Below are 115,343 nucleotides of genomic sequence, written 5' to 3'. Positions count from 1 at the left end.
CACTGATATCAATGGCAGAGGCACCGCCTGACGGGTCGGTGATTGATATTCCAAGCATTAAACCATTGGAGAGTTTTTCTACTTTGACGCCATTGCGCATGACATCCCCAGGCAACTCCGGTAACGCAAGATTTACACGATTTTGTACGAGGTTAACCGCTTTGTCTGAGTCTGTCCCACTTTCAAATACGACTTCAAGCGTATAGGTACCATCCGCGCCGCTAGTGGACTTCATATACTCCATGCCTGAAACGCCGTTGACTTGTTTTTCTATTTCGGGCGCGACGGATTTGGCCATGACATCTGCACTTGCTCCATCCATAAAGGTTCGGACTTCGACAGTAACAGGTGCGACATCTGGATACCTGCCTATGGGGGAGTTTGCTGCGGAAATGGCTCCAATTAGCGAAATGAGTAGGGCTATCACTATCGCGAATTTAGGTCTTTCAATGAACATTTTAAACATGTCAGCCACCGAGTTATTGGAAATTGTCCGGATATTACGCCCGTGAATTTTTAATAACAAATGGGTTACTAGCCGATCTATTGGAATGTTTGGCGTGTGATATTGAATGTTCGAATACACGGCTTAATCGATATTTTACCGATGAGATTTTTAGAGAACTCTCGGCTTTGTTTATGGAACCTATTTTTGCCTGCTTGGCGACAAAACTTAGAATTAGTCTATCAAGAAGTGCGTTGCACCAAATGAATATTAATAGTGATAAAAAGATGAAAAAGAGACAGTTAAACAGAGCGTTGCTACTAAGTTTTACGGTTTACATGTGGTCAAATGGAGCTATGGCATACCACCCATGCGACGGAGGGAATGTCATCACTAATGCTGTTGATGGCGCGATAGTTGGTGGTGTTGTATGAGCCGTCGCCGGTGATGCCAAATCAGGAGCAATGATTGGTAGTGCTGCTGGTGTAATTGATGGTGCATATGCGGATGCAGAATGTGATCAGTTAATTGGTGAAGCAGTTGTTGAAGATGCGATTATTTCTGACTATGAAGACGCTGTGGTTGAGGATGCTATTGTTGACGCTGCGATTGATGATAGCTGGTGATTGAGTGATGTAATTAACACTTTTATCAGTCTTTGAGACGATATAATTGATAACTAACGGTTTGATTCTTATTAACTTATATTCGAGTCAATAATCGCAGAGTAATAGAGGCTATAACCTTGAGTTAATTGAGGTTATAGCCTCTCGCTTTTAGGCTTCCCCAGCATTTTATGGATGAGGTGCTGCCAATCGAGAAAGTAGTGTTGGTAATACAAAAGGAGGTTTGTTTTGTATTAGGGTGAGTTTATATGCGTGCACACATTTCTTTTTTAACGGCGGCCACGGTAGCTGTTTGTTCTTTTTCTTCTTTTGCAGACCAAAATTCCGATACTGAAATCCAAGATATGTCTGACCCTTTAGCGGTTTATACGCAGGCGGGTGCTGGGACATCGGACAAAGGTTTAAACATCAAAGTCGGGCGCACATACGATACAGGTAACCCTGATACCATGGCGATGAACATCATCGAAGTGAAGGGAATAGCTGGAGAATATCTCGGTTGGTCTGGAACGGGTAGTCGTGACAATTCAATTGATAGCGTTCGTTTTCGAAACTTTAGTGTGGACACCACCAATGGTCGCGGTAGTCAACTTGATCTGAACTATAACGTGGAGCAAGAAAGTTTGAATGCGTCCTATAGTTTTATTCAAGCATTGCCTAAATGGGGCAACCTTAACCTCTATCCACTTGCAGGATTGGGCGTCAATGTGCGCAATGGGGATTTTCCCAGTTGCACCGATGCTAACGATTGTCAAACTGAACCACAAGATAATGGTTACACAGTTCCAGGAACATACGCAGTAGTGGGGGCTTATACCAAATATGCGATTACGGATAAGCTATGGCTTAACTACAATCCGATGTGGTTAACGACTCTATCTGGTTCTAAATCTTATGTCGACAATGCATACGGCGTAGGAATGAGTTCTATCTTTACTAATGAATTTGCAGTGTCTTATCAGTTTACGCCTCGCTTTAACATGCGCTATTTTGCCAACTGGACTCAAGAACAAAGCTATTTTGAAGGTGACCAGAGGGTAGAGTTCAATTACCAGTTCTAGAGTTGTTTTGAAGATATTGAGCAGTAAGACTGTTTGAAGGGTTGAAGAAGGAAGAATAGGTTCACTGTAAGATATTCATTCCTTCGAATATCTTTGTGCTTTAACTAATAGTGTCAAATTAGAATGGGAAAACAACGCCCACTTTGCCGTAGGTATTGCGAGTGTCAGTGCCAAATTTACCCTCATTACCTACTTCTACATAAGGGATCATATTGTCGATAGCGGTAAATGTGGCACGCAGCTCTAGGTTGTAGATAGAGTCTTTGTTCTTGTCGCCAACAGTAATTGCTTCTTTCTTATTCTGTTTTTGCCCAACCACTTTGGCATTCAGGTACACACGTTCAGTAACTTGCTTACCAGCTGCTAGATCAAAGCGATAGATATCTCCACGTGGAGCGAGAGTATTGGAGTTTAAGTCGGTGTCTTTACGCAAACGCAATGAGGTATCGAATAGTTCCGCCACGTTACCACCAACGGTAACACCAAATTTGTTTTGGTCGTTAGCTGGCTGTTGACGACTCTTCTTATCAACGAACTCATATTCGCCTTTTAGCCAGATGTTACCAAAATCATGGGTGTAGTTAAGGTTGTACTCATTTTCAAAGTTTGCTTTGCGCTTAGCTGAAGCACCGAAACCTTCATAACCGATGAACGCTTTGATACCAGAGCCATTGTCTGCTTTATATTCGGCCGCGCCATTTACGAACTTAGCATCTAGTTCCACACCACCAGTTACACCGTCTGCCATAGCATTAGTTGCAAATACTGAAGTTAACGCTAGAACGATTGCTGTCTTTTTCATTTTAATTACCTTTTATTGATACTCTTCTTGTTGAGAGCGATGCAAAAGATAATGAAAAGTTCCGATAGGAGTTAGTTGGCTTGTATTTGTTATTCGAATGGATGGGGTTGCTATTTGCGTATCTAGGGCAAGAGACTATTAAGCTGCCAAAATGGGGATAAATATCTGGTTAAAGATAAAAAAACACCCCACATAAGTGAGGTGTTGTAGGCCCAATTTTCCTTACCAGTTCCAATCAGAGTTCCAACTATGCGCGGGCCTTAAAAGGGTTAACATTAAATAGCGCTTAGATAAGCTTTAAGTGCTTTCAATCGTACTGTTGCACCACCGATGATGTCCATAAAACCAAGTGCCTGGGACGGCTTGCTTGCTGATATCCAGCCTGAACCTGTGGCGCCAAGTGGCACGTCGTAGCCTTCAGGTTCATTAAATTCAATAACAACAGTACGACCATGTGCACCGGTGTTGTTGCCTACGTGCTGGCGAACTTGTTGCGTGTTACCGCGAGCAGATACGGTCGCTTCACCGGTATTGGTTGTAATGCTGTGTACTCGACCGCGAAATACTTCACCTGGATGAGAATTAACATAAAACTCGGCGAATTGACCTTCCTTTATATGTCGGAAAGTTTGGTCACTTACGCGCATTTCGACGAATTTCTTCTCGATGTTATAGAGATACAAGTTGCCAGTACGAGAGCCTTTGGCAATGTTAATAACACCTACTACACCATCAAAAGGTGCTCTGATCTGGTTGCGGTCGTTTAACCATTGCTTTTGGTTGATCTGAGCTTGAATACCATCAACATCGGAGCGAGCTGCCATTAGGTCTGCTTTCCCTTGTTGTATTTTGGTATGCAGCTCATCTCTTTCTTGTTCAGAGCTAAACTCATCTAGGTTAATTAGGCGTTTATGGTTCTTAACATCAATCGCAATCTGCTCTTCGATGCTGATAATTCGATGTTCAGCCGCAATAAGGCTAGAGTGCAAGCTCTTCAACTCTTCGTCTGTGTCTTCTGACTCTAACGTATACAGTAACTCACCTTTCTTGACTCGTTGGTTATGAGTCACGTAAATGTCTTTGACTTGCTGCCCAAATAAAGGGCTTAGTACCGCATGAGGCGCTTTTACTGTGGTGCTGTCTGTCAAATCAGCGGGCGACCAAAATCGGTGCGCAGTAAACAGCATAAATGCTAAAAAAGTACCAAAACCAACGCTAATCACTGCATTACGGAGGGTCCATTTGATGACGCCTAATTTCACTAGTAACCAAACAATCAGGACATACGGAAGCATAATTTCTTTCATGACGATTGCTCCTGCTTTTTGTCGCCGTGGATTCCGGTGTGAATGACCTTACTTAATGCTGAAGCCAACGCTTCCCAGTTAGTGAAGGCAATAATGACAGCTAATACCCACCATAATTTGTCGATAAATAACCCACAAAGGGATAGTGCGAATACTAGGTTGGCGTGAGCGCTCTGCATGTATTGACTTCGGTGAACCGCGACTTCATGTAATTGCCACAAAAGGTATAAGACGTAAACGATGATAGAAATGGTGATAACGAAAATAATACCCATAAAGAGCTCTGAGTTAAGAAGCCCCAATATGCTAGGCATACCATCGCTGAAATAGCTTTCAGGAAGGTCTTTACCATGCACTTTCGATAGTAATGAAAAGAAATAGCTTAGTGATAGAAAACCACTGACTATTAACATCCACTTGGTTAAAAAACGGAGTACTGCTGTTAACTTGTTTTTCATGATTTGATTACTCGTTCGGCTTTGCGACATAGTGATATGACTTCAGATAGGCACTGCGGAGGTGTAAAGGAACTTCCTGAGGACCAAGTTTAAGCCTATCGGATGATCGGCGTTCACCTGCAAAGACCAGCGTTGGGACGGCGCTGGTAACCAGTAATGAGTGTTTCAATAGTCTGAACATGTCATTGCCTTGTATCAGGCTATCCTTAGCGTTGTTGGATTAAAATTAATTTAGGTGCTGGAGCAATGTTATGGCTCGAACCTATCGCTTTTTTTGTAATAAGGACCGTACGACTCGAGATTTATGAGTGCTATTCTGCGCTCTTAATTATTGCCGTACGGGCTGCCAGTTATGTTGAGCGTCTGACTTTTGTGACTCGTTCTTTCAAAGGCTGACTCGTAATTTGTATTCAATATCGATTAGGTATGTAGGCAAACCTTGTGCAGATAGGCTTTATACTTCGTCAATATGCGTCGATGTAAGCGTTCAGCTTGAATATGTAAGGGGATATATTATCTGGCTTGATCACACCAATACACTAAGTGAACTATAATTCAGATATCATTTTCATTAATGTATTGAGCATTTGGTTGGTATTAATCACGTACCCAAGCGTGGGTGTTTAGGTTCGTATACTCAAAATGAGTGGATGTGAAATCGCCAATGTGATTATTTGTTCATCAAACGAACTGGTTTTATTGATTTTATCTATTGAAACGCTATACAAGTAAAAAATCGTCAGTTAACATTTCGGAATCCGCTAAAATAGCGGTGATAAATAGATGCGATTTAGTGATGCATTTATCGATGCCGAGATGGTGAAATTGGTAGACACGCTAGCATGAGGTGCTAGTGCCTTTGGTGTGAGGGTTCGAGTCCCTCTCTCGGCACCATTCCCTTTCTTTAATACCAACAGACTACAATGCAGAACAAAGGATCCAGTTCAAAGCAAATGAGTACGTCTAACTCGGTATCAATTCAGTTATTGACCGAGGTGTCTTTGCACGCCTTGTTACATCTAGAATTCAAGAAGTTAGAGTCCAAATCCCAATTATTCGATCTTGCCAAGAAGAACGAGTTACTGGTTCGATGGCTAAAGCCGAAACTAAAAAGCAATAAATACAAAGCGATTAGAAAGCAATTAAAAGCCATGAGCTTGCAAGCAAAGAAATCGCAAGTAGATTTAGAAGATGTTTTATTGCGAGGAGTTGAAGCTAAGCCTGACGTTTCGCAGCCACACTTAGATAGCTATCTATTATTAATTCGTGAGTTGGAAAAGAAACTGGGTACCACAGTACTGTTATCGAGTCCTGAGAAAGTGGATCTCAACCATGATGAGAATGGTTGTTTGCTGTGCGTGCTATCAACGGACCTAAACGCACATTTCGGTACACGTAACCAATTGTTATCAGGAATATCGATTTTATTTAGAGGGACGGTACGTGAAAAGCACCTGTTCCTAAAAACGATATATGCCAATGATATCTTTAGCTACCAGATACAATACGAAGACGACAACTTTGTGAGAATTACACTCGAACTTGATAAGTCGTAGTCTCTGTTTAAGAAATAACAAAAAAGCCTGATAAATCAGGCTTTTTTTGTTGGAGTGCGTTAAGAGCTACGTCCTTTTACTTTCTCTCGAAGTGATTGCAACATCACGTAGAACACTGGAACAAGACAGGTACCTACAATAGTGGCCGCAATCATACCGCCCATCACCGCATAACCCAATGAGACGCGACTTGCAGCACCTGCACCGGTTGCGATGACCAGTGGGATTACCCCCAAGATGAACGAGAAGGCTGTCATCAAGACCGCCCGGAAACGCAGTCGCGCGGCCTTTATGGCTGAGTCCGTGATACTCATACCGCTTTCCCTGAGCTGTTTGGCGAACTCTACAATCAGAATCGCGTTCTTACAGGCAAGACCGATTAGCAGTACCAAGCCGATTTGGGTGTATAAGTTAACGTCAGACCCCATTATCCAAATGTAGATAAATGCCCCTAGAATAGCGACAGGAACAGCGAGCATAACCGACACTGGAATGGTCCAGCTTTCATACTGTGCAACTAAGAATAGATAGGTAAAGATAAGTGCCAAGGTAAAGATGAATGGCGCTAAGTTACCTGCTTTCAACTCTTGGTAAGTTTGCCCTGACCATTCATAGGTATAGCCGTTCGGGAAAGTCGTATCTGCGATTCGCTTCACAGCATCAATCGCCTGTCCTGAACTGTAGCCTGGTGCTGGGAATGCGTTGACTTTAACCGCGCTATATAAGTTGAATTGGTTGATGTATTCAGGGCCTAGCTTAGGCTCTACGTTAACCAAGGTATTAAGTGGCACCATAACATCGTATTTGTTTCGGATGTAGAAACGAGCGATGTCTCGGTCTGAATCGCGAAACTCAGTTTCCGCCTGCATGTTCACGCGGAAAACCTTACCAAACCGGTTGAAGTCGTTTACATACATTGAACCAAGCATCGTTTGTAATGTGGTGAAAATACTGCTTAGTTCAACACCTTGTACTTTGGCTTTGTTTCTATCTACGTCGACGAATAGCTGCGGTACATCGGCCTGGAACGTACTAAATGCCGTCGTTAGCTCAGGCTCAGAAGTTGCTTGGATGGACATTGCTCGCATGACACCTGCGAGCTCGGCTGGTGTTCTGCCCAAGGTATCTTGGATATAGAACTCTACACCGGAAACCGTACCTACCCCCGGTAACGCTGGTAGGGAGAAACCAGCTGCCGTTGCTTCACTGTATTGCGATAGTGCGGCGTTAGCTCGTCGTACGATCTGCGATTCGACTAAGGATGGATCTTGTCGCTCATCCCAGTGAGAAAGAATGACAACCATCAAGCCTGCATTAGACGATACCGCGCCAGAAATAATCGAATAACCACTTGCTGAAATCACATTGGTTACCCCATCCATTTGGTTTAGCTCGTCTACCATTTGAGTCATAACTTCTTTGGTACGGTTGATGGAAGAGCCATTAGGTAATTGCACATCGACGAAGAAGGCTTTTTTATCTTCCGTAGGGACAAATCCGGTAGGGAGTGAAGTAGCCAGATAGCCCGTTGCACCGATCAGGGCGACATAGACGACGCCAACTAGCATTAGCTTACGCACCATTCCCGAAACAAAGTTGGTGTATTTTCCGGTTGCCTTCTCAAACAAAACGTTGAATTTGGCATGGAACCCTTTTTCATGCGTTTTTGGTGGCTTAAGTAGTGAAGCACATAGCGCAGGACTGAGTGTTAATGCGTTCACCGAGGAAATTAGAACCGAAATACAAATGGTGATAGAGAACTGCGCGTACATTTGCCCAGTTATACCCGGCATAACTGCGGTTGGCGCGAATACCGCTAGTAGCACCAGAGTGGTAGCAATAACGGGTCCCGTCACCTCCTGCATGGATTTGGTTGTGGCATCGACGGCGTTGAGCCCTTCTTCCTCCATTAAACGAGTGGTGTTTTCTACAACAACGATAGCATCATCTACTACGATACCGATCGCGAGGATCAAGGCGAAGAGCGACACGGTATTGATGCTCATGCCTGTTGCCAGTAGGAATGCAAATGTACCGACTAAAGACACCGGAATAGCGATAGCGGGAACTAAAGTTTGTCGAACATCCTGCAAGAATATATACACAACGAAGATAACCAGTGCTACGGCAATCAACAGAGTTTCAATCATTTCATCGATGGACGTTTCTACGAACTGAGTAGTGTCGTAGAGAACTTTATAGTCCATATCTTCAGGAAATTGCTCGCGCAGGCGGGATAATTCTTCGTGGACACCTTTCGCTACTTCGAGTGCATTTGCGCCACTTGATTGGTAAATGAAAAGTAGTGCAGATGGTTTGTTATCCAGCATCGCTTCCGCATCGTAACTTGCTGCACCAAGCTCAATACGCGCAATATCACTCATATAAACTGCGCTACCATCCGGGTTCGAACGGATGATGATTTGTTCAAACTCTTCTGGGTGGCTCAAGCGACCTTTGGTGGAGAGGGTGTACTGAAACTGTTGATCTCGAGGTACTGGCGCTGCGCCAATACGTCCCGCAGCAACTTGGATATTCTGCTCTTGAATTGAGGCAATGGCCTCTTCTACGGTAACACCTAAACTTGCCATGCGATCGGGGTTGAGCCAGATCCGCATGGAGTAATCCATACCACCGATAATGCTTACTTTCGAGACACCGTTAACACGAGCAAGGTTATCCTTAATATTAATGCCCATGTAGTTGTTTAAAAATAGGTTATCTAGACTTCCATCTGGTGATACCAAGTTAAGCATCATTAAGATGTTTGGGTCTTGTTTCTCAACTTTTACCCCGTTTCGTTGAACCTCTTGGGGAAGCCTAGGCATGGCTTGTTGTACCCGGTTTTGGACGTTAACCTGTGCCATATCGACATTGGTTCCCACCTCAAAGGTAACATTGAGCGAGTAGCTACCATCGTTTGCGCCCTTGGACTCCATGTAAATCATGTTTTCCACCCCGTTGACTTCGGCCTCGATAACCTTAGAAACGGTGTCGGCAACAACCTCAGCACTTGCACCCGGATAGGATGTAGTCACTGAGACCATTGGAGGGGAGATATTAGGGAATTCTGCCACGGGCAGAGCAGGAATCGACAACAGACCGGACAAAGTCAGGACTATAGAGATAACGAAGGCAAACTTCGGCCTATGTATAAAAAACTTACTAATCATAACTTGTCCTTAAGAGTCGTTTTCATCGAAAGGCTGTACGGTATCCATTTCGTACTCGACTTCGGCGCCTACACGGGCTTTTTGTAACCCTTCAGTTATGACCAGTTCACCTTTCTCTAAGCCTTCTTCTAGCTCCCAGTCAACACCATATCGTTTACCCAAAGTGACGTTTTTACGTTTGACGACGTTTTCCTTATTAACGGTTAATACATAACGACCTTGCTGGTCTTCTTGCACTGCGCGTTGGGGGATGAGCATAACTTCTTGAACTCGTGGAGCTTCGATTATTGCCGTCACGTAAAGTCCGGGTACAATTAGGTGTTCTGTATTGGCAAACTCAGCACGGACAGCCAGAGTACCGGTGGTGGCGTCAACACGGTTATCGATGAAATCTATCATGCCTGTTTCTTCAAACATCGACCCGTCAGGGAATCGCAGTTTTACTGGTAGGTCTTCGATTTTGTATTGATTTTGAGCGTCACGAGCTGCTTTTTGAGCGTTGATAATGACTTTTTCTGGTAACTGGAAGTTGACCCAAATCGGTTCCATTTGTACCAAGTTCACCATTTCGGTTTGTTCAGGAATGATCAAATCACCTGAAAACACTTCTGCACGGCCAATTCTTCCTGCAAATGGCGCATGAATCTTGGTGTAACCCAGTTCAAGTTTGGCATTGTCTAACTCAGCATTAGCACTCTGTAGCGCTGCTGCATTCTGCAGTTTGGCGGATAATAGGTTGTCGTAATCCGCTTGGCTAATGTACTTGTCTTTAATCAGTCCTTCGCCACGTTTAAAGTTACGAACTGCCGTGTCATAGGCAGCACGTGATTGAGCCACAAGTGCTTTGGAGGACTTGAGGGCGGCTTCATATTGTTCAGGGTCAATCTCAAACAACAATTGTCCTTCTTCAACCATACTGCCTTCTTCAAAATAGGCTTTTAGTAAGTTGCCTCTTACCTTTGCTTTAAGTTCGATATCTTGAGTTGCCTCAGTGCGACCTACGAACTCCTCACTTGGTGTGATTTCTTTCATGGTCACTTCGAGAACTTTTACACTGGGCTTGACTACAGGAGGGGCTTTGACAGTTTTTTCGCAACCTGAAAGGAGGAGAATAGGTAGCGCAACGATGAGTCCTTTAGCGATGACACCATCTGCTTTGGGAAAGTAAGACATAGACAATCCTTGTTTCTGATAATTATATAAAATGTTTATTGTTTGAGTTTAGACCATAAATGGCGAATGTCTGTGAAGCATTTGGGAAAATTAATGAATTGAATTAATAGGTTAAGTAGTGTGAACGGAATCTGTTGGTAGTAAGGTGTTTTTACAGGCGAAAAAACGCCAACCTAAGTGAAGGTTGGCGTGAGAGTGGTTTTGATGTAATCAGAAGTTTAGCGTTGTTCCGACGTACCAATTACGTGGTGTGACTACATAGCCACGGCGTGTCACATCGTAATCGTCGAATTGTTCATTGGTGACATTCTTAACGCCAGCTCTTAGTCGCCAGTCGTTGTTAACGAAGTAGTTCATACCAAGGTCGGCGGTCACGTAAGATGGGCGGTATACGTTATCGTCAACCGAGAGCAAAGTTTTACTTGTGTAGTTAACGCGAGCGAATGTGCTGATTGAATCGACAGGTTCCCAAACCAACCTTGCCATTGCCATGTGATTTGGGCGGTTCTCTAATTCTTCACCGGTAGTTTTGTCTTCCGTAGTAAGGTAGGTGTAGGTGCCGTTCAGACGAAGATTTGCCAAAATATCGTACTCACCGCTGAACTCCGCGCCTTGAATAATCGCTTCATCAATATTCTTGTAGGTATAGACATCTCGACCGCCTACATTATCAACTGGATTATCGAGGTCTCGGTCAATTAGGTTAGAAATTTCATTTCTAAATAATCCAGCTTCCATCGACCAATAGGTATCGACATAACTTGTAGAGAGCTCATAGTTAAGACTTGTTTCAGGCTGCAGGTCAGGGTTACCGACGAGTAGGCAGTTACCCTTACAGCTGTTGACGATGTTTTCAGAGGATAACTGAGTTAAAGAGGGGGCTTTAAATGCAGTACCTACGCCACCTTTGATCGTCCATTGATCCGTTGCAGAATGAACGAGGTAGGCTCGTGGACTCCAGTGAGTACCAAAACTTTCATGCATATCAACACGCGTACCGTAAGTTAGTGTGTTTTTCTGGCTCAATGCCCATTGAGCCTGGATAAATAGTGCTTGCTGGTTAACCGTTGCTTTGCCGGTTTGAGTCAGGCTGTCTGGGTTCTTTAGTTCGGTGTATTTCCACTCTCCACCAAACGTCAATGTGTGATTGCCTACGATTGTAGTACCGTGTCCGTCAACAGTATGATTGACTTCATTTACATCATACAAACCTAGGTCGGCATTTCTGTCATTAAAATTGTCTTTGGTTTCAAATGCATCACGATTATATCGCAGTAACGCATCACCCCAATCATAGGTGCCGTTGTAGGTCAAAGCTTGAGTATTACGAACGACTTTAGATTCAGAGTCTGTTAGACCATTGGTTGACTCAATCACGCCATCACGCTGGTCATCAGCGTAGCTAAAGTCAAATGCGAGATCGTGCTCGTTGTTGATATACCACTGGAGACTACCACTTGCTGTAAGGGTGTCTCGCTGTTCTAAAGTGGTTGCTTTAGAACGGTCATAGACATTTCCATTATCGCTAACCCCCTGACCAGAAAAGGCGTGCCACGGATCGCGAGAAGACTTATTCATAGAAAGTGATAGAAACAGTTCATCTTCTAGTAAAGCGCCAGATGTATTAAATCCTGCGGTGTATTCAGAACCACCATCGTCATCGCGATACCCATAATCACCACTGACTTGAGATTGCCATTCATTGGTTGGCTTCTTGGTGATAATGTTGATTACGCCTCCTAGCGCCTCTGAACCATAAAGCGCGGACATTGGACCACGAATGATCTCAATGCGTTGAATACTCTCTTTAGGAACCGCTGCAAGATCAAAGTCATTGCCACGGAATACTGCGTTCGAAGAGCTGAGTTTACGGCCGTTTACTAGAATCATAGTGAACCCAGCATCCATGCCTCGAATAGAAATCATTTCACGTCCAGCTCTACCTCCGTCCATTTGACTTTCAACACCGGCAATGTTTTTGACTAAGTCATTCAGCGCTAGACCTGGTTCGGATAGGATATCTTCTTCGGTGATGACTGAGATTGAAGCCGGTGCTTTCGTTGTCGATACTTCAGTATGCGTGGCAGTAATAACCATCTGTTCGTCGATACGCGTATCCGAATGACTTTCTGAGTATGTTTGGGCGATTACTGGGTAAGAAAGGATTGTCGAAATCGCCACTGCTAAGGGCGTAATTGCATTTGTTATGCGGGTCATATTAAACCTAATAGTTGGAATATTTTTATGGGAAAGGTATTGCTAATGATAACTATTGTCATTAGATATCAATCCATAAATTGGCTCAATATAACTAGCATCCGGAAATTGCATAATCACTATTCATACATAGCATGGAGGTAAATGAGGTGTGGTTAAAGTAAATTTGCTGTGAAAATTGGCTGTTTTTCAATGATCTTGCGTAACAGAAACTAATTTGGATAGAGCGTTTTGAATATTTCTCTAACCCATTGGCACATGGGATCGTTGTGGTAGTGTTTATGCCAATACAAATAAATGTCACTGTATGGTGAGCGTAATTCCTCAGGTACTTCTCTCGTCACCACGTTATGACTGTGTGCGGCATCCTCTGCAAACGGCGTAGGGAGATGGAAAATGACGTCTGACACTTCAGCCATTTTTGGCGCAGCATTGAAGTTACTTAATCTCAATGGTGTAGATAGCGGTCGGTCATTGGTGGACAAACCGATGTCGTTAAATCGACTTTGGATAGAGAGAGCTCGGTCGCCATGGAGCGATATTTGCCCAAAGTGACAATCTTTTAAATTATCAGGAGTTAAGGGTTGCTGAGCCAAAGGGTGGTCTTTGTTCATAAGCAGCCGAAAATCACGAGTGGCGATGAGCATTCGATACAGGTTTTGATCGGCTGCCGGCGGCGTTTGGCTCGAGATAGAAAAGTGTACTTCGCCCGCAATTAATTTATCGAAATGCTTTTGAGGGACAGTATCAATATCGAGGACCATATTAGGCGCGTGTTCTCTAAGGTGCTTGAATACGGGAGGCAATAGCCAATTCACCTGAGGGACTAAACCGAAAAATTTGATGGTCTTGCGTGATTCGCTTGGGTTAAATTCAGAACCATCAACTAGATTGTCCAGCATAGCCAGAATAGAGCCTATGTCTTGTCGAATTAGTTCGCCTTTGGGAGTCAATTCATAACCGTGAGTAGTGCGAACCAAAAGTTCGTCTTTAAATAAATCACGGCCTTTTTGAAGAGCGCGACTGACGGTCGGTTGACTGATATTCAGTGTCAACGCGGTATTAGAAACATGCTTCTTCTCTAATAAGTGTTTTAATATCAGAAGATTACTTAAATCTAGCTGGCTAAGATTCATTTAAGATAGGTACTGGTACGGTAAAAAACTGAAAAAACAGTAGCACTACTTATACGAACGTAGCAACTAAATCCTATAAAATTCATCGATATAAGCTATTTTGATTAATATCAATTGCACACTGTTCAGTGAATTTTTCAATCTGTAAAAGTGGTTAATAAAGTTTCAACTCATAATATTGTTTGGTTATAAAAAAATCCTACACTGATCACATAAATATAAAGGTAGGTTATGTAAATGAGTGATAACTCCGATCAGAAAAAATCATCCCGTTCTAGCTTGACAAAAATTCTCTTTCTACTTGTTTGTGCAGCAGTATTTGGTGCTCTGTATTGGTCATGGATCTATGCAGACAGTCATCCTAGTACCGAAGATGCTTATGTTAGAGCGAAGATCCTCTCTGTTGCTCCTCAGGTTCAAGGACAGGTTGTCTCTGTTGAAGTTGCGGATTTCCAGCGCATCAACAAAGGCGACTTGCTGCTTAGAATTGACCAACGACCATACTTACTTGCAGTAAAGCAGGCAAAAGCAGCATATCAGTTAGCGGTACAGCAGCATGATGTCGCTGACAAACAAGTGACGGAAGCGGTTGCAGGACTGGATGCAGCGCGAGCAAACTTGAGCGAAGCGCAGATCGAATACAAGCGTACTGATTCATTGGTCACTCGAAAATTGGCGTCTCCACAAGACTTAGATACTGCTAAGAATAAATTAGCTAATGCTCAGGCAAGCCTGGAGCAAGCAAGAGCAAATGTTGAGAAAGCTATTGCGAATCGAGGTGAGCAAGGACTGGAAGCTGCTATCGTCCAACAAGCGGCAGCGCAGCTTGCTCAGGCTGAACTCAACCTCAGTTATACCGACATTACTTCGCCAGTAGACGGACTATCAGGAGAAGTTAGTGCGCACGTAGGAACGGTTGTTTCTGTTGGTCAAACGCTGTTTCCAGTGATCATTGACAACAGCTACTGGGTCCGAGCTAACTTCAAGGAGACAGATCTCACTCATCTTAAACCAGGTCAGAAGGCTGAGATCAAGATCGACATGTATCCTGATTTGGTATGGAACGCGACGATAGAAAGTTTATCGCCAGCCAGCGGTACCTCGTTTTCTCTTATGCCCCCTGAAAATGCGACAGGTAATTGGGTGAAAATTAAACAACGCTTCCCTGTGCGACTTAAATTGGAGGTGCCAGAAAACTCGCCTCAACTTCGTGTAGGTGCAAGTGTCGAGGTGACTGTCGATCTGAAAAGTGACTCGAAATGACCAACCAAATCACCGCTGATAAACGAGGTATCGCTACCGTAGCGGTCATGTTGTCTGCCATCATGGTTTTAATCGATATGACAGTGGCGAATGTGTCACTGTCACATATGATGGGAGCTTTGGGGGCAACGGCGGACCAAATTACCTGGGTGTTAACGGGATACAGTATGGCGGAAGCTATTTTTATCCCTATGACCAGCTTCTGGGTGTCGCGATTTGGCGAGCGTAAAGTGATGCTCGTTGCTGTTATCGGTTTCGTAATCGCGAGTGCACTGTGTGGACAAGCTAGTTCCTTGGAAGAGATGGTACTATTCCGGATTATTCAAGGCGCGTTCGGTGCTTCGGTTATTCCTTTGGCTCAATCTACCTTGGTTCAGATTTATCCATCTGAGCAGAAAGGTAAAGCCATGGCCATTTTTTCAATTGGTATCCTGCTTGGGCCTATCTTAGGCCCAGTTGTTGGTGGTGTTATTACGGATAACCTCAACTGGCGTTGGATCTTCTATGTGAATTTGCCTTTTGGTTTGGTTTGTACCGCGCTTATCTATAAATACATTCACCTATCGAATAAATCTAAACCCAACTTTGATTGGTGGATCATTGGATTTATGGCACTGGGTGTAGGTGCGCTGCAGTTTGTCCTCGATAAAGGTAATGACGAAGACTGGTTAGACTCCCGAATCATTCAAACCGCAATTGTTCTGTCTGTGATAGGTTTGATTATGTGGGCGTATCGCAGTTGGAAAACTAAGAGTCCCATTGCACCTCTTTGGCTGTTGCGAGATAAGAACTTGATGGTGTCGTCGCTGATGATGGCAGTCGTCTCCATGGCCATGTTTGGCTTGACTACTCAGCAGCCAATGTTCTTAGAAAGCTTGCTGGACTATCCAGTTGCAACAACGGGTATGCTCATGGCTCCAAGAGGTCTTGCCTCGGCTTGTATGCTGATTCTGGTGATTCGGCTGAATCCTCAGTTTGATCCGCGACTCAAGATAGTATTTGGATTGACTTGCATTGGTATCGGTTCGTATCTCATGACTCTGTATTCGATGGAGATTGATACTTTTTGGATCGTAACGCCAAGTATTATTCAAGGCTTAGGCTTAGGTTTGACCTTCTCAACGTTATCGTCTTTGGCGTATCTGACATTACCAAGAGAAGAGTCGGTAGCGGGCGCTAGTATCTTTAACTTGTTCCGAACTATCGGTAGCTCATTTGGTATCTCAATTGCCACTACTTACCAGTACCGTGATAGCCAGCAGCAATGGCATGCGCTAAGTGAAGGTTTTAATACCTATAATCCTGCACTGCAAAACTGGGCGGCATCGCAAGGCTTATCAATGACCGACCCACTGGCGTTGCAACAGTATCAAATGATGTTGCATGAACAATCTCAGATGGTTGCGTACGTTCATACGTTCCAATTAGTTGGAGTGATGTTTGTAATTATGATGCCGATGCTGATTTTCATCCGTTCTAAATAGTGCAACGTTAACAGAATAATGGGTGTTATCTTTGAGTAATAGGATAAAACATACCCATCACCACACTTAGGTTGATGGGTTAAGCTGTTTATTACTTAACTCTAAACATGTTTCCGGAGAAGAGTTCTTCAACCAAGGCTCTAGTTTGAGCCTGCGAACAGTCGGTGGCGTGAATATAGGTCTTTATTCCCATAATCTGAATCTGAAGGTGTTGCGCTAGTCGCATAGGAGAGAGTTCTTGATTGACCTCTCCGAGGGATTGGGCTTCGGCAATAATTTCAGCAAACTTGGCTTCATTTTTTCGAAGTGAGTAACGTGCAAGCTCTAATAATTCTTCATTTTCTTCGGTAAGTTCTGCGACGGTTTTAGCCAACATACACATAGCGTTAGGGTTATCCACGCTGCAAGGCTGAACAGACTGTAATATAAATGCCTTAAGTCCTTGAATAGGTGAAGAAAACTGCTTTACGAGATCGTCTAAACGAGCCTGTCCCTGAGTCGAATAATGCTCAATCGCTGCTTTAAACAAGCCTTCCTTGCTACCAAACTCTGCATAAATACTTCCTGGGCGCATATCGATAGCATCTTGCAGGCAACGCATTGATGTGGCGTGGAATCCTTTTTCCCAATAAAGCAACATGGCTTTATGGATAACTTCACTACGATTAAATTTTGCTGGTTTGGCCATAACGGAAGAAAGCTATACTGTTGAACGACTGTTCAACAGTATAGCAGGCAGAGAAGAAATTAAGAAAGTGGGCAAATTAAAGGCTGCATATAAGCAGCCTAGTAAGGTGTGTACGCTCTTGAATCTGACGTTATTCCTCAAGTGGCACAACAAGAACATCCACTGGTGACGTATTAATAAGCTGTCGAGAGCTAGAAACGATTTTGCTCCAGAAATCATGATGGTGGCCGCAAATAATGAGGTCAAAACCATGCTCGGCAATGGCGCTCTTGAGCTTATCTCCCAAGTCACCAGTACCCACAATGAAGTGCTTAACCGGACATTTGGCGTACTCGGCAAACTCATGCAACTGGTCCATGGTTTCTAAATGAAGTGGTCGCTGATCTGGGTTGAGTCTGATATCAACTAGTTCAGGATAAATTTCTCCATGGGTGCCATCAACGTGTATCAATGACACATCAGCATCCAGAAGCTCGGATAGAAAAACGGCTCTATCGATTAACACGTGGCTCTCTTTGGAAAGCTCTACTGCTACTAGTATATGTTTGTACTTCATAACCATGCCCTCACGTTGTAAGTCTTATTACTAGCATAGTCCTATGTTATTCAAAATGTTGTCGATGAGATCGCGGATTGAAGAGAAAATAAGCAGAGCAAGTTTGAATCTTGACCGTTTTAGTATTGTGGCATTAATTGTCCATAATGTCTGGATCGTTTGGTTCTTTTTCTTCGCCTTCAATACGCCTAACCTACACCTCATCAACAAGCTTGGCTTTAGGGTTAGAGTAGCGGCTCATGGTGCTGAAACTCACCGAAAAAAGCACAAATCCCCCAAGCTATTAAAGATTCAATAAGTGGAGAGAGCACAGTGACTCATCAAATTATAAAAGACCTAAACAACCGCTATACAGCTAAAAAATACGACGCAGCTAAACGTATTTCTGCGGAAGATATGGAAGTCATTAAAGAAGCGATTCGCCTTTCTGCATCTTCAATTAACTCACAGCCTTGGAAGTTTATTGTGATTGAAAGTGATGAAGCTAAGCAGCGCTTTCACGATACCTTTGCCAACATGCATCAGTTCAATCAACCGCATGCCAAAGAAGCGTCACATACGATTTTGTTTGCCCATAATCCACATTTCACCAAAGACGACTATAAGAAAGTGGTGGATGTAGAGGTTACTTCCGGTCACCTGCCTGCAGAAATGTTTGACCAAATGTTGAATGGCGCGTTTGGCTTTGCGGAGCTGAATACCGATGAAAATGGTTACAACGGCCAGTGGACCAAAGCACAAACGTATATTGCACTTGGCAACCTTTTACACACTCTAGCGCGTATGGGGATTGCGTCTACTCCGATGGAAGGTGTCGATTCCGCGTTGATCGGTGATACCTTTAAAGATGAATTGGGCGGTTATGTATGCGACTTTGCTTTAGCTCTTGGTTACCACAAAGATGGCGAAGACTACAACTACGGCTTACCAAAGGCGCGCTTAGCCCAAGAAGACATCATCACGGTACTTTAAGATAATGTAGTGTTTCCAAACGACCGTCCTATGGCGGTCGTTTTTCGTTGCATCCTACCTTCTACTTTCTTGTTTTACATTCTAAATGTGAGCAACTATTTCCACCGCGTTACGCCTGCGTCAATTCTGCTCAAGTGTTATTCAGCACTGTGAAACATAGGTCAAGCCCATAGACCGCTAACAATATATTGAAATTACTGACTTACTTTGGCGGCTTTTACAAGCAGTGGAACAGTAATGAAAAAACGTATCAGACTACTCCTAGTCATTGCACTATTTTCGGTATCAATGGCTAAAGCAGACACCGGTATTGGCTTATTCGTTGGCGACCCTTATTGGGGACTTGATGTTAAACACAATGATTTACGTTTTAACGTCAGCCTCGACGATAAAATGGGCTTTGGTGTCAACAAAGTTTTTGGCATACAGAATACGCCGATTTATTTTTTCGCAGGTGGGCACTATGTGAATCGCAATAGTCGTTATATCGCCTTTACACCGGGAATCGGAGCGGAATTTAGAGTGAAGCCTGTGGGGTTTTATGTAGACGTGACCCCAGCGATCTATTTGGATCAATTTGATATAGAGCTGGAGGCCAGAGCGGGTTTTAGGGTGTATTTCTAGTTCAATAAAATGAGGCCAACAGTCTAGTGGCCTCTTCCCGTGTTTTGCTCGCAAAACCTTATGGCTGCTTATGACGCAGTTGCCATTGTGCTTCGAAAAGTGATGTGGGTTTAACTGCCGTACCTAGTGATTCGATGTAGGCTTGCTTTTCCGTATCTTCGGGAACATCAGTGTATGCTGCTGTGCCTTTCTCGATCATGGTGTTGATGTACTTTGATCTAGGTGCGACAGAAAATTCATTACCTGTCATTCCAATAATATAAGGCATTATAATGCGGCCATAAATGCCGTCGTCTTTCATGAACATAAAGTCTGCACTGTCTTGTGCGGTATTAACAGGATTCCAAAACGTTAGGCCATGAAGGTGATTAGGCTGGTTGCCTGAACTTGCTCCCCAACGTCCATATATCCAGCCTCCATTCATGTTATCGAATAGATTATGCATGGACTGTTCGCCGTGCAAGTCGATTGAAGAGTTCGGTCCATAATGACTGTCTTTATAAACATTGGAAATCGAATACTTTGAAACGCCAGGAGCGTGCCAAGCGTTTGAGTTATCCGTCATTCCGTCAATGAGATTATTGTTGCCATACATAATCGTGAAGGCTAAATGCCCTGGTGTGCCAGATAGGGTGATGTTATTAGCTGTCACATTATACGTGTTCCAGAGTACTCCACCTTGGTTGAAATCTCGGAGCTCTACATTCCGAATCCAACTATCGTGAGCTTGTCGTAATGATAAAAGACTGTAGCCACTGTCATGAAGTGCATCATGATGGTGTACAAAATTATCTTGCCAATTACCGGAGATAGTCAGATTCTCGATACCTATGTTGGAATACGAAGTAATTTTGTTAACTTGCCAGCTATCTTGGGGCTTGAGAGAGTGTGCTACAGGTGTCCAAAAGTGAAGTGTATTTCCGTCAATGTTGCGAATTGTGTGTTTCTCGCGTTTGTCTAAGCCTTTTAGCAGGTTACTCCATACTGGTGTAGCAGGAGAAGAAGCTTTGTACTCTATAAGGTATGGACTAATAGCACTTTCAATCGCATTACTGCGCTTTATGAGACTCTTTAGCTCAACACTATCTCCTACCATAAAGTCTTGTGCATTATCTACGGTAAGTGAGTTGGTTGAACCGCCTGGGATAGTGGATGTGAGCACTACGTCAGCGCTGCTATAGATATCTGAGCTGCGTGCTCCCACTTGAAGCATATGAGGAGTGGTCCATTTTTTCGATGGATTCTCTGGCTTTAGGTTAGTTTCCATTTTTAGGGTCGTTATACCTACACCGTCTCCCAAAATGACGATCCGATCAAGGTCGATAAAAATAGGTTGTTTATTCTTGATGTCATCAAGAATCTCCGGATCAATTGACGCATCATCAGTAGCATCATTAATAATGTAAGTACCGCTAGGGAAATAGAGAACGTCGATGGTTTCGGATGAACCTGCTGCAAGTTGACGACTTTCTTTGATAGCCGCGATGGCGTTTTTTATGGCTTGCTTATCACTCACTCCGTCATTAGGGTTTGCACCGTAATTTTGAACGTTTGTCACCTTGTAGATTGAATTACTAAGCGTTGGTGTTTGCGTGGGAAGAGGAGTATCACTTCGTAAGTACCCAGCATACGAGTAGTCATTCAAAACACGCTCTGGAGCCAGAGTGTTTGATGTGTCTAGTAAACCAGTATCGTTATCCCGACTAGCAACAAAATCAATCCAATATGGACTGTTTAAATCCTTACATGCAGCGAGTAATAACATTGAAGAAAGTAAGATAACCTTTTGTTTCATAATGATCCCTTATTAATGGTTATACAGCTTTGTCGCCAGCTGTTTTAGTTGTGGAATGGCATGGTTGTAGAAAGCATGCAAACCGGAGCAAAGGTAGTTTTGTGGAGATTCATCTTGTGAAGGTGCAATGCGATCTTTCGGGCAGCCGCCATTGCAATAACGAAGGTATGGACATTGTTTGCAAGCTGGTGGGAGAGTGCTTTTCTTGGATTTTCCGAACTCTATTTGGCGCGCTGAGCTTGCCATCTCTGCCAGAGAAAGCTGCTTGATACTGCCAAGTTGGTGTTTGGTTTGGATGTAATGATCGCAGCTATACACCGAACCATCTTGCATGATAGCCAACGCTCGGCCACACTCTTCACTTGTAATACAAGAAGAGCTAGGTTGTCCGAGCAAAACAGCCATGCAATCCTCAAAAAATGGCACATAAATACGACCAACATCTCGACTGTACCACTCATCAAATATCTCTTTCATAAAAGTGCCCCAAGATGATGGAGTGATAGAGTAGGTTGGTTTTGTTGTGATGATATATTGACGGCTTTGTTCGATTTCTTCTGGGTCAACTATAGGGATGAACTGCATTTGTCGCGACTTAATCTCATCACGAAGAAATTGATAAATATCTATGGCATGGCAGGCGCTGTGACTTGTGACACATGTGAGTGTAGCAAAAGGAATGTTGTACTTATGCAATAACTGAGCGGCTGTTTTTACTTTTTCCAAAGTTGGGCGCCCACCTCGACTGTGACGGTAGTAGTCATGAATAAACCTTGGGCCATCAATACTTAACCCGACAAAAAAACGATGAGTTTTAAGGAATTTGCACCACTGCTTATTGAGTAGGATTCCGTTTGTTTGTAAGTCGTTATGGATGGTTTTTCCTAAAGGATTATGGCGCTTTTGCAATGTGATTATTTTTTCGAAATAGGCTAACCCCAACAATGTCGGCTCTCCACCTTGCCAACTAAATACCACGTGATCATTTGGCTGCGCTTCTATGTAAGACTGGATATAACGCTCCAATGTTTCATCAGACATCAGTTTCGAAGACGGCTGCTTGAGTTCTTTTTCTCTATCCAAGAAATAACAGTAATCACATTGAATATTGCACAGTGAGCCGGTTGGTTTGGCCATAACGTGAAAAGAATGGGGAGATTGCATGAAGTAGCCTCTAACGTCTATAAATAGCAATGTGGATAGCGCCAGCTCGTAACAGCTGGCGCTGAAGGTTATTTAAACCATCCTTCAACCTGGATGCCGACTTGGAACTCAGTGTCATTACCAGTGCCAAAGGCATTTTGGTTCTCATAGTCGTGGAAGTAAGTGGCGAACACACGAAGCTCAGGGCGAGCCCAAAAGCTCTTAGACGGTGCCCAAGCTTGAGCTAAGGTAATTTTACTACCTGCTTGGTCTTCACCTTGCGCGGTTGTTGCATCGAAATAACCAATTTCCATTATGGTTTTGTTAAAATCATCCCAACGGTATTCTGGGCGAGCAACAGCGGAGAACGTCTTTTGAGTTGTGGTTTGGTCTCGCTCAATATCATTGATAGAAGAGGTGTAGTAGAGTGAGTGGGCAATGACGACACTGTCGCTAATGTTTAGCAGACCGTAGTTCATGACACGATAAGCCGATGCGTCTTTTTGAACTTCAGCATAGTAGTTTTTACCGGCGTGATCGTTGAATAGTGCTTTGGAAAAGCCATTAGTACCGTATTGGAATACCGTATTGTTTTTCCCCCATTTACCTCCACTGGTCATCAAGCCTGTGGCCATCAAACCGTTCTGGGTCTGTAAAGTGAATTCGTCAGATTCGTTTGGCATGCCATAATCAAGGCCAACTTCGAGCTCGGCCATATCCCAAAGATTGATACCTTTATAACGAGCATCAAGAATGTTGACGTTCAGTTTGTTGTTGACGGTACCTGGATCATCGAAATTTTGGCTTTTACGGTCAGAACGAATAGCAGAAACAGACAATAATCCATCCCCCAAGGGGATATAATCAATGCCGCCGCCCGTACCAGAAACGTTCCAGTAATAAGTGTCGATAATATGGTTGTCGTGGCGTTGGTTGTAGCGTTTACCAGCCCATACGGTGGTATCGGGCAACGCCGTAATGAGTCCTTTAACTGCGACATTGACCTCTTTAAACATAATGTCAGTGTCCGAGTCGTTAATTGATTCCCAGTCATTTGCACCATCAGATTTGTAGACCATACGAGTTTGGAAATACACATCGTGCTGCTCGGTCTTCATTAACTGCGTGCCAAGGCCGAGACCAAGGTAAATATCATCCTCGTTACCTAAACGCCCAACTTTCTGTTTGTTATATGAAACCATTGCACCACTGCTAGAGCTGGATCCTGCACCTGCGCGAAAGTAACTAGAAAAGTCTACGTCTTGGGCCAAGCTATTGTGGCTGAATATAAGTGTGAGTGAGGACACCAAAAGTGGGGTGTTAATCTTCAAATACTTCACGGTAATTCCCTTGTTTTATTTTTTGTTGATAAAGATGTCTTTTTTAGAAATTAAGGGATTGTTTTTTTTATTAGAATGAAGAAATTTAATGAAGAATGAATAAAACGAAACTATTGGTGATATTGTTTTATAAGCGTGATCTCTCTCAATTAATGGCTTTGTGACGTTTTTCACAAAATAAAAACCAAATAAGGAAAATTACCGAAGTAGTTTCTTTTTTTTCATTTTTAGATTGTTTTTAACATTGAATGTTCATTACCACTCTTAATACACTGGCTGTAAATATCAATTCTATGAATAAAACAAGCAACCTGGAAAGAGTGGCAATGATAGAACACGCATATCCTACACAAAGGTATAAAAGAAATGATTTTAATGGACAGCTGCAAGCAGCAATGTCCTCCGTGAAGCGTAATATATCCAGAATAGGCATTAACAATCCCAAGATAGGTAATGAAGATGGCACGTGGAAATACTGCGGTCCGTCTGACTGGGTTTCCTCTTTTTGGACAGGGCAACTTTGGCTTTGCTATCAAATTACGGGAGATAGTACCTTCAAAAATAGCGCTCATATGCGCAAACCGTACTTTAAAGAGCTTTTAGTAAACCCCAATTGGCATGACCATGATCTCGGCTTTCAATATTCACTCAGCTGTGTGGCTGGATACGTCCTTACTGAAGATGAAGAGTATAAATCAATGGCTATTGAGGCTGCGCATAGTCTCTATCAGCGATACCGTCGACTAGGTCAATATATCGTAGCTTGGAATGAAACTCATGTGCTTGGGCCTGAGAAAACACAAGGCAAAACGATCATTGATTCGTTACAAAACACCGCATTACTTTTCTGGGCCGCCAATCAAACGAAAAGTGACGTATTGCGAGATGCTGCGATCAATCACTCGAGAACGATGGCTAAACATATTGTTCGTGATGACTATTCGACTTTCCATACTTTTAACTTTGACTCTCTTACACAAAAGCCCATCAAAGGTGAGACTTTTCAAGGATATGCGGATGATTCTTGTTGGGCGAGAGGACAGTCTTGGGCCATTCATGGGTTTGCACAAACCTATTTATATACAGGCGATAAATCCTTCTTAGATTTAGCCAAAAAACTGGCGCAATTTGTCATGCCATATTTGCAAGATGATGCGGTTCCTGTATGGGATTATCGATTACCTTCCGATGAGCATCCGTACAAAGACAGCTCAGCAGGTGCAATAACTGCAGCAGGGTTTCTCTTGATTGCAAGCTTATGTGAAGACGAGCAAGAGAAGGATTTCTATGAGCAATGGGGTATGCACCTAGTACAAGGCCTCATTGAACAATGTGATTTAACAGCAGATGAATCGGCTCATGGTTTGTTGTCTCAAGGTGCTTCTTTCGTCGCTAAAGATATGGCAAACAATATGTTGCCTTATGGTGATTACTATTATCTCGAAGCCCTGATGCGAATTTGTGGGCATCAACGCTACTTCTGGTAAGGATACAATAATGATTTCAGGATACGATATAAGTGCAATAGTTTTTTATTTCTTATTTATGGTGTTACTCGGGTTTGTATTCCGAAAGCAAGTGGCAAATACCAGCGACTACTTCCGTGGGGGCGGTAAGATGGTTTGGTGGATGGCCGGGTCTAGTGCGTTTATGACAACGTTTAGTGCATGGACCTTCACGGGCGCAGCAGGTAAAGCTTATATTGATGGCTTTGCAGTCGTTTGGATTTTTATATTTAACATAGTTGGTTATTTGGTGTGCGCGCGTATTTTTGCACCCAGATTCAGGCAGTTAAATGTTATCACCCCGATGGAGGCGATTCGTCAACGTTACGGAGCTAAAACGGAGCGCTTTTACACCTTTATCTATATGATTACTGGTCTTATGGGCGGTGCCATCACGCTTTATGCGGTATCTATCTTTATCTCAGCAGTTATTGGCATCAACATTCAACTAGCAATTGTTATTACTGGAGCGGCTGTCGTGTTTATGACCATCACTGGTGGCGCATGGGCGGTTGTATCTAGTGACTTCCTTCAAGCACTATTGATCGTTGCAATCAGTGTCGTGACTTTTATCGCGGTAATGAACAATGTAGACAGCATCACGGATATTACTGACCATTGGCAAGGCACCACGTTATGGACGGGTAACGGTATTCATTACCAAGAGATATTCTTGTTGTGGATTGGCGCGATTTTCATCCAACGTGTTATCGATATGAATAATATTGGTCAATCGGTTCGATTCTTGTGTGTTAAGGACTCCGCTCAAGCTCGCAAAGCAGCCTACCTTACAGCATTACTATTCGCATTTGGTAGTATCATGTGGTTCATACCTCCAATGTGGTCTGCAAGTGCCGGTATCGATCTTACTTCTTTGTATCCGCAATTAGGTGGGAAAGCGAACCAGGCTGCATATCTTTCTGCTGTTCAAATGTTACTTCCTGCTGGGATGGTTGGTTTAGTGGTGTCAGCAATGTTTGCTGCGACAATGTCTACGTTAGACTCAAGAATTAACTTTGTTGCCGCATCATTTGTGAAATCTATCTATAAGCCGATGATTAACAAAGATGCGACTGAAGTTGAAGAGCTCAGAGCTAGTCGCATTGCAACCGGTGTCATGGGATTAATCGTAATTGGTTTTGCTCTATTTTTAAATGAATTACGTGGCATCAGTTTATTCTCGATGATGATTATTTTTGCAGGGTTGGTGAACATTCCTATGATGATTCCACAAACTTTAGGCATGTTCATTAAGCGAGTACCTGACTGGGCAGGTTGGGCGACAGTTTGCTTCGGGTTTGTAGTGAGCCTGATCAGTAACAACGTTTTCAATGCACAATGGGTGTCTGAGACAATTGGTGTATCGTTGACAGGTCGAGAGTTGGGTGACTTAGGCGTAGTTATCACTCAGTTTATGCATTTAGTTATCACGGTGGGTTTCTTCTTCTGTACAGGTTTGTTCTACAAAGCACCAGTTGGAGAACGTAAACAAGCGGTAGAGCAGTTCTTTATTAATCAAAAGACGCCAATTGTTTCACCTGTGGGTATGGAAGAATCAGATATTATGCAGAGCCGTATTTTAGGCCGACTAACACTGATTTTTGGTGGTGTAATTTCTGCCTTTTTCTTAGTACCAAATGAACACTCATATTATTTCTTAGTGTGTGGATTGTTTATTGTTGCTGTTGGCGCATTGATATATTCGCAAAGCTTAGCTAACAAGCCTCAATTTGTGAGTGTAGCAAAATAGTGATAGAGATAATTCGCTATTCTACAAACTAAATAGAAAGCCGCAAACATAGATATGTTTGCGGCTTTTTTGATTAATTAGTAGCAATGTAACGATTTTTCGTTTTAGGCAATGGCTAACACCTAGGTTTCATTAACACTTGATGGACAGACGCCAAATTCTTTTTTGAATGCTCTGCTAAAGTGAAAGCTATCGTTGAAACCTAACTCAAAGGCTACTCTCTTTACATTGGTGCCTTGGCGCTTGAGCATCATCATACTGGCATCCAATTTTAGTTTTAAGTAATACTGTTTGGGGGTAACGCTCAGATATTTCAAAAAGAGTTTTCTTAAATACTGCTCAGTATAGCCCGACTCTTGAGCGAATTGTTTTATCGAAATGTTCTGTCCGATATTTTCACTCATTTTAGCGACGATATCGGTAACAGTTTTCTCCTGACTACTCATGCGCTTTGATTGGTCGATTAGGGTTAACCACTTGTAAAACACAAATCCAAATCCCGCGACAGCTGCATTAAGTTTGATTGGTGACTTTGAAGCAATCAGTAGTTTCACTTCGCTCAAAATTTCTGGGTATGCGTCGTTTTTTAACGGAATCGGCTCTTCAAATGGAATAGGGGTAACTCCTTGCATCAAAAACTCAAACCAATTGAGATTCCAGACGATTCCATTTGTCCAGTAGCTATCTATATTTCGACTGTCTATGAATGTCACACTTGGAGCAGATACCGTAAGAACTTTCCCACTAATTAGCTGAATGCAACCACTTCCTTGAATGGTGTAAATGGCAACGATTGCATTAGGGAGTATAGGCAGGACACGGTCTCTAGGCCATTTGATATGGTAGTTAGCATCGGCTTGCACATCCCACATTGAGCGTAAGGTGATACCGCAAGAGTCAGCCGATTGTTCGATGAGCAATGGTTGATTTTTCATAGTTTCGTTTTTTACATTCAAGAGGGATTTTTACTATGGTTTATAGTAGCAACTTCCTCTAATTTTAGGAATCAGTAGTCTGTGATAAGGCGCGAATAGTAGAGCTCTATCACTTTTGTAAATATTTGAGGCCTCGATGATTTCTGACTTCTTAAACCCAAAAGAAAGAAAAGGCATGTTCTATAGAAATGAACAGAAAAAGCCGAACATAATTTTCATTACCGTGGATATGATTTCAGCGGACTGTTATCACCCAGACCGTCCTCTATCCAAGGTAATTAATACTCCAAATATCAATGCCATTGCTGACGAAGGTACTGCTTTCAGTTCGGCATTCACTCCTAGCCCGTTATGTGGACCAGCGAGGGCTGCGATTTTTACAGGAATGCATCCGCCGTACTTATCTAATGGTGAAAGAACACCTGTAGGGATGAAAGTAGATTTGGAGTTGGATGATATTATTTTCCAAGACTATTTGAAGCGGATCGGGTATTCGCTTAAGCACTCCGGTAAGTGCCATGTTGGCGTTGAAAAGTTCGTGCGTACTTTTGGTGAAAACGTCCATGCCTGGGATCGATGGGGCCCACCCGTAGAAGATGATGATCGTTACCTTACTTATCTTGCCGCACAAGGGGTTCAACTTCCACAATATCGAAAAGAGCTTAGAGGTTTACAAATAGATAAGATGTCCCCCGCGAACTCTTTTGGTGGTTGGATTGAACAACAAGATGGCTCAGATTTCCCGTTAGATGCACATTACTCGGTTTTTCTTGCAAAGTTGGCTATTAACCAAATAAAAGCGTCGCGAATCCAAGCTCCAAATAAGCCTATTTTTAGTCAGTTAGAGTTTTTTGACCCTCATCAACCCTACTCTGTCCCTAGTGGTTTAGAGCAACGTTATCAGGAGATAAAAGAAGCCATTACGCTTCCTGATAGTTTTGATCTAGTAGAGCCTGACAACCCGATATATGCACTTTATCAACAGTATTGGGGTATGTATGACGAAGATATGGTCTCTGATTACATTGCTTGTCACTTGCTCCAAGTTGAAGTGGTTGATCATGCAATCGGTCATTTGATTCAGTTTTTAAAGCAGGAAGGATTGTGGGACGATACGGCGATAGTGTTTTCCGCCGATCATGGTGATATGAATGGTCGTATGGCTATGGCGGATAAAGGTTCCTATTTCCAACCTGACATCTTTCGTATTCCATTAATGATTAAGCCACCTAAGAGCGAAAGAGTTGTTGAAACCGTGAGTAAGGTTGCAGTTTCAGCGATTGATATAGCACCAACCATTCTAGGTTTTGCGGGTATTGAAATACCACCGCAGATGGAAGGTGATAACCTATCCAAAGTGATGCAAGGAGAAGAGCGTCGGCCTCTGACGCAAGTTTATCAGACTGGAGTTCATGTTGGCTGTAATTATGGATTTGGCTTTCAGGTGGATATTGAGGATAAGAAATACTTCTATGGCTACAACGCCACTACAGGTTTCGAAGAACTGCACCATCTAGATCGTGATGATCAAACAAACCTATTGGATTCGAGTGATTACCTAATTCATAAAGAGTCTATTGTCGCGCAAGCGAAAGATTTGCTTTTATCTGATCCTCGCTGGATGGGATATTGGTCATCCTATCGTTTACACAATGCACGCTATCTTCCAGTGAGCTCGGAAGATATGCAAATGCTTAAACCAGTCTAGAATTAAAGTAACTATCAAGCGGGTTCATTCCCGCTTTTTAGGGGGCTTATTATGTCTTGGAGAAAGCAGGGTAATGACCCTGACTATAGATTTACTTTGGCAAATGAAAGAACCTATTTAGCGTGGATTCGTACAGCGTTAGGTTTTTTTACAGCCGCTATAGCCGTTGACCAGTTGGCTAATAGTCTCAACGATGAGTTTTATAAGCCATTGATTTGTATTGCACTACTTGCTGTATCAATTATCTGCTCGATCTTTGCTTACTCTAATTGGCGAGGAAATGAGATAGCAATGCGGCTTAACTCGAATCTTAGTTATTCAAATGCCATAAAAATCATTCCCGTCTTAATGGTGTTAGTTATCGTTGTTTTACTGAGTAGTATCTATAGTGATTCATTCATCCAATGAAGCTACGTTAAAAAGTGACGCAGGGTTACAAGTTGAACGCACGACATTGTCATGGTTCAGAACTCTGTTTGTATCCTTTTTAATCGCTCTATCTATCCTTAAGAAAGCACTAGATTATGAGGGGGGAACTTGGCTTTTTGCCTTGTTTTTTGCTTCCGCTCTAAGTATTGCTACTTACTATTCGTTGTATTTCGTATCGTCTACATGTATTCGGCGCAAAGCTGGACGTTACAAGATCATTACCTTGTCTTTGGGCATGGCGGCATTTTTGTATGGAGTTGGCATTGTCGTTGGCACATGACGCTATAAATATGATTTGAGAGGTTTTTGTTAAGGTTGCCACTAGCAACAAAAAGCTAATGGCAACGACTTAATATTTACTTAGGCTGCTTCGCCAATACTGCATCAATATCAGCAGCGCTATGACGTTCTGCGAGTGTTTCCCATTCTTCGCCCCAAGAGCGGTTAACAATACGGCCACGTTGAACAGCTGGTCGTGCTGCGATGTCTTTAGCCCAGCGAATGAGGTTTGGATAGCTTTCAACGTCTAAAAACTCAGCGGCATGGTATTGATTGTTAATCACTAGATTGCCATACCAAGGCCAAGTTGCGATATCAGCAATGCTGTATTCGTCGCCACCAAGGTATTGATTCTCAGCGAGTCTAGCGTCCAATAAATGTAACTGGCGTTTTGTTTCCATAGTGAAACGGTTAATTGGGTATTCGAACTTTTCTGGTGCGTAAGCGTAGAAGTGACCAAAACCGCCGCCAAGGTAAGGGGCTGAGCCTTGAAGCCAGAATAACCAGTTCATAGCTTCAACGCGCTTAGCAGGATCGCGCGGCAGTAAGGCACCGAACTTCTCTGCTAAATAGAGTAGGATGTTACCCGATTCAAATACCCGTACAGGTGTGTCACCGGAACGATCAAGCAGTGCAGGGATCTTTGAATTTGGGTTAACGTCCACAAAGCCAGAACCAAATTGATCGCCTTCGCCAATGTTGATTAAGTAAGCGTCATATTCAGCGTCAGATTTACCCAGAGCAAGCAGCTCTTCTAGCATGATGGTAACCTTCTGCCCATTTGGTGTAGCGAGAGAGTAAAGCTGTAAAGCATGCTCTCCAACAGGCAGCGCTTGCTCATGACGTGCTCCAGAGTCCGGCCTGTTAATGCTAGCCCATTGGCCGCCGCTTTCACTGTCGTGAGTCCAAACTTTAGGTGGGATATATTCGTTACTCATAGCATCTCCTAATGCATTGAATGGAAGCTGTTTTGCGACTTGATAAAAAAATCCTAACTCGTTTTTACGGGTATCGCAAACCTTTTGAACAATCGTTCAATTATATTATATGACGAGAAAGTTGATGGTCTTTTAGTTCGGCTCTGGTTTGGTATACAAAGCTCGAATTGCGTTGTGTACTCGCCCGGACTCATCACCAATTTTCCATATCAAAGCCGCAGGAATACTCTTTTTGAGCGATGACTCAACATTGAGTTTAACGAGCTGTCCTGAAGTAATTTGCGGTCGAATAAAGGGTTCAACCGCCATTCCCCAGCAAGTTCCATAGGCGATAGCTGTCTTGGCCGCTGATATAGACTCACACTCCCAGACGTTGGCTGAGATGCTGGTATCCTTAACGTTGACGTCGTGGGAAAGATAGGCTTGCCTGTGACGTTGTAAGTCCACGAGTGTCACCTTTTCCAGCTTGGCTAGTGGGTGCTCGGGACTAGCCACGTATAGTAGCTCCGCTGAAGGTAGAGCGATGGATCCTAGATTGCTAAAAATAGGCTGCTCTAGCAGAGTGAAACCAATGTTAGCCTCACCTTTTACTACTGATGCAATAACTCCGGAGGAAGGCTTCTCGACCAGTTTAAGTTTAAGCTTTGGAAATTTGTCGGCGAGCAACGTCAGAATCTCTTTTTCCATCGGAACGCTGTAAACACTATCCAGCGCCAAGGTAAATTCCGTTTCTTCTTCTGGGTCAAGTTCATTAGCCAAGCGCTCAAAATTTTCACATTGTGCTAGGACAAGTTTGGCCTCTTTTAGAAGAACTTCTCCAGCTGCCGTCAAGGTGGGGTTTCGCGTGGCACGATCAAACAACGCTTGATTAACATCTAACTCTAAATTGGAGATGGTCATGCTTATTGCTGAATGAGTTTTTTTCATTTTTCTAGCTGCGGCAGAAAACGAACCTGTTTCCGCAGCGAGAACGAATGCCTGAAGTTGGAGCAGATTAACAGTTAACATGTCAGTAAAACTTACACCTAAGTTCTTCATCTTGTAGATAACACTTAATGTTAGGTGAATTCATGAGCTTTGCAACTCGGGGTAGCTGCTAAGGTTTTTGTTTTGTTCTGTCAATTATTCTTAAGGTTTACTGAATTTGTATTTCAGAAAAAATGACTAATATAAGCGTTGTCAGAGGGGGAAACGGCAACAACGTTTTGACAATACATAGTTGAACGGACGCGCTTTATTATAGTTAGAGAAGGTAAAGACCATGACAACTGACATCAAATCTGTATACAACGAAGACATTGACCCAGTAAAAACCTATGAGCGTAAAGTCTCACCAAACGTCGCTTTCTATGAAGACGTTCGTGGCACTAAAGCCAATGGCACACGCCAGCATGTCTATGATGATGTGTTGTTACCTCACACGGGTAATGCATTTTTGGTGAAAGCAGGTCAGGTCATTCGTTTTGAACAGCGTCCAAGCCTACACAATAATCGCACTCAAATCATTGACGTTCATTTTGTTACTCCAGATCTTGAACAATATGGTGACCACCTGAATACCAGCGCGGTAGAAGGTCTGAATCAAAGGTTGTACAGCGCAGTTTGGTCACAAAGCCGTTATATGGAGAAAATCGTAACCTTGGTTGAAGATGAGTTTCCATACGAAAAAATGGATGAAGATTTTAGTCACATCTTCTTCGCAGCGCATTGCTGCCCTGAATGGCTACATATGTGTTATGGCGAACAAGGCAACGTGAATAGCTGCCAAGAGAACTTTATTCAAGGCTTCAACCGAGTCCCGGCAATTGCAGCTATTGAAAATGAAACGCTACGACGTCAAGTGGTACAGACGTTTGCTGACCGAAATGATGTGAACATGTTCCAACCAAATAAATTCACTCAAGACGATAATGGTATTACGCGCTGTGTCTTAGCTCCTACGCCGACGGTTGATGATGGTGTCGGCTGTGAGTTCTATGCTGAAAAAGACATTTATGTAGTGGTAAGCAATTGTCCTTATGCAGACCAAGCATTGCCTTACCCAGAGGCTCGTCCTAACCCAGTGTATGTGAGCGTTTATGACACGGGAATTCAACCGGAAGCCAAACACTTGGGAGATATCGGTGGTTGGGAAGAACGAATCTACCAACGTATTGCGACGAAAGATAACTCGATTAAATAGAGAGGGGTCTTTATGTCGAATCAACCAGACTCAAATCTAACAATGTTGGTTGATACTCCGATAAAGAAGGTGGCGCTGGTTGCCTTCATTATTACCAACATAGGAATGTTTGCTGTGCCAGCAGGACTTGGAGCGCTAGGTGCTTCAATGAGTTGGTCAGCAGAACAAACGGTATCGATAGTCGGCATTGGGTTTGCCATTAATGAAGTCATTTTATTTGGCTCCATCGCCATTCTAGGAAAGCCTCTCGTAGGCTTGATAAAGCGCAAGATTAAGACGTTGTTTAAATCTTCAAAGCGCAATAGTAAGTAACAGACATCAATCTTCTAAAGGACAAAAACTGAGCAAGGACGCTTACTAAATTTCTGAAGTCGAGCCAGGAACCCTCGGCCGTAGCCTACATGGATGTTGCAATCATAGGTAAATACTTATGTGCCATAAACATGTAAATCAAGTAGAAAACTTCGACTCTAGTTATAACTCTGATGTTGATCCAGTAGAGACGTTTGCGAGAGCAATCAGCCCAGACTTGGACTTCTACCAAAAAGTGAGAGCGACTAAGTCTGGTAAAAAACGTCAATTGGTTTACACGGACGTACTTGAAGCAGAAACCGGTAATGCCTTCTTAGTGAAAAAAGGTCAGGTTATTCGTATTGAGCAGCGTCCAAACGCAAAAGGTAACAATGGTCGTACTCAGATTATGGACGTGCTGATGGTAACTCCAGACTTAGAGCAATACAGCTGTCATTTAAGCTCTACAGCTGTTGAAGGGCTTAACCAAAGACTCTATTCCGGTATTTGGTCTCAAAGCCGTCATTTCGAAAAGATGGCGACGCTGGTGGAAGATGAGTTCCCATATGACGAATTACCAGAAGGTTTCTCTCATATTTGGTTAGCAGCGCATTGTTCTCCTGAGTTGATTGGATTGGCACAAGGTAAAGAAAACGTGCGTAACTCTTGTCATGAGAACTTTATTCATGGCTTTGGGCGAATTCCTGCCATTGCTAACATTGAAGATGACACCTTGCGTCAGGAAGTGATTCAATTTTTCTCGGACCGTAATGATTGGAATATCTTTCAAGCCAATCGCTTTACCCAAGATGAGAACAGAATTACGCGAGCTCGAATGTGTCCCACCCCACCTGTGAAAGATGGAACGGCGATTGAGTGGTACGCAGAAAAAGACCTGTATGTTGTGATTTCAAACTGTCCTTATGGAGACCAACACACCTGCTATTCAAAGATTAAGAATAACGATGTGTTTATTGAAGTGTATGACACGGGTATTGCTCCTATACACGGCGAAGCCACTAAGCGGATTCAAGGTTGGGAACAAGCTGCATTGGAGCGTGTCGCCAAGCGCGACCAAACGCTAGCCCATGATTGCCCAGTCGACGAGATTAAACTACCTGTCGAATTAGCCCACTTAGCTTCAAGGTAGTACATACCTCTTCCTCCTTCTTCCCCCGCTTTTTTGCGGGGTTAGGCGGTTGTAACTTGCGCTATTTGCGCGTCATTTCTAAAGACAGAGGTAGTAAATGAAAAAAGTACTGTTAGTTGCACTGGTAACGGGTTTCTCGAGCATGGCTCAGGCAAGCAATGACTATGTTGGTTTTCGTATCGGAGCCGGAGCAACAACAGGGATGAAAGTGGATGGGGTAGGGACATTAAAGGCACAGCCTAAAATAGAGGTTGGTTATGACTTTAATCGGATTTTCTCAGTTAATGGTTCATTAATGAGATTCGATGGTGAGAACAATCACTACTCCTCTGATGCGCTGTATGGTGGCAAAACTGATGGATACGATGCGCGAATTGAAGGCGAAGTCGGCTATGCTTTTAATATCGCGGACGGCTGGGGTTTAAAGCCGTATGCGGCTTTTGGCGGCGCACACGTAAGTGGCTCTATTGAGTCATACAACACGGGGCCATTAGCCGTCATCCACAGCGGAAATCAAGACAACATTGGTGCGTATAGTGGTAATTTTTCAGGAAATTATCTGACGTCTGCCGCAGGGTTAAGGCTAACCACGCCTGTGGGTATTTATGCAGATGCAAGAGTACAAAGTCTTTATATGACCGGAAACCAAGAAGTGCGAACCCCAGTGAAAGAGAACGCCCAATTTGGTTTTACCGTCGGGTTTAAGTTCTAAATGAATTGCCAGAGGAGATCGCCTGATTTCTTCTGGCTTTGTTTTTAGGTTGCCGTAATTAATTGGCGCATTGGCTGAGTTCGCGGATTCTAATAGATGCCAACCTGTTAAGAATGAAGGAAACAAAGCAAGAATAATCGGACATCATTGTTTTCGAGTGAAAGATATACTAGTGCAATATTTTCAATGGTAGATGACCAACTTTTTGGTCAATAGAGAAACACTAATGAGACTATTACTAGCGATTCTTATTCCATGGTTGCAATTTTTCACAATCGGAAAACCTGTTGCGGGAGTGATCTGTTTGATTCTGCAAATAACTTTAATTGGTTGGATACCTGCGGTTATTTGGTCTATGTACGCACTGAATCAATACGAAACAGATATGAAAAAAAACGTTGCCTTAGATGATGAATAGAGAAGGTTTTGAACTTAGCTCTAGAGAATGTTAAACCAACTCCTTGAATCATCTGCCGAATATGGCACTCAAATACATTTTATTGACTCACCTTAGTACAAAAGCGGTGAATGGTGCGACGTTAGTTCGAACTATCAATGCGTTACCATACTGACAAGTTAACTCTCAACAGGTATACACCGAACTAAAACGAATGATCTCGCATGGTTGGATTAGTATGAGTACGACCGAGCACAGCTATCAGCCAACAGAACGACAATATATAGTTGAAAAAGAGGGGAGAGAAGCACTTGCCAATTGGCTCGGGCGAAAACTAGCATTCCCTGCAACACGAGATGAGCTGTGCTCAAAATTGATGGCAAGCGTAAGTATGGATTCTAGTGATATCTTACATTCACATTTGCTCAGTGGTTTGCACCAAACTCAACACGCACTGAACAACGTTCTGCTTTATCTCGAAAATGTTGCTCATGACAGGAAGAAAACTTCTTCCGCTAAGCTTCAATGTAAACAACTGCAAGCACGAATCCAGTGGCTAAACGAATGCATTGATGAAGCGTCAGCGCGAGAGGTCGTGATGGTTCCAGAAGTGCTGTAGAGGGATTCGCCCTGGGAATGTACTTTTTGCTGACTTCTCACTACAAACGGTTCGTTCTAACCGTCTTACCTATCTATAGCTTCCCACTGCTAGCGGTTGAGCATGAAAGTGCGGTTACCGAGTATGTGCAAGAGCGTTGTGATACAACGCGATACTCATCATTTTTGCCGCTACTATCATCAGACTGTCCTATTGGTAAGGGGCTGTATGGAAATGATCAACCTGACGAAAAGCCGGCTTTTTATTGGGTTCAATGTGGGGCCTCTTCTAAACCATTTCATGTTGACGATACTCACCGAAAGGTGGCAATTGCTACGCAAAGCAACCTAGTGCAATCTTTTGATGGAGAGTACTATCGATGCTTGAGTGGTCCTTACTCTCAATATATCGATGCCAAGGTGGTTGGACGTTATATTTCTAGTCTGATTAAAAAAGAGACTTTTCTCCGGCAGCACGTTTTAATCTCTGCGAATCACAGTCAAATGACTTCAGTCCTTAAGAGTTACAACGAATCAAAGGTTGTTCTTGAGAATCAGCAACAGGTTGGCGAACAGGTCTTCTTTATTCCCACCTATCCGGAAAGTCAACGCACTTCTAACTGGGAAGTCAATCAACGTTGGCAGCGTTTTTCCTATGAAGTAGCGAAGCAGACGTGCCTATCGCTAAATGCAAGTTTAGTAACTAAGCCGGATATTGAAGCTCTAAAACGTCATATTGATGTGGCTGCATGGCCCACAGCTTTACCCTTTTGGCTAGATGAGGAACAAGCCGCGTTTCTTAGTGGAAAAAGCGTATCTGCTACTCCAAAATCGAAACTCTATTTAATGTGTAAACGATAACCCGGACTGTCATGATTGCAGTGAGCCGACCTGTGCGTATTTGGCTAAACTAAAAAGCCAGCAGAGTTCACTGCTGGCTTATGACGTAGCATGGTTACTAATGGTTGAGACTACGAATATGCAAGGGACTTAGCTCATTGCTAACTGTGTCGCTTGCTCTTTTTGCGCTTTGTTATAGCGAATCTTCTTCAGCGTAATCGCAACAGCGGCCGTAGTAACAACACCGATAGCCATTGCGAGCAATGCTAGAACAGGTTTGTTGAACGCACCAAGTAGAACGACGATTGGACCACCGTGTGCAACGTTACAAGTTAGACCGAATGTAAAGCCAAGCACACAAGCTACTGCTGAACCAATCATGTTCGCAGGAATTACAGCAAATGGGTCACGTGCAGCGAACGGAATAGCGCCTTCGGAGATACCGACCATACCCATAGCGGTTGCTGCTTTTGCGTTTTCGACTTCTTCGCGTTCGAACAGTTTCATGCGGCTACCGAGGAATGCAGCTAATGCCATACCTAATGGAGCAACTGGAATGGCTGCCGCTTGTGCACCCATAAACTGAGTTTGTCCTTCGGCAATCAGACCAACACTGAATAGGAAGGCGACCTTACCAAATGGACCACCCATATCGAAACCTTGCATCAAACCGATGACCAAACCAATGATGATTACGTTACCGGTTGATAAGTTCGCTAGGACGTTGTTCATGGTTTCCATGATGCCTGCGATTGGGGCTCCGATGATGAAAATGAATACGGCGGCAATAAAGAGCGAACCAGCGATTGGCGCGATCATAATAGGAACGAGTGGTTGAATCATCTTCGAGTAATTGAAGCTGACAATCCATTTCACGAAGTAACCAACCAAGAGACCAGCAATGATGGCACCAATAAAGCCTGTACCAGCATCAGCGTCATAGAATGAACCGTTGTTGGCAATCCAGCCACCAATGAGGCCCGGCGCAAGCCCTGGACGGTCCGCGATAGCGTAAGCAATATAACCCGCTAGAACCGGAATCATTAAGGTGAAGCCGACCACGCCGACATCAAGAATCTTGTTCCACAAGCTGCCTTCAGGAATAGCAAGGCCGCCCGGTGTTGGTTCTCCGCCGATAGCTAGGGAAATGGCAATCAAAATACCGCCGACAACTACAAATGGGATCATATGAGATACGCCATTCATTAGGTACTTATATAGGTCTTTACCTGAGCCACCAGGACTCGTTGTCGCTTGGCTCGCGCTCGACTTACCGTCACCCGCATAGAGAGGGGCGGCAAGAGCTTGTTCAATCAACTTGTCAGCATCTTTGATGGCCTTTTTGACGCCAGTGATAATAACGCGTTTTCCTTTAAAGCGATTAAGATCAACTTGTTTATCGCAAGCCACAACAATGGCATCGGCACGCGCAATTTCTTCTTCGGTAGGGATGTTTTTAACACCGACAGAGCCGTTTGTTTCAACTTTGCACTCGTACCCCATTTCGGCAGCAGCATTTTCGATGCCCTCTGCTGCTAAGTAAGTGTGTGCAACCCCTACCGGACAACCCGTCACACCAATAATAAAGCCTTTGGTAGCTTCGACAGTTGGTTGCGATGCTTTGTCGTCTGCCACTAATAAGGCAAGCGCCTCTTCATTAGATGTCGCGCTTCGTAGGTTTTCTAAAAATGTTGGCTCAACTATCTTTGAAGATAATTTCGCAAGGACTTCGACATGGAAGTTGCTCGCTTTTTCAGGCGAAGCAATCATAAAGAAGATATTAGAAGGTTGTCCGTCTTCCGCGCCGTATTCGATGCCTTGTTTGCTGATACCAACGGCAATCGCTGGCGAAACAACTGAGGCGCTCTTGGCATGTGGTAGTGCAATGCCATCTTCAAAGCCAGTGTTGCCGGTTTCTTCGCGTGCCCAGACATCTTTCACAAATTGTTGTTTGTCAGATACTTTGCCAGCATTGACTAGCACATCTGCTAATTCATTGAATACCGCGTCCTTGTCGGTTGCCGCCAAATCAAGCTTGATTAGCTGCGCGTTTAGGATCTCTTTCATCATAATGTAGATCTCTTCTTGGTAGGGATTTTTAATTTATGTATTTACAAATTTAAAATAATCTTAGTAATGGTTTTGTAGATAGAGATTGATCTAAATCATTATATTGTGTGTGGGTATGCTGATTTGTGGTGAACTGTGAGGTGGATAACGAATATTGGAAACCAAAGCGCTTTCAAAATCACAAAAATATTTGTTAAGTCAAGTGGTGAATTTTGACTGGGCTTTAACCAAAGGTGTGGGGTAGTTGAGGACAGAGCACAGGCGGTTTTAATAGGATGAAACCGCCAATAAGGTGCTGATAAATCAGCGTATTGATACAGTGGTCAGTTCGTTTGAAGCCAAGGTTTCAATTGTGTATTGCGCAAGTACTGAATGCAGGAGATACACATTATGTTGGATAGAAAGGCACAAGTGTCCGGGTTCGACTCTTAGCAGGAATGCTTCTTTATCATTCAGCATCTTGCCGGAGATGGTTTTTGCATCATGACTTATGTTATGCCCTGCAACTTGCTCCACGTAGGTAAGAACAGAGTGCTCACAATGAGCTTCTGTAAAATCAGGAAATAAACTCTTAGGCATCCAAGTTTCTTCAAGAATAGCGGGTTCACCATTGATAATACGCATTCGTTTGAAGTGATGAAGACTGGCGCCAACGTCTAAACGAAACTTATCTGCAAGTGATTGATCTGCAAGGACTGAACTAAATTCTAGCACGATGTTTTTTAGGTCCGTATCTTTGTTTATTCGCTCAGAAATACTGGTTAAATTATTGTCTTGATAGAATTCTGGCGGATTAACAAAAATCCCAGAGCCTTGTCTGGAGTGCACAAAAGACTCTTGTTTTAACTTCTCAATCGCTTTTCTTAATGTCGGGCGACTGACGCCAAATTTATCTGATAGTGCGTGCTCACCTTCGAGCTGAGACCAAGCTGGAGAAAGGCCGTTGATAATGTCAGCCTTGATTGCTTGATAAACTTCTACGTATTTCATTACTTCATTTACAACTATACAAATTGCTGACCAAAGCCTCTTAACCCTATACCTGTCAACACATATCTGGCAAGAGGTATCGAGAGACTATCCGTTAATACTTAAGATGTTACCAGAAAAGCCCATTCCAAAACAAAGTGGTTAGTAACATTTTTTGATGCATGATCTCGATCATCATTTTGGCAAAATCAATAATATTTGTATTTACATATTTTTGGTGTGGATTTATGGTTATCTCATAAAGATACGAGGAGCCCTACCATGTCATCCAAAATCGAAAATAATCCAAGCCAAGTAGACGTAAACAAGAAAATTCCATGTGAGAAGCCCGCAATAATGCAGCTTGAAATTATGGAAGCGTATACGCGAGCCCATCAAAGCGAAGAAAATCTTTATAAACGAGAAGTGGCTTGCTTGTCTGAACTCTATCCTGTGTTGTTCCGCCAAATCGAATCGGAAGATATCGTCGTGGGTCGTCTAGACGCTCTGCCTATTGGTTTTGGTAGTGTGACTTCTGTAGGGGGCGTGGGTCACTACTGTAATTTTGACAAACTTGAAGCCTTTAAAACGGAACTCTCTTCTGAAGACCATAGTCGAGTAGACGTATTGTTGGATTACTGGAAAGAGAGAGATACGCGCTCCATTTACTTCCGACAAACGTTAACCGACACCACACTTGGTAAGTTTGTTGACGTAAACTACCCTGCTATTGCTACAGCGCGCCTTAGCGGCATGTACCTTGATTACAATAAGCTGATTGATAATGGTATCGGCGGTATGCGCCGCCTAATTGGTGACAAGCTCGATTCTGCTCGCGCTTGTGACGATAAAAAAGCTATTACGCTGCATGAATCCTTCTTGGGTTGCTTTGATATTGTTGAACAGGTCATTGATCACCATATCAAACTGTGTGCAAAACAGCTTGAAGTCACCACTGACCTAACGCGCAAACATCAAATGAATGATTTGATAGATGCGCTCAATACCATTCGCAACGATAAACCACAAACATTCTTACAAGGTATCCAACTCTCATGGTTGTATAGCTTATGTTCTGGGGTGGTTAACTTTGGTCGTATGGATGATTATTTAGGTGATTTACTAGTAGCTGACTTGGAGGCTGGGCGCATTACCGAACGTCAGGCCATCAATTATATTCGATCACACTATCGCCTTATTGAAGCTCGTAAAACCACGGTTAATGGTCGCGTCGTTGTCGGAGGTCTTGGGCGACGCAATCCTGAAACCGCGGATGTTTATTGCAAGCTTGCGATTCAGGCCGTGCGTGAGAACAAAGATACTGAGCCACAGTTTACACTTCGAATTTACAAAGGGATGAATCAGGGTGTTTACCAAGATGCCCTAGAAGCGATTGGCGAAGGTCTGACCTATCCGATTCTTTATAATGATGATGTGAACGTACCTGCCGTAATGAACTCGATGCAGATTTCCGAACAAGATGCACAACACTATGTTCCATTCGGCTGTGGTGAATTTGTGCTATCTGGTAAAAGTGTTGGAACTCCGAACACGTGTATCAACATCCTAAAAATTCTAAACATTTCGCTTACAGGCGGCACGGACTTCTGGGACGGTCAAAACAAAAGTGGCGGCACCACATTGCTACAACCTGAGCAAGTCACAAGCTTTGATGATGTGGTCAAGAACTACAAAGACCTGCTGGATTTCTATATTGAACTGACCTCGAAAGCTCAAGCATTCTCTTATCAAGTGATGAATCAGGAAGTGGGTTTCTTGTTTACCAGTATTTTGACGGATGACTGTATTGGTCGTAGTAAAGCTCTACTGGATGGTGGCGTGTATAAGTTGGGTGGTACTAACGAAACGTACGGCAACACCAACGCTTACGATTCTTTAGCGGCAATCAAAAAAGTCATCTTTGAGGACAAAAAATACAGTTATAGCGAGCTTATTCAGGCACTACGCGTCAATTTTGATGGTTATGACCGTATGAAATACGATCTGATCAACGCACCTAAGTTTGGTAATGATGATGCGTATGTCGATGATATCGCAGTGGAAATGCACGAGTACATATGCAACGGCATTAAAGATTCCGCAGCAAAAGTGGGTATGGATAGCTACTTGGTAGTCATCATCAATAACCAAGTGAACACTGAGTGGGGACGTGCAACCAGCGCGTCGGCTGATGGCCGCCATACTGGTGTTTATATGAGTAATGCCAACAATCCGCAAAGTGGTGCTGATAAAAACGGACCAACGGCGATGCTAAACTCGCTGGCAAAATTGAAAGCCGAGATACATGCGGGTTCGGTGCAAAACATGAAGTTCAGTAAGAACATGTACCAAAACAAACGCATGATCGTTGAAGCTTTACTGGATGGCTACTTTGAACAGGGCGGGCCACAAATTATGGTCAGCGTAGTTGGCAAAGGTGAGCTTGAAGATGCTTATCACAATCCCGAAAAATACCCGAATCTTGTGGTTCGTGTGGGTGGATTTAGTGCCAAATTCGTCAACCTAGATAAAGACGTACAGCTAGAAATTCTAAATCGCACGCTTAACGACTAAACACCTCCGATTGGGCGAACACGGTAGTTTAGGTTCGCCCTTTTTTCTTGCGACAGTTATGAGGCAAAACATGCTCATCAAAGACTCTACTTCTCAAACATCCTTCGCTCAATCATCAACTACAGGTGTGGTATTCGACATCCAGAAATTCAGTGTCAATGACGGCCCAGGTGTTAGAACGGCAGTGTTTATGAAAGGTTGTCAAATGAAATGTGTGTGGTGCCACAATCCTGAATCACTGAGCGCTCAGAAACAGCTCGCGTTCAATGCGGATAAATGTGTTGGTTGTCGTCGCTGCGAGCAAGTATGTCCTAACAATGTACATAGTTTTGATGCTGAAGGTAACCACAATGTTGATTTTGAAGCTTGCCAAACCTGTGGTCAATGCGTTGATGCTTGTATGCAAGATGCACTCAAGATCTATGGGAAGGAGATGACGGTAGAACAGGTTTTTGCTGAGGTCATTAAAGACAAGGTGTATTTCGACAAGTCAGGCGGCGGTATTACACTATCCGGTGGGGAAGCGCTTAAGCAATTCGAATTTTGTTTAGCGTTGGCGAAAATGTGCAAAGCTAATGATGTGCATGTGTGTGTTGAAACCAATGGTGCTTCCAAAACGGAACATTATCGAATGATAGCGCCGTATGTCGATCTGTTCTTATTTGACTACAAGGCCACCGGAGATGAGCTTCATAAAACGCTAACGGGCATGACCCGCCGCTTGGTAGATACCAACCTTCAGCTGCTTAACGAAATCAACGCATCAGTGATTCTACGTTGCCCTATGATCCCCGGTTACAACCTTTCTGATGACCACTTTGCGGCAATAGCACAGCATGCGAAGTCTATGACAAATATCCAAAAGGTCGAGGTGCTTCCTTATCATAATTTTGGCAAAGGAAAAGCGACCGAAATTGGCAAAACGTATGATGTCGATGCGGAAATGCCTGACGACAACGAAGTAAACTCTTGGATTGAATCGATAAAACGCTATGGTGAGATTAACGTTACGCTGAGTTAGTTGTGAATTTTCGTTATCTAGACGTTGAGGAGGACTAGGATTAAAAGAGTAGATATACCGCCAAATTGATACTTTTATTACTTGCTATGACTAACCAGCAAAGAAATAACCTCGCAATTCTTATGTACCTGCTCATCTCTCTAGGTGGGATAGTAGTGGATATTGTGGTGCCATCTCTTCCTTCCATCAAAACCGAGTTTTCGGCTACTGAAACGGTAACTCAATGGTCATTTACGTCAGCAATGTTGGGGTTTGGCCTTGGGCAGTTAGTTGCTGGTTTTATTGTCGATGCATACGGCCGCAAGACACCAATGCTTATCGGAGTCTTCTTGCTGGTTGCTGCCTTGCTCCTGTCCATCATTTCTCCCAATATCTACAGCTTAATTGTACTTCGACTGGTTGAAGGACTAGCCGTGTCTTTAGTTTGTGTTGGAGGCAGGGCAGTAATCAAAGATATGTATCATGGAGCGGAGTATCTGAAAGCGGTTAACTGGATTACGATTTCGTTTGCGATGGGAATTACCTTATCTCCGTTTGTAGGCGGTCATTTAGAATCTATGTTTGGTTGGCAATCTGTCTTTATCGCTCTGGCAATCTGGGTCGCATTAGGAGGCGTTTTTCTTTGCTTGTTTTTTCGTGAAACACTGCAAATTGTGCAGCCATTACGAGGGGAGCAAATTAAAAGCAATTTTACCGAGATCGTTTTAAATCGAAACTTTCAACGCACAGCCATCATTTGTGGTGTTTTCTACAGTATTTTGCCAGCGTTCAATACCGTCGGCCCTTTTATCATCCAGTCTCGTTTGGGTTATAGTCCGGTGTTTTATGGCAATATTGCGTTAGCGTTGGGTGCATGTTGGTTGCTAGGTAATTTGGCGAATCGTTTTTTATTTAGTGTATCCGCTGAACGGAAAACCAACGTTGCAATCACCGCGTCGCTAGCCGCGTTAGTGATTGGTATGTCATTTCAGTATATTTATGGGTTGAATTTGTTGGCGTTCTTGTTGCCAGTTGCTGTGATTATAGTTTCTCTGGGAATGCTATTTCCGTTATATCTGGGAAAGGCGTTGTTACCTTTCCCGCATATTGCCGGAGTCGCTAATGCCATTGTTTTTTCGGGCAGTTGGTTGTGTACGGCGTTGGTCTCGTTTGTTGCTTCGACTTTGCCTGTCGGTTCTGCATTTCCGCTTCTTGGACTGTACTTTGTACTTCTTGTGATGATCGTAGCTATTAAGAACTCACGCAACGTATAACTTAATAAACACAAAACGCCCTAATAGTTTAGGGCGTTTTGATAGAGGAATGCGAGAAGCCGTTACGCGGTTTGAGCGTTTTTCTCACCTTCGGAAACGAGAGGGCTGTCTTCTTTCAGCGGGAACATGTCCTGAGTGACGAGGACGATGCCTTCGTCAGTAACAGTAAAGCGCTGCTTATCCAGTTCCACGTCAAAGCCGATTTCCATACTGTTTGGAATGTGACAGTTTTCGCCGACAATCACTTTCTTCAGCTTGCAGTTTTGTCCTACCGAAGCACTTGGCAGCAAAATGCTGTCAGTGATTTCGGTAAAATCATCGATGCGAACATCAGAAGAGACCAAAGTATGTGTAACCTGTGCACCCGAGATAATTGCTCCGGCGCAAACCACTGAGTCTACGGCATATCCACGACGATTTGGGTCATTAAACAGAAACTTAGCTCCAGGACGCTGAACTTGGTTGGTCATAATAGGCCAGCTCTTGTCATAGATATCTAGTTCTGGTGTCGGAGCGAGTAAGTCCATCGTGGCAGCATAATATTCATCTACATGACCGACATCTCGCCAATAGCCATTGGCGCCCGGATGACCACGTTCTGTAAACACATAGCCTTTGAGATTGCTGCGACCGATAAGACTAGGGATGATGTTGTGTCCGAAATCGTGCTTATAGTCAGGACAGGTAAGAGCCTGACGCAATTCAGCATCTAGAACGTCTACGTTAAAAATGTAGATGCCCATTGAAATGAGAGCTTTAGAGTCATCGTTGGGCATAGGCGTTGGGTTTGTTGGTTTCTCTACAAAGTTGATGATATCGCCTTCATCGTTTAATCCCATTACGCCAAATTCAGATGCTTGCTCAATGGGCTTTTGAATACAAGCTACGGTGACATCAGCGCCGCTTTCCACATGGAAGTTGATCATTCGGGAGTAGTCCATCTTGTAGATATGGTCTCCACCAAGAATCAAGATGCGCTCAGTTTGATCGTGTCGTTTTATCAGGTCGAGGTTTTGGTAGATAGCGTCCGCGGTGCCTCGATACCAGTTTTCGCCAACACGTTGTTGCGCAGGAATGATATGGACACCTTCACCTAAGGCAGAATAGGACGATTGCCAACCTGATTGTATATGGCTAATTAGGTCCTGAGCCATGTACTGAGTGAGTACACCAACTTTGCGAATACCAGAGTTAATACAGTTTGATAAGGCAAAGTCGATGATTTTGAATTTGCCGCCAAATGAGACCGCTGGTTTAGCAATAGTTGAGGTGAGTTCTTTAAGCCGTGTTCCCTTACCTCCCGCTAGGATCATCGCGGTGGTATTACGAAGACGAGCGTTACTAGAAATGTGGGAATATTGATTTTCCTTCGGCATTGTATAACTCCTTATATTACAAGCACAAAAGACGTTTCGGGGGAGTGTGGCTGTCGTCGTCCTTCTTTGGGACGGTTATTTGTCGACTCTCACGCTCGATGACGTCGTTAATAATCCTTTCCATAAGAGCAGAATTCTCTTATGCAATCCATACCATAATGGGTAAAGATTTATCAAAAATTATGAAATAGGTGATTTGTCACATATGCCTCGCAACAATGTAATTGCGAAACACGCTACTACAGACTATTACAAAGACATTGGTTAGTTTTTAATACAATAAGAAACTATGCACACTATCTGTGTATTGTTACGCCCAAGTGACAACACCAACTTTCAGGGAATTTTTGATATGGTTTTTCCTCAATTAGGTCGAGCTTATCTGATGAAATCATCAGTATTTATCGTTACCTTGCTCCTTCTATCACTCTCATATGCGACCAATGCGCATGTTGAGACGCCGAATAATAAAGCAACCCTTTGGTTTGAACAGTCTGATTTGCCGTTGAATGAGAAATTGCATGTAAAAGTCTTAGACAATGGTATGCGGGTTGTCGTGATTCAGAACGTAAAACCGAAAAAAGCGATTTCGATTCGAATGCGAGTTGGTGCGGGATCGCTACAAGAAACTGGCAAACAACCGGGTCTTGCGCACTTTTTAGAACATATGGCGTTTAACGGTTCTACTCATGTGCCTGAAGGCGACATGATTCAGATTCTAGAGCGACACGGATTGTCTTTTGGTAAGGACAGTAACGCAGAGACGAACTTCAAGCAGACGGTTTACATGTTAGATCTGCCAAAAAACGATAAAGAGACGCTATCGACGGCCTTGTTTTTGATGAGAGAAACGGCATCAGAATTAACACTAGATAAGGACGCTATTGCTCGTGAGTTACCCGTTATTTCTTCAGAAGTTCGCGAACGAACAACTTTAGATTTAAGAATACTTAAAGATTGGTCTAGCTATGTACTCCAAGGGGCGAATATTATCGACCGTATTCCACTTGGCACGTTAGAAGGAATGAAGGAAGTTAATCAATCGAGATTAAAAGCGTTCTACCACAGCTATTACACGCCTAATCATACAACCTTAGTTATTGCAGGAGATGTTGACGTCCAATCTGTGTTCTCCATGGTAGAGAAACAATTTGCAAGCTGGGATAACAAAGGTCATGACATTGTTCCTTATGGCAAGCAAGTGATGTTTCCAACCACAGCCGAAGCAAGAGTGTTTAAAGATAGTAATGTGACGACACATGTTGAATTTAACTACTTAGAGCCTATAAATCGAGCGCCTGATTCTCGTGCCAAGCGAGTTGAAGAGTTCATGCTTCATGTAGCTAATCAGGCGCTTCAATACCGTCTAGAAACAACCGCTTTCGCAAGTCAAGGCGAACTGTTATCTCCCTATGTTGGCTCTTACAATCAGTTTGATGTTGTTACGAGTAATCAACTGAGTGTCGCGACAAAGTCGGGCCAATGGCAGGCTGGGGTTAATATGCTGGAATCATCCCTAAGGCAGGCGGTTAAGTACGGGTTTTCTAAACAAGAAATTCAGCGCCAATTAGATAAATATCACACATTATTAAAGCTGGATGCTGAAGCTACTAAAGATACGCTGAGTTCGAGCTACGCAGCAGGTATCGTTAATGATATCAACAATAAAGCGGTATCAACGAGTAATGAGTTTGCATTGTCATTATTCGAAAGTGATGTGTTACCGAAAGAGACTTCTGCGTATAACCAAATATTCAACAAGCATTGGAGCGATAAGCATCCAAGAATTTATGTGATGGATAAACCCCAGTCCAAGGTTACGGCCCAGACGGTACTTGAGGCATACAAAGACAGTGAATCGACACAAGTTCAGCCATATGCAGAAGCAGAAAAAGTACAGTTTGCGTATCAGAACTTTGGGCAACCAGGGAAAGCCAAGCTAATCGAGAAAACCGCCTTTGGAGATGTGACACGATATCGATTCGACAATGGCGTTTATCTCAATATTAAACCAACTGAGTTTGAATCCAATGCGGTCTATATCAGTGTCCGAGTGGGCAAAGGCAAGCTTGATCTTGCAAAGAAAGATGCCGCATTAGCTACCTTGTTTGACTCTGCCTTCATCGCTGGTGGCTTGGAAGCTCATGATATTAACGATTTACGGTCAATTTTCTCAGGGCGACAAATTGGTGCCAGTTACTACCTGACTGATGATGCTATCGAAGGTCACTACCGAGTTCCACCACAAGATACTCTAGACCAACTAAAAGTGGCAGCGGCATTTTTGACACATCCTGGATACAGACCAAGCGGTCATGCTCTTGCTGTACAGAGCCTCAAGTCAGTTTATGACAGTTACCCGACAACTCCAGAGGGCGTATTAGGTTTTAATGTTGGCAAGGTGTTGTATCAAGATGACCCTCGCTGGGAATACCCGAAAGTGGAGGTAATCGACAAACTACCGTTAACCGCATTGAAGCGGTTTGTCGATCGCTCTGTTAATCAAGGTCCAATCGAAGTGTCTTTGCTGGGTAACATCACCCAACAACAGGCGGTGGATTATGTCGCTCAGACGTTTGGAGCGTTAAATATCCAGGCACAAGACTTTGTTCCTAGACCAAGAGATGATATCCAGCTTAACGTTGGTGAGCATTACACGTTGTATCACCAAGGAGAACAGAACACGGCACTAGCGTCGGGCTACTTCTCTTTGCCTGATGGACGCGATTATAAGCAAGTGGTTGGATTCGCGGTACTGCGTTCTATTTTGCAGCTGCGCGTCAACGATGCTATTCGAGAAAAGACGGGTAAGGCGTATTCACCATGGGTAGATTCGTCACAGTCACTACTGTACAAGGACTACGGTTATCTTAGTTTGAACAGCAATACCACAGTTGATAATGTCGATATCGTGTTTGATATCTATCGTAAGTTGATCAGAGACATCCAGGAAACGGGTGTATCGAATGATGAGCTTAAGCGTGCAGTGACGCCTATGATTGATGGTATTGAACAGAGCTACGAGAATAATGGTTTTTGGTTTGGTCTGATGTACAAAGCTTCAAGTTATCCCGAGAACCTTGCTAATGAGCAGACGTTTAAACAGTTAGTATCGGCGGTGACTGCGGCTGATGTTCAACAGTTAGCGAAACAAATCGTTCTGAAAGATATGATCACAGTTGCGGTACTGCCCAAAGAGAAAGAAGAATAAAAAAAACTAATATTAGTGTTGACAGGTTTATCTCGGAAGCATATATTGATTACACGAACTGCCGAATGGAGTTCCTGAGTTGTCTACTTCGCCTAATTAGGGAAGTAAAGGCAACTGTAATCAAAGGACGTTGACGTTGCAATAGTCGATATCAACAAGCTCCTTTAACCTGTTAACACTTGGAACATATGTCTTAAGGCGCCAATGAGGTGCAACAGAGTATGTCTCCGGTCTTGGTGAATCAAACATCAAGAACTATTGCTTATTTATGAGGATAGTATTATGCGTAATGTAGATTTTTCTCCCCTATACCGTCATGCCATTGGTTTTGATCGCCTATTCAACCTAGCGGAAAATAGCGCGAAAAAGCCATCTTCTAATGGATACCCTCCATACAATATCGAACAGAAAGACGAAAATAACTATCGTATAACGATGGCTGTTGCAGGCTTTTCTGAAGATGCACTAACTCTTACTCAGAACGAAAATATGCTTATCGTTTCTGGTGAAGTTAAGTCTGTAGAAACCAAACCAAACTACGTTTATCAAGGCATCGCAGAGCGTAACTTTGAACGTAAGTTCCAACTTGCTGACTACGTAACCGTTAAGGCCGCAAGCATGGAAAATGGTTTATTGCACGTTGATCTTGTTCGTGAAGTTCCAGAAGCAATGCAGCCACGTAAAATCTCAATCAACAAATAATCATTGAGAAGTGAAATGTGATAAGGCGATTTTAGAATTCGATTTGAAATTGGATCTCACTAGCCTTATCTAAAAAGTATTGCTGCCTACACATGCAGTGTAGCGACATCTAGAGTGCAAGAGTGAAATACTTGCACTCAAATAAAGAATAGAATTACATACTTTGCATTAGAAAAAATAATGCGAAGAGGAGAGGTATTATTATGAGTAAAATTATTGGTATTGATTTAGGTACAACAAATTCATGTGTTGCAGTGCTCGATGGCGACAAACCACGCGTAATCGAAAATGCTGAAGGTGAGCGCACAACTGCATCGGTTATCGCTTATACAGACGGCGAAACGCTAGTAGGTCAACCTGCAAAACGTCAAGCAGTTACAAACCCAGAGAACACGCTATTTGCTATTAAGCGTCTAATCGGTCGTCGTTTTGAAGACGAAGAAGTTCAGCGTGATATCGAAATCATGCCTTACAAAATCGTTAAGGCGGACAACGGTGATGCGTGGGTAGAAGCAAAAGGCCAACAAATGGCGGCTCCTCAAGTATCTGCTGAAGTACTTAAGAAAATGAAGAAAACTGCGGAAGATTTCCTTGGTGAGGAAGTAACTGGCGCTGTTATCACAGTTCCTGCTTACTTTAACGATGCACAGCGTCAAGCAACTAAAGATGCTGGTCGTATCGCAGGTCTAGAAGTTAAACGTATCATCAATGAACCAACAGCAGCAGCACTTGCTTACGGTCTAGACAAGAAAGGTGGTGACCGCACCGTCGCTGTGTATGACCTTGGTGGTGGTACATTCGATATCTCTATCATTGAGATTGATGAAGTCGAAGGCGAGCAAACCTTTGAAGTTCTTGCAACTAATGGTGACACACACCTTGGTGGTGAAGACTTTGACAACCGTCTAATCAACTATTTGGTTGATGAGTTTAAGAAAGAGCAAGGTATTGATCTTAAAAACGATCCACTAGCAATGCAGCGTGTTAAAGAAGCAGCAGAAAAAGCGAAGATCGAGCTCTCTTCTACTTCTCAAACTGATGTGAATCTACCGTATGTAACAGCTGACGCAACGGGTCCTAAGCACATGAACGTAAAAGTGACTCGTGCGAAACTAGAATCTCTAGTTGAAGATCTCGTGATGCGTTCAATTGAGCCGTTGAAAACCGCACTTGCGGATGCCGAGTTAACTGTTGGTGATATCAACGATATCATTCTTGTTGGTGGCCAAACGCGTATGCCTATGGTTCAAGCGAAAGTGGCTGAGTTCTTCGGTAAAGAAGCTCGCCGTGACGTGAACCCAGATGAAGCAGTAGCAATGGGTGCTGCAGTTCAAGGTGGTGTACTAGCTGGTGATGTTAAAGACGTACTTCTACTAGATGTGACTCCTTTGTCTCTAGGTATCGAGACTATGGGCGGCGTCATGACGAAGCTTGTTGAGAAAAACACGACGATTCCAACTAAAGCGAATCAAGTATTCTCAACCGCAGAAGATAACCAAAGTGCGGTGACTATTCACGTTGTTCAAGGTGAGCGTAAGCAAGCGATGTACAACAAGTCTCTAGGTCAATTCAACCTAGAGGGTATTCAGCCTGCGCCACGTGGATTGCCACAGATTGAAGTGACGTTCGATATTGATGCCAATGGTATCTTGAATGTTTCTGCGAAAGATAAATCGACTGGCAAAGAGCAGAAGATCACTATCCAAGCTTCAGGTGGCCTGAGCGATGCAGACATTGAGAAAATGGTTCAAGAAGCAGAAGCTAACAAAGAAGCGGACAAGAAGTTCGAAGAGCTAGCAACGGCACGTAACCAAGCTGACCAAGTGATTCATAGTACTCGTAAGCAAGTAGAAGAAGCTGGTGAAGCGCTACCTGCAGAAGAGAAAGAGAAGATCGAAGCAGCGATCACTGAGCTTGAAGAAGCTCGCAAGGGTGAAGACAAAGAAGCGATCGACGCGAAAGTACAAGCGCTAATGGCTGCAGCTCAAAAGCTAATGGAAATCGCTCAACAGAAAGCTCAAGCGGCAAATGGTGAGGCTCAAGCTAAATCAAATGTTGATGACGATGTGGTTGAAGCTGACTTCGAAGAAGTGAAGTAACGCCACCGACAGATAATTGTTTTCGAGCAATTAAAAGTTGAGTTATGTTCATAAATACATAAACTTATCGGTATTCAGGGCGTAAGAGGGAACTCATACGCCCTTTTTTCCGTTTGAGTGAGAAATTGAGTGAGGTTTTAGCATGTCAAAACGAGATTATTACAGCGTGCTAGGTGTCTCCAAGGGAGCCTCAGAGAAAGATATTAAAAAAGCCTACAAGAAGTTGGCGATGAAATATCACCCCGATAAAAATCCCGGAGATGCGACGGCAGAAGCGAATTTCAAAGAAGTAAAAGAAGCTTATGAAATTCTAACGGACAAAGAAAAACGTAGTCAGTACGACCAATTTGGTCATGCGGCATTCGAAGGTGGTGGCTTTGGTGGACATGGCGGTCACGGTGGTCATGGCGGCGGTGGGTTCGAAGACATCTTCGGTGACGCATTCCGTCAACGAGGTGGCGGTTTTGGCGGAGGTAGCTTCGGTGGCGGCGGCTTTGGTGGCTTTGAGGATATCTTCTCACAAGCTCGAGGTGGTCGTGGGCGTCCGCGCGCTCAAAAAGGGCAAGACCAAGAATATACTCTGACGGTCGACTTTATTGATGCGGTTCAAGGGGCTGAAAAAACGGTCGAATTGCCAATCAATGGTGAACAGAAAAAGATCAATGTAAAGATCCCTGCCGGTATCAAAGATGGCGAAAAGATTCGCTACTCAGGTAAAGGTGGATTTGGTGTCAATGGTGGGCCTGCGGGTGATTTACTACTCGTTATTGCAACCAGGTCACATGCGTTTTTAGATCGCGATGGTAATGACCTTATCTGCAATACCAAGGTTGATATGGTCACTGCAGCTCTGGGGGGGGAAGTAGAAGTGAATGTGCTAGACAGTCGCTTTAAGCTTAAAATCCCTGCGGGTACGCAAACTGGGCGCAAGTTCAAGATGACTGGCAAAGGCATAACAAATCGTAAAGGTGAAACGGGCGATCTATTGGTGAAGATTCAAGTTGAAACACCAACCAATCTGACCGATGCACAGCGTGAGTTGTTAGAACAATTCAGAGCAACGCTTTAGTCTTTTAAAGTAAAATGAACTAAGCCCGCCTTAAAGCCAACGCATTACAATGTAACGTATTAGAATTCAGCCACTTTATGTGGCTGAATTTTTATGCATCAAATAAGTGATTATTTCAATTCTTGAGCATCGTTGCCGATGAACTATTCTTATTCTTACCCGTAAACAAATCATTGTCTAAGGGAGGTGAGTATGAGCATGGTTTTAAAAGCATTGGTCTTAGGGCTACTATTTGGCTTACTAGCGAAAGAGACATTGGCAGCCTCTTGTCCTACGATACTCAATTCAACTCAAAGAGCCTTAAACTCGACGAATGATGTCAATCTGTGTGAGCAGTTTCAGGGCAAAGTACTATTGGTGGTTAATACCGCGAGTCAATGTGGCTTTACCGGACAGTTTGAGCAATTAGAACAGCTACATAATCAATTTAAGGACCAGGGCTTTAGTGTTGTTGGTTTCCCATCGAACGACTTCAACCAAGATCGTGGCAGCGAAGAGAATACCGCGAAAGTCTGCTTTGTCGATTTTGGCGTCACATTTCCAATGATGGCGCGCAGTTCAGTGAAAGGACAGCAAGCCAACCCGGTGTTTTCCGAAATAGCTAAGCAGAGCGGGGTTTCCCCAAAGTGGAATTTCTATAAATATCTTATCGACAAAAATGGTGCGGTGGTTGGTGTATTCTCTTCAGGTATTTCTCCTACTGACACTAAAATCACCCAAATGATAGAAAAACAGTTGTAGGCGGTTCGACATAGAAGAGACCCAAGAGCCTGAGATGATTATCCAAGCTCTAGGCCTATCGTGAGCGGTATCAACCAATAAAGAAGATGTAGCTTTGAATGATAATTAGGTTGGTTAAGTCGATAAAGAAAGCGCCTACAATAGGTACGACCATGAAAGCCATTGGTGATGGCCCAAAACGGCTTACTGTTGAGCCCATATTCATCACGGCAGTCGGTGTAGCTCCCATCCCAAAACCGCAATGTCCACTGGCGATAACTGCAGCATCATAGTTCTTTCCCATCACTCGAAACGTCACGAAATACGCAAATAATGCCATTACGATAGTTTGAACCGTGAGAATTATCAGGAACGGTACCGCGAGATTGTATATCTCCCAAAGCTGTAAACTCATCAGGGCCATCGACAAGAAGAAGTTGAGAGAAGTCGTTCCTAATATATGAACCGTTTCCATATTGATACGTTTAATCCCTGTTGCCTCAAATAGATTGGTGATGATGACCCCAATAAAGAGTGCGTAGACAAAGTCAGGGATCATAAGCCACCGAATGCCAAGCGACTTAATCATTGGTCCGAGGGTTTTAGCACCTACGACGCAAATCATAAGCAGACCAATCACTTCAACGATACTTTTAGAGGTGACTTTGTCTTGCTGAGCCTCGTCGTATGTCATAAGTTCTGGGTGTGAGGCGTGAATATCATGCTTTACGCCAAACTCTGAACTTAGCTTGTTCTTGGTTGCTAGTCGGTTCCCAACTGGGCCACCGATGATGCCACCAATGATAAGACCAAATGTGGCGGAAGCCATAGCAAGCTCAAGTGTATTCTGAATGCCATATTGCTCGGTAAATGTGCCCGCCCATGCTGCGCCAGTACCATGCCCACCAGAAAGCGTGATTGAACCAGCGATTAATCCCATAAGTGGATTCAAGCCAAGCGCTGATGCTAGCGCTACACCTACACCATTTTGAATAATGATGTAGACCGTTGCGACAAACAGAAACAAAAAGACTTTAAAACCACCTTTAGCAAGCTGTTTGTAACTAGCTGTCAAACCCACTGTGCTGAAAAACAGCATCATAAAGGTATCTTTTAACGGCAGTGAAAATTCAATCGCAATATCATTTAAGTGCGGAATCGTGATTAAGACAGCAGCAATAAGACCGCCTATGATTGGCTCTGGGATATTGTATTTGTCGAGAAAGGCGACTCTTTTCTTAAGAAAGTTACCGACGAACAGGACAACAATCGCGATCAAAAACGACTGTAATGGATCAATGGTAATAGTGTTGTGCATAGTTAACTTCGATTGTCTATACCATCCTTGAGGCTGAGAGTGTAACGACTGCTTTCGTCCTGTAGCGTCGTCTTATAATGTGATTGGGCAAACTATGACGCTAAAAAAGTCGAATCTAATTGTATTCGACTTGGCAACCTTACGAGTAAGCAACGTCTCAAAAGGCAGGTGTTTACTACCAATACTATTGTTGGAAGGGAAGCATAACAGGCGTGATTAGTGCCGAAATAATGAGCTAGTTACCAATCGATAAACAATATATTTAGATAGAACATTTAATGGCTTATATGCGAAATAATATGGGATTTATAAAAGTTTTATTGGCTGATGCTGAGGCGTGTTACGCCTCAGGCCAGAGAATTGAAGTTAGATTTTTGAAGAGTGTTAGCTATTACTGGCAGTGAAATCATGGCTAGTAAGCTGTTGAAATGGTCGCAGTCCGAATAGTGGCATGATGGCATAGATATGATCGAAAAGATCAGATTGAATGCCTTCATAGAGTCCCCAATCGGTGGTGTTGGTGAAACCGTAGATCTGTAGCGGTATCCCTTCTGGTGTTGGTTGAAGTTGTCTGACCATAATCAACATATACTGATGAATGTCTTTGTTCGCGTGCAAGTAGGCATTCAAATAAGCTCGAAACAGTCCGATGTTGGTGAACTTGCGTTGATTCGCTTCTAGGTCATCTTGCTCCAAGCTCTGATTGTAGTCGTCCATCTCTTTAGACTTCTCAAAAATATACTGTCTCAATAAACGAAGTTTGGTGAGTTCTTCAACTTCTTCTTTGGAAACAAACCGAATCGATGTTACATCTAAATTGACTGAACGAGTAATTCTACGCCCTCCAGAGTCAGACATTCCTTGCCAGTTAATGAAAGCATTTTGTACTAATGCATAGGCAGGTAGCATGCTGACAGTATTATCGAAGTTGCGAACCTTAATGGTAGTGAGCGAGATCTCTTCTACAGTACCGTTCGCGCCATAAGAGTCCATTTGTATCCAGTCATTGAGGCTCACCATTCTGTTAGCTGAAAGCTGAATACCGGCTACAAACCCCAATATAGTGTCTTTGAAGACCAGCATGACAAAACCAGTCGCCACCCCAAGCCCTGAGAACAAGATTACGGGCGCTTCATTGGCCAATATTGAAATAGTAACAATGACGCCAATAAAGAAGGTAAACAGCTTAATCAGTTGGACAAAACTCTTTATAGGCATGCGACGCGTGATGCCTTTGTAAGTTGCCAGATCGTTCACCGCATCTAAGAAGCAATACACCATCCAGAGAATCACAAGCAAAATCAAAATGGCTAAGATTCGATCAATCACTGTCGATAGAATGTCATAGTGACTGATGGCAATGGGTATGAATATGTTTAGTACTAACAGTGGTGTAAGAATAGAGAGTTTTTCGAATACACGATTATTAGTGACGCATTCCGCCAGAGGCTTATTGGTTTTGAGCAGAATATGATTAAAGAAACGTACAAACACATGATGGGCAACCATAAAACATATCAGCGCAATGGCTAAGCTTATAACGATTAACACGAGTGTCATCGTTCCGCCATCGAGCTCGCCTGTCGACATATAGATGTTTAATTTATCTGCAACGAAGTCGCGAAAGTGGTGTTCAATCAAACTAAAGTCCTTGGTTTTAATATTGTTAGACCGTTTTTGGAGCAATTCTATGTAAAAAGCGTAGACGAAGAAACAAGTGTACGCTTTTGTTTCCAATACAGTTTAAAGAAACTTATGAATATCTGATAAGAAATTTATTACCTTTCTCTTGTTTGCTGACAAGATGGCGCTCATATTGAAAATACAATGAATTAAATCAGAACAATAATGTGCAGGAGTTCCAATGAAAGGTGTTATCTCTATTCAATCGCATGTGGTTTACGGTCACGCAGGCAACAGCTCTGCGGTTTTCCCACTTCAGAGGATGGGTTTTGAAGTGTGGCCAATTCACACCGTGCAGTTTTCAAACCACACTCAGTATCAACAAGGTTGGGCAGGGAAAGCATTTTCGGCAGAAGACATTTCAGAGCTTATCGCTGGTATCGACAATATTGGTCAGCTAAAGGACTGCAATGCGGTGTTGTCTGGTTACCAAGGTAGTGCAGAGCAGTGTCTTGCAGTTAAGGATGCCGTCACTAAAGTGAAGCAGCGAAACCCGGATGCTATTTATGTCTGTGACCCAGTGATGGGTGACCCGGAGAAAGGTTGTATTGTCCCTCAAGGAACCACCGAGTATTTAGTTAATGACGTTATGCCAATGGCAGACGTTATCGTTCCTAATCAGTTTGAACTCAGCCAGTTCACCCAGATGGATATTGAATCATTAGAAGATGCCGTAGCGGCGTGCCAGAAAGCACTGACATTGGGACCTAAGATGGTACTGGTGAAGCACCTACATAGTATTTCTAACGATAAATTTACCATGATGTTGGCAACGCAAGAAGGCTGCTTTATTGCTCAACGTCCACATCTGACATTTACAAAACAACCGGTTGGTGTTGGTGATTTGATCTCGGCGTTATTCACAGCTGGATTATTAAAGGGCTGGACGGCCGAGCAAGCTTTTGCTCACGCGAATAATGCCAGCTATGCCATTTTAAAAGAGACGCAAAACCGTCAAGAATGGGAACTACAAACTATTGCAGCTCAGGAAGAGATCGTGGCGCCTGAAGAGCAGTTTACGATTGTTCAGGTTAAATAACGACTGACGTGATATTTATACAATGAAAAAACGGGAAACCTTTAGGTTTCCCGTTTTGCTTACCGAATTACATTACGCATTCTTTGGCGGAGTGAATGCCATTAATCCCGGTACTTTGCCAGTGTACTTCTCGATACGGACTAATGAAGAGTTCGCTGCACATCCGTTAGCAAGACGTGAAGTTGGAATATCGCTAGTCAGCACGTTCGCACCACCATTTCGGCACATGCCAGTTTCAGGATCAAGGTCAGGCCAGCCACCCTCATGGATACAAACAGAACCTTGTTTGATGCCATCGGTAACCAGCGCTCCAACTAGTACTTGGCCACGGTCATTATATGCACGAACCAGGTCGCCAGACTTGATACCATACTTCTTCGCATCTTCAGTGTTAATTGAAATCGGCTCGCGGTTAGCGATTGCATACTCTTCACGAAGCTTGGCGTAGTTAAATTGACTGTGTAGGCGGTGAGCTGCGTGCGCTGTCATTAGCTGTAGCTCGCCATCTTTAGCTGAGCCGAAGAACTCGGTTGGCTCCATCCAAGTAGGGTGCGCTGGGCAATCTTCGTAGCCATAGCCTTCAATGGTTTTCGAATAGATCTCAATTTTGCCACTTGGCGTGCCAAGCGGGTTCATCACTGGATCTTTTCTAAAGTCAGCGTGACGAACAAAGCCAGCCGCTTTCTTGTTGAACTTCATTTCGATCAGCTCATTGGTATCCCAGAACTTACCAAAGTTAGGCATACGAACGCGTGCAGCACGACCGCCTTTTTGAGCCGCTTCATAGAAACCTTTTAGCCAATCCATTTCAGATTTGCCTTCGGTGTAGACATCGCGACCACCTGCTTTGATAAGCTCAGACATATCAGCAAACACGTCGAAGTCATTACGTGCTTCACCTTGAGGCTCAACGACTTTTTTCATCGGTACGAGATGCTGGTTACTGTAGTCACCCGTCATCGTCATATCATTACGTTCGAATGAGGTGGTGATAGGCAGTACGATGTCAGCGTGTTTAGCTGCTGCGGTCCAGTAGATCTCTGAGATAACAATGAGCTCAGGTTTTTGCCACGCTTTGATCAAACGGTTGGTATCTTGGTGGTGGGTAAAGTTTGCACCGCCAGCCCACCAGATCATCTTAATGTCCGGGAAGGTTTTTTCATGACCGTTGTGTTGGTACGCTTTTCCTGGGTTTTCTAGAGCTTCAACAATTCGAGCTACTGGGAATGAATTGACAGCGCCTGAAATGGCCCAGTCATTACCTGCAGACGAACCCCCACCAATAGAAGCAGAAATTGCAGGTAGAACGCCAGCGTCACGTGTTGGGTTACCACCGTTTGAGTAATGGTAAGAGAAACCAAAGCCACCGCCAGGAAGACCAATTTGACCTAGCATTGCCGCCAATGTAGCAATCATCCAGTGACGCTGCTCGCCAAATTGTTGACGCTGAATACCCCAACCAGCCATAAGCATGGTGCGATTGTCGCTGAAGATGTCAGCAAGTAGCTCAATTTGTTTAGCTGGAACGCCTGTGATATCCGCCGCCCACTCTGAAGTTTTCTCAACACCGTCTTCTTTGCCTAGCAAGTAAGCTTCGAATTGATCATAGCCAGTGGTGTACTTGCCTAAGAAGGCTTTGTCGTGCTTACCTTTCTTAACCAAGGTGTGTGCGATACCCATGAGCATAGCAACGTCTGTCATTGGGCGAGGCGCGATCCATTGGACTTTGTCTTCGAAGAAATCAATGGTTTCAGAGCGCATTGGGTCGATAGCGATAATGGTTTTGCCAGACTTCTTAAGCTGGTGGAAGAACTCCAAACCAGAGCAGTCCGTTGAACTCCAAGCGATCTTAAGGGTGTTTAGTGGGTTCATACCCCAAAGCACAACGACGTCACTGTTCTCTAGCACCATTGGGTGTGTGGTTTGCTGCTCATACACCTCAATCGAGCCCATAACGTGAGGCATGATAACTTGCGCGGCACCAGTAGAGTAATCACCTAGGTGACCTGAGTAGCCACCTGCCAAACTCATATAACGTTGTAGTAGAGTTTGGGCTTTGTGAAGCACACCAGATGAACGCCAGCCGTACGAACCAGCAAATACCGATTCTGCGCCATTAGCTTTACGGATTCGCATATGCTGCTCGTGAATCAGCTTGTAAGCATCGTCCCATGACACGCGAACATACTCGTCTTTGCCTCGTTCGCCTGCTGGTGCTTCAGGGTTTTCCAGATACCCTTTGCGCACCATTGGATACTTGATACGAGCTTTAGTGTAAACCTGATCTGGGCCTGTAGTTTGCAAGCTATTTGGTACCGTTTGAGCAAGCGCATTCTTAGTGGAAATCAGCTTTCCATCAACTACTTCACAAAGCATCGGACCCATGCGGCCTGCGGTTAGAACACCTGAGCCTCGTTTTGATGCCGCTGAAACGGATAGGGGAGTCAAGGAAGTAAAAGCGAGCGCACCTGCTGCCATACTTGAACCTTTGAGGAATCCACGACGTGTAATATCTGTCATAACGCTTTCCTTATTTTTAGTGACCAGCCACGTCTTTTGCGTGGTTTTGGAAGAACTTAGTGAGAATTTCTAAATCAAGAGCTGAGATATCGGTGCGATCACCCATACCTTTTGCAACCGGTCCCCATGCATTGACCGTAAAGTGGTTCGCTGGGATTTTTGCGTGGCACGTCGAGCAGTAAACATTGTCTAGCTCTTCGGCATAGCCCCACAATGCATCAGGACTGCCTAATACTGGTTCAGTAATGTCGGTGGTGAGGGTGGCAGTGCGCCATTCATTTCCATACTCGTCTGCTTCGAACTCGCCAACGTTCAGTGCTCGTTGACCCGCGTCTGAAAGTGTTGCGATGATGTTTCGCTGCCCTTTGCCCATATATAGGACTTGTTCTGCCCCTTTCATTTGGTAGCCTGACAGCGCCACTGTGCGAGTAGTGTCAGTGTGTTTAACCACGGACATTTCTACAGCAGGACTGATGGTGCCGAGTTCTTGCAGAGCTATAGGCCCTACGGAGTAAACCGTCGTCGCATCTGCTGGTGTGTTATCCGTTTGCGCAACGACACGGTTATAAGCTTCGGTATCAAGCTCCGGTTCAGGCGCGAAGTGAGCGACGCCCTTGTGGCAGTCAATACATGTTTGATTGTTAGCAATACCGTACTCGTGCATTTTTGCGGCATCTTCAGATTGCTCGTAGGTATCCATTGCGTCAAATGAGTGACATGAGCGACAGGTGGCGGAGTCATTCGCGCGCAATTGCGCCCAAACAGTTTCTGCCATCTCCATACGATGTGCTTCATATTTGTCTTCATCATCAATTTTGCCGGTTACAAACTCGTGATAGATATCTTTTGAAGCACGGATTTTAGTGATGACGTAATCGAGTGGGTCACTTGGTATATGGCAGTCTGAACACTCAGCGCGAATACCTTTTGCGTTAGTAAAATGGATGGAACCTTGATATTCCTCATAAGGGATCTGCATTGTATGGCAGGAAAGACAAAATTCGGTGCTGGATGTTTTGTGCATAATTGCAGCAGTGCCGCCAAAACTCAGCCAACCAATTAATATTCCCACACAGGTAATGAGCAAAATATATCGTTTTTTTAAATTCATAAGTATTTATTAATAAATGTGTCATTTCGTGATTATTTATAACGCTACTCCTTTAGTAGTATGTTTGGATTTGATTTGAATCATAGATAGGCGCACTAATCTTGTGGGTTTTTATAACTGTGCTAAAGCTCACTTTTCTCTGTCGGAATTAGAGTGCAAAAAAAGGACACCATATGGTGTCCTTGAGAATATGTACCTATTTTCTAATACAAATATCTATTTAGTGATCAAGATACAGATAATTCTGCCAGCTTTTCATTCGTATCAAAACCTTACGCATAATAGAAACATGAGTGAAACTATCTGAATAAATAGCAATTTCTGCGTTAGAACCTGTCGGCAGGACATATTGACTCATGTCATCTTCGATCACCAATTTCACCATAGCACGTCCCATAGTGTTAAAGCTCTGGGTTGTTCTTAGTGTTCCACTCGCACTAATCTGACCTTCCGCAATAGTGGGTAAAACTTCCACGACTTTTCCTTTGAACACTTTTCCAGGCAGTGCTCTAAATAAGAACTCTGCTTCAAACCCGGGTTGGAGTCGCTGTAACGAGTTCTGACGAAATGCACCAACGTAGAAATTCTCTTCGGTATGGACAAACGTCATCAAGGGAACAAGTGGAAGTGGTACTGCCATCATACCGGGGCGAAGCGCTAGTTGAGTCACATAGCCGTCGGTTGGTGCACGAACCACAGTTTCTTTAAGGTTGAATTCAGCTTGTATCAATTGGGCTTTAAGCTGAGCAACCGTAGTGTTTTCACCGTAAATTTGCGACTCAAACGCTAGACGTGCACTTTCTTCCTTCGCTTGAGAGGCTTCCAAAGCGGCTTGATTTGCTTTGAAGGTTTGCAGACGAGTATCGACTTGTTGCGCCGTAAAAGCACCTTTCTTAAAGCCTTTTTGGTAACGAGCATACTCTCGTTCAGCTTTATCGCGCTCGGCTAGAGCTTTGATTGTGTCAGATTGGGCCGCTTTGTATGCACTTTCTAGTTGAAGTACATCTTGCTCCGCGTCTGCAAGCGCGGCTTTTGCACGAATCACTTCCGCTTCAAATGGAATTGGATCAATACGGAACAACACATCGCCTTTCTCAAGCTGTTGGTTCGCTTCGACATCGACTTCAATGACTTTACCACGCACGCTAGAAACAATGGGAGTAGTACTGTAAAACTGTCCACCGATTTGACTAAATGGATGGTTATAGTTCATCAAAAGAATCAGAGTACCGATTAGTACCACGCCACCAAGCACTGCAGTAGGCACTGTCCATTTGTTCAAAGGAATCTTAAAGATCTTAAAAATGGCAATACATAGCGCTGCATAAGTGAGTATCAGTAATAAATCCATGGATTACTTCTCCTCTGCTTGTTGTTGAACGGCAGCGTTAGATTGCTTGCCTTTAAGATAAGTGACTTCTTGCTCAAGTTCGGAAACTTGATCGATAAGGCGTTCGAGTCGGTGATGAAGATCGTGTTGCTCTTCCTCCAATTTATGAAAACCCCAACCGCGCTCACTACGCCATAAGGTTGCCCAAATCCAAAGAAATGGCCATATTGCGTGAAGCGTAAATAAGCTTACCCAACCAGCAACATGTATGGCATCCTGATGAGGATGGTCACGCTCTTTTGCTATTTCATAAGGAATGTCGTGAATAACGATAATTCCATAAAAAATAACCAAAGCAACGAAGACAAGAAGGCCTAGAGCAAAATAATCAAGAAACATAATGCATCCTTGCTAACAAGTAATGAAGAGAACAATGTGTTCATTCGGTAAGTTAAGTATCTGTTATATTTATGTATTAAACAACACTGTGCGTAATTAAAAGGATAGAAAGTGGGATTTATTGGAGAAGCAGCTGCGGTAGGCGCTGCGATGGTTTGGGCGATTGCAACGTGGATATACAGCCAGTTTTCACATCACTTTACTGCGTTACAACTTAATATCATTAAAGGATCAATCGCGTCGTTGATGATGTTGATTGTTCTGCCATTTACTCCAATGCCAGAGGTTGCGATAGAACCTAAGTATTTATGGGTTTTAGGTATCTCTGGTGTTATTGGTATAGCCATTGGTGACAGTGCCTACTTTGCGGCGTTAAAAAGAATCGGTGCTAATAAAACTCTGTTGCTGGAATCTTTGGCACCGCCTTTGTCAGGAGTTCTCGCGCTTATATTTCTTGGTGCAGCACTGCAATTGCAAAGCTGGTTAGGCGTTATCATTACTACCATTGCGGTGACAGCAGTTGTATTCCAACCGAATGAAAGTGACGGTTCGGCTCTTAATCTTCAGGGTGTTGGGTATGGGCTCGTCGCCAGCGTTTGTCAGGCTTCTGGGGTGGTGATTTCCCACTTTGCTTTGGTGCAAGGGGATCTCCCTCCGTTGCTAGGTGCACTCATTCGGTTAGTCATTGGTGTCATGGCGGTTGCCGCCATCATTCCATTTGTCGAGAAAAAGCCATTTTCGACGATTCTTACTCAAAGCCGAGATATGTCGAAAAAGAATTGGACCTGGTTGCTTGCCGCGATATTTGTAGGAACATTCTTAGCATTGTGGCTACAGCAGGTAGCCTTAAAGCACGCCAACCCTGCGATTGCCCAAACACTGATTGCAACCAGCCCGTTGTTTATCCTAATCATTTACGCGATTCGTGGGGAGCGCGTGACTAAACGAAGTGTACTTGGGACATTATGTGCATTGGGAGGAATTTCCCTGTTTTTCTTGTAATCAAATGCAGGAAGAAACAGAAAATAATATCGAAATGCCTACTAACTAAGTAGGCATTTTAGTGTCATAGGCGACTCGGTAACCCCTAAACGTTGCGCCGCAGTTTGGCCACATTTGTCTTGGTAACAAAGGTTATGCCACGCTCTGAAGATATCCAATAGCGGATGAATTCCGGCAGGTCTTAGTTTTCTTCTTGGTTCGTTGATAAAGCTTTCGAACAGCAATTGGAATCGGTCTTGGTAAAAATCGATCTGTTTGGTCGAAGCCGATTTCAACCAATAAGGAACATTTGGATTACTCCCGGCTAGATAACATATTCCTTTACTCGCTCCGGAAGGTTGTTGAGTCACTGCCCAGCGGTCGCGCCACCATCCCATCAGTACAACGTCGATCATCTCTGATGGTTCAGAATCAGCCCAATTTTCATCTTGCTCAACATACATAAGATCGACAGTGCCAGCTTGAATACGAGGCAAGCAAACCGTAAGAGCGGCAGAGCGCAATACCGGATCTTGCGGCATATAAATCGAAACCCGTTTGCTATCGGTTAACGACTGTAAAATATGCAAATAATGCGCATAAGAGGTATAGGGTGCGCGTATCAGCGCTCCGACGGCTGGATAATTAAACGCTGCAAAATTACCGAGAGGATCTTCGACATTGCTTCGCGCCAGAATGTTCTGATACTTAACATCGATACGACTTTTTAAGTCATCGGTAGGTATATTTACTTCGCTATTGTTTTCTGCACTGTAGTCGGAAGGAACAATTTGGCAGTCAACTTGAAAAGCGTTGTGATCGGTAAAGCTTGTTGGCGTGGCATCAACAGAGTAATTGGTATGCTGACACAATACGTAACCCGAGTTAGCGTCACAGGTTGCGAACCAGAACACGCCATTGTTACTAAGTGGCTGAAGCGTCCGATAGTTGGATGTTAGTTGGTATTCATCAGCGTGATTAATCCATCTCGCATCAATATCAGCAAGCTTGCGTCGGCATCGACTGGCGATTTGATCAATATGATCATAGAAAGTCTTAGGGTTGATTTCGAGCTTTCGACAGATTTCTCTTACCGAGTAGCCAGTGAACAATAAACCTAAGAGTGTCTCTTGAAAGGAGAGCTTTTTGTTGGTTCCAGACCAACGATCGACAAAAGTGCCCTGACAGGATTTACAGCGGTAACGTTGACGATCACCGCTAAAGCCAAAAGCGTGGTAACGATCTTTATGGGTATGAACGGACAGGCCATAATTTTCACATTGAGCGTCCTTACAAGAGGGAAGGCCGTCATGGTGATGTTGGCTTAAGCGATCGAGTTCGTTAAGAACTTCTTGGTTATTAAGTAGGGGGGGAAACGCGCCACACTCTCGGCATACCATCGCTGGCCGTTTAGGATTACTGTGCTGCAGGATATAGAGGTTTGCATCACTTCGTCCAAAATTGTCACACGCCAATGTTTTACAAAAATTGAGCTGTAATCCATTTGCGGCTAACGGCAGTCTGCCTTCTGACACGTTCACCCCCTATGGTTCGGTCGATTCCTTGGCAAAGAAAAGCCAGCTCATTCAGGCATTGAGCTGGCTTTGTTCTTTAAATGTTGATTGCAGTCTCTAGCGCTACAACCATCATGTCATTAAATGATTTTTGACGGTCTTCTGAGCTTAGTTTCTCACCACGGATAATATGGTCAGATACCGTTAGTACAGTCAGAGCTTTAGCTCCTAGGTCAGCAGCTACACCGTAAATACCCGCTGCTTCCATATCTACACCAAGAATACCCAGATGCTTCATTTTATCGAAAATGTCTGCTTCTGGAGTGTAGAAAAGATCCGCAGAAAAAATGTTACCCACTTTTACTGGTACTTCTTGTAAGCGCGCTTGTTTTACCGCTTCTTCAAGTAGGCCGTAGTCTGCAATAGCAGCAAAGTCATGATCGTTAAAACGGATACGGTTCACTTTTGAATCCGTTGATGCACCCATACCGATGACAACGTCCATAAGGTTAACGTCGTCGCGTACAGCACCACAGCTACCAACGCGGATAACATTTTTTACGCCGTAATCTTTGATTAGCTCGTGAACGTAGATGCAGCATGATGGGATACCCATACCGTGGCCCATAACAGACACTTTTTTGCCTTTGTAAGTACCTGTGAAGCCAAACATGTTGCGAACGTCACACACTTTTACAACGTCTTCAAGGAAAGTTTCCGCGATATATTGCGCGCGAAGTGGGTCACCTGGCATTAGTACAGTTTCCGCGAAATCACCTGGATTAGCATTAATGTGTGGGGTAGCCATTGTATCACTCCTAAAGTTTTAACTAATTCTGTTGAACGTGTTGTTCGTCGTTGATGGGGAGTTTATACCGATATATTGGTGTTCTATGAGATTTTAATCACATTTCTGTCGGTAATTATATAAAAGGCAACCAATGATAACTAAATCTGTTGAAAGTGGTTAGGCAATCGATTTTTTCTGCAAAAATCACTCGATGAGAAAATTTTTCGTGGAGAAGTGAACCAAATTGCTGTGCGATGCATACAATTGTACAAGATAGAATTTTGTATCACTTACTTAATCACAAATGAAAAGCCAGTCAGTTTAGCGAAGCGAGGGATTCAACATGGAAGACACAATCGTAGTGGGTATTAGCTCCTGTTTATTAGGAGAGAAAGTTCGTTTTGACTCCGGTCATAAGCAAAGCAGTTACGTTAACAAAGAACTAGCAGACTACTTTGACTTTGTTTCTGTATGTCCTGAGGTAGGCATGGGCCTGCCAGTGCCGCGACCAACCATTCGATTGATGACGAATGAAGAGCGCATCGCTTTGGTAGATACGAAAGATAGCACGCGAGACCACACCGAAGGCATGATGCGCTTTTCTCGGGAGAAAGTATCCGAAATAAAAGATACGGAGATGTGCGGCTATATAGTTTGCGCTAAATCCCCAAGTTGCGGGATGGAGCGCGTGAAAGTCTACAGCAAAGGTCACGCATCCACTGATGGAGTCGGCTTATATACTAAGCACCTGATGGAACAAATGCCATGGCTACCAGTGGAAGAAGACGGACGATTGAACGATCCTGTGTTAAAAGAGAATTTCATATCTCGCGTTTACAGCTTGAAAGACTTCTATCGCTCAATGGAGGGCAACCCGACTCCTGGAAAAATCGTTGCATTTCACTCTCGATACAAGCTTACGTTGATGGCTCACGAACCTAGCGCTTATAAATCTCTTGGACGACTTGTTGCCAAGCAAAGCGAGTATACACCAAGTGAATTTTACACAGCTTACCGCAACGGCTTGATGGAGGCTCTCAGAAATAGAGCCAGTAGAAAGAATGTCACCAATGTATTGATGCATATTCAAGGCTATTTTAAACGTTCCCTCAACAAAGGTGAAAAAGCGGAACTTGCGAAGGTCATTGATGACTATCGTGTTGGACTATTACCCATCTTAGCGCCACTAACGTTGTTGAAGCACTACTTGAATGCTTACCCAGATGATTACTTGGCAAGTCAAATCTTCCTTCAACCACATCCAGAAGAGATGCGTTTACGATATGGGCTGTAATGAAAAACGATATGCCATCAGAGAAATAGCAGATTTGACTGGTATTAAACCTGTGACATTACGAGCATGGCAGCGTCGTTACAATTTGGTTCAGCCGCTTCGCACTGAAAAGGGCCATAGGGTATACACCGCGGATGACCTCGAAAAGATTAAAACCATCCAAAGTTGGTTAAATAAGGGCGTTTCTATCGGCAAGGTAAAGTCTTTATTGGAATCTGAAGTAGTTTCGAGTGCAGTGGAAGACGCTAATCAATTGGAAGAAGTGTCAGAGACATTGGATAGTTTAGCTGGGCTAGACGGGGGAAAAACCGATCGCTTGATCGCGATGGTACTCAAGGAGTATCCATTGACAATTGTAGAATCGAAATTCGTTATTCCCATTTTGGGTGCTATCCACTTCTTAAAGCTTGGCCCCCGCTCTTTGCAGCTTGCTTTGTTCAAAACGATGTTTATTAAGCATCTGAGCTTAATGGTTAACTCAGAGAGTAAACGTGGTCACCGATTAAATAAGTTAATGGTGAGTTTGGATGAAACAGGAAACATATTTGCGTGGCTTTACTACGCTCAGTTGGTAGAACAGGGTGAGAGTGTTGTTTTTTTAGATGGGGTGGAGGAGATGAGTACACTGTTCACGGATGTGGTGCAGTACCAAGCAGTCTATGTCTTTGCACAAAAGTCATTACCTGATAAGCAGCTCGACACCATTGTAGATGCACTACAAAGAGATGGTCACAATATTCAAGTTTCCCCAGTTATTGCCCATTTAATAGACGTGCGCAAAGGAGCCGAATCATGAGGCTAGTTCTATTCAATCGAGACCTACGCGTCACAGACAATACGGCGTTAATAGAAGCAATAGATGGTGAAACCCCTGTTATTGCAGCGTTTGTTGCTACCCCAGAACAGTGGAAAAGTCATTCGCTCTCACCCATTCAAGCTGATTTAATTTGGCGACGCCTGACTGTTTTGCAAAGTGAGCTAAAACAAATCAATGTGCCTCTCATCTACCAAGAAGCTCAAGATTATGCTGCTGCGAATACTTGGTTGGCCGAAATTTGTCATCAATTTGATGTGCAAGAGGTATTTTTGAACCGTGATTACGAGATTAATGAAGCTAACCGAATCCAGGAACTGTCAGAGATAGCCGGGACAGAATGGCGTGTAAGGGCGTTTGATGACAAGTGTATTTTAAAACCCGGTTCGGTACTCAATCAAAAAGGGGATTACTTTAAGGTTTTTACTCCCTTTAAAAAAGCGTGGTTAAAAATCGTTGGTGAATTTATCGTGCGTAAGCCACAGGTATCCGCACTAGTTACGGCGCCTGCCAACCTCTTGTTCGACTCCAGTTCCTCATTTTCGTATCCTACTAGAGATAGCTCAGAATGGTCTGTAGACAGCCATGAGATCATCCAGCAGCTGAGAGACTTCTCTGCTGACAAAGCGAACCTCTACCAAGCCGAGCGGGACTTTCCTGCATTGGACAGCACAAGTATGTTAAGTCCATATCTCGCCATTGGGGCAATATCTGCTCGCCAATGTGTTGCTAGGCTTAAGTATGATGCAGCCAACACTTCGTTATCAACTGGTGCCGAGACATGGTTGAGTGAACTGATCTGGCGAGAATTTTACCAACACCTTATCTATTTCGAACCCAAGCTTTGTAAACATCACGGATACTTATCATGGGAGAAACACCTGAAGTGGACAGGAAAGCTTGATCATTTTAAGCAATGGTGCGAGGGAAAAACAGGTTATCCAATCGTTGATGCCGCTATGCGTCAGCTTAATACCAAAGGGTGGATGCACAATCGATTGAGAATGGTAGTAGCCAGTTTCTTAACTAAAGATTTGCATTTAGATTGGAGGTTGGGGGAGCAGTACTTTATGACACAACTCATTGACGGTGACTTTGCTGCCAATAATGGTGGATGGCAATGGTGCGCATCTACAGGTTGTGATGGGCAACCCTATTTTCGTATTTTTAACCCAATAAGTCAGGGGGAAAAATTCGATGCTAATGGCGAGTTCATAAGAACGTGGATTCCTGAGCTTAACTCGGTCCCTAACAAATTTATTCACAAGCCTTGGCTTTGGAATGAGTTCGAGAATGTCGATTATCCGCAGTCGATAGTTGATCATAAGATACAAAGAGATATAACCTTAGCTTTGTATAAAGATGCAAAGGACCAACATTGATGTTACGTAAAACCCTTTTAGCCGCCTGTTTGGGCTTTTCACACTGGTTGAGTGCCGCCACCTACAACCTTCCGACTGACGGGAGTAATATGGTGGGAACGTTGCAGTATCACAGTGTGGTGGCTGGGGAAACCATGTCTGATATTGCTAAGCAGTATGATGTTGGCTTTCTGTCTCTAATGGCAGCAAACAAGGGTGTGGATCCTTTCTTACCCAAAGAAGGCTACGTTCTGACCATTCCCAGTCAGGCTATTTTGCCGCATGTCGATTATAAAGGCATCGTGATCAATTTGGCTGAGCTGAGGTTGTACTATTTTGAACCTGACAAAAATCTGGTTCACATCTTTCCTGTAGGTATTGGTCGAATTGGTCAAGATACACCGGAAATGACAACGAAAATCAGTCAATTGAGAGAGGCTCCAACTTGGACGCCGCCTACTTCAATTCGTAAAGAGTATTTAGCTAAAGGTGTTGAGCTGCCAAAAGTTGTTCCCGCTGGCCCGGAAAACCCGCTCGGAGACTATGCGATGCGACTTGCGTACGGGACGGGCTCTTACTTGATCCATGGAACTAACAAAGACTTTGGTATTGGTCTGAGGGTAAGTGCTGGTTGTATCCGAATGGACCCGAAAGACATTGATTGGTTATTCCACCAAGCGAAAATAGGTATGCAAGTAAGAATCATTGATGAGCCTATCAAGATCGCATTAGAGCCAGACAGAAGTGTGTTTATTGAGGCACATGAACCTTTGACCCGAAGTGATGGGACTAAAAAGGAAATGGACATACCTCAAGAGTTGACTTGGTGGCTTGACGAGTACGGTATTAATGACCGAATTGCTCGCGCGGCGGTGTTAGCACAAAATGGTGTGCCGATTGAAGTTGTACCGGCTATGGATGACTTAGAATAACTGGTCGATTTACAGATATAAAAAAACACCCGCATAAAGCGGGTGTTTTTCTTAGTATTCTTTTTGCTTACTTAGTGTAAGACTGAGCGATGTTGTCGATACGCTCGTTTGCACGCTCAGCTTCTTCTTGAGCAGCCATTGCGTTTTTGTTACCCATTTGAACTTCGTTCTTCAGTGCTTGCACGTCAGAGCTTAGTTGGCTTACTTGGTTGCTTAGGTCATCCATTTTTGCTGTTGTTGCTTCGTCTGGACCAGATGCACAACCAGCTAGTAGTAGAACTGATGACGCTGCTGCTGCAATTAAAACTTTCTTCATTATAAGCTCCTTCAGGATTTAGTATTTAAAACAGCCCTGCTACTTAATTCATCGCATTGAGGCTATTTTTGAGTTTAGTGCCTAATTTTAAGAACGCAAATTATTTAAAAGTCAGAAAAACCAAAAAATTACGCGATTTTGCGGTTAAACTTCCTCTTTCTTAATTATGAGAATAATTTGGCATAGGATAATGTGATCTCTGTCAAAATTCTAACGCGAGAACACGATAAGTCACTGTATCGTCAGATTTTATCTAAGGAAAGCAGAATTTGGGCCATATTAAGTGGGACATCTCCTACAATGAAGCAAGGGAACGCAAATTTCTGGGTGACTGACATTGCTGGTTACCATGACAATTATCAGGTATTATGCGCGCTCATTTTTATCTGCACGACCTTTTAGGAGTACACGCATTGCAATTTAAAGAACTTGGCCTTGATAACCGACTACTGAAGAACTTAAGTCATTATGACTTTAAGAAAGCGACTGATATTCAAAAGCAAGCTATTCCAGTAGCTATTGCTGGAAAGGATCTGTTGGCATCTTCGAAGACTGGTTCTGGCAAGACTTTGGCATTTGTATTGCCGATGCTCCATAAAGCACTCAAGAGCAAAGCATTCTCAGCAAGAGATCCTCGTGCTGTTATTCTTGCACCAACACGTGAATTGGCGAAGCAAGTTTATGGCGAACTAAAATCGATGCTTGGTGGCTTATCTTACGATGCCACGCTGATCTTAGGTGGTGAGAACTTTAACGATCAAGTAAAAGCGCTGCGTCGTTACCCAAAATTTATCGTCGCGACACCAGGACGTTTAGCTGACCACCTTGAGCACCGCTCTCTATTCCTTGATGGCTTAGATACTCTCATTCTTGATGAAGCGGATCGCATGCTAGATCTTGGTTTTGCACCAGAGCTGCGTCGTATTCATAACGCGGCTAAACACCGTCGTCGCCAAACGTTAATGTTCTCAGCAACACTTGACCATGCCGAAGTAAATGATATTGCAGCTGAGATGTTAGATGCACCAAAACGAATTGCGATTGGCGTATCGAATGAAGAGCATAAAGACATTACTCAGAAATTCTATCTATGTGATCATCTTGATCATAAAGAAGCAATTCTAGAGCGTATTCTTGAGCAAGCAGAGTATAAGCAAGTCATCATCTTTACTGCGACACGTGTCGATACAGAACGTCTTACTAAATGGCTCAATGAGAAGAAGCTTAAAGCAGTCGCATTAAGTGGGAATCTCAATCAGACTCAACGTAATGCGATTATGAGTCAGTTCGAGCGTCATGTCTTTAAGATCCTAGTGACTACTGATGTGGCGTCGCGTGGCATTGATATTGCGAGCGTAACGCACGTAATTAACTTTGATATGCCAAAACATACGGAAGAATACGTACACCGAGTAGGTCGTACAGGTCGTGCTGGTAACAAGGGCGATGCGGTATCTCTCGTAGGCCCTAAAGACTGGGATAGCTTTAAACGTGTTGAAGCCTTCTTACAACAAGACCTGACTTTCTCTGAGCTAGAAGGGCTTAAAGGTAAGTTCAAAGGCTTTAGACCGAAGAAGCCTGCGTTTAACAAAAAAGCGACTGCTACTAAGGGTAAACCTCAACAGAAGAAAGCGACGACTAAGAAGCCGGCGCAACGCGACAAAACGTTCTACAAAAATGTTGCGGTGGGTGATTCGGTCTTTATTCCTAAGAAAAAGCCGAAGCCAGCCGAAGACGCTTAATCAATCATTTCTACTAAAGAGCCTTATTAAGGCTCTTTTTTTATCCTATTCAAACTGAAAACCTCAGTTATATGACAGTCATATAATCGAAATAATTTTGTCGTCATATTTGGTTTTACAGTCAAATCTATCACTAACTTACTGATTTTTTAGTGATCTTATCCCAATTGCTCCTCTCAACGTTTTTGTCATTTGTCATACACCTTTCAACTAAGTGAAACACAACTGTCATATTCGGGCACTAATCTTGTCAGCGTTCAAATGAAACTCGGCAATCAAGCCAATAAAGGAAATTGTGATGAAAAAGACAGTTATCGGTGCAATCGCTCTACTAGGCGCACTAGCAGTGACTCCAGCTTCAGCTAAAGAAACTATCTCTGCGGTAGGTTCTAGCAGCGTAACTCCACTGATGGAAGTTTTCTCTGAAACATACATGAAAGCAAACTCAAATGTTTTCATTGAAGTACAAGGACCAGGTTCTTCTGCGGGCGTACGTGCAGCTAAAGATGGCTCAGCAGACATGGGTATGTCTTCTCGTGCACTAAAAGAAGATGAAAAACAAGCAACGTTAGTAGAAGAAGTTGTTGCTCGCGATGGTATCGCAGTTGTTGTTAACCCAGCGAACGACCTAAAAGGTCTAACGTCTGAGCAAGTAACAGCAATCTACAAAGGCGAAATTAGCAACTGGAAAGAAGTTGGTGGTGCAGACAAGCCTATCGTAGCTATCACTCGTGATACAGCTTCTGGCACACGTGGCGCATTTGAAGACATCATGAGCCTGAAGCAAAAAATCAACGGCATGAAAGTAACGGCTATCTCTCAGCGCGCTCAAGTTGCTAACGGTAACGGTGCACTAAAGACTATGGTAGCAAGCAACCCATACGCAATTGGCTACATCTCTCTAGGTACAGTTGATACTTCTGTACACGCTCTAGAAATCGATGGCACGCCAGCGACTGTAGACAATGTTAAGAACGACTCATACAAAGTAGCTCGTCCTTTCCTAGTGCTTTACCAACAAGGTAAGCCATCTGCTGAAGCTCAGAAGTTCCTTGACTGGATGCTAACTGACGAAGCTCAAGCAATCGTAGAGAAGAAAGGTTACATCTCAGTAAACTAATCTCTACCAGTAAATATTGAATACCTTGCTCAGCCCACCGTTTAGGGCTGAGCCTTTTATATGTCTAACTCGAACTTTCGACGAGTAGAAATTAATTATGACCATCGCAACAAATAGTGAGAAGCTTATGAGTAATGAAGCGACTCAGTCCGTAACTCGTGGCAGCGGCCTTAAGGCTCAAAAACGAGTGGATTGGAAAGAACGAATTTTCCATGGACTTTTCCTTACCAGTGCAATCATCGGTATCGTATCGCTAGCGGTTATTGCTTACTTTATCTTCAAAGAAAGTCTTCCTGCTTTCCAAGCAGTGGGCGTCTCTGGCATTGTTTTAGGCCAAAACTGGCTTCCACCAGCACTTTACGGTGTTGCTACTATGATTGTAGCGTCGGTGGTTTCTACTCTCGGTGCGGTTGTCGTCGGTGTTCCAGTAGGTGTACTAACGGCTATCTTTATCGCAGAAATTGCCCCGAAGCGTTTGGCGGACATTATCCGCCCTGCGGTTGAACTATTGGCAGGCATTCCTTCGGTTGTTTACGGTTTCTTCGGTCTAGTCATCATTGTGCCTTTGATTCAGCAAATCTTTAATGTTCCTGCGGGTAACACGATTCTTGCGGGTATCATTGTGTTGGGTGTGATGATTCTTCCAACGGTTATTACCGTATCTGAAACTTCGATTCGTGCAGTGCCTCGCACCTATAAAGAAGGTTCACTAGCACTTGGTGCTTCAAAGATTTATACCATTTTCAAACTACTCGTACCGGCTGCTCGCTCGGGCATTATGACGGGTGTGATTCTAGGTATCGGTCGCGCACTTGGTGAGACCATGGCAATCATCATGGTCATGGGTAATGCGCCTGCGATGCCGGGAAGTATCCTCGACTCAGCGCGTACTCTAACCGCAAACATTGCGATCGAAATGTCTTACGCAAGTGGTGTTCACGCTAATGCATTGTATGCGACTGGCGTAGTGTTATTGGTGTTTATCATGATGCTAAACGCTGCACTACTTTACTTGAACCGTGAGAAAGCGAAGTAATCATTATGGATACAGTTAAACTAAAAAAAGCGCGCCAAAATAAAGACGCGGTTCTGAATGCATTTGTATGGGCCGCTGCTGCACTTACTGTGGGTTTCTTGTTCTGGATTATTTGGTACATCCTTTCAAATGGTCTTCAACACGTAAGCTGGAGTTTTATTACCGATAACTATACGCGTACTGGCGATGAGCACGGTATTTTCCCGATGATTGTGTCAACCATTTACATGGTTATCGCCTCGATTGCAGTAGCTGCACCGCTAGGCATCATGACCGCAATCTACTTAACGGAGTATGCCAAAGTTGGCAGTAAGTTAGTGAAGGTCATTCGATTCTGTACTGAATCGTTGGCTGGCATTCCGTCGATTATTTTCGGTCTGTTTGGTATGACGTTCTTCGTGGTTATTCTTGGTTTTGGCTTCTCGATTCTTTCCGGTGCATTAACACTGAGTATCTTGATCCTGCCAGTTATTATTCGTACTACAGAAGAAGCATTGATGGCCGTACCACAAACTTATCGTGAAGGTTCGTACGCTCTTGGTTCTTCAAAAATCTACACTATCTGGCGCCTTATTTTGCCAAGCGCAATGCCAGGTATCTTAACTTCGGTCATTCTTAGTATTGGTCGTGTAATTGGTGAGTCTGCTCCAGTGTTCCTAACGGCTGGTATGGTGGCACGTATTCCGGATTCATTGATGGATTCAGGTCGTACACTAACGGTTCACCTTTATAAACTCACAACGGAACTGTTCACAATAGAAGAGTGGAATCAAGCTTATGGCACAGCAACGGTATTGATTGTAGTTGTACTACTTATCAATATGCTGACTAAGCTTATCGCTAGCCGCTTCAATACAGCAACGTACTAACAGAGATTATTGACGTCGAGTGGCAAAGCCAGAACATAAAGAGCCTCGCCACTCCCAACATGACGACATTGCACGATAAAGAATTTAGAGATTAAGACTATGAACAAATTTAATATTGAAAACCTAGACCTTTTCTACGGTGAAAACCAAGCACTGAAATCGATCAACCTACCGATTCCAACTCGCCAAGTGACGGCGTTGATTGGTCCTTCTGGCTGCGGCAAATCAACGTTACTACGTTGTCTAAACCGTATGAACGATCTGATCGAAGGTGTGAAAATCACTGGCTCGCTGGAAATGGATGGTACTGACATCTATGGCAATATCGACGTGGCTGATCTTCGCATTAAAGTCGGTATGGTTTTCCAAAAACCAAACCCATTCCCAATGAGTATTTACGAGAATGTGGCGTATGGTCTGCGTGCTCAAGGCATCAAAGATAAGAAGCACATTGATATGGTGGTAGAGCGCTCTTTGCGCGGTGCCGCACTTTGGGATGAGGTGAAAGACCGTCTTAAGTCGCATGCATTTGGTTTATCTGGTGGTCAGCAGCAACGTCTGTGTATTGCACGTACTATTGCAATGGAACCAGATGTCATTCTGATGGACGAACCAACGTCGGCACTTGACCCTATCGCGACACATAAAATTGAAGAGTTGATGGAAGAGCTTAAGAAAGACTACACCATCGTTATCGTGACTCACTCAATGCAGCAAGCGCGTCGTATCTCAGACCGTACGGCATTTTTCCTAATGGGAGAACTGGTTGAGCACAATGAAACACCGATTATTTTCTCAAACCCAGCGGATGACCGTACTCAAGGTTATGTAAATGGTGACTTCGGTTAATCGCATTTGAACACAATTTCCAGTTATCGCGCGATTCCATTGAATCAAACAATTAGCGAGTGACCCGAATTTATTGGCATATCACTATAACTATAAGCGATGGTACTGTTGCCCCTCTTGTTAGAGGGGCTTTTTTTATTCAATTAAGTAGTAGCGGCAACGCGTAATGGCTTGTCATTTATCGGCAAGTGAATCAGTGCTGCCACAAAGGCTAGGACTACTGTCGACCACCAAATCGGTTCGTAGGAACCATAGTAGTCGTAAATCCTACCACCAGCCCATGCCCCTAAAAAGCTTCCCACTTGGTGCGTGAAGAACACCAAGCCGTAAAGAGTAGAAAGATAGCGAGCACCAAAAATCTGACGAACTAAACCTGAAGTAAGTGGTACTGTGCCAAGCCAGCAGAAGCCAATCGCACCACCAAACCACGCCGCTGTGTACTCTGTTACGGGAAGTGAAACGAAAGCAGCAATTACTACTGTTCTGAATAAATACAGCATCGACATGACATGGCGCTTACTGTATTTGTCACCCATTAGCCCCCAAAAATACGAACCAAAGATATTGAAAATACCGACGTAGGCAAGCGCAAGGGCTGCGCTGTTTGCTGGCAGGTTCTTATCGGCAAGATAACTTGGCAAGTGCGTAGCAATAAACATCACATGAAAGCCACAAACAAAGAAGCCAGCATGAATTAACCAATAACCTTTGTGATGAAATGCTTCTTTTAGTGCTTGTTTTAGCGTTAGCTCGTTGTCTTCAATCGGTGTTTTACCTGCGTTATTTTGACGTGAGGATTTCATAAATAGTGAAAACGCAACCATCAGAGTGCACAAGGCAGCAAAACCTTGTAATGCACCTTGCCAACCCATGTCATCCAACATTAATTGAGCACCTGGGATCATGGCAAACATACCGAATGATCCGGCCGCTGTGGTTAAGCCAAATGCTTTCGCGGCGTGTTCCGCCGGTACGACTTTCGCGACTGCTCCTAGAATGATGACGTAGCTTGTCGCGCTCAAACCTAGACCAACAAGCGCACCTAGTGATAGATAAAGAACACTGGTTTCATTCGTTATTGAGGTCAGATAGAGACCTAATGCATAGGCGATAGCACCTATTAAAATAATGCGTTTTGAACCCCATTTATCTGCCGCCATCCCGACAAAGGGTTGGAAAAGGCCAAACAAAAGGTTTTGCAATGCGATCGCAAAACTAAAGAACTCTCGCCCAGTTTCGAAGTGCTCGGAAATAGGCATCATGAAAATACCGAATGACTGTCGTATACCCAAGCTGACAATCAAGATGCCGATACCCAACCAAACTAATGGGGGAAAACGAAAAATACTCATTAATAATTACGCTCTAATGATGGTGATGAGAATGATCCATAGGATCGGTTGGGTTCTGTTGGTGGCACCCAGTATGCACTGCCTGTTTTGCAATAAGCTCCAGCAATACAGGAGAGTGGTGCACTGCGGTTAGGGTGATAACCAATAGCAACAACATTCTCACGAGTTGAGCAAAAATGGATTGTGAAAACATGACGCTCAATAGTGGTTTAAAAAGAGCGCGAAGTGTAATGATCTGGTTTGAATGACTCAAATGACATTTTGTGAATTAATCTATGCATAGCATGCATGTATTCGAACTCTGTCACGGAGAGTGACAATCTCAAGATGCACCGTGAGTTGAGTTAGGTATATAATCTCGCGGTAAATAGAATGGAAAACAAAAAATGAAGTACGATTGGATCTTGTTTGACGCCGACGAAACCTTATTCCACTTTGATTCTTTTGGTGGTATGAAACTAATGTTTGAACGTTTTGGCGTAAACTTCTCTCGTGATGACTACGAAGAGTATCAGTTGGTTAATAAACCATTATGGGTTGATTACCAAGACGGAAAAATCACCGCAGAACAACTCAAACATATTCGCTTTGAAGGTTGGGCGACTAAACTTGGTATCACTCCGCTAGAAATGAACAGTGCATTTTTAGAAGCTATGGCTGATATTTGTACCTTGCTGCCGGGTGCGAAGGAGCTACTCGATGCATTAAATGGTCAAGCCAAACTTGGCATCATTACCAACGGTTTTACGGAACTACAAGCGATTCGTCTTGAGCGTACTGGATTAAGTGACTACTTCGAGCATGTGGTTATCTCGGAAGAAGTAGGTGTGGCGAAGCCTGACCACGGTATCTTTCAGCACGCCCACCAATTAATGGGCCTCCCGAGTAAATCAAAGATACTGATGGTTGGTGATAACCCTGATTCCGATGTACTCGGTGGGCTTAACTTTGGTATCGAAACCTGTTGGTTAAATACACAAGGTCATCCGCGACCAGAAGGTATTGCACCTCATTACGAAGTAACGTCTCTTGCTGAGTTAAAAACCACCTTGTTTGCCTAAACTCCATTCGCCTTCGTCAATTGCGAAGGCGATTTAATCCCTCTCAATATTTGAATATCCGCTTTACCCTTCCTATGTTTTAGAGACAACTAAAGTTTGCCCCATTTATTGCGCCACACCGTACAAGTAGGCGTAGGAGTTACTAGAGCAACGTTTCTTGGCACCCTAGAGTGCCATTCAACACTAACAACGTACTGAATCAGCTAGATTTTATACAGACGAATAAAGTTGAAGTAACGCAGTAGCTTTATCACACAGGCCACATAAGGAATTGTGTCATGGGTAAATATGTCTCTTCCATACCCTTACTTTGTTTTCTCGGAGCACTCAGTGCTTCTTCTTTCACTCATGCAGATGAACGCTTCAAAGTTGGAGAACAGAAAGCAAAAGTTTGTATGACCTGCCACGGCGCCGACGGCATATCCAGCATTGAATCCTATCCAAATCTGCGGGGTCAAAAAATGGGGTATCTCATGACCTCGCTTCGCAGTTATCAAACTAGAGAACGTTCAGGGGGACTCGCTGTCCTTATGCAGCAGCAAGCCGATGCTTTGAGCGAACAAGACATCTCCGACATTGCTTATTACTACTCTCAACTTGGCTCTGATGATGCTAAACAATAAGGAGAGCTTTTATGGATACGACATCTCCTAACTACAGCACTAAAGTTGTTCGATACTTCATTATCGCCTCGTTGATTTGGGCTGTGGCGGGTATGACAATTGGCGTTATTTTGGCAGCTCAGCTCTATTGGCCTGCGCTCAACCTTGATTCCGAGTATTTCCAGTTTGGACGGCTTAGACCGCTTCATACTTCAGGCGTTATCTACGGCTTCGTGGTCAATATCTTAATGGGTACCTCGCTCTACATTGTTCAACGAACTGGGCAGTGTGAGATTTTCAACAAGAGCCTTGCCTGGATGGTCTTTTGGGGTTGGCAATTAGTGCTGTTGCTTGCACTGATTTCATTGCCTCTTGGCTATACAACTTCAAAAGAATATGCGGAGCTCGAGTGGCCGATTGATATTCTCATTGTCTTAGTTTGGGTGCTTTATGCTGTGCTCTTTTTTGGAACAATAGCGAAAAGGAAAGTTTCTCATATCTTCGTTGCTAACTGGTTCTTTGCAGCATTCATTATTGTTATTGCGATGATATTTATCGTCAATAATCTCGCGATGCCCGCCTCATTAATGAAATCCTATTCTGTCTTCGCAGGTGCGCAGGATGCCATCGTACAGTGGTGGTGGGGACATAATGCCGTTGGTTTCTTGCTCACTGCCGGCATCATTGGCATGAACTACTATTTCATCCCAAAAGTGTCTGAACGTCCGATTTACTCTTATCGTTTGTCCATAATTCATTTCTGGGGCTTGGTCGGATTTTATACTTGGGCGGGTACTCACCACTTGGTCTACTCTTCTGTACCTGTGTGGGTTCAGAACATCGGTATAGTGATGTCCTTGATCCTCTGGTTACCTTCTTGGGGGGGCGCATTTAACAGTGCCATGACCCTGCTTCAGAACAAACAAAAGCTCAAATCTGACTACATCATGCTGTTCTTCTTCTCAGCCATTCTTTACTACTGCTTGGCGACATTTGAGGGGCCTTTACTCGCGATTCGTTGGTTCAACATGGTTGCACACAACACGGAGTGGATTATAGGGCATGTTCACTCAGCGGCTCTTGGATGGGTTGGAATGTCGGGTATAGCGGTATTCTATTATTTCATTCCTCGACTATGGGGGAAAACAGAATTGTGGTCGCCGCGTCTCATGAAGTGGCACTTCTGGCTTGCTCATGCTGGTGTCGCTATCTATGCCATTTCGCTTTGGGTAGCAGGTATAGGTGAGGGTTATATGTGGTTAGCACAAAGCGATAATGGTGAATTGGTATACAGCTTTGTGGAAGCGATGAACTTTAAAGCACCTTGGTTATTCCTTCGATTCTTTGGCGGTGCGCTGTTTGTGCTTGGTTTGCTGCTCATGGCTGTAAACATATACAAGACCGTCAAAATGCCAACGTCGTTAATCGCAAAGGAGGCTTAACATGAGTGCAGATTTTACCAAGTCAGTCTTCATATTAATTGTCTCTACCATAGTGGTCGCGTCGTTCTCTATTTTAGTATGGGTACTTCCAAACTTACTGCGAACACCGGAGCTTGTTGCGAACAGCACTGCCAAACCGCTTACGGCGATCCAAGTGGCTGGTCGTGATATCTATATCAGCGAAGGATGCCATGTCTGTCACACTCAAATGGTGAGGCCGCTTGAGCCCGAAATGAAGCGAAACGGCAGGGCTAACCAAGAGCCGGATGACATCTATGAGTTTCCCAACTTATGGGGCTCGAAGCGCACGGGACCCGATTTGACTAATCTCGGGCGAAAATACTCTGACCAGTGGCACCTAATACATCTAATAGACCCTCGCAGAGTTGTGCCTACTTCCATTATGCCTGCTTACCCTTGGTTGTTCGAACAGGTTCTGACGGGAGATGACATCACAGAGAAAATGGAAACCCTTAGGTTCTTAGGTGTTCCTTATACTGATGATGAAATTGCCAATGCTCGACTGCAAGTGAGAGGAAAAACAAAAGGTGAAGCACTGATTCACTACCTTCAAAGTTTGGGTGTAGATACTGCAGAGGAGGATGGACAATGAGTCATTTTTGGAGCCTTTGGGCTGCTGTCGGCACTGTTGTATTTTTCATCCTAATGGTGCTGGTGGTCGTTAAGTACTGGCGCAACAATCACAAAGCTGACAAAGACAGAGTGTTAGATACCTTTGATGGCATTGATGAGAACGATGCGCCGCCACCAAAATTGTTGTTTGTTTCGTATTTTGTTGCATTTGCCATTTCTGTTGGTTACCTGATCTTGTATCCCGGAGTCGGCAGTTGGAAAGGGCTGATGGATTACGACCAAGCTAACGATAAACTGAGTCGTCCAAATACCACACTAGCGCAGCAGTTTTCCGAACTTACTGATGACTCGTTATTGGCCTTAGCGAATGAGCCAAATATAGTGAAATCTGGACGTATGCTGTTTCAGACTCATTGTGCTGCGTGTCATCGTGACAATGCTCAAGGTGCGAAACACTTTCCAAATCTTATCGATAATGAGTGGCTGTATGGTGGATCGGATGCTGCAATTATCCACTCTATAGAGTTAGGTCGAAATGGAGCAATGCCAGGGTGGATTGATGTATTGCGACCGGATGAAATCTCCAAAATATCGTATTACTTAGCTTCACTAAATCAACGTCATACCGACGTGCCTGAAATCAAAGTCCAATTAGGGAAAGAGCTGTTTATACAACATTGTGCTTCGTGTCATGGGGATGGCAGTGTTCCCAATATAGAACAAGGCGTGCCTGATCTCGCTGACAATATCTGGTTACATGGTGGCAGCATTGAGGAAATCCAGCACACCATTCGTGCAGGCCTAAACAATGTTATGCCAGCCTTTGGACAGCAGCTTTCTCAGAATGAAATTCTGGCTATTGGTGCATACATAACCAAAGCGCGGTTGGACAACAACTCTCGACTTGCCAAGCTTGATGCATCGTCAGTGGAGCGTGGGGAGTACCTCGCGCATGCAGGTGATTGCGTCGCCTGCCATAGTGCTGAAGGAGGAGAACCGTTTGCTGGTGGTCTGCCATTCGTTACACCTTTCGGCACCATTTATTCGACCAACATAACACCCCACGTTTCAGAAGGCATAGGTAGTTACGACTACGAAGACTTCCGTGCAGCCTTGGTCGATGGCAAAGGCCAACATGGCTACTTGTATCCCGCGATGCCATTTACCTCCTACCAGTACGTTAATGAGCAGGATATGCGCGATCTTTGGGAATACATGCAGTCCATTGTGTCGGTTGCTCGCAAAAACGATCCCAATAAGATGATGTTTCCTTCAAATATCCGACTTGGTTTACTTGGTTGGGACATTGTATTTGCGGATAGAACGCCAATTGATTACCAAGTACCTGATGAGCTTAAAGATAAGGTAGATGATGTAGATAAATGGCAGCTTGGCAAATATTGGGTAGCGGGATTAGGGCATTGCTCCGAATGTCATACACCAAGGAACATCGCTCAAGCGCTTGAAAACGACAGGATCTTCCAGGGCAATTTAATCGATGGCTGGAATGCTCCAAATATTACTGCTACTGAGCTATACGTTGACGGTTGGGATATTCAAAGTCTGACAGACTTCCTTCATACCGGTCACTCCTCGAAAGGGACGGCATTTGCAGGTATGGCAGATGTGATCAAAAACAGTCTGAGTCTTATGACTCGCGAAGACATTGAGTCCATGTCTTACTATCTGTTGAGCGGAGACACTAATAATTTCATTGATGAAAATGCGGTGCAGTTACAACCAACGGGCTTTGATGAGGCGGCCTACGCTGCGGAGATCTATACCACTTACAACCAAACATGTGGAGCATGTCATGGGGAAGATGGTAAGGGGCGTGATCCTATCGCTCCAACACTACTTAACAATGGCATCATTATGCACAGTGATCCATTCAACACGATTGCAGTAACGATTCGCGGACTTCAGCCAACGTACATTGATAAGGACAGAAACTTTATGCCTATGGCAAGTTTCGAGGACGTATTGTCGGATACACGACTAGCAGAATTGATCACCTTCGTAAGGTTATATTTAGGTGCTAGAGAAGACGTTGTTACTGCAAATGATGTGAAAGAAGTGCGTGAAATGCTGGAAAAAGCCGGATACTCGGGTGGTCTTCACGTTACTCCTGATATGTATGATGAGCGCGACGGCAGAATCAATGTAAACTAACGTGTGCATCTGGATTGATAAACCGTGTGCACGTTTTGGTTAATTAGACAGCGGATTGCTATAAAACTCGTTCAGTATTTAGTACGATGTGTTGAAACGTCATCTGGGTGGCGACTTCATTACGTTTGGTTCGAGTTATATCATCATGTCTTCAAAACAAATCCCAACCCTGCAACAATTTATCGATGCTTTAGACGATCATGTTTGGGTGAAAGATGCGGATAGGAAGTACATCGCTGTCAATAAGAGCGTAGAATCCGCGTGGAATATGCCACGCTCGGACATTTTCGGTAAGACTGATTTTGATCTTTTCGCGAAAAGCCGCTCAGAGCATTACCAAAAAGCCGACGACAGGGTCATCGACTCTGGCGTCCAAGAGACGGTGGAAGAATGCGCCAGTCGCGACGCATATGGTCATGATGTCTGGCTAGAAACCATCAAGTCACCAATTCAGCAACCAGATGGCGAGCTCATTGGTGTTATTGGCATGACGAGAAACGTCACCCGCCGGAAACAAGTCGAAGTCAGACTGTCGATCACATCTGAAATATTCAATAACTTTCAAGAAGGTATGATGATTACCGACCAAAATGGCAAGATTTTGGACGTAAACAGCGCTTTCTCAGAAGTTACGGGTTATCAAGCTATTGAAGTGATCGGTAAAAACCCCAGATTCCTACAGTCGGGCCATCACGACGCTCAATTCTACCAAAACCTCTGGCAACAACTCTCAGAAACGGGTCTTTGGAAAGGCGAGTTTATTAACCGCAAAAAAGACGGCAGCATTTATCCTCAAATGGCAACGATCAGCACTATCAATGACGATGGCAATTCGCTTTTGCATTACATTTGTGTATTTGAGGACATCTCGAAGCAAAAAGCGCATGAAGAGAAACTGCGCAAAATGGCATTCTTCGATCCTCTTACCAATTTACCGAATCGTTCTCATCTAACAAGTATATTAGAGCAGAGCATTGAAGGTGGTCAGCGCCATAGCGAGCAATTTGCAACACTGTTTTTAGACCTAGACCACTTTAAGCACATTAACGATAGTAAGGGGCACTTGTATGGCGATAGACTATTATCGCAGGTAGCAGATAGATTGGCGGACGTTCTTCATCACAGAGCTAGCATCGGACGTATTGGTGGTGATGAGTTTGTGATTATTCTGACTGATTATGACAGCGAAGCGCAGTTGCTGGACACAATCGACGAAACGCTTGGTGTGTTTAATCGCCCTTTTGAGTTAGATTCGCAAGAGTCGCTACGAGTGTCCGGGAGCATTGGTGTGGCATTGTACCCGCAAGATGGTCAAAACAGCGAAACCTTACTCAAAAACGCGGACACTGCCATGTATTTAGCGAAGAAAAACGGTCGCAATGGCTACGCGTTTTATTCTCCAGACTTAACCTACAGTTCGGTTCTTCATGTACGTGTGCAGTCTGCGCTACATGATGCAGTTGAGAAGCAACAATTGTCTCTTGTTTATCAACCCCAATATGATCTAACGAATAACACACTGATAGGCGTAGAGGCTCTGTTGCGTTGGAATCATCCTGAATTAGGAGTGATTGCACCTGCTCAATTTATCCCTATTGCGGAGAAAACGGGGTTAATACAGCGAATTGGTGCTTGGGTAATTCGTGAAGCGTGTGAGCAAGGACGCCGGTGGCTCGACCAGGGTATCGAGTTCGGCAAAATTGCGGTTAATGTCTCTGGGTTACAGCTGCAACATCCTAACTTTGTCACCAAGCTCAAACAAAAACTGTTAGACACCAACTTTCCAGCTGAACGATTGGAGATCGAAATCACCGAAAGCTTTTTGCTTATTGATCATCAACTTGCGGTTGATACTCTGAACCAAATCAGAGAATTGGGGATTGAGATTTCGCTTGATGATTTTGGGACTGGGTATTCGTCGTTGTCGTATTTAAAAGGACTACCGATCAGCAAACTAAAGATCGATCGTTCGTTTATTTGCGATGTTCCTGATGAGAATGACAGTAACGCTATCGTGCAGGCGATCATTGTCATGGGAGAAACGCTTTCTCTAAAAATCGTGGCAGAAGGTGTTGAGAATGGAGATCAAGTTGAATACTTGCGCTCTCATGGTTGTGAATATGGTCAGGGCTACGTGTTTAGTAAACCAGTAACCGCTGACCAATTAGCTACGCTGTTTGTTTGATTTAACTTTCAGCTTCGGTAAGCTCTGCTTCGTTTTGAGGCTGGTGTTTATCAGCAGCGGCTAGCATCTTACGAATAGCAATGGATGCAGTGAATGCTACTGCTACCATCACTACCGCGAGTACAGTAAGTAGTGAGAAGTAGTCGCCATATACTGTCTTAACAAACTCTTGAGTAATTTCTTGGCCTTTTTCCGCTGCGATAGAGGTTGAGAACACTGCGCCCACAATCCCAGATAGTGCAATCGCCACTGAGAATAAACTCACGGAGAAGTTCTCAATATGTTTCGGTGCTACAGACAGAATAAATGCCACAACCAGTGAACCGACAATCACTTCTGCAAAGGCTTGGAAGAAGTGGATAACTAAGAAAATTTCAGGTCGAATGATGACACTCTCGCCGATGTTTTTCACGGCTAGCGCCAAAATACCGAACGCAATGGCAGTCAGAATGAAAGAAAAACCAATTTTGGTTGCTGTGGTGAAATGGATGTTACGTTTCTCTAAGCTTGAAAAGGTTGCTGCAATCACTGGGCCTGCAACAATACACCATAATGGGTTCATTGACATTGATGCTTCTGGTGCGATTGGAATGATACCGAACAGGTCACCACGCATAGTATTGATGGTTACCATGGTCATCGATGTCATCATTTGGCCATAGTAGACAAAGAATGCAGTCGTCAGAACCGTTACGATTAAAATAGTGCCCATACGCAGCGCGTCCGCTTTTTCTGCTTTGAACATCAGAGAAATAAAATAGCCGATTGCCGCCAAACCAATGGCGTAAACAATGTTCTTGCCGATGTCCATATTAGAGAACATAAAGAACACCATTCCAACCATGGCGATAGAAGTAATACCGAATTTAATCCAGTTTGCGTTAGAGACAGATGCTTGGTCGATATCTGCACCGACGCCCTGAAGTTGTTTACGGAACGTCATCAACGTGAATAGCGCCGCGAACGCCAAGATACCAGAAAGCATGAAACTGCCATAAAAACCAATAACGAGCACGAACATTGGGAATAGGTATTGGCCTAGTAAAGCACCGATGTTGTTTACTGAGTAGTTAACTGGGTATCCGTTTTCAAAGTCTTCTTGGCTTTTGAACGTACGCTTGTAAAGGCTAGGATAAGAAGGGGACATTAAGCCACGTCCATAACTCGCTAAAGCAATACCAGCTAGACTTAAAGGGATGTTAACAGTAGATGCACCAATGACAAGCAACACGTAACCACAGGTAAATCCAAAATAAGCAATCGTCAATGAGCGGTACGCGCCTAAGAATTTGTCGGCAATAAAGCCACCTGCGATAGCGAATAGAGGACCGATTGATGAAAACGCACCCACCACCATCATAGTGTCCGCTTCACTGTAATCGAGATTTTCTAGAAAAAACCTCGTGAGAATGACCATCACTCCATAAAATGAAAGGCCAAACATCATTTGGCAGAACATCATGGATTTGTTTAGTTTATTCCACATAATTTTATCCTTAGTATTTATTAGGAAGTGGTTTAAATATCCAGATAAATGTTAACAGACAAAATTTGTTACATGTTGATCTCTACTCCTATTGTGTGGCTTTTACACACGACATTTTCTAATCGTTCGGGTGAGAAATTGTTATCGAATATCTTGTAGGCAAAAGAAAAGGGCATACGATGATGCCCTTGATGATGCCTATAAATTGAGTCTATTTCAGATTAAGACGCTTCATTAAACGATGCAGATTTCCCGGGTTAACGCTTAATTGTTTTGCCGTGGCACTTAGATTCTGATTATTATCCAAAAAGGCCTTTTGGACATATTGAGTTTGGAACTCATCGACAGCATCTTTGAGCGAGGCGGATGTGCTCAAAGTACGTATTGTATGGCCAGAAGAAGAGAAGTGCGGCTCCTTCTCACGCTGGTGTTGTTCTGATTGAACATCTAGTGTGATGTGTTGCGCTAATATAGAAACATGCGACGAGGTACTTTGTGCTTTAGCAATGACAGCGCCTCGGTTAATAGCATGTTCAAGTTCCCGCACATTCCCTGGCCAGTCGTACGCCTGTAATTTGGAAATTGCCCCATCGCTTAGACTGATGCTAGATACCTTTAGCTTGTGTTGGCATCGCTCGGCGAAAAAACCAGATAATAAAACAATATCCCCCTCGCGCTCTTTCAGTGGAGGGACAAAGATAGGGAAAACGCTGAGTCGATGGTAAAGGTCTGCTCGAAATCGGCCTGCTTTCACTTCTTCGTGCATGACACGGTTAGTAGCGGCAATGATTCTGACATCTACTTTGATATTTCGATCGTCGCCGACTCTTTGAATATCCCCGTATTGCAACGCTCGTAATAGCTTCGCTTGCAATCCGAGAGACAACTCACCAATTTCATCCAAAAACAACGTTCCCTTGTTAGCCAATTCAAACTTGCCCTTGCGATTGCTGATAGCGCCGGTAAATGAGCCTTTGATGTGCCCAAATAGCTCACTTTCTGCGACGGACTCTGGCAGTGCAGCACAGTTGAGATAAACCAAAGCTTCGTCCTTGCGAGAGGATTGTGAATAAATAGACTGTGCTACCAACTCCTTACCTGTTCCTGTTTCTCCAATAATCAATACCGACAGATCGGTATCCGCAACCGCTGAAATCTCTTGTTTTAATGCACCCATAGGTCGTGACTGACCAATAATATCTGCTGCATCCTGACGGGCCAGTTTAGTAGAGCTGGAGGACTCTGAAATTCCTCCAGAACGCTCGAGCTTTTCTACTAACAAAGCGGTATGAAGACTGTTGGCAGCTAAGGCACTTAGTATCCTTAGATCTTTGTCTGCGGTCGTATCAAATTGAGTTGGATTGAAAGCATCAATGGTGATCGCCCCGATGAGATTATCTTGTAGTAAAAGTGGGAGACCGACACAAGAATGAACTTCGAGATTGCCTTCATGGTTTGGGATAAGTCCATCATAGGGATCGGCGAGATCACTGTTTGCAGGGAAACGAACAATGTCTCCTGCTCTCGCAATTGCTTCAAATCGAGGATGATTGTCTATTTCAAAACGGCGGCCTAATACATCCGCGCTCAGTCCATCAGTAGCCAAGGGAACAAAAGACTTACCATCAAACTTGAGTAGTGCCGCTGCGTCACATTGAAGAACTTGGCGAATAGTGGAAAGTAAACGATCAAAGCGATCTTGTTCTGAAATACCGGATGTGATGTCTAGGGCAATCTGCAACCATGCCGAACGAAATTGGCTCATAACGAAGCTCCATTACCAGTGCTAATTTTGTCACTATAACAAATTATTTATCATAATGACTAAGTTTAAGAATTATCAAATAAACAAAGTATGATATGAAAGATGAGTGTTTAGTTATCTGATGAGCCTTATTCATAAATGTATTCAGGTAGTTAGCACAAATAGTGCTTGTTTCTGTCTCCATGGCACGCGATATGCTTAATCTTGGTAAAGATAATCATTATTATTTAGGCGTAGAGATGAGGTCGTTATGACACAATTACACTTAGACAGTCCTTTGCAAGAGGCGAATGCAGAGTGGTATCAAATTGCTAGCCTTGAAGTCACACCAAGAGCTGTTTCAAACCGAACATCGTCGTGGCTAGCTACACTGCTATCACGTTTTCTAACATTCTAATTTTACTGATAAAAGTATTGGAGACTTCCATGAGCCATTTAAGAATTCCTTCACATTGGACCATTCAACGTTCTACTCCATTTTTCACCTCAGACACTGTGCCACAGGCGTTACTCACCCATCACAATACTGCAAAGGGTGTGTTTGGACAGTTATGTGTTATGGAAGGTACAGTCACCTACTATGGGTTTGCGGATGAAAATGCGGTAGAGCCAGAAACAAAAGTTGTCATTCATGCAGGACAATTTGCTACCAGCCCCCCACAATACTGGCATCGCATCGAAATAAGTGACGATGCTCAGTTTAATATTAATTTCTGGTCTGAGAGTGATAAGCAAGGCCAAACAATGTTCCACGCTAAGTCGTAATCATCATGCACTAAACACGATGATCGAAAAATCAATGAATTAGGCCTCCAGGCCATCTTGGCTCCTCATACAGGAGCCTTTTTTCTATCTTGTATTTTGTCATATAAACAATGTTTAGTCTTAATGATTACTATGATGTATTGTCATAAAGATAATATTTACATGCCGGGTAGAATTAATATTCTTTAAATACAATGAGATATGTTTATATGAGAGGTTGGCACGCTCAATGCAATAGAAGAGATAGATTAAATGCCACGTTGATTATGTATAAGGTAGTAACATGACAATTCACGTAAAAAACAATATTCATTGGGTAGGACAACGCGATTGGGAAGTTCAAGACTTCCATGGTACAGAATACAAAATGACAAAAGGGACGAGCTACAACAGTTACCTTATTCGTGAAGAAAAGACAGTATTGATTGACACTGTTGACCATAGATTCAGTTATCAGTTTTTACAAAACTTAGAGATGGAGATCGACTTGCATTCTATCGACTTCATCGTCATCAATCATGCGGAGGAAGATCACTCCGGTGCCCTTGCAGCGTTGATGGAAAAAATCCCTAATACGCCAATTTACTGCACAGAAGCCGCCATAGACTCTATTGTAGGTCATCATCATCACCCTGAGTGGAATTTTAAAACGGTCAAGACAGGAGACACTATTGATATTGGCAATGGCAAACAACTTGTCTTTGTCGAAGCGCCAATGTTGCATTGGCCGGACAGTATGATGACGTATTTAACCGGAGATGCGGTGCTGTTTAGTAATGATGCGTTTGGTCAGCATTATTGTGATGAACGCCTATTCAATGATGAAGTGGACCAAGCGGAACTGTTTGAGCAGTGCCTTCGTTACTACTCAAATATCTTAACGCCATTCAGCGCATTAGTGACGGCGAAAATCAAAGAAGTGCTGAGTTTTAATCTTCCTGTGGAGATGATTGCAACCTCTCACGGTATCGTCTGGCGTGATAACCCTGTTCAAATTATCGAGAAGTATTTGCAATGGGCGGATAACTACCAAGAAGATCGCATCACTATCTTCTACGATACCATGTCGAATAACACTCGAATGATGGCTGATGCCATCGCACAAGGCATTCACGATGTGGATCCAGGCGTCGCAGTGAAGGTCTTTAATGTCTCGCGCCAAGACAAGAATGAAATACTGGCGAATGTGTTCCGTTCGAAAGGTGTACTCGTAGGATCGTCGACCATGAATAATGTGATGATGCCGAAAATTGCGGGCATGCTAGAAGAGATAACCGGTCTAAGGTTCAAAGAAAAGAAAGCAGCTGCGTTTGGTAGTTATGGTTGGAACGGTGGTGCTGTTGACCGTATTCATACACGCTTGACAGACGCAGGCTTTGAAACAACCGAGAGTATTAAAACTAAATGGCGTCCCGATGGCAAAGCAATGAGAGAGTGCAAAGCCTATGGACAAAAAATTGCCAAGCAGTGGGCATCGAGCGATCTCAATGTAACTCCTATTGAATTTAACACGGTGTCGAGCGATGAAGGTAAACCTACGTCCGAGTTACCCCATGATTCCGACTGCCAGTGCATGATCTGTACGGTGTGTAACTGGGTATATGACCCTATTCAAGGAGAACCGAATCAAGGTGTTGAACCAGGGACGGCTTGGGACGATGTGCCTGACTATTTCTTGTGTCCAGAATGTAACCTAGGGAAAGACGTATTTGCGCCTCACACTAAAGAGGGGGTTGCATGAAGCATTTTGACATTGTCATTATAGGGAGCGGCTTCGCTGCCTATCAATTGGTTAAGTCATTGCGGCGTATCAACAACTCAGTCTCAGTGGCTGTAGTGACGGGTGATGATGGACATGACTACAACAAGCCAGATTTAAGTCATGTATTCACCAAAATGCAAACCGCTGAACAGGTCATCACTAAGCGGGCAGAACCGTTCGCACAAAAGTATGGTATTGCGCTATATACCAACACTTGGGTCGAGCATGTAGACCCTCAGCTGCAGACTCTTGAAGTGGAGGGTGAAACGCTGGGCTTTGCAAAACTGGTCTTAGCGACGGGAGCGAGTCCCTTTATTCCAGTCATTGAAGGCTCTGCATCCCAAGATTTCCTTACTCATAATTCGTTAATTGACTATGAGAAAAATCAAACACGTTGGCGAAACGCATCTCGTGTATTAGTACTGGGTGGTGGGTTAATTGGCGTGGAAGTGGCACTGGATCTTGCGAGTGTTGGAAAGCAGGTTTTCTTAGTTGAACCTGCTACGAGACTAATGCAGAACCAATTACCTGACTACATCGAATTGAAACTCAAGCAGGCATTGCAACAAGAAAGCATTAAGGTTATCACCGATGCGTTTGTGACTCATATTGATGAAGGTCCAGAAGCAAAACTTGTTACTTTGAATCAAGGTCAAGAGTTGATGGTCGATGAAATACTCGTGTGTGCTGGCCTTCGGGCCAACACGGTATTAGCGAAAAACATGGGACTGGAAGTGAACAAGGGTATTACCGTTGATGATTACCTTTGTACCTCCACTGCCAATATTTTCGCCCTAGGTGACTGTGCTGAAATTCAAGGAGAAGTAAGGGCGTTTTTACAACCTATCGTGATGAGTGCGAGTGCCCTTGCTAAAACGTTGACGGGAGACGCCACAAAGCTGACATTACCAACTATGTTGACTAAGGTAAAAACGCCAAACTACCCAATTCAGTTTGCTGGCGTTGTCCATGATAAACAGGTTACTCGATGGAACTACGACGCTAGTACTAATGGTATTTTAGCTACCGCATTTAATGACAACGATGACATGATAGGTTTTATCGCGACACGAGGCCGAACACCTGAGTCGTTCAAATTATTAAGGGAGTTGGTCTAATACTCACGACCGCTGTTAAGAGAAAACAACACTCACCCCAGTCTTTGAGGTGAGTGTTTTTTGTTTCTTTCAGTACTGCTTAAAGCGCCTGTTGTTTTGCTTTTGGCTTAAGGCTTCTCTGCTTGCGAGGTTTAACCATCATTCGATAAACAACAGGGACAAAGTAAAAAGAGATCAATGTCGTGAGGACGGTACCACCTGCGATAGCCACAGCGAACGGTGGCCAGAAGCCTCCTCCTGCGATAATCAATGGTATAAATCCGCCAACGGTAGTGATAGTGGTTGAGGTAATATGGCGAGTACATGCCATAACTGCATCGACGGAAGCATCGATGTCGCCTGACGAAGCTTTCTCATCTAATCTCAATTCCGCCAAAATTACGATAGCCGCGTTGATAGCTAGCCCCATGATGCCAAGCATCGCTATGATGACGGTAAAGCCAAATGGATAGTTGAATATCCACACAGAGAGCAGCCCTAATCCTCCGGCTAACCCCGCCACCATAAAGATGATCGTACTTAACCTAAACGAATTGAACGACATGACGACGACCAAAATCATCAAGACTACCACAACCGAAATATTCGAAATGAGCAGACTTACAGAGCGGTCTCGTTCTGCGGACTCACCACCAAAATCGATATGATAACCCGCTGGTAAGGTATATTGGGACAAACGTTGTTGGAACTCATTAAGTACCGTTTGTGGTAGCACTCCCGCTTGGATATAGCCCTCAATGGTATTAACGCGCTCGCCATTGCGTCTGGTAATAGCGCCACGGCTGGTGGTGAGTTCAAGGTCGGCCAGTGTCGATACGCTGACACCTGTGGTATACGTATCGGAAGAAATAGGCAGACGTAAGTTGCCAAGGTGCGATAGGTTTTCGCGCTCTTCATTAGCAACACGTACACGAATAGGAATAGACTCGCTGCCTTCTGTGACCGAACCGGTTTCTCGGCCGACTAACGTCGCTTGCAACATGTTGGCAAACTGGTTGAGCGTAATGCCATTGAGCTTGGCAGTATCTTCATCCACTTTTAACCAAACTTTTGGTGTACCGGGTTGCAGGGTTTCTCTGGTGTGTGTGACATGAGGCGTATTGGCAAGAATGAGACGGATATCCTCTCCTATAGATTTGAGCGTATCGAGATTCTCACCATAGACTCGTAACTCTATTGGTGCTTTAAACGGAGGACCTTGTTCTAGTTTTCTCACCAAAATTTGAGCGGAAGGGATTTCTCTGTTTAACCTCTCCTGAAGCTCTGGAATGACTTTATTAGCGGTTTGGAATGAATCCATTTTAACCATGGCTTGTGAGAAGTACGGCGCGTTGTTTTGTGTGGCTTGTAAATTGTAGTAGAACGATGGGAAGTTAGCGCCAACTAACCAATCGACTCGCTCTACACCTTCATAGGAACGAATGATGTCGTCCACAAGCTCCGTAGACGCCTCAGTCGCATAAATACTGGCTTGTGGAGGTAAAAATACTTGTACCTCAAACATGTCTCGATCCGAAGGTGGAAAAAACTGTTCAGTCAGTTGAGAAATACTCCAATAGCCAGTAATGGGAACGGCTAAAACAAGCAGCAAAGAAATAGCAGGGTGTTTGATCGCCAGTTTTACTGAACGAGCAAAAGCATGGGTCAAAGCGGGAATGCGAAGCCCTGTATTGTACCAATGGTCTCCCGACGAGTGGCTAGGCAATAGCATAGTCGCGAACCCGGCAATGACGGTGTGCGAAAGGATATAAGAACCCACTAAAGAAAAGGACACGGTGATCGCAATCGCGCCTACAAACTCTCCAGTAGCGCCGGGCATCAGAATAATTGGAGCAAAGGCGAGAATTGTGGTGAGTGTTGAACCTAACAATGGCACCCATAGATGTGACAGTGCATTGATGGTCGCCTCTAACCGAGCCTGACCTTTTAATCGATAGCTTTGGATGGTGTCCACCATGACCACAGCATTGTCCACCATGATTCCCAATGCGACGATAAGTCCTGTCACCGACATTTGGTTTATGGGGATCCCTGTCATTTTCATTAATGACAGGGTAAACATCGAAGTCAGGGGCAGCGCAATAGCAACTAGCACAGCCGCTCTCACGCCCAAAGTCACAAAGAGTACAATCAGAATCAGACTAAAACCGATAAGCAAGCTTTGCCCTAGATCGACCAAACGTGTCGTCGTGTATCCTTGTTGATCAAAGAGAATGTTAACCTTGATATTGCTGGGTAAATCCTGCTGAAAACGTTCAATGACCTTCATTGCTCTAGCGGTCCATTGATCAACACGTAACTCAGGCACCATTCGAGCTGCAACAATAACACCGGGTTCACCATCAATGAGTGCCATTTCACTTTCAGGCGTCTTAGCGCTGCGAGTGACGCTGGCAACATCTTCGAGTCGAATAATATGACCGTTATCGTCGACGATCAAAGGCACTTGTTTAATTCGCTCGATCGAATCCAATTCTGACTCAATTTCCAGCCCAAAGCGCGCGAAATGGCTGACCAGCTGACCGGCAGAGTTTTTCGCATCTGCGCCTGTTAGACTATCACCGATGTTGATACTTGAGCGGCCAAAGGCCGCGGTGTCAGCAGTCCGAAGGTTAACTTGAATCTCTTCTTTTGGCATGCCGTATTCATCAACAAACTCGGTGCCTGATAATGTTCTGAGTCTTTTAGCTAATTCTTTAGCATAACGTCCTAATGTTAGAATATCGGTTTCACCAGGGCCGTCCCAAGTTAGCGCGGAAATGATGGTAAAGGCGTAGGTGTGGTCACTGTCTAAATCAGGGGCGCCTGAACCGGTTGGCAAAACAGGGGTGATGTCGGACAGTTTATCTCTTGCTTTGGACCAGACTGGCTCTGGCTCTGTAATCTCATCCTTCAGCTCTATTGTGACAATAGAGATGCCCGGCCTAGATGTTGAACTTAGTAATTTGACTTCACTAAGCTCCCTAAGTTTGTTTTCCACTACCTCAGTAACCAAGGTTTCGACTCGCTCGGCACTCGCGCCCGGAAAGCTTGTCGTTACATTGGCAAAACGGTTCGTGATAATGGGATCTTCTGCTCTTGGTAATGACGAAAATGCGGCGAGACCACTTACGATCAACAGAGCGGTCATTAAAATGAGTAACCGAGTATTGGTAATGATTTGAACTGCTTTCATATCACCACCTATTGAGCGCTTATTTGTACGGGTTGCCCCGGAACAACACGGTGCAGGCCACTGGCAATGATAGACTCGCCATTGGCAAGTGAACCATTGATAAAGGCACGTTGGCTATCAGCGTATAAGACGTTCACACTGCGACGTTCTACTTTACTATCGGCGCCTATAACATAAACATTCCACACTCCTCGCAAGCCATCAATAAGTGCGGTGAGTGGAATCCAGTAACCTGGTTCGTCAATCGATTGTTCGAAGGCCAAATAGGCCAGTTCTCCCTCCAAAACATGAGCATCTTCAGGAAACTGATAGCGCAGTGACACGCTGCGTGATTTGGTGTCTACCATCGCACCTGGGTTAAGAAGTGTGACGCCATAATGAGCGTTAGAGACTCGCACATCAGGAGAAGTCAGTTGGGTGACACGTTCAAGCTGTTGAGCTGGAATACCGATAAATGCTTCTTTACCGGCACTGGCGAGCAGTATTAAGGTTGGTGTGCCGACGTTGACAACATCTCCAAGAGAGACATGTCGTTTGGCTATAACGCCTGAATATGGGGCAAGGATGGTCGACTTTTCTTGTTTTAGCTTATTTGCGTTCCACGCGGCTTGTAGCCTCACAAGATTGGCTTGCAATACACCTTCTTGGCTTGTGAGGGCATCGATTTCAGCCTCTGCACTGAAGCCTTTCGACTTAAGAGACTGTTGACGTTTTAGATTGGCTTCAACCAGTTTTAGCTGGGCTCGCACTTCATTATTTTGTGCCCTCAGCTGGTTAGCTTCGGTGACCAATAAATCCGTATCGAGTCTAATGAGTGGTGCGCCTTTTTCTACGACATCACCCACATCGACAAATAACGCATCCACTTTGCCAGATAGCTCAAAGCCGAGATTAGCTTGTTGACCTGCTTTCACCGTACCAACGTATTCCCTTTGAACCTTGTATGAAGGGCTTAACGTAATTTTAGTGGTGGAGACAGTCAAAGGCTCGACCGCCTCTACCTCTGGTTGCTCTGATTTTTGACAACCTTGTAGCAAAATCAGAATTGCTAGTGCTGATGCTTTTGTTAGTAATTGCTTTGTTTGCACCATAGACATCCTATAAACCTAAGCTATTGGTCATAGAATAATCACAATCAAACTAGACTGTCTAGTTTGATTGTGTTAAAAATTAGTTATTCCAAAGGTTGCTACTGGTATTGTGAGCATGATCCAAAAAAGTGAACAGAAGAGACTACAGATATTAAAAGCGGCGGGTGAGTTGTTTTGCGAACATGGCTACAAGGTGAGCATGGATCAGATCGCTAAACTAGCTGATGTCTCAAAGCAAACGGTCTATTCTCATTTCAAAACTAAAGACCAGCTGTTTGAAACCTGCATTCAATATCGATGTGAGCAGCGCGCGATTGATGAATCGGCGTTAAGTTTGGATAATCCGATCAAGCCTACGTTGGTAGAGTTTGGTGTTCGTTTTCAGAACATGCATCTTGAAGAGCAAGTTCTGCAAACGTTTCGAAATGCAGTGGGGCAGGTGAAGTCTCACCCTCAAATATCTGCACTCTATTTGCAATCTGGACCTCAAAAAACACTTCATGTTCTAGCCAATTATCTCCAACGCCACCATGAAAAAGGCACGATTTCCCTTCCCAACGATTCAGAAAATGCAGCGATGCAACTTCTACTGATGTTCCACGGAAAAGCCGCCTACTGGGCGTTTTTGGGCGAGAGTGAAGTGCAAACTGAAGCACAGCGCAAACAATACATAGAAGAATGCGTCACGCTATTTCTAGCGGGTTGCTAACCGACGATAAGTGGTGATTGGCATTTTCGGTTTTACGTTGCTGAAATATATGAATAATCGACTCATTGAGCCAGTTGACCAGCGCACTATTTTGGTGGCGACTGTGAAAATAAGACAATGCAGGATACTGAGCTTCGGGTAATATTTGGTCAGGATTTAGCATGACTAAATTTGGGTAGTTATGTATCGGGAAGCAGTTGGTGGTTCCCATAAACATATCCGATTGCTGCACAACATCAATAAGTGCAACTGGGTATTCGGAACTAAACCCCACTTCAAGTGGATACCCTAAGCGTTTGAAGATTTCAACAGTAGGGCTTGTATATTTACTGTAGTTACTGACGATTAGTCGTGCTAATGGATACTTCGACATAGACTCAACCGTGACCTTTTTCTTAGTAATCGGGTGGCCTTTTCTAACGAGTAAGCAAGCGTTGATATCACCAATTGTTCGCTTTTCCATGAAAGGGTAGCTGTCAGTTAATTCAGCATTGATCCCTAATAGTATTTCTCCCTTTTCGATAGCGGTGACGGTTTGATCATTCCACGATGCGATATGGATTCGTAGGCCCGGAGCATGTTCACGAAAATAGCGATACAACTCACCAGAAATGGAGAAAACAAAACTCGAAGAGAGAGCAATGGTAATGTCTTGGTCTAGCTGAGCGGGGTCAAAGACATCGCTATCATTGATGACATTTTCAATATCGTACAGTAGTGGGAGTAACGAGCTCGATAGCTGCTCAGAAAATGGTGTTGGTGCTAAACCTGATTTCACTTTAACGAATAACGGGTCATCAAATTGATGACGCAATTTTTGTAGTGATTGACTGACGGCTGGTTGAGATACGTACAATCGTTCCGCCGCTTTACGCATGTTTTTCTCTTCGTAAAGCACCTTGAAGACGCGAAGAAGATTAAGATCGAGATTGGCAAATCGGTCTTTAGCCACTGGATTACTCAGTTTTATGGATGGCATGGGAATGTTAGCACTCTCAATGTTAGAAATACGTCAAAAGCCAACGTGGAATCACATTGGCTTGGTATAGGTGGTTTAACTGCCTGTTATTTAATAGGTTAGAATTTGTAACCAACCGTAAATGATAGGTAGTCTGCGTCAAGATCACCGTACATTGGTAAATCGACGCGAAGATCTGCGTATAAGCCCATGTCAAGTTGGCCACGCACGCCAGCACCGAGATAGACACTTGAGTCATTGCCCGTTATTTTGCCATAGTTAGATGTATTGACTTCATCACCTAGGAAAGCAAGACCAACTACACCGTAAGGTTTAATCCACCCTTGACCAAGGTCAAAGGCGTAACCAATATCGGTATCAATTTTCAAGGTACGAGCTTTGTAATCCAATGTTTCATCGTAGAATGGAACGTAAACATCATCCTGGTTCCAAGCATAAGACACGTTGATACCAAAGATTTGGTTGAAATCATAACCGTATTCAACTTTAACGCCGGTGCCTAAATTCCAGCTTCCCAGTGAGTCACTAAATTCTAGGCTTGAAGCACCTATACCAACACGATGACCACTAAAATCTGTATTTGCAAATGCGCCCGTTGAGATTGCTGCGATAGCGGTGGCAAGAACTAACTTCCTCATTACTAAACCTTTCTTGTTAAAAGCAGCCCTGCTTATGGTTTGCATTCCGTGCTCTGTTTCGATGAGGGCTAGTGTAATGACTGGTTAAAAAGACACTAATCATCAGTTATTAATAGTCTGATAACTCCTGCTTATGACCTCTCTGTCAAATAATTCTTGACCTCAAGTTAACTTGAGGAATTACGCTGAAATTCAATCACTAACAGAAGGAATAATATAATGAATGGATATATTGAACATGCCAACATTACGCTAGTTAACCCTAAGAAAACGATAGAATTTTTATTAGCTGCATTGCCAAATTGGCGCCTTAGAGGTCAAGGAAAAATGGAAGAATGGTATGGCAAGGAAGTGGAGTGGTTTCATGTCGGAGATGATCGCTCTTACATCGCAGTCCAATCGGGAGGTGATGGTCGAATAGCAGATTGGAACAACCATTGGACAGGCGTAAAACACATAGGAATCGTCGTAGATGACCTTGACGAAACAGTTGAACGGCTAAAAATCGCAGGTTATGAATTGGATCATTGGGGAGGAGAGCATCCCCATCGTCGTAGTGCTTATTACGTGGAGGATCATAATATGCAGTTTGAGTTTGTCGAATATTCCTCAAACAATAGTTCGGAACGAAATGACTATAGTATTTGATAATGTCCTATGAGTATTATCAATATGTCGGCGATTCGATGATGGCTTAGCTAATATATTGATATAAATGAAATTTCCTTTTTTTGATTCTAATTGTTCATAGGTGAACTGATGAAGGTTTAGATCTACGAATAGCTGTCATTTGTTGAAGTTTAAAACTTGAACTAACGTGTTCTTATCAATGCTACACGAGAGAACCTGTTATGACTGATAAGAAAGAAATCACTAGTGATGTAGAAAAACAGCGTCAAGAATTGATGGCGAGATTGAAAGGTGCTCAAAACCAGATGAAAAACTCCGGTTCTGATAAAAGCAACGCATCAGGCTTTCTAGATGTGATGATCAAAAGCACAGGAACTTTTGAGAAACAGTAGTAAAAGTACGCCCAAACTATCGTTTGGGTGTACTTTAGTTGTTACCCTAATGACCAGCATCTAACAACACTATTAATAACCTTCACGCTGTATTCATTGTTCTGAGAATTCTTCACTGTCAATCCTCACATACCTTGTTACCTTAAAAGTTCATACAATGGACTGCGGTAAAGCTATGGATTTATGGATAAAGCTAGAATACCTTGCCTTACAAATTTGGGCGATTTTTGTCATTAGGGCGTTACTATTTGGCCAATAGTTTGGTGGCAATTAGCCAACTTGAGTCATTTCGTTAAGCGTAAAACTCTCGACGGCGCCGTCGGTTGCTGCTTTGTATTGAGCAATATGTGGCGCGGCTAAATGTGCCATTAACAGCTCGCGCGACTCCCAGTTTTCGTAAAATACAAAGTGCGCAGGGTTTTCATTATCTTGGTGTAGATCGTAGTTGATACAACCTTGTTCTTTACGTGTGATATCAATGAGTTTAAGAAGCTCTGCTTTCACAAGTTCAATCTGATCAGGTTTTGCAATGATGTTAGCGACAATAGTCAGCTTTGCCATGGTATTTCCTCGTTAGAATGGATCTTTTGGTTGGTAGTAATTGGATAACAACATCTTATCTTGGCTTAAATAAAACAAAAAGAATGAGAGATTTGAAAGATTATCAAACCATTATTGATAATCGACGTGTTTCTGGAGTCGATCCCGTTCGCCACTTACAAGCATTCCAACAATTCAGTTAAAGCGATGTGAGCGGCGCAGATGGACTCATATACGCTCTACCAACTTCTGCAATGTTGCAATCAAAGTTCTTTGTTCTTCATCTTCAAGCCCGGCTAGCAACGCTTGATTGACTTCGACCGGTAGGTGAATGACTTCTTCCTTAAGGGCTTTCCCTTTGTCTGTCAAAAAGATTCTGAAGGAGCGACGACTTTCTGGGTCGGCACGTCGCTCGACCAATTCTAGAGCTTCTAATTTGTCGAGTGTTCTAGTCGTTGTTGAGCTCTCTACCTTGGACATTTGCGCAATCTCTCGCTGAGTAACGCCTTCCTTTTCCCACAAACACATTAGAGTTGGCCATAACGCGAGCGTTAGTCCCTTTTCTCGCAATCTCTTATCAAACTCTTTTGATGCATGATTTGCCACAACATTTAGTAGCCAACCAAAGCTGGTTTGGCGTTCGAATTCTGTCTTCATTTTTACACCATTGAAAAAGCAACTATTGTCATCGTAACTAATATTGAGATGATTAGCACTAACAACGCTTTAAAATTGCTCGATAAAGAAGGAGATAGTACATCTGCGTTGAGTATCTGCTGCCCTGTGAACATAGACATCAGCAGACTTTTACCACGTAGTTTGTAGATAACAATGGCTCCAACGTGCAGTGCGACCATGATTGGTAACATGTCAGCGAATACTACGTGAATGGTGTCTGCAATGTCATAAAGAGGCTCGGGAATAAAAATGCCGATACTCTCCAAACCATCAAACATTCCAGCTAAAAGCATGCCGGTAACACATTGAATGAGTAATATACCGATCATTGCAATAACCATGACTGCACCTAGCGGGTTATGCCCAACATATGAGATTGCCTTACCGAATGTATATCGGACAACTGTTTTTGGATGCTTAAGAAAAGAACGGAATCGGCTACTTTCACTACCAATAAAACCCCATATCACGCGCCAAAGCAATAATGTAAATAAAACTAGCCCCAATTGAAGATGGGGCCCTTGATTACTAAAGCCAGTGAATACTAGTCCCGCAAAAACAAGGGCTTGAATCCAGTGATAGAGTCGAGTCGCAAGATCCCAAACTTTAACTTTTTGCATAATTTGATCCTTTAGTCTTAAATAGTTGACATTAATTTACACGGCAACTGTTGCGTATGCAATAATTGTTGTGTAAATTAAATGCATCAACAACGATGTACAAATCAGGTGGAGGAAATATGTTCACTCATCATTCAACGACCAAATTAGTATTCTTGCTCGTATTATCGACAGGTACTTCATCTCTAGCGTATTCCGCTCCGAACTCAGCAACATTAGACATCATAGACGCGCGGCAAAAAGCCTTTACAGTCCTTGAGTCCCAAACTAAGGCTGTTAAAAAAACGCTCGATGGTAGTGATACCGACTGGCAGACTTTGTTAGACGCGAGCGAGCAACTTGTGGCTAACAGTGATGCGTTAAACGGTGCCTTTGCTTTAGGGACTCTAGAAGGAAGTAAGGCGAAAGAGAGCGTGTGGAGTAAGCCGGATAAATTCAATCGATTAATGCAACAGATGCAACAAGGTTATCAGCAGGTGGCGCTTGGGGCACAAAATCAATCTATTGCAGAAGTCGAGAAGGGGCTAAAGGCTGCGGAATCTACGTGTAAAAGTTGCCACCGCAGCTATCGTTCACGTTGGTAAGAAGTATCATTTGAAACAGAAGGTAACGTCATGAAAAAAATAATCAAAACTCTATTTGCTATCGGTGCACTTCTTGTGGGTGCTGGCTCCGCTTATGCGTACGATTATGGTGTTGAGTTAAAGTGGAACACTGATGATATCGCACAAGTGCTTAAGACGATGCCGGAACAGAGAGCATCATTTAAGAAGCTGGTGGATAACGGAAAAATCAAAGATATGTTTGTCGAAAATAGCCAAGTAGGCGGACAGAAGACACAGCTACTAAAATTCGTTATGGAAGCAGAAAGCGAGCAGTCGGTGCGTGACCAGCTAGCAAGCTTACCTTTGTACCAACAAGATTTGGTAAGAATAAACCACATTCAGCTGTTGGGCTCAAAGTGGTTAGACAACACACCGCAAGCGAATAATTTTGGCCTCACCTTCATTTGGAAGTCTGGGATAGATCCTTTGGAAATTGACAGAGTATTGGGCATCGATTTACAGCGAGTGATAGCACTTAATCAAGTTGGCACGGTAACCTCTTCGTACATCAATACTCAGAATTTAGAGAATGGTGTTGTCAGACCCACTTATTTGGTGGCGGTGCTTGCTAAAGATGCCGCACATGCTTTGGAAATGAGTAAGCAATTTGAGGCGGTGATAATGGGCTACGCCGACGTGCAAGTCGAGCCTCTGGGTCACAAGCTAGATATGAGCAAATTGTAAAACACAAAGTGCTGCAATCAAGTATCGGTTGCGGCTCACCTTTCTATTCCACTGGGCTGCACAACCTTATATTATCCAGAGAGTTTATTCAGATTGAAGTAGGATAAGACATGACGAAAAAGTCACTTTTTGTGTTTGATATGGATGGTGTACTCATCGAATCAGAACCTTTTTGGCGAAAGGCGCAGATTGAAGTGTTAGCTAATTACGGAGCGAGCGCCACTATTGACGATTGCATTGAAAACACTATGGGAAAACGACTTGATGATATTGCTGCAATATGGATTCAAATGTTTAACTTAAGTGTGGATGCTAAGGTGTTGGAATCAGAGATAATGCAAAGGGTAGTTGCACTTGTCGAACAGGAAGGCGAGGCGATAGAGGGTATTCCGACACTGATTTCAGACTTGAAACAAAGAGACTTTCGCCTAGCTCTAGCTAGCTCTTCTGCCTATCCAATTATTCATGCGGTGACTGAAAAACTAGCCATACAGGACAGCTTTGACTTGATGTTAAGCGCAGAAGACGTACCAAATGGTAAACCCGCTCCCGATGTGTATTTGGAAGTTTGTCAGCGTTTAGATGTTCCAGTGGAGCAGGCATTCGCATTAGAGGACAGCCTAACTGGTGTGAAAGCCGCTGTTGCTGCGCAGCTAACCACCATCGCTATTCCTTTTGAAAATAATCCCGTGTTTTTAATTGCGGATTATGTCGTGGGGTCGGTGCAGGATGTGATAGCAATAGTTGACCATCATGCCGTCGATTAAGCAAACTAACCACTAGATGTAAAACTGTGAGTAGCGAGGAAGCAACTCACAGTGTTTCTATATTCTATATGGACTTGAATTCTGGCATCAAACAAGCATTAATTGTATCACCCTGATATTCGATCGAAGAAGCTAGCTCACCCTCAATAACAACATTGGTGACCCCCATTTTTGCTAAGTCGCTTTTTGAGTAGTACCACCCGTGTGTTTCCTCAGTTAATTGACATTTTTTCGAACTAGTTTGACCGTACACAGTGATATCAGGATCAACATCAACGTACTCAAAAAAGACCTCTTCTTTTTCGCGTAGTCGGGATATAAACGTCATTAGCTCTTCTTTATCGGTAGAGGAAACCGATGCTTGCCAAAGTTCATCTGACTGTCTTGGCCCTCCGTGCCAACCAATAAGAGAACCTTCTTTAATCAAGACAGTTTTTGCAGCTGGAATAACATAATTTGCACATGCAGAAAAACAAAGTTTATCAACTTCAACGTCCAGATTATTTTCTTTGATAAAATACCCAAGTTCGATACCCGAAGGCACATCACCGCCAGGGCTAGTGATTCGTATTTTTTCAATATTTGCTCCAGAATTTCGAACAACTCTTAATGCTTCCAAAACGCTATCGCCAGATATCGGGCCGTCAAATATAAGCGTGCTTCCGGATACTGACACATTGTGATCGGGCATAAAAATAATCGGGATACTTTTACAACCTGACAATACAGCGAGTGTTACTAGCGAAAGGCAAAGTAATCTCATTTCCTGAACTCCATTTTGAATTAATTTAATTCCGTTTTTTTCACGGTGCACGGATTACCTGCAGCCATGCAATTGGCAGGAATATCCTTTGTAACTACGCTACCAGCGCCAATTATCGCGTTATCACCGATATTGACCCCAGGAAGAACAATACATCCGTAACCGATCCAAACATCGTTGCCAATTGTTACAGGCTCAGCTTTTAGACTATCAAGCTCATCCGGATGACCTCGGTTTGTAAGTGCATGGCCGCTACAATCCATAATCACTGTATTAGGGCCAAAAATGACGTTATTTCCTATTGAGACTTTGTCGTAAGCACAGATTGAAGTGCCCTGAAGCACGCACCCTTTGCCAATGACTATTTTGCCAAAAGGCCTGTCGTTGACAGCAACACTTGTCAGTTTCGTGATGCCAGAAGGAAAGGCTGGAAAGTGGGATGATTCGAGGTAACAACCTGAATCAATTACGATAGCTTTGCTGTTGTTTGGGAAATATTCGGATCGTTTCGACCCCGCTTTGGTCAATGTAATCGACGGACAACCAGAAAATGTGACCCAATTATCCGAACCAAAGTATTTACCATATTGTTCCATTAACTCAACGTCAGACAGTTCAGCATGATTATCTGGGCTGAGTATTCTTTCGTGGTTATACATCTTGAGCTTCCTGCTTAAAATTATTCGGGATTTCCTGAACTAGACCACCATCCATGAGCAATACTCGGTCAGCTGATGCTATAGTCTCTGGACGGTGTGCAATCATCAAAATAGGTGTCTTGATATCTTTAAACATCTGGCAGACAAATGACTCCGAATAGATATCTAAACTACTAGTCGCTTCGTCTAACACTAGAAACTTAGGTTTTTTGTACAGAGCTCTCGCAATGAGAATTCTTTGTTTTTGACCTCCAGAAAGGCTCGAGCCCATCTCGCCAACTAGCGTGTGGTATCCCATGTTTAGGCGTTCAATATCATCATGAACACCTGCCCTACGAGCACACATAATGAGCCACTCCTCATCTAAATCGCCAGCGAAGAAGGTTATATTCTCGATAATTGAACCACTAAATAGTTGGTCTTCTTGCAATACCGCACCGACTTGCTCCCTAAGGGATTTGGAGGCTGTCGACTTATTGCCAAAATAATTAATGCTACCTGACGTAACGGAATAAATACCTAACAACAGTTTAGAAATGGTTGATTTACCACAACCAGACGGTCCGACTAACGCAACAATCTCATTACTTTTTACAGTAAAGCTTGCACCGTTAAGAATAGGAGGCTGATCTTTTCCGTAGGAAAAGAAAACATTGTCAAACTCAATAGCATTATTACTTAGATTATTGGCTTCGATTGGCAACCCTAATGCATCAGGAACACTATCCGTTTCTTTCTCAGTCAAGACAATATCCGCTAAACGCTCGTTGTATACAGATAACATCTTAAATTCAAAATACTTATCGATTAATGAACTAATACTGGCAGAGAATCGGCCTTGATATGAAAGAAAGGCCATCAACATACCGATTGTAAACAGCCCATCTAGCACCAAGTTTGCGCCAAACCAGAGAACCGTAGCTGAAACAAGGCTGACAATCGTCACATTCATTGTGTTGTAGATCATCCCGAGTTTTTGCTCGTGTAGCTGCGCATTTCTTCGTTTAATATTGAGGTTTCGCCAAGATGACTCACGCCAAGGTAATGTCCCATTGACTCTTAAGCTCAATACACCGCGAACTGTCTCAATAAAATAACTTTCTTCTTGAGTACTGGCCTCCCAAGTGTTTTCTTCTGCACGTTTAAAAGCGCCAAACCAGGCAAACCTCAGAACTACGTAGCCTAACGCTGCAGCGATGGCAATGAATGATAGTTGAGGGCTGTAAACCAACATAACCGAAAGAGTGCCTACCACTAACACTAAATCGAGTAGAGCCTGAATGGCGCTAGTAGTTAACGTTTGTTGAATGACACCCACCGCGGAGAATTTCGCACTTATGCTTCCTATGTCCCTTTTTTCAAACCAATCTATCGGTAATCGGAACAAATGGTGGAACACATTTGCAGCCCACTGCATGTTAAAATTCACTGATAACTTGATTGTCGCCCATTGTTGAGCAAGTCCGATTAGGGTTTGCGTTGCTGTTACCATGAGTATGGCTCCAATGACGAGTACAAGAAGGTTTTTGTCATAACCAACCAACACTTCATCAATCACAATCTGATTGAAGATAGGCAAAGTAAGCGCTAATACCTCTAATACCAATGCGAACACAAAAATTCGACCTAGTGCTCCTTTAAGACCAATGGTTTTACCAATTAGAGTTGATAGCCGAACCGCTTTACTTTCAACTTTTTCTTCAAAGTCGTGGGTTGGTGTTAGTTCAAGAGCGATTCCTGTGAAGTGCTTATTGAGCTCATCATGGCTCAGTTTCAATGCACCGTTGGCTGGATCGTGAATTTCAATTTTTCTTCCACTCACTTTTTTTAACACAACGAAATGATTGAGATTCCAATGCAAAATGCAAGGTGTAGCTAATTGCTCCAGTTCATCAAGATCTAAACGTACCGCGCGACCAGAAAGCTTAAGAAGTGCACCGCACTCAATGAGCCGTGCAAATGACATCCCATGCTGGGTAATGCCGCATTTTGCCCGTAGCGATCGCAGATCAGTTTTGTAACCATGCCAATCAGCAATCATCGCAAGGCATGCAATACCGCATTCCGCCTTTTCTGTTTGGCGAATCAGAGGGAGCCTCTTTCCCCACCCCCAGTCTATCAACCCTTCTGCATGCATGATTACATTCGCCCTTTGATGGTGTACAAAGGCTCCAACAGCCACTCGTAAACCTTACGTGTGTCCAGTTCAATATCTGCGGTCAATGTCATCCCTGGCACAAACATTTGCTCCTCTCCGTAAACCGTAATAGTTGGTTTATCTAATTTGACTCTTACTTGGTACAAACCAACGCCACCATGAGTACGAGAAAGCTGGCTTTGTATCAATGGGCTATTGGGTAGCATCTCAGCGGTGACAGCAGATTTTGATATAGATGAGATAACACCTTGTTGAACGCCAAACTTTTCATAAGGAAATGCATCGAACCGTAGGCGAACATCTTGACCTTCTTGAATAAAACCTATGCTGCGACTCGGTGCGTGTAATTCAACAAAGACTGGTTCTTCACCTTCTGGGATCAGTACAAGTAGTGGTTGACCTTTGTTAACTGAATGACCTTCCTTAACGAATATTGACGCAACCACACCGTTAATAGGAGATACAATCTGAGTGTCTGTCTGAAAAAAGTACTCCATTTTGTTTTGCACGATTTGTTGAAGCTGGCGGTCTATGTCCTGAAGGGCAATCTCAAGGTCTAACTGCAGTGTCTCTCTTTTTTCTTCCCGGTTCGCTTTCTCTCTTCCCAAACGCTGTAAACTCAGGCGTTGGTTTTGCACCTTAGCTTCTAGTGTTATTAACTCTAGTCTTTGCCTCTGAAGTTCAATAGAAGAGATGAACTGCTTGTTGACTAACACTTGTTGTTTATCAACCAAACTTTGAGCAAGACTCAGTTCTTGTTCAGATAAGTCAACAACAACTTTTAGTATGTTAGCCTCTTCAGATAAACGTATTAAGTCATCATCAATGACTTCTAATTGGTGTTGCGATTTTTCTATTTCTTTACTTCGACGTTCATTTAACAAGGCAATTTGATTTTCAATGGTAGTGATAATCCGCTTTTTTACTCCCTGGCCAAACTGATCATATCGCTCTGTTTTGATCTCATACAACGGCGCTCCAGCGAGTATTTTTTTACCTTCAGTAACAAGTACCTTTTCGGCATATCCTTCATCATTAGCTTGTATCTTTACAATACCTCCGGTCGGACTAACCACACCATTCAGTGTGTCTCGGCGTGTGTACTCGGCAAAAACAACGAAGCAAATGATGGTCATTAGGACAAACACAGATGCAGCCACAAAAAGATGCTGATTCAATGATGCATCAATTAAAATAGATCCTTGATGGTTTGATTTCTGTGCCTCAAAATACTCTGGCCGATATAAATGTTTAGCTCTTGATATCACGGGTCATCCTTTCCCTAAACGAATGAGGTCAAAGCTGCTTCACTGCAATTTGTTGATTCTTATTTGAAACCAAGTTTGTATTGATTTTTTTTGCCGACAAGTCGACACCACATTGACAAATCTTGGTCCTGCACGTTGTAGGAAGGGTAGGTAGCTCAATGTCTTCATCATAAATCGAACCAATCGGACCATCTTGCATACACCAAGAACGGTAAATATCGCCGCTGAATGTCACTACCAAACTATCAATACCTGCGTAGCAGTCCCAACCTACAAAATTGGTTTGATCATTAGCGATTAGATCAAATGTGGACAGATTCTTGGTTGTACCATCGGCATATTTAACTTCTAGTTCAGCCATTGAAGGTGGAAGTGTTTTAAGCTCAGGTCGACCACGGAAGTCTTTCATTATTTGTTCTTGTTCGGGTGTGTACGGATACTTCTTGGTAATTCCACCATGGCCGAAGCCTTCAAAGAGTGGTTGGAGAGCAATAGAGCAACGAACTTCTTGTTTTAGCTTTTTGGCAAACGCTAAACAGTCATCAAACCGTTCTGGAACCATCATGATGTTTACGTGGAAGCGAGTAGTTTGAGAAGCCTCAAGAATTTTAGACACTTCAGTAAAATGAGAGCCACTTTTTATATCGTTAATGTGATAACTGAGGCTCACTCCAGATAGTAAATGCGCATATTGTTCCCACCACTCCAAGGACTTTGAACCATTTGAAACAATACAGACTAACCCGTTATTTAGATGTATATGCTTGATAAAATCAGTAAAATATCTAAGTAGAGTGACTTCACCTCCACCAAATTCAAAGTATGGCACAAGTCCTTGCTCATTTGATTGCGATATAAGTTCATCAACAAATTTGATTGCAATTTCATATGATGGCGACTTTATTGAACCACTATTGAGGTCAGAATGGCAATAACTGCATTTGTAGTTACAATTATTAATTAGTGCCCAATTTATACCTAAATATGAATCACAGGATATTATTTCTTCAATTTCCATAATGTATAGCTCTCAACAGACAGAATGAATACAGGTCGCTACATACGACCTGTAGTGTTTATTTTTTATAGTAAGACTTAACCAACAACACATGAATTATGAATGTAACAAATAAGGTCAGTCTCAAATAAAAATCTATATCTGTTTTAAATGCAAAGTAACCAATAAGGCTAGCCATAATGGCTGTTGAAGTTAAGTAAATTACGCGCATTAGAAGTTACACATCCCTCCTCCAAACCCAAAGCCACCAGCCCCTCCCGCAGCAGCACCTATACTCTTAGCTGCAAATCCTGCCGCACCTCCTGCCGCAGCAAAAGTACCTTGGCAAAGAGCATTCGCTAGCTGAGCCCTGCCTGCATCACCTTGAGGACCAGCCATTTGCTTTATAGCACTAGGAGAGGCAGGATAACCACTAGAGTTACCATCACCACCACCATCAACCATTGAGATTTCATCAGCACTTAAGTTATACATAAGTTATTTCCTTATATTTTAATTACAGTAAAAGAGTACTGCGCTCATAAAAACTATCTTGTTAACCAGCCTTTTTTCTTTCCAAGAATTTCATCAGAATAGCCAAGTAAGTTGGGTAGCCATGTAATTGCTTCTAACAAGGCAGAGTACATTGGTGCTTTTAAAGCCTGACGATTTGATAAATCACTAGATAGGTTAAAATCTCTTATATAGGACTGCACCAACAAAAAATAGACCATTATATTGGCTGCACCGATTACAATTGGAATCCAAATATCCATTGCAACCATAAATCCTAATAGAATAATGCTCGACGGAAATACGTATTGTGCCGCTGTCAATAGAAACCAAGGAGATGCACACAATCCAGCTATCCAATGTGTTTTCCAAGCTTCCGCATAAGCTTCTACTCGCCCACGAGCCCAGCGTCGACGTTGATTAAATAGCCCCTTAGCATCGGTTGGGCACTGCGTAGTTGCTTTTGCTTTGGGGGCGTATCCTGTTCGATAGCCGTTTGATATTGCTTTCCAGCACCAAGCGATGTCTTCGACTAACCATTCGCTCCATCCGCCTAACTTTTTCACTACTGAAGCTCGGTGAGCGACAAAGGCGCCTGCTAAGACTGGGACACAGCCTAGTTTGTCTTGCGCGGCTCTTATTGCGCCATAAAAGCTAATATGTTCATAGTGTTGCAGTTTTCCAATAAAACTGTCTTTATGGTTTTCCGGAGTGATATAACCACAAACAGCGGCATACTTTTCATCAGACCAAAGCTTAGTGACCAGTTCATAGATGCCATTGGGTTCTATATAGGTGTCGCTATCTACAACGACATACACCTCTCCAGTAGCCATACCAAGTTCTAAAACATGATCCAAGGCAAGGCCTTTTCGCCCTCCATTGACCACTCTTTCTACAATCTGGAAGTCATGATTTACTTCGGTATGTGAAATCCATTCTTTAACTCTAGTTATTGCATCATTTGTCGAGCCATCATCAATGACAATTACCTGAATTCGATTTGAATATCTTTGTTCATTTAACTTGTTCAAGGCACATATTAAATGCTCTTTGTTTTCATTATAAAAAGGCAAAAATACAGAGACTTTTGGGTGGTCGTCATTCTTACCGTTCGACTTTCTAAGTTTGTAACATCCAAACAAAACAAGGGTGGTAATAAATGACACTAAGGACGTAGAAATTAATATTACTTCTATTACATCAATCATAGTTATCTCACTCATGATACGTAATCGTTAATAAGCTGACTAACCGATTGATAGTCGTATTCTGTGTTCAAGTGCCCTTGAAGCATGGTAAAGGATGAATATTTAGCCTTTCGCAAAGGAAACCCAACAGAATCGACATCGAGCCCGAGATCCTTTGCTTCTATGAGAACATCCTGACGAAATTCATGGTCATTAAAGCGAGTAATAAACCTTCGCTCAGCACTTTTTAGGCGCTCTTTTAATTGACTCGCTTGTTGTAAGTTCGATATTGAATGATCCTTAAGTCCTAGCTCTGTTAACAAGAACTTGTTCTCATATTCATCAAGTAACCTCGAAAAATATGATGAATATTCTCTAATTTGACCTGGAGTTAATTCGCCTTGCGAGTAGTGATTCAGCGTGTCAATGAAGTTAACTAGCCAGGATTCTATAAGTTCATGGTCATCCCAGACAGCCCCGACACCATTTGCCAGAACATAGTTGCCGAAGTCTGGTACAGCCGTTATTGTGCCAAAATCTAAGAATCGACCATCAACCGATACGTTTGAGCTCGTTAAGGAACCATGTGGGATGCCTTTGACTCTAGATGCTGCAATTTGGCAAGCCAATCGATTGATCATTTTATCTAGTGCATTATCAAGAGAAGCTTTTTCCTTTCCACTTAACAATAATTTCGAGAAATAGGGCGCAGCCTTTCTCACGCGATTGGCATCATTATCACGAAGATGTTTGTAGCTCTCCTCTGGCCAAAAAAAGGAGCAACGCTCAAAGTGGGCAGGGCGTATAGACACTTCCCTTATTGTTAGGGCGCAATGTTTATCGGGCGCTTTATCCAAGTACCCAAACTTATGCTTTACGTTAGTCTTGATAATAGCTAACGTGCGTATTGCTCCATAGGGCAAATATTTGTGGCAGATTTCTCCCCAAATCGCTTCATTGATCGCCTCATCTATAAATAACTTGCCGTGTGAATGACTTTCAGACATATTTGCAGCAACCAAAGGGTTACGGCCAATTCCTTTTATTTGAAAATGGCCATTTAACCCACACCTTGCACTGCCACCATTGCATATTTCATGTCGAGAGCCATACTGATCTGCCATGAACTGTTTTTTATCATTAGTGATAATTCGTTTCTTCTCGGCATAGCCCTTCGACACGTAACTAAAGTTCTCGATCAACTCACTTTTAATGGCATTATCATCAAGTTCAATTTCATATTCTTGTGTAAGCGCCTTATTGATCCAAACCACTTGAGTGTCTTTTAGCTTGTATGTATCAAATAATACAAAGGACTCTTTAGGTAAATGTTTATCAAAATAAGGAGTATTGTCTTTTCTAACATATTTATGTGTTGTCAGAAGTTCAGCATCCATAAATACTCCGTTTATTTGTTTTGATAATATTTCCATGTTCGTCTCGAATACAAATATTGACCTCTCTTGTACTTATTTTTGTAGAGGAAATTACATGCTTATATAGCGCCTTCAATTGACTTAATCTGTTTCTTTCGACAAACCAGTCAACAACAATCAGATTACATCCCCCATTCCAATGCATTGGCTTAAGTGAGAATCTAGGTTGAGTCATATAATTAGATAGTGTTGAATCATCAACCCACGCCCAGATAACGTATCCGGTGAATCCAACATCACTAGATAACTTTAAAAACTTGTATTGCCTATGAATTACCGCTGGTTTTATCCAATGCAGGAATGACGCAAGGTTGAGTTCCCTGCGTGAAGCACATTTAGCCATTACCTCCAAAAATTGCCCTAATTCATGAGTCACTTCTATCTTTGATAAAGGACCATAAGGTAAACCGGAAATTTGACTATTAACTGAAGAAACCGAAGTTTTTCTCATTACAACCTACAGTGACGGTGTGAGTTATTACTCCCTATATTAGAAATTAGAACTTAAATAGACACACCTTCACTAACGCTTTCCTTCGTCTCACAACACACATTAACTTTATTGATAAACATAACTATTTCATTGCTGTACGAGCTTTGTTGCTTAATTCACGGATAAAGTATGCTTGTTGAAATGAGCTAAGTTTTTAAGGGGTATCAATGAGACTTTCATTTCTGTGAAAATGAAAGTCTCCTGAAGTGCGTAGAACACTCTAAATGAAAGAGTAAGTTATATAGGTTGGATTTACGACGCGCTGTTGGAGATTCCCTTTTTACGGGAATGACGAATATTAGGGGGGTAGATGTGAAGCACAAGAAGGGGTAAAGACGAACGACATTTAATGAAATGATGCGAACATTGTAATTAGATTCCTGCTTCCGCAGGAATGACGTAACCCTGAAGAAATTGGGCAAAAGACGTACTTAAATCTG

103 protein-coding genes and 1 tRNA gene (1 of these 104 cut by a window edge) are annotated in these 115,343 nt (G+C 43.4%); 56 read left to right on the top strand and 48 right to left on the bottom strand.

Going from position 1 to position 115,343, the window contains the following annotated elements:
* Positions 1 to 466: the 5' end (the start) of an efflux RND transporter permease subunit gene (locus VME0621_RS16500; protein WP_062458671.1), read on the bottom strand. The gene continues 2,585 nt to the left of window position 1, outside the view; the window shows 466 of its 3,051 coding nt (coding positions 1–466); it begins with the start codon at positions 464 to 466; the stop codon falls past the left edge of the window.
* 266 nt (positions 467 to 732) lie between these two features.
* On the opposite strand from VME0621_RS16500, the gene VME0621_RS26665 reads away from it, so the two are divergent.
* From VME0621_RS26665 to VME0621_RS16490, 3 genes are all read left to right on the top strand, one after another.
* A complete protein-coding gene (locus tag VME0621_RS26665) occupies positions 733 to 879 on the top strand; it encodes a hypothetical protein (RefSeq protein WP_156750278.1) in 147 nt (48 codons plus the stop codon).
* 30 nt (positions 880 to 909) lie between these two features.
* On the top strand, positions 910 to 1,071 hold the full coding sequence (locus tag VME0621_RS26660; RefSeq protein ID WP_156750277.1) for a hypothetical protein: 162 nt from the start codon (positions 910 to 912) through the stop codon (positions 1,069 to 1,071).
* 248 nt (positions 1,072 to 1,319) lie between these two features.
* On the top strand, positions 1,320 to 2,132 hold the full coding sequence (locus tag VME0621_RS16490) for a hypothetical protein (protein ID WP_062458665.1): 813 nt from the start codon (positions 1,320 to 1,322) through the stop codon (positions 2,130 to 2,132).
* A 118-nt stretch (positions 2,133 to 2,250) separates the two neighbouring features.
* On the opposite strand, the gene VME0621_RS16485 is transcribed toward VME0621_RS16490, so the two are convergent.
* The 3 genes from VME0621_RS16485 to VME0621_RS16475 all read right to left on the bottom strand — a co-directional run bounded on the left by VME0621_RS16485 (position 2,251) and on the right by VME0621_RS16475 (position 4,699).
* Positions 2,251 to 2,934, bottom strand: coding sequence for a hypothetical protein (locus VME0621_RS16485; protein ID WP_038230716.1), 684 nt, complete (start codon positions 2,932 to 2,934; stop codon positions 2,251 to 2,253).
* 275 nt (positions 2,935 to 3,209) lie between these two features.
* Positions 3,210 to 4,241 carry an efflux RND transporter periplasmic adaptor subunit gene (locus VME0621_RS16480; protein WP_062458663.1) on the bottom strand — a complete coding sequence of 344 codons (1,032 nt, stop codon included), beginning with the start codon at positions 4,239 to 4,241 and terminating at the stop codon, positions 3,210 to 3,212.
* Complete coding sequence (locus VME0621_RS16475; RefSeq protein WP_006069365.1) at positions 4,238 to 4,699, bottom strand: hypothetical protein; 462 nt, start codon at positions 4,697 to 4,699, stop codon at positions 4,238 to 4,240. Before VME0621_RS16475 ends, VME0621_RS16480 begins: the two co-directional genes overlap by 4 nt.
* A gap of 810 nt (positions 4,700 to 5,509) precedes the next feature.
* Between VME0621_RS16475 and VME0621_RS16470 the strand changes: the two genes are divergently transcribed.
* Both VME0621_RS16470 and VME0621_RS16465 read left to right on the top strand, forming a co-directional pair.
* Positions 5,510 to 5,593, top strand: a tRNA-Leu gene (locus VME0621_RS16470).
* Positions 5,594 to 5,652: 59 nt separating this feature from the next.
* Positions 5,653 to 6,255, top strand: a complete 603-nt coding sequence (locus tag VME0621_RS16465) for a DUF2913 family protein (RefSeq protein ID WP_038230711.1) — start codon at positions 5,653 to 5,655, stop codon at positions 6,253 to 6,255.
* A 59-nt stretch (positions 6,256 to 6,314) separates the two neighbouring features.
* Here the strand turns inward: VME0621_RS16465 and VME0621_RS16460 are convergent, their stop codons facing one another.
* The 4 genes from VME0621_RS16460 to VME0621_RS16445 all read right to left on the bottom strand — a co-directional run bounded on the left by VME0621_RS16460 (position 6,315) and on the right by VME0621_RS16445 (position 13,954).
* Positions 6,315 to 9,428, bottom strand: coding sequence for an efflux RND transporter permease subunit (locus VME0621_RS16460; protein ID WP_006069362.1), 3,114 nt, complete (start codon positions 9,426 to 9,428; stop codon positions 6,315 to 6,317).
* Positions 9,429 to 9,437: 9 nt separating this feature from the next.
* On the bottom strand, positions 9,438 to 10,601 hold the full coding sequence (locus VME0621_RS16455; protein WP_062458660.1) for an efflux RND transporter periplasmic adaptor subunit: 1,164 nt from the start codon (positions 10,599 to 10,601) through the stop codon (positions 9,438 to 9,440).
* Between the two features lie 210 nt (positions 10,602 to 10,811).
* Positions 10,812 to 12,818 carry a TonB-dependent receptor domain-containing protein gene (locus VME0621_RS16450; RefSeq protein WP_065311706.1) on the bottom strand — a complete coding sequence of 669 codons (2,007 nt, stop codon included), beginning with the start codon at positions 12,816 to 12,818 and terminating at the stop codon, positions 10,812 to 10,814.
* A gap of 212 nt (positions 12,819 to 13,030) precedes the next feature.
* Positions 13,031 to 13,954, bottom strand: coding sequence for a LysR family transcriptional regulator (locus tag VME0621_RS16445; RefSeq protein WP_062458659.1), 924 nt, complete (start codon positions 13,952 to 13,954; stop codon positions 13,031 to 13,033).
* 237 nt (positions 13,955 to 14,191) lie between these two features.
* Between VME0621_RS16445 and VME0621_RS16440 the strand changes: the two genes are divergently transcribed.
* Both VME0621_RS16440 and VME0621_RS16435 read left to right on the top strand, forming a co-directional pair.
* Entirely contained in the window at positions 14,192 to 15,217 is a 1,026-nt protein-coding gene (locus VME0621_RS16440; RefSeq protein WP_006069358.1) for an HlyD family secretion protein, read from the top strand.
* Positions 15,214 to 16,701 carry an MDR family MFS transporter gene (locus tag VME0621_RS16435; protein ID WP_062458657.1) on the top strand — a complete coding sequence of 496 codons (1,488 nt, stop codon included), beginning with the start codon at positions 15,214 to 15,216 and terminating at the stop codon, positions 16,699 to 16,701. The genes VME0621_RS16440 and VME0621_RS16435 overlap by 4 nt, the downstream gene beginning before the upstream one ends.
* A gap of 91 nt (positions 16,702 to 16,792) precedes the next feature.
* Here the strand turns inward: VME0621_RS16435 and VME0621_RS16430 are convergent, their stop codons facing one another.
* Together VME0621_RS16430 and VME0621_RS16425 are read right to left on the bottom strand one after the other, a co-directional pair.
* Positions 16,793 to 17,389 (bottom strand): TetR/AcrR family transcriptional regulator, encoded by a 597-nt coding sequence (locus VME0621_RS16430; RefSeq protein ID WP_062458655.1) that lies wholly within the window; start codon positions 17,387 to 17,389, stop codon positions 16,793 to 16,795.
* A gap of 130 nt (positions 17,390 to 17,519) precedes the next feature.
* Positions 17,520 to 17,945, bottom strand: a complete 426-nt coding sequence (locus tag VME0621_RS16425; protein ID WP_006069355.1) for a universal stress protein — start codon at positions 17,943 to 17,945, stop codon at positions 17,520 to 17,522.
* A gap of 312 nt (positions 17,946 to 18,257) precedes the next feature.
* Between VME0621_RS16425 and VME0621_RS16415 the strand changes: the two genes are divergently transcribed.
* A complete protein-coding gene (locus VME0621_RS16415; RefSeq protein WP_038230704.1) occupies positions 18,258 to 18,917 on the top strand; it encodes a nitroreductase family protein in 660 nt (219 codons plus the stop codon).
* A gap of 237 nt (positions 18,918 to 19,154) precedes the next feature.
* Positions 19,155 to 19,541 (top strand): hypothetical protein, encoded by a 387-nt coding sequence (locus tag VME0621_RS16410; protein ID WP_038230703.1) that lies wholly within the window; start codon positions 19,155 to 19,157, stop codon positions 19,539 to 19,541.
* 58 nt (positions 19,542 to 19,599) lie between these two features.
* Here VME0621_RS16410 and VME0621_RS16405 read toward each other — a convergent pair whose 3' ends face one another.
* From VME0621_RS16405 to VME0621_RS16395, 3 genes are all read right to left on the bottom strand, one after another.
* Positions 19,600 to 21,336 carry a DUF4955 domain-containing protein gene (locus tag VME0621_RS16405; protein ID WP_062458650.1) on the bottom strand — a complete coding sequence of 579 codons (1,737 nt, stop codon included), beginning with the start codon at positions 21,334 to 21,336 and terminating at the stop codon, positions 19,600 to 19,602.
* A 12-nt stretch (positions 21,337 to 21,348) separates the two neighbouring features.
* The gene (locus VME0621_RS16400) at positions 21,349 to 22,500 is read right to left on the bottom strand and encodes an anaerobic sulfatase maturase (protein WP_062458648.1); all 1,152 of its coding nucleotides are present in this window, start codon (positions 22,498 to 22,500) and stop codon (positions 21,349 to 21,351) included.
* A gap of 68 nt (positions 22,501 to 22,568) precedes the next feature.
* Positions 22,569 to 23,819 (bottom strand): carbohydrate porin, encoded by a 1,251-nt coding sequence (locus tag VME0621_RS16395; RefSeq protein ID WP_062458646.1) that lies wholly within the window; start codon positions 23,817 to 23,819, stop codon positions 22,569 to 22,571.
* Between the two features lie 326 nt (positions 23,820 to 24,145).
* On the opposite strand from VME0621_RS16395, the gene VME0621_RS16390 reads away from it, so the two are divergent.
* Complete coding sequence (locus VME0621_RS16390) at positions 24,146 to 25,306, top strand: glycoside hydrolase family 88 protein (RefSeq protein ID WP_062458643.1); 1,161 nt, start codon at positions 24,146 to 24,148, stop codon at positions 25,304 to 25,306.
* 10 nt (positions 25,307 to 25,316) lie between these two features.
* Positions 25,317 to 27,074, top strand: a complete 1,758-nt coding sequence (locus tag VME0621_RS16385) for a sodium:solute symporter family transporter (protein ID WP_062458640.1) — start codon at positions 25,317 to 25,319, stop codon at positions 27,072 to 27,074.
* A gap of 122 nt (positions 27,075 to 27,196) precedes the next feature.
* Here the strand turns inward: VME0621_RS16385 and VME0621_RS16380 are convergent, their stop codons facing one another.
* Positions 27,197 to 28,009 carry an AraC family transcriptional regulator gene (locus tag VME0621_RS16380; RefSeq protein WP_062458638.1) on the bottom strand — a complete coding sequence of 271 codons (813 nt, stop codon included), beginning with the start codon at positions 28,007 to 28,009 and terminating at the stop codon, positions 27,197 to 27,199.
* Positions 28,010 to 28,184: 175 nt separating this feature from the next.
* On the opposite strand from VME0621_RS16380, the gene VME0621_RS16375 reads away from it, so the two are divergent.
* From VME0621_RS16375 to VME0621_RS16365, 3 genes are read left to right on the top strand one after another with little or no spacing between them, the layout of a single operon-like run.
* Positions 28,185 to 29,717, top strand: coding sequence for a sulfatase-like hydrolase/transferase (locus VME0621_RS16375; protein WP_082795509.1), 1,533 nt, complete (start codon positions 28,185 to 28,187; stop codon positions 29,715 to 29,717).
* 51 nt (positions 29,718 to 29,768) lie between these two features.
* On the top strand, positions 29,769 to 30,125 hold the full coding sequence (locus VME0621_RS16370) for a YidH family protein (RefSeq protein ID WP_062458636.1): 357 nt from the start codon (positions 29,769 to 29,771) through the stop codon (positions 30,123 to 30,125).
* Positions 30,106 to 30,426: a DUF202 domain-containing protein gene (locus VME0621_RS16365; RefSeq protein WP_062458633.1), complete on the top strand. Its 321-nt coding sequence runs from the start codon at positions 30,106 to 30,108 to the stop codon at positions 30,424 to 30,426. The genes VME0621_RS16370 and VME0621_RS16365 overlap by 20 nt, the downstream gene beginning before the upstream one ends.
* Before the next feature lie 76 nt (positions 30,427 to 30,502).
* Here the strand turns inward: VME0621_RS16365 and yghU are convergent, their stop codons facing one another.
* Together yghU and VME0621_RS16355 are read right to left on the bottom strand one after the other, a co-directional pair.
* The gene (gene yghU, locus VME0621_RS16360) at positions 30,503 to 31,363 is read right to left on the bottom strand and encodes a glutathione-dependent disulfide-bond oxidoreductase (protein WP_062458630.1); all 861 of its coding nucleotides are present in this window, start codon (positions 31,361 to 31,363) and stop codon (positions 30,503 to 30,505) included.
* Positions 31,364 to 31,495: 132 nt separating this feature from the next.
* On the bottom strand, positions 31,496 to 32,371 hold the full coding sequence (locus VME0621_RS16355; RefSeq protein ID WP_167542832.1) for a LysR family transcriptional regulator: 876 nt from the start codon (positions 32,369 to 32,371) through the stop codon (positions 31,496 to 31,498).
* Between the two features lie 253 nt (positions 32,372 to 32,624).
* Between VME0621_RS16355 and VME0621_RS16350 the strand changes: the two genes are divergently transcribed.
* The 7 genes from VME0621_RS16350 to VME0621_RS16320 all read left to right on the top strand — a co-directional run bounded on the left by VME0621_RS16350 (position 32,625) and on the right by VME0621_RS16320 (position 37,553).
* Positions 32,625 to 33,545: a DUF1989 domain-containing protein gene (locus VME0621_RS16350; RefSeq protein WP_062458626.1), complete on the top strand. Its 921-nt coding sequence runs from the start codon at positions 32,625 to 32,627 to the stop codon at positions 33,543 to 33,545.
* A gap of 12 nt (positions 33,546 to 33,557) precedes the next feature.
* Positions 33,558 to 33,857, top strand: coding sequence for a hypothetical protein (locus VME0621_RS16345; protein ID WP_006069349.1), 300 nt, complete (start codon positions 33,558 to 33,560; stop codon positions 33,855 to 33,857).
* Between the two features lie 118 nt (positions 33,858 to 33,975).
* Positions 33,976 to 34,986, top strand: a complete 1,011-nt coding sequence (locus VME0621_RS16340; protein WP_062458624.1) for a DUF1989 domain-containing protein — start codon at positions 33,976 to 33,978, stop codon at positions 34,984 to 34,986.
* A gap of 97 nt (positions 34,987 to 35,083) precedes the next feature.
* Complete coding sequence (locus VME0621_RS16335; RefSeq protein ID WP_062458621.1) at positions 35,084 to 35,698, top strand: outer membrane beta-barrel protein; 615 nt, start codon at positions 35,084 to 35,086, stop codon at positions 35,696 to 35,698.
* Positions 35,699 to 35,924: 226 nt separating this feature from the next.
* Entirely contained in the window at positions 35,925 to 36,116 is a 192-nt protein-coding gene (locus tag VME0621_RS16330) for a YqaE/Pmp3 family membrane protein (protein WP_062458618.1), read from the top strand.
* A 217-nt stretch (positions 36,117 to 36,333) separates the two neighbouring features.
* Positions 36,334 to 36,714, top strand: a complete 381-nt coding sequence (locus VME0621_RS16325; protein WP_062458616.1) for a hypothetical protein — start codon at positions 36,334 to 36,336, stop codon at positions 36,712 to 36,714.
* Between the two features lie 17 nt (positions 36,715 to 36,731).
* Positions 36,732 to 37,553 (top strand): hypothetical protein, encoded by an 822-nt coding sequence (locus VME0621_RS16320; RefSeq protein WP_062458614.1) that lies wholly within the window; start codon positions 36,732 to 36,734, stop codon positions 37,551 to 37,553.
* 129 nt (positions 37,554 to 37,682) lie between these two features.
* Here VME0621_RS16320 and VME0621_RS16315 read toward each other — a convergent pair whose 3' ends face one another.
* Together VME0621_RS16315 and VME0621_RS16310 are read right to left on the bottom strand one after the other, a co-directional pair.
* Positions 37,683 to 39,602 carry a PTS fructose transporter subunit IIABC gene (locus VME0621_RS16315; RefSeq protein WP_006069343.1) on the bottom strand — a complete coding sequence of 640 codons (1,920 nt, stop codon included), beginning with the start codon at positions 39,600 to 39,602 and terminating at the stop codon, positions 37,683 to 37,685.
* Between the two features lie 303 nt (positions 39,603 to 39,905).
* Positions 39,906 to 40,592, bottom strand: a complete 687-nt coding sequence (locus VME0621_RS16310) for a GntR family transcriptional regulator (protein WP_062458612.1) — start codon at positions 40,590 to 40,592, stop codon at positions 39,906 to 39,908.
* Between the two features lie 261 nt (positions 40,593 to 40,853).
* Here VME0621_RS16310 and VME0621_RS16305 point away from each other — a divergent pair, with 261 nt between their 5' ends.
* The 3 genes from VME0621_RS16305 to VME0621_RS16295 all read left to right on the top strand — a co-directional run bounded on the left by VME0621_RS16305 (position 40,854) and on the right by VME0621_RS16295 (position 45,419).
* On the top strand, positions 40,854 to 43,145 hold the full coding sequence (locus VME0621_RS16305) for a pyruvate formate lyase family protein (protein WP_062458610.1): 2,292 nt from the start codon (positions 40,854 to 40,856) through the stop codon (positions 43,143 to 43,145).
* Between the two features lie 70 nt (positions 43,146 to 43,215).
* Positions 43,216 to 44,166 carry a glycyl-radical enzyme activating protein gene (locus VME0621_RS16300; protein WP_062458607.1) on the top strand — a complete coding sequence of 317 codons (951 nt, stop codon included), beginning with the start codon at positions 43,216 to 43,218 and terminating at the stop codon, positions 44,164 to 44,166.
* 122 nt (positions 44,167 to 44,288) lie between these two features.
* Positions 44,289 to 45,419 (top strand): MFS transporter, encoded by a 1,131-nt coding sequence (locus tag VME0621_RS16295; protein WP_062458604.1) that lies wholly within the window; start codon positions 44,289 to 44,291, stop codon positions 45,417 to 45,419.
* A gap of 62 nt (positions 45,420 to 45,481) precedes the next feature.
* Here the strand turns inward: VME0621_RS16295 and glgC are convergent, their stop codons facing one another.
* Positions 45,482 to 46,795, bottom strand: a complete 1,314-nt coding sequence (glgC, locus tag VME0621_RS16290; RefSeq protein WP_062458600.1) for a glucose-1-phosphate adenylyltransferase — start codon at positions 46,793 to 46,795, stop codon at positions 45,482 to 45,484.
* Positions 46,796 to 47,147: 352 nt separating this feature from the next.
* On the opposite strand from glgC, the gene VME0621_RS16285 reads away from it, so the two are divergent.
* From VME0621_RS16285 to VME0621_RS16265, 5 genes are all read left to right on the top strand, one after another.
* A complete protein-coding gene (locus VME0621_RS16285) occupies positions 47,148 to 50,006 on the top strand; it encodes a M16 family metallopeptidase (protein ID WP_062458597.1) in 2,859 nt (952 codons plus the stop codon).
* Positions 50,007 to 50,288: 282 nt separating this feature from the next.
* Positions 50,289 to 50,708: an Hsp20 family protein gene (locus VME0621_RS16280; protein WP_031493751.1), complete on the top strand. Its 420-nt coding sequence runs from the start codon at positions 50,289 to 50,291 to the stop codon at positions 50,706 to 50,708.
* A 203-nt stretch (positions 50,709 to 50,911) separates the two neighbouring features.
* The gene (gene dnaK / locus VME0621_RS16275) at positions 50,912 to 52,807 is read left to right on the top strand and encodes a molecular chaperone DnaK (protein ID WP_006069335.1); all 1,896 of its coding nucleotides are present in this window, start codon (positions 50,912 to 50,914) and stop codon (positions 52,805 to 52,807) included.
* Positions 52,808 to 52,949: 142 nt separating this feature from the next.
* The gene (locus VME0621_RS16270) at positions 52,950 to 53,876 is read left to right on the top strand and encodes a DnaJ C-terminal domain-containing protein (RefSeq protein ID WP_062458595.1); all 927 of its coding nucleotides are present in this window, start codon (positions 52,950 to 52,952) and stop codon (positions 53,874 to 53,876) included.
* A 198-nt stretch (positions 53,877 to 54,074) separates the two neighbouring features.
* On the top strand, positions 54,075 to 54,617 hold the full coding sequence (locus VME0621_RS16265; RefSeq protein WP_231892963.1) for a glutathione peroxidase: 543 nt from the start codon (positions 54,075 to 54,077) through the stop codon (positions 54,615 to 54,617).
* Between the two features lie 70 nt (positions 54,618 to 54,687).
* On the opposite strand, the gene gltS is transcribed toward VME0621_RS16265, so the two are convergent.
* Together gltS and VME0621_RS16255 are read right to left on the bottom strand one after the other, a co-directional pair.
* Positions 54,688 to 55,914, bottom strand: coding sequence for a sodium/glutamate symporter (gene gltS, locus VME0621_RS16260; protein WP_062458591.1), 1,227 nt, complete (start codon positions 55,912 to 55,914; stop codon positions 54,688 to 54,690).
* Between the two features lie 384 nt (positions 55,915 to 56,298).
* Positions 56,299 to 57,555, bottom strand: coding sequence for a mechanosensitive ion channel family protein (locus VME0621_RS16255; protein WP_062458588.1), 1,257 nt, complete (start codon positions 57,553 to 57,555; stop codon positions 56,299 to 56,301).
* 223 nt (positions 57,556 to 57,778) lie between these two features.
* Here VME0621_RS16255 and pdxY point away from each other — a divergent pair, with 223 nt between their 5' ends.
* Entirely contained in the window at positions 57,779 to 58,636 is an 858-nt protein-coding gene (gene pdxY, locus VME0621_RS16250) for a pyridoxal kinase PdxY (RefSeq protein ID WP_062458584.1), read from the top strand.
* A gap of 72 nt (positions 58,637 to 58,708) precedes the next feature.
* Here the strand turns inward: pdxY and VME0621_RS16245 are convergent, their stop codons facing one another.
* From VME0621_RS16245 to VME0621_RS16230, 4 genes are all read right to left on the bottom strand, one after another.
* Complete coding sequence (locus tag VME0621_RS16245; protein WP_062458581.1) at positions 58,709 to 61,156, bottom strand: molybdopterin guanine dinucleotide-containing S/N-oxide reductase; 2,448 nt, start codon at positions 61,154 to 61,156, stop codon at positions 58,709 to 58,711.
* 16 nt (positions 61,157 to 61,172) lie between these two features.
* The gene (locus tag VME0621_RS16240) at positions 61,173 to 62,267 is read right to left on the bottom strand and encodes a NapC/NirT family cytochrome c (protein ID WP_062458579.1); all 1,095 of its coding nucleotides are present in this window, start codon (positions 62,265 to 62,267) and stop codon (positions 61,173 to 61,175) included.
* Positions 62,268 to 62,487: 220 nt separating this feature from the next.
* A complete protein-coding gene (locus tag VME0621_RS16235) occupies positions 62,488 to 63,618 on the bottom strand; it encodes an HlyD family secretion protein (RefSeq protein ID WP_038226123.1) in 1,131 nt (376 codons plus the stop codon).
* Positions 63,619 to 63,621: 3 nt separating this feature from the next.
* Complete coding sequence (locus VME0621_RS16230; RefSeq protein ID WP_006069326.1) at positions 63,622 to 63,996, bottom strand: DUF3302 domain-containing protein; 375 nt, start codon at positions 63,994 to 63,996, stop codon at positions 63,622 to 63,624.
* A gap of 111 nt (positions 63,997 to 64,107) precedes the next feature.
* Between VME0621_RS16230 and VME0621_RS16225 the strand changes: the two genes are divergently transcribed.
* Positions 64,108 to 64,998, top strand: a complete 891-nt coding sequence (locus tag VME0621_RS16225; RefSeq protein ID WP_082795503.1) for a DMT family transporter — start codon at positions 64,108 to 64,110, stop codon at positions 64,996 to 64,998.
* Between the two features lie 41 nt (positions 64,999 to 65,039).
* On the opposite strand, the gene VME0621_RS16220 is transcribed toward VME0621_RS16225, so the two are convergent.
* Both VME0621_RS16220 and deoD read right to left on the bottom strand, forming a co-directional pair.
* Positions 65,040 to 66,512 (bottom strand): hypothetical protein, encoded by a 1,473-nt coding sequence (locus VME0621_RS16220; protein WP_062458785.1) that lies wholly within the window; start codon positions 66,510 to 66,512, stop codon positions 65,040 to 65,042.
* 76 nt (positions 66,513 to 66,588) lie between these two features.
* A complete protein-coding gene (gene deoD / locus VME0621_RS16215) occupies positions 66,589 to 67,299 on the bottom strand; it encodes a purine-nucleoside phosphorylase (RefSeq protein ID WP_006069323.1) in 711 nt (236 codons plus the stop codon).
* 325 nt (positions 67,300 to 67,624) lie between these two features.
* Here deoD and VME0621_RS16210 point away from each other — a divergent pair, with 325 nt between their 5' ends.
* Genes VME0621_RS16210 through VME0621_RS16195 form a run of 4 tightly spaced genes read left to right on the top strand, consistent with a single transcriptional unit; the run spans position 67,625 to position 71,682 of the window.
* Entirely contained in the window at positions 67,625 to 68,575 is a 951-nt protein-coding gene (locus VME0621_RS16210) for a YbgA family protein (RefSeq protein ID WP_062458576.1), read from the top strand.
* Positions 68,505 to 69,371, top strand: coding sequence for a MerR family transcriptional regulator (locus VME0621_RS16205; protein WP_412104854.1), 867 nt, complete (start codon positions 68,505 to 68,507; stop codon positions 69,369 to 69,371). Before VME0621_RS16210 ends, VME0621_RS16205 begins: the two co-directional genes overlap by 71 nt.
* Positions 69,368 to 70,771 carry a deoxyribodipyrimidine photo-lyase gene (phrB, locus tag VME0621_RS16200; RefSeq protein ID WP_062458573.1) on the top strand — a complete coding sequence of 468 codons (1,404 nt, stop codon included), beginning with the start codon at positions 69,368 to 69,370 and terminating at the stop codon, positions 70,769 to 70,771. Before VME0621_RS16205 ends, phrB begins: the two co-directional genes overlap by 4 nt.
* On the top strand, positions 70,771 to 71,682 hold the full coding sequence (locus VME0621_RS16195; RefSeq protein ID WP_062458570.1) for a L,D-transpeptidase family protein: 912 nt from the start codon (positions 70,771 to 70,773) through the stop codon (positions 71,680 to 71,682). The genes phrB and VME0621_RS16195 overlap by 1 nt, the downstream gene beginning before the upstream one ends.
* 67 nt (positions 71,683 to 71,749) lie before the next feature.
* On the opposite strand, the gene VME0621_RS16190 is transcribed toward VME0621_RS16195, so the two are convergent.
* Entirely contained in the window at positions 71,750 to 71,998 is a 249-nt protein-coding gene (locus VME0621_RS16190) for an Lpp/OprI family alanine-zipper lipoprotein (RefSeq protein ID WP_006069318.1), read from the bottom strand.
* A gap of 368 nt (positions 71,999 to 72,366) precedes the next feature.
* On the opposite strand from VME0621_RS16190, the gene VME0621_RS16185 reads away from it, so the two are divergent.
* The 5 genes from VME0621_RS16185 (at position 72,367) to pstB (ending at position 77,614) form a co-directional block, all read left to right on the top strand.
* A complete protein-coding gene (locus VME0621_RS16185) occupies positions 72,367 to 73,740 on the top strand; it encodes a DEAD/DEAH box helicase (protein WP_050798564.1) in 1,374 nt (457 codons plus the stop codon).
* 298 nt (positions 73,741 to 74,038) lie between these two features.
* On the top strand, positions 74,039 to 74,860 hold the full coding sequence (locus VME0621_RS16180; protein WP_006069316.1) for a phosphate ABC transporter substrate-binding protein: 822 nt from the start codon (positions 74,039 to 74,041) through the stop codon (positions 74,858 to 74,860).
* 97 nt (positions 74,861 to 74,957) lie between these two features.
* Entirely contained in the window at positions 74,958 to 75,896 is a 939-nt protein-coding gene (gene pstC, locus VME0621_RS16175) for a phosphate ABC transporter permease subunit PstC (protein WP_006069315.1), read from the top strand.
* A gap of 5 nt (positions 75,897 to 75,901) precedes the next feature.
* Positions 75,902 to 76,765 (top strand): phosphate ABC transporter permease PstA, encoded by an 864-nt coding sequence (gene pstA / locus VME0621_RS16170; RefSeq protein WP_006069314.1) that lies wholly within the window; start codon positions 75,902 to 75,904, stop codon positions 76,763 to 76,765.
* A 99-nt stretch (positions 76,766 to 76,864) separates the two neighbouring features.
* Positions 76,865 to 77,614: a phosphate ABC transporter ATP-binding protein PstB gene (pstB, locus tag VME0621_RS16165; RefSeq protein WP_006069313.1), complete on the top strand. Its 750-nt coding sequence runs from the start codon at positions 76,865 to 76,867 to the stop codon at positions 77,612 to 77,614.
* A gap of 143 nt (positions 77,615 to 77,757) precedes the next feature.
* On the opposite strand, the gene VME0621_RS16160 is transcribed toward pstB, so the two are convergent.
* A complete protein-coding gene (locus VME0621_RS16160; RefSeq protein WP_062458568.1) occupies positions 77,758 to 78,966 on the bottom strand; it encodes an MFS transporter in 1,209 nt (402 codons plus the stop codon).
* Positions 78,967 to 78,979: 13 nt separating this feature from the next.
* Entirely contained in the window at positions 78,980 to 79,159 is a 180-nt protein-coding gene (locus VME0621_RS26200; protein WP_081836405.1) for a hypothetical protein, read from the bottom strand.
* 193 nt (positions 79,160 to 79,352) lie between these two features.
* Between VME0621_RS26200 and yjjG the strand changes: the two genes are divergently transcribed.
* The 6 genes from yjjG to VME0621_RS16130 all read left to right on the top strand — a co-directional run bounded on the left by yjjG (position 79,353) and on the right by VME0621_RS16130 (position 87,022).
* Positions 79,353 to 80,027, top strand: coding sequence for a pyrimidine 5'-nucleotidase (gene yjjG, locus VME0621_RS16155; protein WP_062458565.1), 675 nt, complete (start codon positions 79,353 to 79,355; stop codon positions 80,025 to 80,027).
* Positions 80,028 to 80,305: 278 nt separating this feature from the next.
* On the top strand, positions 80,306 to 80,650 hold the full coding sequence (locus tag VME0621_RS16150; RefSeq protein ID WP_062458556.1) for a c-type cytochrome: 345 nt from the start codon (positions 80,306 to 80,308) through the stop codon (positions 80,648 to 80,650).
* Positions 80,651 to 80,661: 11 nt separating this feature from the next.
* On the top strand, positions 80,662 to 82,071 hold the full coding sequence (ccoN, locus tag VME0621_RS16145; RefSeq protein ID WP_062458553.1) for a cytochrome-c oxidase, cbb3-type subunit I: 1,410 nt from the start codon (positions 80,662 to 80,664) through the stop codon (positions 82,069 to 82,071).
* Between the two features lies 1 nt (position 82,072).
* Positions 82,073 to 82,684 carry a cbb3-type cytochrome c oxidase subunit II gene (locus VME0621_RS16140; protein WP_006069308.1) on the top strand — a complete coding sequence of 204 codons (612 nt, stop codon included), beginning with the start codon at positions 82,073 to 82,075 and terminating at the stop codon, positions 82,682 to 82,684.
* Positions 82,681 to 84,837, top strand: coding sequence for a cytochrome c (locus VME0621_RS16135; RefSeq protein ID WP_062458551.1), 2,157 nt, complete (start codon positions 82,681 to 82,683; stop codon positions 84,835 to 84,837). The genes VME0621_RS16140 and VME0621_RS16135 overlap by 4 nt, the downstream gene beginning before the upstream one ends.
* A gap of 145 nt (positions 84,838 to 84,982) precedes the next feature.
* Entirely contained in the window at positions 84,983 to 87,022 is a 2,040-nt protein-coding gene (locus VME0621_RS16130; RefSeq protein ID WP_231892962.1) for a sensor domain-containing protein, read from the top strand.
* A 1-nt stretch (position 87,023) separates the two neighbouring features.
* Here VME0621_RS16130 and VME0621_RS16125 read toward each other — a convergent pair whose 3' ends face one another.
* Complete coding sequence (locus tag VME0621_RS16125) at positions 87,024 to 88,508, bottom strand: peptide MFS transporter (RefSeq protein ID WP_062458545.1); 1,485 nt, start codon at positions 88,506 to 88,508, stop codon at positions 87,024 to 87,026.
* A 211-nt stretch (positions 88,509 to 88,719) separates the two neighbouring features.
* The gene (norR, locus tag VME0621_RS16120) at positions 88,720 to 90,273 is read right to left on the bottom strand and encodes a nitric oxide reductase transcriptional regulator NorR (RefSeq protein WP_062458542.1); all 1,554 of its coding nucleotides are present in this window, start codon (positions 90,271 to 90,273) and stop codon (positions 88,720 to 88,722) included.
* A gap of 250 nt (positions 90,274 to 90,523) precedes the next feature.
* On the opposite strand from norR, the gene VME0621_RS26655 reads away from it, so the two are divergent.
* The 4 genes from VME0621_RS26655 to norW all read left to right on the top strand — a co-directional run bounded on the left by VME0621_RS26655 (position 90,524) and on the right by norW (position 93,918).
* On the top strand, positions 90,524 to 90,670 hold the full coding sequence (locus VME0621_RS26655; protein WP_156750275.1) for a hypothetical protein: 147 nt from the start codon (positions 90,524 to 90,526) through the stop codon (positions 90,668 to 90,670).
* Positions 90,671 to 90,699: 29 nt separating this feature from the next.
* Positions 90,700 to 91,038, top strand: coding sequence for a TehB family protein (locus tag VME0621_RS16115; RefSeq protein ID WP_062458539.1), 339 nt, complete (start codon positions 90,700 to 90,702; stop codon positions 91,036 to 91,038).
* Positions 91,039 to 91,321: 283 nt separating this feature from the next.
* Positions 91,322 to 92,779, top strand: coding sequence for an anaerobic nitric oxide reductase flavorubredoxin (norV, locus tag VME0621_RS16110; protein WP_062458536.1), 1,458 nt, complete (start codon positions 91,322 to 91,324; stop codon positions 92,777 to 92,779).
* Positions 92,776 to 93,918 carry an NADH:flavorubredoxin reductase NorW gene (gene norW / locus VME0621_RS16105; protein ID WP_062458534.1) on the top strand — a complete coding sequence of 381 codons (1,143 nt, stop codon included), beginning with the start codon at positions 92,776 to 92,778 and terminating at the stop codon, positions 93,916 to 93,918. The genes norV and norW overlap by 4 nt, the downstream gene beginning before the upstream one ends.
* Positions 93,919 to 93,997: 79 nt before the next feature.
* Here the strand turns inward: norW and VME0621_RS16100 are convergent, their stop codons facing one another.
* Both VME0621_RS16100 and VME0621_RS16095 read right to left on the bottom strand, forming a co-directional pair.
* On the bottom strand, positions 93,998 to 97,093 hold the full coding sequence (locus tag VME0621_RS16100; protein ID WP_062458531.1) for an efflux RND transporter permease subunit: 3,096 nt from the start codon (positions 97,091 to 97,093) through the stop codon (positions 93,998 to 94,000).
* An 8-nt stretch (positions 97,094 to 97,101) separates the two neighbouring features.
* Positions 97,102 to 98,184 carry an efflux RND transporter periplasmic adaptor subunit gene (locus VME0621_RS16095; RefSeq protein ID WP_062458528.1) on the bottom strand — a complete coding sequence of 361 codons (1,083 nt, stop codon included), beginning with the start codon at positions 98,182 to 98,184 and terminating at the stop codon, positions 97,102 to 97,104.
* A gap of 109 nt (positions 98,185 to 98,293) precedes the next feature.
* Between VME0621_RS16095 and VME0621_RS16090 the strand changes: the two genes are divergently transcribed.
* A complete protein-coding gene (locus tag VME0621_RS16090; protein WP_171390726.1) occupies positions 98,294 to 98,893 on the top strand; it encodes a TetR/AcrR family transcriptional regulator in 600 nt (199 codons plus the stop codon).
* On the opposite strand, the gene VME0621_RS16085 is transcribed toward VME0621_RS16090, so the two are convergent.
* Positions 98,868 to 99,872 (bottom strand): LysR family transcriptional regulator, encoded by a 1,005-nt coding sequence (locus VME0621_RS16085; RefSeq protein ID WP_062458525.1) that lies wholly within the window; start codon positions 99,870 to 99,872, stop codon positions 98,868 to 98,870. The genes VME0621_RS16090 and VME0621_RS16085 overlap by 26 nt on opposite strands.
* Before the next feature lie 98 nt (positions 99,873 to 99,970).
* On the bottom strand, positions 99,971 to 100,510 hold the full coding sequence (locus VME0621_RS16080; RefSeq protein ID WP_038227784.1) for a porin family protein: 540 nt from the start codon (positions 100,508 to 100,510) through the stop codon (positions 99,971 to 99,973).
* Positions 100,511 to 100,729: 219 nt separating this feature from the next.
* Here VME0621_RS16080 and VME0621_RS16075 point away from each other — a divergent pair, with 219 nt between their 5' ends.
* Together VME0621_RS16075 and VME0621_RS26650 are read left to right on the top strand one after the other, a co-directional pair.
* Entirely contained in the window at positions 100,730 to 101,158 is a 429-nt protein-coding gene (locus VME0621_RS16075) for a VOC family protein (RefSeq protein ID WP_038227249.1), read from the top strand.
* Positions 101,159 to 101,361: 203 nt separating this feature from the next.
* Positions 101,362 to 101,532, top strand: coding sequence for a hypothetical protein (locus tag VME0621_RS26650; RefSeq protein ID WP_006069293.1), 171 nt, complete (start codon positions 101,362 to 101,364; stop codon positions 101,530 to 101,532).
* 270 nt (positions 101,533 to 101,802) lie between these two features.
* On the opposite strand, the gene VME0621_RS16070 is transcribed toward VME0621_RS26650, so the two are convergent.
* The 3 genes from VME0621_RS16070 to VME0621_RS16060 form a co-directional block, all read right to left on the bottom strand.
* Positions 101,803 to 102,093 carry a putative quinol monooxygenase gene (locus VME0621_RS16070; RefSeq protein WP_006069292.1) on the bottom strand — a complete coding sequence of 97 codons (291 nt, stop codon included), beginning with the start codon at positions 102,091 to 102,093 and terminating at the stop codon, positions 101,803 to 101,805.
* A gap of 207 nt (positions 102,094 to 102,300) precedes the next feature.
* On the bottom strand, positions 102,301 to 102,729 hold the full coding sequence (locus VME0621_RS16065; protein ID WP_006069291.1) for a MarR family winged helix-turn-helix transcriptional regulator: 429 nt from the start codon (positions 102,727 to 102,729) through the stop codon (positions 102,301 to 102,303).
* Between the two features lie 2 nt (positions 102,730 to 102,731).
* The gene (locus tag VME0621_RS16060) at positions 102,732 to 103,370 is read right to left on the bottom strand and encodes a cytochrome b/b6 domain-containing protein (RefSeq protein WP_062458522.1); all 639 of its coding nucleotides are present in this window, start codon (positions 103,368 to 103,370) and stop codon (positions 102,732 to 102,734) included.
* Positions 103,371 to 103,489: 119 nt separating this feature from the next.
* On the opposite strand from VME0621_RS16060, the gene VME0621_RS16055 reads away from it, so the two are divergent.
* The 3 genes from VME0621_RS16055 to VME0621_RS16045 all read left to right on the top strand — a co-directional run bounded on the left by VME0621_RS16055 (position 103,490) and on the right by VME0621_RS16045 (position 105,426).
* The gene (locus VME0621_RS16055; protein WP_062458519.1) at positions 103,490 to 103,954 is read left to right on the top strand and encodes a c-type cytochrome; all 465 of its coding nucleotides are present in this window, start codon (positions 103,490 to 103,492) and stop codon (positions 103,952 to 103,954) included.
* A gap of 30 nt (positions 103,955 to 103,984) precedes the next feature.
* A complete protein-coding gene (locus tag VME0621_RS16050) occupies positions 103,985 to 104,659 on the top strand; it encodes a hypothetical protein (RefSeq protein WP_062458518.1) in 675 nt (224 codons plus the stop codon).
* 110 nt (positions 104,660 to 104,769) lie between these two features.
* Positions 104,770 to 105,426, top strand: coding sequence for an HAD family hydrolase (locus tag VME0621_RS16045; protein WP_062458515.1), 657 nt, complete (start codon positions 104,770 to 104,772; stop codon positions 105,424 to 105,426).
* Between the two features lie 64 nt (positions 105,427 to 105,490).
* On the opposite strand, the gene VME0621_RS16040 is transcribed toward VME0621_RS16045, so the two are convergent.
* From VME0621_RS16040 to VME0621_RS16000, 9 genes are all read right to left on the bottom strand, one after another.
* Positions 105,491 to 106,240: a hypothetical protein gene (locus VME0621_RS16040; protein ID WP_143696306.1), complete on the bottom strand. Its 750-nt coding sequence runs from the start codon at positions 106,238 to 106,240 to the stop codon at positions 105,491 to 105,493.
* Complete coding sequence (locus VME0621_RS16035; protein ID WP_062458509.1) at positions 106,210 to 106,848, bottom strand: acyltransferase; 639 nt, start codon at positions 106,846 to 106,848, stop codon at positions 106,210 to 106,212. Before VME0621_RS16035 ends, VME0621_RS16040 begins: the two co-directional genes overlap by 31 nt.
* Complete coding sequence (locus VME0621_RS16030; protein ID WP_062458506.1) at positions 106,841 to 108,985, bottom strand: peptidase domain-containing ABC transporter; 2,145 nt, start codon at positions 108,983 to 108,985, stop codon at positions 106,841 to 106,843. Before VME0621_RS16030 ends, VME0621_RS16035 begins: the two co-directional genes overlap by 8 nt.
* 2 nt (positions 108,986 to 108,987) lie before the next feature.
* Positions 108,988 to 110,166 carry an HlyD family secretion protein gene (locus VME0621_RS16025; RefSeq protein WP_269452522.1) on the bottom strand — a complete coding sequence of 393 codons (1,179 nt, stop codon included), beginning with the start codon at positions 110,164 to 110,166 and terminating at the stop codon, positions 108,988 to 108,990.
* A gap of 136 nt (positions 110,167 to 110,302) precedes the next feature.
* Positions 110,303 to 111,292, bottom strand: coding sequence for a radical SAM protein (locus tag VME0621_RS16020; RefSeq protein WP_062458500.1), 990 nt, complete (start codon positions 111,290 to 111,292; stop codon positions 110,303 to 110,305).
* Between the two features lie 210 nt (positions 111,293 to 111,502).
* Positions 111,503 to 111,766, bottom strand: a complete 264-nt coding sequence (locus VME0621_RS16015; RefSeq protein ID WP_062458497.1) for a hypothetical protein — start codon at positions 111,764 to 111,766, stop codon at positions 111,503 to 111,505.
* Positions 111,767 to 111,819: 53 nt separating this feature from the next.
* The gene (locus VME0621_RS16010; protein WP_062458782.1) at positions 111,820 to 112,995 is read right to left on the bottom strand and encodes a glycosyltransferase family 2 protein; all 1,176 of its coding nucleotides are present in this window, start codon (positions 112,993 to 112,995) and stop codon (positions 111,820 to 111,822) included.
* 11 nt (positions 112,996 to 113,006) lie between these two features.
* On the bottom strand, positions 113,007 to 114,371 hold the full coding sequence (locus VME0621_RS16005; protein WP_062458494.1) for a protein adenylyltransferase SelO family protein: 1,365 nt from the start codon (positions 114,369 to 114,371) through the stop codon (positions 113,007 to 113,009).
* Positions 114,361 to 114,861: a toxin-activating lysine-acyltransferase gene (locus VME0621_RS16000; protein WP_062458491.1), complete on the bottom strand. Its 501-nt coding sequence runs from the start codon at positions 114,859 to 114,861 to the stop codon at positions 114,361 to 114,363. The genes VME0621_RS16005 and VME0621_RS16000 overlap by 11 nt, the downstream gene beginning before the upstream one ends.
* Positions 114,862 to 115,343 lie beyond the last annotated feature (482 nt).

Origin of the sequence: Vibrio mediterranei (genome assembly GCF_900088415.1) — a bacterium.
In the GTDB taxonomy this organism is placed as follows: Bacteria; Pseudomonadota; Gammaproteobacteria; order Enterobacterales; family Vibrionaceae; genus Vibrio; species Vibrio mediterranei.
This window is presented reverse-complemented; position numbering and strand designations above follow the sequence as displayed.

Coding starts and splice junctions, on each gene's coding strand:
- VME0621_RS16195 (WP_062458570.1), top strand. CDS start 70,771: ATGTTACGTAAAACCCTTTTAGCCGCCTGTTTGGGCTTTTCACACTGG.
- VME0621_RS16425 (WP_006069355.1), bottom strand. CDS start 17,945: ATGAAGTACAAACATATACTAGTAGCAGTAGAGCTTTCCAAAGAGAGC.
- VME0621_RS16330 (WP_062458618.1), top strand. CDS start 35,925: ATGAGACTATTACTAGCGATTCTTATTCCATGGTTGCAATTTTTCACA.
- glgC (WP_062458600.1), bottom strand. CDS start 46,795: ATGCCGAAGGAAAATCAATATTCCCACATTTCTAGTAACGCTCGTCTT.
- VME0621_RS16475 (WP_006069365.1), bottom strand. CDS start 4,699: ATGAAAAACAAGTTAACAGCAGTACTCCGTTTTTTAACCAAGTGGATG.
- VME0621_RS16435 (WP_062458657.1), top strand. CDS start 15,214: ATGACCAACCAAATCACCGCTGATAAACGAGGTATCGCTACCGTAGCG.
- VME0621_RS16000 (WP_062458491.1), bottom strand. CDS start 114,861: ATGAGAAAAACTTCGGTTTCTTCAGTTAATAGTCAAATTTCCGGTTTA.
- yjjG (WP_062458565.1), top strand. CDS start 79,353: ATGAAGTACGATTGGATCTTGTTTGACGCCGACGAAACCTTATTCCAC.
- VME0621_RS16180 (WP_006069316.1), top strand. CDS start 74,039: ATGAAAAAGACAGTTATCGGTGCAATCGCTCTACTAGGCGCACTAGCA.
- VME0621_RS16345 (WP_006069349.1), top strand. CDS start 33,558: ATGTCGAATCAACCAGACTCAAATCTAACAATGTTGGTTGATACTCCG.
- VME0621_RS16405 (WP_062458650.1), bottom strand. CDS start 21,336: ATGAAACAAAAGGTTATCTTACTTTCTTCAATGTTATTACTCGCTGCA.
- VME0621_RS16490 (WP_062458665.1), top strand. CDS start 1,320: ATGCGTGCACACATTTCTTTTTTAACGGCGGCCACGGTAGCTGTTTGT.
- VME0621_RS16210 (WP_062458576.1), top strand. CDS start 67,625: ATGGAAGACACAATCGTAGTGGGTATTAGCTCCTGTTTATTAGGAGAG.
- deoD (WP_006069323.1), bottom strand. CDS start 67,299: ATGGCTACCCCACACATTAATGCTAATCCAGGTGATTTCGCGGAAACT.
- VME0621_RS16050 (WP_062458518.1), top strand. CDS start 103,985: ATGAAAAAAATAATCAAAACTCTATTTGCTATCGGTGCACTTCTTGTG.
- VME0621_RS16480 (WP_062458663.1), bottom strand. CDS start 4,241: ATGAAAGAAATTATGCTTCCGTATGTCCTGATTGTTTGGTTACTAGTG.
- VME0621_RS16460 (WP_006069362.1), bottom strand. CDS start 9,428: ATGATTAGTAAGTTTTTTATACATAGGCCGAAGTTTGCCTTCGTTATC.
- VME0621_RS16030 (WP_062458506.1), bottom strand. CDS start 108,985: ATGCATGCAGAAGGGTTGATAGACTGGGGGTGGGGAAAGAGGCTCCCT.
- VME0621_RS16075 (WP_038227249.1), top strand. CDS start 100,730: ATGAATGGATATATTGAACATGCCAACATTACGCTAGTTAACCCTAAG.
- gltS (WP_062458591.1), bottom strand. CDS start 55,914: ATGCACAACACTATTACCATTGATCCATTACAGTCGTTTTTGATCGCG.
- VME0621_RS16020 (WP_062458500.1), bottom strand. CDS start 111,292: ATGGAAATTGAAGAAATAATATCCTGTGATTCATATTTAGGTATAAAT.
- VME0621_RS16285 (WP_062458597.1), top strand. CDS start 47,148: ATGGTTTTTCCTCAATTAGGTCGAGCTTATCTGATGAAATCATCAGTA.
- VME0621_RS16400 (WP_062458648.1), bottom strand. CDS start 22,500: ATGCAATCTCCCCATTCTTTTCACGTTATGGCCAAACCAACCGGCTCA.
- VME0621_RS16305 (WP_062458610.1), top strand. CDS start 40,854: ATGTCATCCAAAATCGAAAATAATCCAAGCCAAGTAGACGTAAACAAG.
- VME0621_RS16325 (WP_062458616.1), top strand. CDS start 36,334: ATGAGTACGACCGAGCACAGCTATCAGCCAACAGAACGACAATATATA.
- VME0621_RS16005 (WP_062458494.1), bottom strand. CDS start 114,371: ATGGATGCTGAACTTCTGACAACACATAAATATGTTAGAAAAGACAAT.
- VME0621_RS16240 (WP_062458579.1), bottom strand. CDS start 62,267: ATGAATTTAAAAAAACGATATATTTTGCTCATTACCTGTGTGGGAATA.
- VME0621_RS16035 (WP_062458509.1), bottom strand. CDS start 106,848: ATGTATAACCACGAAAGAATACTCAGCCCAGATAATCATGCTGAACTG.
- VME0621_RS16445 (WP_062458659.1), bottom strand. CDS start 13,954: ATGAATCTTAGCCAGCTAGATTTAAGTAATCTTCTGATATTAAAACAC.
- VME0621_RS16085 (WP_062458525.1), bottom strand. CDS start 99,872: ATGCCATCCATAAAACTGAGTAATCCAGTGGCTAAAGACCGATTTGCC.
- VME0621_RS16485 (WP_038230716.1), bottom strand. CDS start 2,934: ATGAAAAAGACAGCAATCGTTCTAGCGTTAACTTCAGTATTTGCAACT.
- VME0621_RS16440 (WP_006069358.1), top strand. CDS start 14,192: ATGAGTGATAACTCCGATCAGAAAAAATCATCCCGTTCTAGCTTGACA.
- VME0621_RS16270 (WP_062458595.1), top strand. CDS start 52,950: ATGTCAAAACGAGATTATTACAGCGTGCTAGGTGTCTCCAAGGGAGCC.
- VME0621_RS16315 (WP_006069343.1), bottom strand. CDS start 39,602: ATGATGAAAGAGATCCTAAACGCGCAGCTAATCAAGCTTGATTTGGCG.
- dnaK (WP_006069335.1), top strand. CDS start 50,912: ATGAGTAAAATTATTGGTATTGATTTAGGTACAACAAATTCATGTGTT.
- VME0621_RS16045 (WP_062458515.1), top strand. CDS start 104,770: ATGACGAAAAAGTCACTTTTTGTGTTTGATATGGATGGTGTACTCATC.
- VME0621_RS16190 (WP_006069318.1), bottom strand. CDS start 71,998: ATGAAGAAAGTTTTAATTGCAGCAGCAGCGTCATCAGTTCTACTACTA.
- norR (WP_062458542.1), bottom strand. CDS start 90,273: ATGAGCCAATTTCGTTCGGCATGGTTGCAGATTGCCCTAGACATCACA.
- VME0621_RS16065 (WP_006069291.1), bottom strand. CDS start 102,729: ATGAAGACAGAATTCGAACGCCAAACCAGCTTTGGTTGGCTACTAAAT.
- VME0621_RS16310 (WP_062458612.1), bottom strand. CDS start 40,592: ATGAAATACGTAGAAGTTTATCAAGCAATCAAGGCTGACATTATCAAC.
- VME0621_RS16375 (WP_082795509.1), top strand. CDS start 28,185: ATGTTCTATAGAAATGAACAGAAAAAGCCGAACATAATTTTCATTACC.
- VME0621_RS16185 (WP_050798564.1), top strand. CDS start 72,367: ATGCGCGCTCATTTTTATCTGCACGACCTTTTAGGAGTACACGCATTG.
- VME0621_RS16230 (WP_006069326.1), bottom strand. CDS start 63,996: ATGTTTCTTGATTATTTTGCTCTAGGCCTTCTTGTCTTCGTTGCTTTG.
- norW (WP_062458534.1), top strand. CDS start 92,776: ATGAAGCATTTTGACATTGTCATTATAGGGAGCGGCTTCGCTGCCTAT.
- VME0621_RS16125 (WP_062458545.1), bottom strand. CDS start 88,508: ATGTGGAATAAACTAAACAAATCCATGATGTTCTGCCAAATGATGTTT.
- VME0621_RS16080 (WP_038227784.1), bottom strand. CDS start 100,510: ATGAGGAAGTTAGTTCTTGCCACCGCTATCGCAGCAATCTCAACGGGC.
- VME0621_RS16450 (WP_065311706.1), bottom strand. CDS start 12,818: ATGACCCGCATAACAAATGCAATTACGCCCTTAGCAGTGGCGATTTCG.
- VME0621_RS16205 (WP_412104854.1), top strand. CDS start 68,505: ATGATTACTTGGCAAGTCAAATCTTCCTTCAACCACATCCAGAAGAGA.
- VME0621_RS16235 (WP_038226123.1), bottom strand. CDS start 63,618: ATGGATTTATTACTGATACTCACTTATGCAGCGCTATGTATTGCCATT.
- VME0621_RS16070 (WP_006069292.1), bottom strand. CDS start 102,093: ATGGCAAAGCTGACTATTGTCGCTAACATCATTGCAAAACCTGATCAG.
- VME0621_RS16280 (WP_031493751.1), top strand. CDS start 50,289: ATGCGTAATGTAGATTTTTCTCCCCTATACCGTCATGCCATTGGTTTT.
- VME0621_RS26660 (WP_156750277.1), top strand. CDS start 910: ATGATTGGTAGTGCTGCTGGTGTAATTGATGGTGCATATGCGGATGCA.
- VME0621_RS26665 (WP_156750278.1), top strand. CDS start 733: ATGAAAAAGAGACAGTTAAACAGAGCGTTGCTACTAAGTTTTACGGTT.
- VME0621_RS16455 (WP_062458660.1), bottom strand. CDS start 10,601: ATGTCTTACTTTCCCAAAGCAGATGGTGTCATCGCTAAAGGACTCATC.
- VME0621_RS16010 (WP_062458782.1), bottom strand. CDS start 112,995: ATGATTGATGTAATAGAAGTAATATTAATTTCTACGTCCTTAGTGTCA.
- VME0621_RS16350 (WP_062458626.1), top strand. CDS start 32,625: ATGACAACTGACATCAAATCTGTATACAACGAAGACATTGACCCAGTA.
- VME0621_RS16100 (WP_062458531.1), bottom strand. CDS start 97,093: ATGAAAGCAGTTCAAATCATTACCAATACTCGGTTACTCATTTTAATG.
- VME0621_RS16160 (WP_062458568.1), bottom strand. CDS start 78,966: ATGAGTATTTTTCGTTTTCCCCCATTAGTTTGGTTGGGTATCGGCATC.
- VME0621_RS16390 (WP_062458643.1), top strand. CDS start 24,146: ATGATAGAACACGCATATCCTACACAAAGGTATAAAAGAAATGATTTT.
- pstC (WP_006069315.1), top strand. CDS start 74,958: ATGACCATCGCAACAAATAGTGAGAAGCTTATGAGTAATGAAGCGACT.
- VME0621_RS16135 (WP_062458551.1), top strand. CDS start 82,681: ATGAGTCATTTTTGGAGCCTTTGGGCTGCTGTCGGCACTGTTGTATTT.
- VME0621_RS16320 (WP_062458614.1), top strand. CDS start 36,732: ATGTACTTTTTGCTGACTTCTCACTACAAACGGTTCGTTCTAACCGTC.
- phrB (WP_062458573.1), top strand. CDS start 69,368: ATGAGGCTAGTTCTATTCAATCGAGACCTACGCGTCACAGACAATACG.
- VME0621_RS16355 (WP_167542832.1), bottom strand. CDS start 32,371: ATGTTAACTGTTAATCTGCTCCAACTTCAGGCATTCGTTCTCGCTGCG.
- VME0621_RS16015 (WP_062458497.1), bottom strand. CDS start 111,766: ATGTATAACTTAAGTGCTGATGAAATCTCAATGGTTGATGGTGGTGGT.
- VME0621_RS16385 (WP_062458640.1), top strand. CDS start 25,317: ATGATTTCAGGATACGATATAAGTGCAATAGTTTTTTATTTCTTATTT.
- VME0621_RS26200 (WP_081836405.1), bottom strand. CDS start 79,159: ATGTTTTCACAATCCATTTTTGCTCAACTCGTGAGAATGTTGTTGCTA.
- VME0621_RS16380 (WP_062458638.1), bottom strand. CDS start 28,009: ATGAAAAATCAACCATTGCTCATCGAACAATCGGCTGACTCTTGCGGT.
- pdxY (WP_062458584.1), top strand. CDS start 57,779: ATGAAAGGTGTTATCTCTATTCAATCGCATGTGGTTTACGGTCACGCA.
- VME0621_RS26650 (WP_006069293.1), top strand. CDS start 101,362: ATGACTGATAAGAAAGAAATCACTAGTGATGTAGAAAAACAGCGTCAA.
- VME0621_RS16115 (WP_062458539.1), top strand. CDS start 90,700: ATGAGCCATTTAAGAATTCCTTCACATTGGACCATTCAACGTTCTACT.
- VME0621_RS16245 (WP_062458581.1), bottom strand. CDS start 61,156: ATGACAGATATTACACGTCGTGGATTCCTCAAAGGTTCAAGTATGGCA.
- VME0621_RS16060 (WP_062458522.1), bottom strand. CDS start 103,370: ATGCAAAAAGTTAAAGTTTGGGATCTTGCGACTCGACTCTATCACTGG.
- VME0621_RS16150 (WP_062458556.1), top strand. CDS start 80,306: ATGGGTAAATATGTCTCTTCCATACCCTTACTTTGTTTTCTCGGAGCA.
- VME0621_RS16140 (WP_006069308.1), top strand. CDS start 82,073: ATGAGTGCAGATTTTACCAAGTCAGTCTTCATATTAATTGTCTCTACC.
- VME0621_RS16130 (WP_231892962.1), top strand. CDS start 84,983: ATGTCTTCAAAACAAATCCCAACCCTGCAACAATTTATCGATGCTTTA.
- ccoN (WP_062458553.1), top strand. CDS start 80,662: ATGGATACGACATCTCCTAACTACAGCACTAAAGTTGTTCGATACTTC.
- norV (WP_062458536.1), top strand. CDS start 91,322: ATGACAATTCACGTAAAAAACAATATTCATTGGGTAGGACAACGCGAT.
- VME0621_RS16295 (WP_062458604.1), top strand. CDS start 44,289: ATGTACCTGCTCATCTCTCTAGGTGGGATAGTAGTGGATATTGTGGTG.
- pstA (WP_006069314.1), top strand. CDS start 75,902: ATGGATACAGTTAAACTAAAAAAAGCGCGCCAAAATAAAGACGCGGTT.
- yghU (WP_062458630.1), bottom strand. CDS start 31,363: ATGAGTAACGAATATATCCCACCTAAAGTTTGGACTCACGACAGTGAA.
- VME0621_RS16265 (WP_231892963.1), top strand. CDS start 54,075: ATGGTTTTAAAAGCATTGGTCTTAGGGCTACTATTTGGCTTACTAGCG.
- VME0621_RS16335 (WP_062458621.1), top strand. CDS start 35,084: ATGAAAAAAGTACTGTTAGTTGCACTGGTAACGGGTTTCTCGAGCATG.
- VME0621_RS16370 (WP_062458636.1), top strand. CDS start 29,769: ATGTCTTGGAGAAAGCAGGGTAATGACCCTGACTATAGATTTACTTTG.
- pstB (WP_006069313.1), top strand. CDS start 76,865: ATGAACAAATTTAATATTGAAAACCTAGACCTTTTCTACGGTGAAAAC.
- VME0621_RS16340 (WP_062458624.1), top strand. CDS start 33,976: ATGTGCCATAAACATGTAAATCAAGTAGAAAACTTCGACTCTAGTTAT.
- VME0621_RS16465 (WP_038230711.1), top strand. CDS start 5,653: ATGAGTACGTCTAACTCGGTATCAATTCAGTTATTGACCGAGGTGTCT.
- VME0621_RS16300 (WP_062458607.1), top strand. CDS start 43,216: ATGCTCATCAAAGACTCTACTTCTCAAACATCCTTCGCTCAATCATCA.
- VME0621_RS16410 (WP_038230703.1), top strand. CDS start 19,155: ATGAAAAAACGTATCAGACTACTCCTAGTCATTGCACTATTTTCGGTA.
- VME0621_RS16055 (WP_062458519.1), top strand. CDS start 103,490: ATGTTCACTCATCATTCAACGACCAAATTAGTATTCTTGCTCGTATTA.
- VME0621_RS16095 (WP_062458528.1), bottom strand. CDS start 98,184: ATGGTGCAAACAAAGCAATTACTAACAAAAGCATCAGCACTAGCAATT.
- VME0621_RS26655 (WP_156750275.1), top strand. CDS start 90,524: ATGACACAATTACACTTAGACAGTCCTTTGCAAGAGGCGAATGCAGAG.
- VME0621_RS16430 (WP_062458655.1), bottom strand. CDS start 17,389: ATGGCCAAACCAGCAAAATTTAATCGTAGTGAAGTTATCCATAAAGCC.